The organism is Aeromonas sp. 25-AL00135 (genome assembly GCF_054052385.1).
The window spans coordinates 57,672-171,631 of the sequence record NZ_JBSTYQ010000005.1 but is presented as its reverse complement, the minus strand read 5'-3'; the positions used below and the strand labels follow the sequence as shown (position 1 = coordinate 171,631).

103 protein-coding genes, 7 tRNA genes, 1 pseudogene and 1 riboswitch (2 of these 112 cut by a window edge) are annotated in these 113,960 nt (G+C 59.4%); of the genes and pseudogenes, 72 read left to right on the top strand and 39 right to left on the bottom strand.

The genetic code is table 11. The features are described from left to right. Both ACW5XC_RS06295 and ACW5XC_RS06290 read right to left on the bottom strand, forming a co-directional pair. Positions 1-587 carry the 5' portion of an electron transfer flavoprotein subunit alpha/FixB family protein gene (locus ACW5XC_RS06295; protein ID WP_042055725.1) on the bottom strand. Its footprint begins 340 nt before the window's first position, so 587 of the gene's 927 nt are visible here — the first part of the coding sequence; the start codon lies at positions 585-587; the stop codon falls past the left edge of the window. Then, positions 584-1,336: an electron transfer flavoprotein subunit beta/FixA family protein gene (locus ACW5XC_RS06290; protein ID WP_042055722.1), complete on the bottom strand. Its 753-nt coding sequence runs from the start codon at positions 1,334-1,336 to the stop codon at positions 584-586. The genes ACW5XC_RS06295 and ACW5XC_RS06290 overlap by 4 nt, the downstream gene beginning before the upstream one ends. Before the next feature lie 169 nt (positions 1,337-1,505). On the opposite strand from ACW5XC_RS06290, the gene ACW5XC_RS06285 reads away from it, so the two are divergent. The 3 genes from ACW5XC_RS06285 (at position 1,506) to ACW5XC_RS06275 (ending at position 5,000) form a co-directional block, all read left to right on the top strand. Further along, entirely contained in the window at positions 1,506-3,149 is a 1,644-nt protein-coding gene (locus ACW5XC_RS06285) for an electron transfer flavoprotein-ubiquinone oxidoreductase (RefSeq protein WP_042055721.1), read from the top strand. Between the two features lie 293 nt (positions 3,150-3,442). Next, a complete protein-coding gene (gene corA / locus ACW5XC_RS06280) occupies positions 3,443-4,390 on the top strand; it encodes a magnesium/cobalt transporter CorA (RefSeq protein WP_005337059.1) in 948 nt (315 codons plus the stop codon). A 148-nt stretch (positions 4,391-4,538) separates the two neighbouring features. Then, positions 4,539-5,000 (top strand): DUF2919 domain-containing protein, encoded by a 462-nt coding sequence (locus ACW5XC_RS06275; protein ID WP_042055717.1) that lies wholly within the window; start codon positions 4,539-4,541, stop codon positions 4,998-5,000. Between the two features lie 12 nt (positions 5,001-5,012). Here ACW5XC_RS06275 and ACW5XC_RS06270 read toward each other — a convergent pair whose 3' ends face one another. Beyond that, the gene (locus ACW5XC_RS06270) at positions 5,013-5,732 is read right to left on the bottom strand and encodes a hypothetical protein (protein WP_408649421.1); all 720 of its coding nucleotides are present in this window, start codon (positions 5,730-5,732) and stop codon (positions 5,013-5,015) included. 295 nt (positions 5,733-6,027) lie between these two features. Between ACW5XC_RS06270 and ACW5XC_RS06265 the strand changes: the two genes are divergently transcribed. Both ACW5XC_RS06265 and ACW5XC_RS06260 read left to right on the top strand, forming a co-directional pair. Beyond that, complete coding sequence (locus ACW5XC_RS06265; RefSeq protein ID WP_042055713.1) at positions 6,028-6,579, top strand: lipoprotein; 552 nt, start codon at positions 6,028-6,030, stop codon at positions 6,577-6,579. Between the two features lie 195 nt (positions 6,580-6,774). Further along, positions 6,775-8,772 (top strand): hypothetical protein, encoded by a 1,998-nt coding sequence (locus ACW5XC_RS06260; RefSeq protein WP_042055712.1) that lies wholly within the window; start codon positions 6,775-6,777, stop codon positions 8,770-8,772. Between the two features lie 84 nt (positions 8,773-8,856). On the opposite strand, the gene glgC is transcribed toward ACW5XC_RS06260, so the two are convergent. Then, on the bottom strand, positions 8,857-10,131 hold the full coding sequence (gene glgC / locus ACW5XC_RS06255) for a glucose-1-phosphate adenylyltransferase (RefSeq protein WP_005337070.1): 1,275 nt from the start codon (positions 10,129-10,131) through the stop codon (positions 8,857-8,859). A gap of 189 nt (positions 10,132-10,320) precedes the next feature. Here glgC and ACW5XC_RS06250 point away from each other — a divergent pair, with 189 nt between their 5' ends. Further along, a complete protein-coding gene (locus ACW5XC_RS06250) occupies positions 10,321-11,961 on the top strand; it encodes an EAL domain-containing protein (protein WP_042055710.1) in 1,641 nt (546 codons plus the stop codon). Here ACW5XC_RS06250 and ACW5XC_RS06245 read toward each other — a convergent pair. The 9 genes from ACW5XC_RS06245 to ACW5XC_RS06205 all read right to left on the bottom strand — a co-directional run bounded on the left by ACW5XC_RS06245 (position 11,924) and on the right by ACW5XC_RS06205 (position 20,058). Then, complete coding sequence (locus ACW5XC_RS06245) at positions 11,924-12,418, bottom strand: hypothetical protein (protein WP_042055706.1); 495 nt, start codon at positions 12,416-12,418, stop codon at positions 11,924-11,926. The two genes, ACW5XC_RS06250 and ACW5XC_RS06245, sit on opposite strands and share 38 nt — an antisense overlap. A gap of 163 nt (positions 12,419-12,581) precedes the next feature. Beyond that, a complete protein-coding gene (locus ACW5XC_RS06240; protein WP_005337077.1) occupies positions 12,582-12,944 on the bottom strand; it encodes a DUF2750 domain-containing protein in 363 nt (120 codons plus the stop codon). A 180-nt stretch (positions 12,945-13,124) separates the two neighbouring features. After that, positions 13,125-14,429: an inosine/guanosine kinase gene (locus ACW5XC_RS06235; protein WP_005337079.1), complete on the bottom strand. Its 1,305-nt coding sequence runs from the start codon at positions 14,427-14,429 to the stop codon at positions 13,125-13,127. A 186-nt stretch (positions 14,430-14,615) separates the two neighbouring features. Further along, entirely contained in the window at positions 14,616-15,008 is a 393-nt protein-coding gene (locus tag ACW5XC_RS06230) for an MAPEG family protein (RefSeq protein ID WP_005359993.1), read from the bottom strand. Positions 15,009-15,042: 34 nt separating this feature from the next. Further along, positions 15,043-16,017, bottom strand: coding sequence for a ferrochelatase (gene hemH, locus ACW5XC_RS06225; protein ID WP_042055704.1), 975 nt, complete (start codon positions 16,015-16,017; stop codon positions 15,043-15,045). A gap of 98 nt (positions 16,018-16,115) precedes the next feature. Continuing rightward, positions 16,116-16,760: an adenylate kinase gene (gene adk / locus ACW5XC_RS06220; protein ID WP_005337083.1), complete on the bottom strand. Its 645-nt coding sequence runs from the start codon at positions 16,758-16,760 to the stop codon at positions 16,116-16,118. Positions 16,761-17,064: 304 nt separating this feature from the next. Then, positions 17,065-17,823 carry a tRNA isopentenyl-2-thiomethyl-A-37 hydroxylase MiaE gene (miaE, locus tag ACW5XC_RS06215; protein WP_042055702.1) on the bottom strand — a complete coding sequence of 253 codons (759 nt, stop codon included), beginning with the start codon at positions 17,821-17,823 and terminating at the stop codon, positions 17,065-17,067. Positions 17,824-18,027: 204 nt separating this feature from the next. Further along, complete coding sequence (gene purF / locus ACW5XC_RS06210) at positions 18,028-19,548, bottom strand: amidophosphoribosyltransferase (RefSeq protein ID WP_005351229.1); 1,521 nt, start codon at positions 19,546-19,548, stop codon at positions 18,028-18,030. 21 nt (positions 19,549-19,569) lie between these two features. Continuing rightward, positions 19,570-20,058 carry a CvpA family protein gene (locus ACW5XC_RS06205; RefSeq protein ID WP_005337086.1) on the bottom strand — a complete coding sequence of 163 codons (489 nt, stop codon included), beginning with the start codon at positions 20,056-20,058 and terminating at the stop codon, positions 19,570-19,572. Positions 20,059-20,066: 8 nt separating this feature from the next. Between ACW5XC_RS06205 and ACW5XC_RS06200 the strand changes: the two genes are divergently transcribed. Beyond that, complete coding sequence (locus tag ACW5XC_RS06200) at positions 20,067-20,243, top strand: hypothetical protein (RefSeq protein ID WP_155396129.1); 177 nt, start codon at positions 20,067-20,069, stop codon at positions 20,241-20,243. A gap of 2 nt (positions 20,244-20,245) precedes the next feature. Here the strand turns inward: ACW5XC_RS06200 and serS are convergent, their stop codons facing one another. The 5 genes from serS to lrp form a co-directional block, all read right to left on the bottom strand. Beyond that, a complete protein-coding gene (gene serS / locus ACW5XC_RS06195) occupies positions 20,246-21,541 on the bottom strand; it encodes a serine--tRNA ligase (RefSeq protein WP_005337087.1) in 1,296 nt (431 codons plus the stop codon). Between the two features lie 306 nt (positions 21,542-21,847). Further along, positions 21,848-23,185: a replication-associated recombination protein A gene (locus ACW5XC_RS06190; RefSeq protein ID WP_143182515.1), complete on the bottom strand. Its 1,338-nt coding sequence runs from the start codon at positions 23,183-23,185 to the stop codon at positions 21,848-21,850. Between the two features lie 76 nt (positions 23,186-23,261). Then, entirely contained in the window at positions 23,262-23,870 is a 609-nt protein-coding gene (lolA, locus tag ACW5XC_RS06185) for an outer membrane lipoprotein chaperone LolA (RefSeq protein WP_041236057.1), read from the bottom strand. An 80-nt stretch (positions 23,871-23,950) separates the two neighbouring features. Continuing rightward, positions 23,951-26,467 (bottom strand): DNA translocase FtsK, encoded by a 2,517-nt coding sequence (locus ACW5XC_RS06180; protein WP_042055699.1) that lies wholly within the window; start codon positions 26,465-26,467, stop codon positions 23,951-23,953. Between the two features lie 202 nt (positions 26,468-26,669). Further along, the gene (gene lrp, locus ACW5XC_RS06175) at positions 26,670-27,161 is read right to left on the bottom strand and encodes a leucine-responsive transcriptional regulator Lrp (protein WP_005300047.1); all 492 of its coding nucleotides are present in this window, start codon (positions 27,159-27,161) and stop codon (positions 26,670-26,672) included. A gap of 150 nt (positions 27,162-27,311) precedes the next feature. On the opposite strand from lrp, the gene ald reads away from it, so the two are divergent. From ald to ACW5XC_RS06160, 3 genes are all read left to right on the top strand, one after another. Beyond that, positions 27,312-28,427, top strand: coding sequence for an alanine dehydrogenase (gene ald / locus ACW5XC_RS06170; protein WP_005337098.1), 1,116 nt, complete (start codon positions 27,312-27,314; stop codon positions 28,425-28,427). Positions 28,428-28,612: 185 nt separating this feature from the next. Beyond that, a complete protein-coding gene (trxB, locus tag ACW5XC_RS06165; RefSeq protein ID WP_019445530.1) occupies positions 28,613-29,563 on the top strand; it encodes a thioredoxin-disulfide reductase in 951 nt (316 codons plus the stop codon). Between the two features lie 62 nt (positions 29,564-29,625). Then, entirely contained in the window at positions 29,626-30,873 is a 1,248-nt protein-coding gene (locus ACW5XC_RS06160) for a diguanylate cyclase (RefSeq protein WP_042055697.1), read from the top strand. A 108-nt stretch (positions 30,874-30,981) separates the two neighbouring features. On the opposite strand, the gene ACW5XC_RS06155 is transcribed toward ACW5XC_RS06160, so the two are convergent. Further along, positions 30,982-31,452, bottom strand: coding sequence for an outer membrane lipoprotein (locus ACW5XC_RS06155; RefSeq protein WP_005359981.1), 471 nt, complete (start codon positions 31,450-31,452; stop codon positions 30,982-30,984). A gap of 19 nt (positions 31,453-31,471) precedes the next feature. Between ACW5XC_RS06155 and aat the strand changes: the two genes are divergently transcribed. The 3 genes from aat to infA all read left to right on the top strand — a co-directional run bounded on the left by aat (position 31,472) and on the right by infA (position 33,179). Beyond that, positions 31,472-32,179: a leucyl/phenylalanyl-tRNA--protein transferase gene (gene aat, locus ACW5XC_RS06150; RefSeq protein ID WP_019445527.1), complete on the top strand. Its 708-nt coding sequence runs from the start codon at positions 31,472-31,474 to the stop codon at positions 32,177-32,179. Further along, entirely contained in the window at positions 32,176-32,892 is a 717-nt protein-coding gene (locus tag ACW5XC_RS06145; protein ID WP_042055693.1) for an arginyltransferase, read from the top strand. Before aat ends, ACW5XC_RS06145 begins: the two co-directional genes overlap by 4 nt. A 68-nt stretch (positions 32,893-32,960) precedes the next feature. Continuing rightward, a complete protein-coding gene (infA, locus tag ACW5XC_RS06140; RefSeq protein WP_005300033.1) occupies positions 32,961-33,179 on the top strand; it encodes a translation initiation factor IF-1 in 219 nt (72 codons plus the stop codon). Positions 33,180-33,247: 68 nt separating this feature from the next. On the opposite strand, the gene clpA is transcribed toward infA, so the two are convergent. Together clpA and clpS are read right to left on the bottom strand one after the other, a co-directional pair. Then, a complete protein-coding gene (gene clpA, locus ACW5XC_RS06135; protein WP_005337110.1) occupies positions 33,248-35,503 on the bottom strand; it encodes an ATP-dependent Clp protease ATP-binding subunit ClpA in 2,256 nt (751 codons plus the stop codon). A 59-nt stretch (positions 35,504-35,562) separates the two neighbouring features. Beyond that, a complete protein-coding gene (gene clpS / locus ACW5XC_RS06130; protein WP_005337111.1) occupies positions 35,563-35,880 on the bottom strand; it encodes an ATP-dependent Clp protease adapter ClpS in 318 nt (105 codons plus the stop codon). A 229-nt stretch (positions 35,881-36,109) separates the two neighbouring features. On the opposite strand from clpS, the gene cspD reads away from it, so the two are divergent. Next, entirely contained in the window at positions 36,110-36,328 is a 219-nt protein-coding gene (gene cspD / locus ACW5XC_RS06125) for a cold shock-like protein CspD (protein ID WP_005300025.1), read from the top strand. Between the two features lie 116 nt (positions 36,329-36,444). Here the strand turns inward: cspD and folD are convergent, their stop codons facing one another. Beyond that, a complete protein-coding gene (folD, locus tag ACW5XC_RS06120) occupies positions 36,445-37,299 on the bottom strand; it encodes a bifunctional methylenetetrahydrofolate dehydrogenase/methenyltetrahydrofolate cyclohydrolase FolD (RefSeq protein ID WP_005337113.1) in 855 nt (284 codons plus the stop codon). A 213-nt stretch (positions 37,300-37,512) separates the two neighbouring features. Here folD and ACW5XC_RS06115 point away from each other — a divergent pair. The 8 genes from ACW5XC_RS06115 to ACW5XC_RS06080 all read left to right on the top strand — a co-directional run bounded on the left by ACW5XC_RS06115 (position 37,513) and on the right by ACW5XC_RS06080 (position 43,876). Next, a tRNA-Pro gene (locus ACW5XC_RS06115) sits at positions 37,513-37,589 on the top strand. A 37-nt stretch (positions 37,590-37,626) separates the two neighbouring features. Further along, positions 37,627-37,703, top strand: a tRNA-Arg gene (locus tag ACW5XC_RS06110). A gap of 53 nt (positions 37,704-37,756) precedes the next feature. Next, a tRNA-His gene (locus tag ACW5XC_RS06105) sits at positions 37,757-37,832 on the top strand. Between the two features lie 312 nt (positions 37,833-38,144). Continuing rightward, positions 38,145-38,855: a two-component system response regulator RstA gene (gene rstA / locus ACW5XC_RS06100; RefSeq protein WP_042055690.1), complete on the top strand. Its 711-nt coding sequence runs from the start codon at positions 38,145-38,147 to the stop codon at positions 38,853-38,855. 21 nt (positions 38,856-38,876) lie between these two features. After that, positions 38,877-40,202, top strand: coding sequence for a two-component system sensor histidine kinase RstB (rstB, locus tag ACW5XC_RS06095; RefSeq protein ID WP_042055688.1), 1,326 nt, complete (start codon positions 38,877-38,879; stop codon positions 40,200-40,202). Between the two features lie 54 nt (positions 40,203-40,256). Continuing rightward, the gene (locus tag ACW5XC_RS06090) at positions 40,257-40,439 is read left to right on the top strand and encodes a hypothetical protein (RefSeq protein ID WP_042055686.1); all 183 of its coding nucleotides are present in this window, start codon (positions 40,257-40,259) and stop codon (positions 40,437-40,439) included. Between the two features lie 153 nt (positions 40,440-40,592). After that, complete coding sequence (mprF, locus tag ACW5XC_RS06085; RefSeq protein WP_042055683.1) at positions 40,593-43,142, top strand: bifunctional lysylphosphatidylglycerol flippase/synthetase MprF; 2,550 nt, start codon at positions 40,593-40,595, stop codon at positions 43,140-43,142. Between the two features lie 11 nt (positions 43,143-43,153). Beyond that, complete coding sequence (locus tag ACW5XC_RS06080) at positions 43,154-43,876, top strand: AcvB/VirJ family lysyl-phosphatidylglycerol hydrolase (RefSeq protein WP_042055681.1); 723 nt, start codon at positions 43,154-43,156, stop codon at positions 43,874-43,876. Between the two features lie 286 nt (positions 43,877-44,162). Here the strand turns inward: ACW5XC_RS06080 and ACW5XC_RS06075 are convergent. Further along, a tRNA-Ser gene (locus ACW5XC_RS06075) sits at positions 44,163-44,250 on the bottom strand. A 183-nt stretch (positions 44,251-44,433) separates the two neighbouring features. Further along, positions 44,434-46,170 (bottom strand): C4-dicarboxylic acid transporter DauA, encoded by a 1,737-nt coding sequence (gene dauA, locus ACW5XC_RS06070; RefSeq protein ID WP_042055679.1) that lies wholly within the window; start codon positions 46,168-46,170, stop codon positions 44,434-44,436. A gap of 488 nt (positions 46,171-46,658) precedes the next feature. Here dauA and ACW5XC_RS06065 point away from each other — a divergent pair. Then, a tRNA-Asn gene (locus tag ACW5XC_RS06065) sits at positions 46,659-46,734 on the top strand. A 4-nt stretch (positions 46,735-46,738) separates the two neighbouring features. Next, positions 46,739-46,814, top strand: a tRNA-Asn gene (locus tag ACW5XC_RS06060). Between the two features lie 224 nt (positions 46,815-47,038). On the opposite strand, the gene ACW5XC_RS06055 is transcribed toward ACW5XC_RS06060, so the two are convergent. Then, on the bottom strand, positions 47,039-48,028 hold the full coding sequence (locus tag ACW5XC_RS06055) for a DUF2860 family protein (protein ID WP_042055676.1): 990 nt from the start codon (positions 48,026-48,028) through the stop codon (positions 47,039-47,041). A 278-nt stretch (positions 48,029-48,306) separates the two neighbouring features. Here ACW5XC_RS06055 and ACW5XC_RS06050 point away from each other — a divergent pair, with 278 nt between their 5' ends. The 9 genes from ACW5XC_RS06050 to ACW5XC_RS06010 all read left to right on the top strand — a co-directional run bounded on the left by ACW5XC_RS06050 (position 48,307) and on the right by ACW5XC_RS06010 (position 60,025). After that, positions 48,307-48,792 carry a YqhA family protein gene (locus tag ACW5XC_RS06050; RefSeq protein ID WP_005333692.1) on the top strand — a complete coding sequence of 162 codons (486 nt, stop codon included), beginning with the start codon at positions 48,307-48,309 and terminating at the stop codon, positions 48,790-48,792. Between the two features lie 128 nt (positions 48,793-48,920). Beyond that, positions 48,921-49,370, top strand: a complete 450-nt coding sequence (locus ACW5XC_RS06045; protein WP_042055674.1) for a hypothetical protein — start codon at positions 48,921-48,923, stop codon at positions 49,368-49,370. Positions 49,371-49,374: 4 nt separating this feature from the next. After that, a complete protein-coding gene (locus ACW5XC_RS06040) occupies positions 49,375-52,365 on the top strand; it encodes a YncE family protein (protein WP_042055672.1) in 2,991 nt (996 codons plus the stop codon). Continuing rightward, positions 52,365-53,204: an FTR1 family iron permease gene (locus ACW5XC_RS06035; RefSeq protein WP_040066413.1), complete on the top strand. Its 840-nt coding sequence runs from the start codon at positions 52,365-52,367 to the stop codon at positions 53,202-53,204. Before ACW5XC_RS06040 ends, ACW5XC_RS06035 begins: the two co-directional genes overlap by 1 nt. Positions 53,205-53,306: 102 nt before the next feature. Beyond that, on the top strand, positions 53,307-54,731 hold the full coding sequence (locus tag ACW5XC_RS06030) for an NAD(P)/FAD-dependent oxidoreductase (protein WP_042055668.1): 1,425 nt from the start codon (positions 53,307-53,309) through the stop codon (positions 54,729-54,731). A gap of 126 nt (positions 54,732-54,857) precedes the next feature. Then, positions 54,858-55,418, top strand: coding sequence for a hypothetical protein (locus ACW5XC_RS06025; RefSeq protein ID WP_042055665.1), 561 nt, complete (start codon positions 54,858-54,860; stop codon positions 55,416-55,418). 158 nt (positions 55,419-55,576) lie between these two features. Then, positions 55,577-56,947, top strand: a complete 1,371-nt coding sequence (locus ACW5XC_RS06020) for a hypothetical protein (protein WP_042055662.1) — start codon at positions 55,577-55,579, stop codon at positions 56,945-56,947. A 58-nt stretch (positions 56,948-57,005) separates the two neighbouring features. Then, entirely contained in the window at positions 57,006-58,700 is a 1,695-nt protein-coding gene (locus ACW5XC_RS06015; protein WP_042055660.1) for a hypothetical protein, read from the top strand. Between the two features lie 113 nt (positions 58,701-58,813). Next, positions 58,814-60,025, top strand: coding sequence for a Bcr/CflA family multidrug efflux MFS transporter (locus tag ACW5XC_RS06010; RefSeq protein WP_042055658.1), 1,212 nt, complete (start codon positions 58,814-58,816; stop codon positions 60,023-60,025). A gap of 87 nt (positions 60,026-60,112) precedes the next feature. On the opposite strand, the gene nhaD is transcribed toward ACW5XC_RS06010, so the two are convergent. Both nhaD and ACW5XC_RS06000 read right to left on the bottom strand, forming a co-directional pair. Continuing rightward, a complete protein-coding gene (nhaD, locus tag ACW5XC_RS06005) occupies positions 60,113-61,537 on the bottom strand; it encodes a sodium:proton antiporter NhaD (RefSeq protein ID WP_042055656.1) in 1,425 nt (474 codons plus the stop codon). 107 nt (positions 61,538-61,644) lie between these two features. Next, the gene (locus ACW5XC_RS06000; RefSeq protein WP_005333716.1) at positions 61,645-62,112 is read right to left on the bottom strand and encodes a DUF4357 domain-containing protein; all 468 of its coding nucleotides are present in this window, start codon (positions 62,110-62,112) and stop codon (positions 61,645-61,647) included. Between the two features lie 197 nt (positions 62,113-62,309). Between ACW5XC_RS06000 and ACW5XC_RS05995 the strand changes: the two genes are divergently transcribed. From ACW5XC_RS05995 to ACW5XC_RS05970, 6 genes are all read left to right on the top strand, one after another. Beyond that, a complete protein-coding gene (locus tag ACW5XC_RS05995) occupies positions 62,310-62,990 on the top strand; it encodes an ABC transporter ATP-binding protein (RefSeq protein ID WP_042055654.1) in 681 nt (226 codons plus the stop codon). 30 nt (positions 62,991-63,020) lie between these two features. Beyond that, positions 63,021-65,450, top strand: a complete 2,430-nt coding sequence (locus ACW5XC_RS05990) for an ABC transporter permease (protein WP_042055652.1) — start codon at positions 63,021-63,023, stop codon at positions 65,448-65,450. 203 nt (positions 65,451-65,653) lie between these two features. Then, positions 65,654-66,676 (top strand): lipocalin-like domain-containing protein, encoded by a 1,023-nt coding sequence (locus ACW5XC_RS05985; protein WP_042055868.1) that lies wholly within the window; start codon positions 65,654-65,656, stop codon positions 66,674-66,676. Positions 66,677-66,924: 248 nt separating this feature from the next. Beyond that, entirely contained in the window at positions 66,925-67,407 is a 483-nt protein-coding gene (locus ACW5XC_RS05980; RefSeq protein ID WP_170872271.1) for an MgtC/SapB family protein, read from the top strand. A gap of 469 nt (positions 67,408-67,876) precedes the next feature. Further along, a complete protein-coding gene (locus ACW5XC_RS05975; protein ID WP_042055647.1) occupies positions 67,877-68,494 on the top strand; it encodes a hypothetical protein in 618 nt (205 codons plus the stop codon). Between the two features lie 4 nt (positions 68,495-68,498). Beyond that, positions 68,499-69,539 carry a Kiwa anti-phage protein KwaB-like domain-containing protein gene (locus ACW5XC_RS05970; protein ID WP_042055644.1) on the top strand — a complete coding sequence of 347 codons (1,041 nt, stop codon included), beginning with the start codon at positions 68,499-68,501 and terminating at the stop codon, positions 69,537-69,539. Positions 69,540-69,687: 148 nt separating this feature from the next. Here ACW5XC_RS05970 and ACW5XC_RS05965 read toward each other — a convergent pair whose 3' ends face one another. Then, on the bottom strand, positions 69,688-70,479 hold the full coding sequence (locus ACW5XC_RS05965; RefSeq protein WP_042055642.1) for an alpha/beta fold hydrolase: 792 nt from the start codon (positions 70,477-70,479) through the stop codon (positions 69,688-69,690). A gap of 118 nt (positions 70,480-70,597) precedes the next feature. Between ACW5XC_RS05965 and ACW5XC_RS05960 the strand changes: the two genes are divergently transcribed. From ACW5XC_RS05960 to ACW5XC_RS05950, 3 genes are read left to right on the top strand one after another with little or no spacing between them, the layout of a single operon-like run. After that, the gene (locus ACW5XC_RS05960; RefSeq protein WP_042055639.1) at positions 70,598-70,966 is read left to right on the top strand and encodes an MmcQ/YjbR family DNA-binding protein; all 369 of its coding nucleotides are present in this window, start codon (positions 70,598-70,600) and stop codon (positions 70,964-70,966) included. Positions 70,967-70,978: 12 nt separating this feature from the next. Continuing rightward, positions 70,979-71,467, top strand: coding sequence for a GNAT family N-acetyltransferase (locus ACW5XC_RS05955; RefSeq protein WP_042055637.1), 489 nt, complete (start codon positions 70,979-70,981; stop codon positions 71,465-71,467). A 57-nt stretch (positions 71,468-71,524) separates the two neighbouring features. Then, positions 71,525-71,860 carry a DUF3802 family protein gene (locus ACW5XC_RS05950; protein ID WP_005333735.1) on the top strand — a complete coding sequence of 112 codons (336 nt, stop codon included), beginning with the start codon at positions 71,525-71,527 and terminating at the stop codon, positions 71,858-71,860. A gap of 261 nt (positions 71,861-72,121) precedes the next feature. On the opposite strand, the gene msrA is transcribed toward ACW5XC_RS05950, so the two are convergent. Then, entirely contained in the window at positions 72,122-72,754 is a 633-nt protein-coding gene (msrA, locus tag ACW5XC_RS05945; protein WP_019446160.1) for a peptide-methionine (S)-S-oxide reductase MsrA, read from the bottom strand. A 268-nt stretch (positions 72,755-73,022) separates the two neighbouring features. Between msrA and argA the strand changes: the two genes are divergently transcribed. The 3 genes and pseudogenes from argA to ACW5XC_RS05930 form a co-directional block, all read left to right on the top strand. After that, a complete protein-coding gene (gene argA / locus ACW5XC_RS05940) occupies positions 73,023-74,351 on the top strand; it encodes an amino-acid N-acetyltransferase (protein ID WP_042055633.1) in 1,329 nt (442 codons plus the stop codon). A gap of 107 nt (positions 74,352-74,458) precedes the next feature. Then, a riboswitch (Lysine riboswitch) is annotated at positions 74,459-74,682 on the top strand. Positions 74,683-74,772: 90 nt separating this feature from the next. Continuing rightward, positions 74,773-76,185, top strand: a complete 1,413-nt coding sequence (gene lysC / locus ACW5XC_RS05935; protein WP_042055631.1) for a lysine-sensitive aspartokinase 3 — start codon at positions 74,773-74,775, stop codon at positions 76,183-76,185. 70 nt (positions 76,186-76,255) lie between these two features. After that, a pseudogene (locus tag ACW5XC_RS05930) lies at positions 76,256-76,653 on the top strand (IS4 family transposase); the annotation flags it as partial. Positions 76,654-76,913: 260 nt separating this feature from the next. On the opposite strand, the gene ACW5XC_RS05925 reads toward ACW5XC_RS05930, so the two are convergent. The 5 genes from ACW5XC_RS05925 to ACW5XC_RS05905 all read right to left on the bottom strand — a co-directional run bounded on the left by ACW5XC_RS05925 (position 76,914) and on the right by ACW5XC_RS05905 (position 82,876). Continuing rightward, a complete protein-coding gene (locus ACW5XC_RS05925) occupies positions 76,914-77,468 on the bottom strand; it encodes a VOC family protein (RefSeq protein WP_042055625.1) in 555 nt (184 codons plus the stop codon). After that, a complete protein-coding gene (locus ACW5XC_RS05920) occupies positions 77,462-78,226 on the bottom strand; it encodes a hypothetical protein (RefSeq protein ID WP_005337161.1) in 765 nt (254 codons plus the stop codon). The genes ACW5XC_RS05925 and ACW5XC_RS05920 overlap by 7 nt, the downstream gene beginning before the upstream one ends. A gap of 191 nt (positions 78,227-78,417) precedes the next feature. Continuing rightward, positions 78,418-79,143 (bottom strand): oxygen-insensitive NADPH nitroreductase, encoded by a 726-nt coding sequence (nfsA, locus tag ACW5XC_RS05915; protein WP_042055623.1) that lies wholly within the window; start codon positions 79,141-79,143, stop codon positions 78,418-78,420. A gap of 71 nt (positions 79,144-79,214) precedes the next feature. After that, positions 79,215-80,780 carry an AbgT family transporter gene (locus ACW5XC_RS05910; protein WP_042055621.1) on the bottom strand — a complete coding sequence of 522 codons (1,566 nt, stop codon included), beginning with the start codon at positions 80,778-80,780 and terminating at the stop codon, positions 79,215-79,217. Between the two features lie 143 nt (positions 80,781-80,923). Then, entirely contained in the window at positions 80,924-82,876 is a 1,953-nt protein-coding gene (locus ACW5XC_RS05905) for a putative bifunctional diguanylate cyclase/phosphodiesterase (protein WP_013723827.1), read from the bottom strand. An 861-nt stretch (positions 82,877-83,737) separates the two neighbouring features. On the opposite strand from ACW5XC_RS05905, the gene ACW5XC_RS05900 reads away from it, so the two are divergent. The 3 genes from ACW5XC_RS05900 to ACW5XC_RS05890 are packed head-to-tail and all read left to right on the top strand — an operon-like array spanning position 83,738 to position 86,193. Further along, entirely contained in the window at positions 83,738-84,676 is a 939-nt protein-coding gene (locus tag ACW5XC_RS05900; protein WP_042055620.1) for a LysR family transcriptional regulator, read from the top strand. Between the two features lie 54 nt (positions 84,677-84,730). Then, positions 84,731-85,753: a response regulator gene (locus ACW5XC_RS05895; protein ID WP_042055618.1), complete on the top strand. Its 1,023-nt coding sequence runs from the start codon at positions 84,731-84,733 to the stop codon at positions 85,751-85,753. 8 nt (positions 85,754-85,761) lie between these two features. After that, positions 85,762-86,193, top strand: a complete 432-nt coding sequence (locus ACW5XC_RS05890; RefSeq protein ID WP_042055615.1) for a PAS domain-containing protein — start codon at positions 85,762-85,764, stop codon at positions 86,191-86,193. A gap of 89 nt (positions 86,194-86,282) precedes the next feature. Here ACW5XC_RS05890 and ltaE read toward each other — a convergent pair whose 3' ends face one another. The 3 genes from ltaE to ACW5XC_RS05875 all read right to left on the bottom strand — a co-directional run bounded on the left by ltaE (position 86,283) and on the right by ACW5XC_RS05875 (position 88,611). After that, positions 86,283-87,302, bottom strand: a complete 1,020-nt coding sequence (gene ltaE, locus ACW5XC_RS05885) for a low-specificity L-threonine aldolase (protein WP_042055613.1) — start codon at positions 87,300-87,302, stop codon at positions 86,283-86,285. Positions 87,303-87,414: 112 nt separating this feature from the next. Then, positions 87,415-88,116 carry a Rossmann-fold NAD(P)-binding domain-containing protein gene (locus tag ACW5XC_RS05880; RefSeq protein WP_042055611.1) on the bottom strand — a complete coding sequence of 234 codons (702 nt, stop codon included), beginning with the start codon at positions 88,114-88,116 and terminating at the stop codon, positions 87,415-87,417. 87 nt (positions 88,117-88,203) lie between these two features. Next, positions 88,204-88,611, bottom strand: a complete 408-nt coding sequence (locus ACW5XC_RS05875) for a helix-turn-helix domain-containing protein (protein ID WP_042055610.1) — start codon at positions 88,609-88,611, stop codon at positions 88,204-88,206. A gap of 147 nt (positions 88,612-88,758) precedes the next feature. Here ACW5XC_RS05875 and ACW5XC_RS05870 point away from each other — a divergent pair, with 147 nt between their 5' ends. Then, the gene (locus ACW5XC_RS05870) at positions 88,759-89,658 is read left to right on the top strand and encodes an aldo/keto reductase (protein WP_042055867.1); all 900 of its coding nucleotides are present in this window, start codon (positions 88,759-88,761) and stop codon (positions 89,656-89,658) included. A 71-nt stretch (positions 89,659-89,729) separates the two neighbouring features. Here ACW5XC_RS05870 and ACW5XC_RS05865 read toward each other — a convergent pair whose 3' ends face one another. Beyond that, complete coding sequence (locus ACW5XC_RS05865; protein WP_005337180.1) at positions 89,730-90,011, bottom strand: RNA recognition motif domain-containing protein; 282 nt, start codon at positions 90,009-90,011, stop codon at positions 89,730-89,732. Between the two features lie 216 nt (positions 90,012-90,227). Beyond that, positions 90,228-90,770, bottom strand: a complete 543-nt coding sequence (locus tag ACW5XC_RS05860; RefSeq protein WP_042055608.1) for a hypothetical protein — start codon at positions 90,768-90,770, stop codon at positions 90,228-90,230. A 106-nt stretch (positions 90,771-90,876) separates the two neighbouring features. Here ACW5XC_RS05860 and ACW5XC_RS05855 point away from each other — a divergent pair, with 106 nt between their 5' ends. From ACW5XC_RS05855 to nuoG, 23 genes are all read left to right on the top strand, one after another. Next, positions 90,877-91,647, top strand: coding sequence for an amino acid ABC transporter ATP-binding protein (locus tag ACW5XC_RS05855; protein WP_019444712.1), 771 nt, complete (start codon positions 90,877-90,879; stop codon positions 91,645-91,647). Further along, positions 91,640-92,437 (top strand): amino acid ABC transporter permease, encoded by a 798-nt coding sequence (locus ACW5XC_RS05850; RefSeq protein ID WP_042056078.1) that lies wholly within the window; start codon positions 91,640-91,642, stop codon positions 92,435-92,437. Before ACW5XC_RS05855 ends, ACW5XC_RS05850 begins: the two co-directional genes overlap by 8 nt. A 2-nt stretch (positions 92,438-92,439) precedes the next feature. Beyond that, complete coding sequence (locus tag ACW5XC_RS05845) at positions 92,440-93,261, top strand: transporter substrate-binding domain-containing protein (RefSeq protein WP_042056080.1); 822 nt, start codon at positions 92,440-92,442, stop codon at positions 93,259-93,261. Beyond that, positions 93,261-94,166: an amino acid ABC transporter permease gene (locus ACW5XC_RS05840; RefSeq protein WP_042056082.1), complete on the top strand. Its 906-nt coding sequence runs from the start codon at positions 93,261-93,263 to the stop codon at positions 94,164-94,166. The genes ACW5XC_RS05845 and ACW5XC_RS05840 overlap by 1 nt, the downstream gene beginning before the upstream one ends. Continuing rightward, positions 94,160-94,897, top strand: coding sequence for a penicillin-insensitive murein endopeptidase (gene mepA, locus ACW5XC_RS05835; protein ID WP_042056086.1), 738 nt, complete (start codon positions 94,160-94,162; stop codon positions 94,895-94,897). The genes ACW5XC_RS05840 and mepA overlap by 7 nt, the downstream gene beginning before the upstream one ends. An 85-nt stretch (positions 94,898-94,982) precedes the next feature. Further along, positions 94,983-95,573: a LemA family protein gene (locus tag ACW5XC_RS05830; protein ID WP_042056087.1), complete on the top strand. Its 591-nt coding sequence runs from the start codon at positions 94,983-94,985 to the stop codon at positions 95,571-95,573. Further along, complete coding sequence (locus tag ACW5XC_RS05825) at positions 95,570-96,295, top strand: TPM domain-containing protein (protein WP_005351128.1); 726 nt, start codon at positions 95,570-95,572, stop codon at positions 96,293-96,295. The genes ACW5XC_RS05830 and ACW5XC_RS05825 overlap by 4 nt, the downstream gene beginning before the upstream one ends. Positions 96,296-96,315: 20 nt before the next feature. Then, positions 96,316-96,933, top strand: coding sequence for a TPM domain-containing protein (locus ACW5XC_RS05820; RefSeq protein WP_005337196.1), 618 nt, complete (start codon positions 96,316-96,318; stop codon positions 96,931-96,933). Between the two features lie 137 nt (positions 96,934-97,070). After that, a tRNA-Ser gene (locus tag ACW5XC_RS05815) sits at positions 97,071-97,158 on the top strand. Positions 97,159-97,540: 382 nt separating this feature from the next. Beyond that, entirely contained in the window at positions 97,541-98,299 is a 759-nt protein-coding gene (locus ACW5XC_RS05810; protein ID WP_042056089.1) for a flagellar motor protein, read from the top strand. Next, the gene (locus ACW5XC_RS05805; RefSeq protein ID WP_143182518.1) at positions 98,277-99,152 is read left to right on the top strand and encodes a flagellar motor protein MotB; all 876 of its coding nucleotides are present in this window, start codon (positions 98,277-98,279) and stop codon (positions 99,150-99,152) included. The genes ACW5XC_RS05810 and ACW5XC_RS05805 overlap by 23 nt, the downstream gene beginning before the upstream one ends. A 162-nt stretch (positions 99,153-99,314) precedes the next feature. After that, positions 99,315-101,453: a TonB-dependent hemoglobin/transferrin/lactoferrin family receptor gene (locus ACW5XC_RS05800; protein ID WP_042056095.1), complete on the top strand. Its 2,139-nt coding sequence runs from the start codon at positions 99,315-99,317 to the stop codon at positions 101,451-101,453. Beyond that, positions 101,453-103,459: a prolyl oligopeptidase family serine peptidase gene (locus ACW5XC_RS05795; protein ID WP_042056097.1), complete on the top strand. Its 2,007-nt coding sequence runs from the start codon at positions 101,453-101,455 to the stop codon at positions 103,457-103,459. Before ACW5XC_RS05800 ends, ACW5XC_RS05795 begins: the two co-directional genes overlap by 1 nt. Next, positions 103,456-105,903, top strand: coding sequence for a proprotein convertase P-domain-containing protein (locus ACW5XC_RS05790; RefSeq protein ID WP_080771416.1), 2,448 nt, complete (start codon positions 103,456-103,458; stop codon positions 105,901-105,903). Before ACW5XC_RS05795 ends, ACW5XC_RS05790 begins: the two co-directional genes overlap by 4 nt. Positions 105,904-105,962: 59 nt before the next feature. Beyond that, positions 105,963-107,402 (top strand): Lcl C-terminal domain-containing protein, encoded by a 1,440-nt coding sequence (locus tag ACW5XC_RS05785; protein ID WP_042056099.1) that lies wholly within the window; start codon positions 105,963-105,965, stop codon positions 107,400-107,402. Between the two features lie 13 nt (positions 107,403-107,415). After that, entirely contained in the window at positions 107,416-107,985 is a 570-nt protein-coding gene (locus tag ACW5XC_RS05780) for an Lcl C-terminal domain-containing protein (RefSeq protein WP_042056100.1), read from the top strand. Positions 107,986-108,026: 41 nt separating this feature from the next. Then, a complete protein-coding gene (locus ACW5XC_RS05775; protein ID WP_143182519.1) occupies positions 108,027-108,263 on the top strand; it encodes a hypothetical protein in 237 nt (78 codons plus the stop codon). Between the two features lie 100 nt (positions 108,264-108,363). Next, entirely contained in the window at positions 108,364-108,768 is a 405-nt protein-coding gene (locus tag ACW5XC_RS05770) for an NADH-quinone oxidoreductase subunit A (protein WP_005344919.1), read from the top strand. A 29-nt stretch (positions 108,769-108,797) separates the two neighbouring features. Continuing rightward, positions 108,798-109,472, top strand: a complete 675-nt coding sequence (locus tag ACW5XC_RS05765; protein WP_005344917.1) for a NuoB/complex I 20 kDa subunit family protein — start codon at positions 108,798-108,800, stop codon at positions 109,470-109,472. 2 nt (positions 109,473-109,474) lie between these two features. After that, positions 109,475-111,280 carry an NADH-quinone oxidoreductase subunit C/D gene (gene nuoC / locus ACW5XC_RS05760; RefSeq protein ID WP_042056102.1) on the top strand — a complete coding sequence of 602 codons (1,806 nt, stop codon included), beginning with the start codon at positions 109,475-109,477 and terminating at the stop codon, positions 111,278-111,280. An 80-nt stretch (positions 111,281-111,360) separates the two neighbouring features. After that, positions 111,361-111,903 carry an NADH-quinone oxidoreductase subunit NuoE gene (nuoE, locus tag ACW5XC_RS05755; protein WP_005344912.1) on the top strand — a complete coding sequence of 181 codons (543 nt, stop codon included), beginning with the start codon at positions 111,361-111,363 and terminating at the stop codon, positions 111,901-111,903. After that, positions 111,900-113,285 carry an NADH-quinone oxidoreductase subunit NuoF gene (gene nuoF / locus ACW5XC_RS05750; RefSeq protein ID WP_042056105.1) on the top strand — a complete coding sequence of 462 codons (1,386 nt, stop codon included), beginning with the start codon at positions 111,900-111,902 and terminating at the stop codon, positions 113,283-113,285. The genes nuoE and nuoF overlap by 4 nt, the downstream gene beginning before the upstream one ends. A gap of 41 nt (positions 113,286-113,326) precedes the next feature. Continuing rightward, on the top strand, positions 113,327-113,960 hold the start of the coding sequence (gene nuoG / locus ACW5XC_RS05745; protein ID WP_042056108.1) for an NADH-quinone oxidoreductase subunit NuoG. The gene runs 2,123 nt beyond the window's last position; the window shows 634 of its 2,757 coding nt (coding positions 1-634); it begins with the start codon at positions 113,327-113,329; its stop codon lies beyond the right edge, outside the window.

The following is a 113,960-nucleotide window of genomic DNA, read 5'->3' as shown; positions in this document are numbered from 1 at the left end:
ACCACCCGGGCGGCGGTCAGTTCGGGCCTGCTGGAGCGCACCGCGCGGCGCTCGACCAACCGGGTACGACCAGCGAATTCGGGCACGGCCAAGCGTTCGATGGGAGACTGCCCGCCCGTCGCCGCCTTGGCAAACGCGGTGGCCCGCACCGTCATCACCTTGACGGGTGCCGAGCTTGCCACTCTGGCGATGGCATTGCCCGCATAGATGGGGCGCTGGAAAGTGTCGCTGCTCTCGATAGCCGTCACCTCGGAGAGCATCTCCACCCCGAGCCGAGCCGCTACTTGTGGCAGCAGCGCCTTGCCCATGGTACTCGCCGCCATCAGGCAGTGGCTGTAACCTTCGCACCAGCTGGCCAGCAGCTTGTCGACCCCATCCAGCAGCCCGTCGGCCAGCAGGGGATGTTCGGCAAGCAGAACCTTGTCGACACCGCCAATGGCAGCCGCCTGTTCACCCGCCTCGGTCAGCCCCTGCCCCAGCAACAGCAGGTCAACCTGACCGCCGATTGAGCCGGCTGCGGTCACCAGTTGTGCCACGTTGTCGGCCAGATGGCCTTGATGATGTTCGGCAATGATCAGCACGCTCATGGCAGCACCTTCGCTTCGTGTTTGAGTTTGTCCACCAGCTCGTCCACCGAGCCCACCTTGATCCCGGCGCTGCGGGCTGGCGGCGCCATCACCCCGAGCAAGCGGGTCTGATTGGCCACCTCAACGGCGAGTGTCGAGAACGGGGCGCTATCAAGCGGCTTGCGCTTGGCCTTCATGATGTTGGGCAGCGAGGCAAAGCGCGGTTCATTCAAACGCAGATCGGCGCTTACCACCGCAGGCAACGGCATGCCCAGGGTCTCTAGGCCACCGTCAATTTCGCGAGTCACCAGCAGTTCTCCCGCTTCCACCTTGAGGGAGGACGCGCAGGTCGCCAGCGGCCAATCATTGAGGGCAGCCAGCATCTGGGCCACCTGATTGTTGTCTGAATCGATGGACTGCTTGCCGAGCAGCACCAGATCCGGCAGCTCCTGCTCACACACCTTGTGCAAGGCGCGGGCGACAGTCAGCGGGGTGAGCGTCTCATCGGTGACATAATGCAGCGCCCGATCCGCCCCCAGCGCCAGCCCATGGCGCAGTTGCTCGGCGGCAGCGTCAGGGCCAAAAGTCACCACCACCAGCTCGCTGGCGATACCCGCTTCCCGCAGCCTGACCCCCTCCTCCACCGCAATTTCACAAAAGGGGTTGATCCCCATCTTCACATTGGCGAGCTCCACGTCGGAGCCGTCTCCCTTCACCCGGATCTTGACGTTGTAGTCGACTACCCGTTTGATTGCGACCAGCAGCTTCATGGGGTCATGCCTCGTCTCTTTGGATTGAATTCATTAGTGTGCCTCTGCGTTTGTTGCAGTACGCTCTTCCCTGATTTTTTGCTTTTTCTTGCTCAGTTTTGCTTACAACTGCTTTACGTTTACGTAAACTACCAGCATTACCCTAGGCCAACCAGAGCGCAGAGGCAAGATGGAACGGGAAGCAATGGAATTTGATGTCGTCATCGTCGGCGGCGGTCCGGCGGGGCTCAGTGCAGCCATCGCCCTGAAACAGCAGGATGCCACTCTCTCTGTCTGTCTGCTGGAGAAGGGAGCGGAAATTGGCGCCCATCTGCTCTCCGGCGCCCTGTTTGATCCTGTCGCCTTGCAAGAGCTGCTGCCGGATTGCTGGCAGCAAGCGCCGCTCGGCGTACCGGTCAACGACGATCAGGTGCATCTGCTGCAAAGCGAGCAACGCTCCCTGCAACTCCCCGCCTGGGCGGTGCCGCCACGGATGCACAATGAGGGCTGTCACATCATCAGCCTCGGCAATCTCTGCCGCTGGCTTGGCCAACAGGCGGAAAAACTGGGAGTCGAAATATACCCTGGATTTACCGCCAGCGAACTTATCATGGACGCGGGCCGGGTCAAGGGGGTCATCACCGGCGATCTGGGGCTGGATCGAGCGGGCAATCCGAAAGCTGATCATGTGCCCGGCATGGCACTGCTCGGTCGCTACACCCTCTTTGCCGAAGGGGCCCGCGGTCATCTCGGCAAGCAGCTGATCGCCACATTCAATCTGGCAAGCCCTGCCCAGCCCCAGCACTATGCCATCGGCTTCAAGGAGCTGTGGCAACTGCCTGCTGGCCAAGGCAAAGCGGGACAGGTGCTGCACGGCAGTGGCTGGCCCCTTGGCAAGCAGGGGGGCGGCAATAGCCACGGTGGCTTCTATCTCTATCACATGGAGGGGGATCAGGTGGCAGTCGGGCTGATTGTCGATCTCAACTACCAGAATCCCTGGCTCAGCCCGTTCGACGAATTCCAGCGCCTCAAGCATCACCCGCTTATCGCTGGCGTGTTGCAAGATGGGGAGCGCATCAGCTATGGCGCACGCGCCATCACCAAGGGGGGCTGGCACGCCCTGCCCCGCATGCACTTCCCGGGCGGCCTGCTGATCGGTTGTAATGCGGGCACCCTCGACTTTTCCCGCATCAAGGGGATCCACACCGCCATGAAGTCCGGCATGCTGGCGGCAAAAACCGTCGCGATGGCCCTGCGGGGGGGCGATGAAGGGGGCCGGGATCTGGCCCTGTATGATGACGAGCTGCACCAGAGCTGGCTGGCCCGCGAACTCAAGGCGGCGCGCAACTTCGGCGCGGCGCTTCATCGCTATGGTCCCTGGTTGGGCGGTGTCTTCAACTGGCTGGAGCAACGGCTGTTTGGCGCAAACTCGCCCTTCAAACTGCTCGATAAGGCTCACGATTACCGTCAGCTGCGCGTGGCCAGCCGCTGCGAGCCCATCCATTACCCCAAACCCGATGGCAGACTGAGCTTTGACAAGCTCTCGTCTGTGTATCTGGCCAACACCAGTCACGACGAGGATCAGCCTTGCCACCTCAAGCTGCAGGACGAGCGCATTCCGGTCGAGGTCAATCTGCCCACCTGGGCCGAACCCGCCCAACGCTACTGCCCGGCAGGGGTGTTTGAAGTGCTTGAAATGGAAGGCGCGGCCAAACTGCAGATCAACGCCGCCAACTGCATCCACTGCAAAACCTGCGATATCAAGGACCCCAGTCAAAACATTATCTGGACGCCACCACAGGGGGGCTCCGGGCCCAATTATCCGAATATGTGATGAAGCGGGGCAGCGGCAACAAGCAGCCCCAGCTAGCCCTCCCCCAGCCAAAGGCTGGGTTCTACCCCGCATAGCCGCTCAGGTGATCCGACCTCGCTGTTTTTTTGAACAAACAAGCTGAATCCCTGATGAATAGCCCCTGACAAGCGCGGCCCTCCCCTGTATAGTTCGCCGCATTCAGGTTTTCCATCGGCCCGATCTGCTTATCCACGGGATCGCCTTCTGCAGCGATCTAAGGCCGCATGACCTGTGCAACCATCCCTGATTACCCATGACTTTTTAAGGGGGGACAGATGATCACCGCCTACATTCTCAACAACAAGGTGCTGGACATAGTCACGCTCGGGCCTGACGACATAGTACCTGACAACACGGTCTGGCTGGATGCCTACAAGCCGGACACGGCAGAGCGAGAATGGTTGACGGGCCTGTTCCTGGAAGAGGTCCCCGACAAGGAAGAGCTCGACGACATCGAAGCATCCGCCCGTTTTTACTGGGATACCGATGGTCTGCACATTCACTCCCTGTTTCCCCAGCGGATCGGTCGTGACACCAAGGGTGTCCACGTCTCCTTTACCCTGCGCAACAACCTGCTGATCAGCATTCGTGAAGATGACATCGGGCTGGTGCGCCTGCTGCGCCACTATATGCGCCAGGATCGGCTGGAGGTGGAGGATGCCCTCGACATCCTGCTGGAGGTGCAAAACCTCAAGGTGGAGTACCTCTCCGACCTTATCGAAGATGGTTACAAAACGTTGGAAAACACCGCCGATCAGATCTTCGAGCCGGATCAGATCAACCCCATGCTCAAGGAGTTGATGGCGCAGGAAGAGGCCAACGGCCAGATCCGTCTCTCTCTGCACGATACCCGCCGCGCCCTGCGTTTCCTCAAACGCAGCCTGCGCCAGCGCATGAGCCTTGAGCAGAACAAGTGGATCGACGAGATGCTGCACGACGTGGAGTCTCTCTTGCCCCACACCCAGTTCCTGTTCGACAAGATCAACTTCCAGCTGGAGGCCTCCATGGGGGTGACCAATCTGGAGCAGAACAAGGTGATCAAGATCTTCTCGGTAGCCGCCGTGATCTTCCTGCCGCCGACCCTGATCGCCAGTATCTACGGTATGAACTTTGGCCGCATGCCGGAGCTCGCCTGGGAGTATGGTTATCCCATGTCACTGGTGCTGATGGTGATGTCATCGCTCGGCACCGGCCTCTTCTTCAAGCGCAAAGGCTGGCTGTAACGTCGCCGACGCGCGCTGCGATATCTGAAGAAACGGATTGGGGGGCATGGCCCCCCGATTAATTTGCGCCACGCCCAACGCCTTGCAAAGGACGCTTCGTCGCCTCATATCCCCTTCATCACTCAATTCAAGTGGATAACGGGCAACCATGACCCTCTACCCCGAACACCGATATGACGATCACGGCCAGTTGCGCCCGCCCCTCTGGTTCTGGCCCATCGCCCTGTTGCTGACCCGCTCGGTCTGGCTCTTTCTGATGGCGGGAGTGACCCGCGAGAGCGGCAGCGAGATCCTGACCCTCTTTTATCCGGACAAGATCACCCTCTACATCAGCCTGCTGACCGACGTACCTGCCATGCTGGCGTTGCTCGCCTGCGGGGGCACCTATCAGCAGACCCAGAGCATTCGCGCCAGACTCCGTCGCCACAGCCCGCTGCTGCTGCTCTGCTCTGCCGTCAGCGGCCTGCTGATGCAGTTGCACAACCTCAATCTGCAGAAGTGGTCATTCAGCTGGCCCACCGCACTGGTGCTGGTCGCCAGCCTCTGGGCGCTCTGGTATCTGCTGCGCAGTCGCCAGCTACGGGAATATGCCGCAGATCAGCCCCACTGACGGGGCTGACACCTATTGACGAGTGACCCGGATCTGCAGGGTCTGGCGCTCGCTCTGGCTGCCTCGCCCCCCCTGTAGCTGGGTACCGAGGCTGCTCCCCTGATCCGCTGAGCTGGTCGAGAGCTCCCCCACCGTCAGCCACTGGCCCGGGGCCCCGCTCACCTCGGTGGCACTCTGCCCACGATTGATGGTGCCCTGATCCAGCCGCGCCTGTTCGCTGCTCAGCGCAATCTGCACCCGATCGCCAATCAAGGTGGCCGTGGCATAGAGGCCGTTCACCAGCGGCATCATCCCCACCACGGCGCCCCCGTTCCACTGATAGAAGGTCACCGGCTGATAGGAGCCCATCTGCAGCAGCACGGGACGGCCCGACAGCCCGCGCACCTGCCAGCTGTCGTTCTGGCTGCGCTGGTACTGCCGGGCATTGCCATCAAGCAGCCACTGCCGCTTGGCCTCGTCGCGACTGATTGAGCCCCCCAGTTGCTGACCGCTGGCGGCACCATCGACCCGCCACTCGATAAGCAGGTTTTGCGGTGGCTGGTTGATCTGCGTCAGCGTGGCTTCGGCCTCCTGCAGCTGGGCTGGCGTCCCGCTCAGCACCAGCTGATTCCCCATGGCGCTGACCCCAAGCTGGGGATAGATCTCCTTGAGGGTCTGCACCGCCGCCTGCGCCTCGAAGACCGGGATCACTTTCACCTCGGCCCACAGCGACGGGCTCCAGAGTCCCATCATGCAGCCAAGCCACAGCAGCGCCCTGCGGCCAATCTTGCCCATCCGAACCATTGCGCTCTCCTCGTTCTCTGTTCTCTTCTTGTGCTCCGCTCAGGCTACTCGGCTCAGACGTGGCCCAACGCCTGCAGCCAACTGATCGGCACTACTCGATTCATCCGTTGATGATGAACCCGGCGGTTGCCAAAAAACAATCGGGAATGCAGCAACTCCGTGATTTCCCACGGTATGAGGCTCTCATTCCACGCCCGTTATCGCGTAAGATAGCGCCATCATAGTTGCCCAAGCGGAATCCATCATGTTGAAACAGCTGTTGTTACTCCCCCTCGCCCTGCTGCTGGGGGCCTGCTCCCTGACCCAGTACAACGTCAGCGAGGCCGAAATCAACCAGTACCTCAAGGATCAGGTCTCTTTTGAAAAACAGCTGGGGATCCCCGGTATCATGTCGAGCAAGATCCGTCTGGACGAGATGCAGAGCCGTATCGGCCGCAAACAAGCAGATCGCATCGAGCTGGACGCCGCTGGCGACCTGCAGGTGAGCAGCCCCCTTGGCAGCCAGCAGATGAAGATCCGCTTTGCCCTGAGTGCCCGCCCCGACTATGTGGCCGATCAGGGCGCCATCTATCTGCGCGATCTTGAGCTGCTCTCGGTCAAGACCGAGCCGGCCGATATCGGGGCCGCCCTCACCCCGCTGCTGCCCACCTTCAATCAGTCGCTCTCCCTGTTCCTGTCGCAGACCCCGGTCTATCGCCTCGACAGCAGCCGCAAGAACGAAGCCAGGATCAAGGAGAAGGTCGAAGCCCTCAAGGTGGAGCCTGGCCGTCTGGTCATCCCGTTCAAACTGCTCTGATCCCCACCGCAGCGGCACTTTCAGCGCAATAAGCAGATAACCGTCCTCTTCGACAGCGCACATCCGGTTCAACGTGCAGCCGAATGGAGCGGTTTTTTACTTCTCAAGTCCCCGTCAACACAGCATAATGCTGACCATTCTCATTTAGATTCGTCATGAGAAGCGTCAATAATAAAACCAATGGTGAGAAGGGACATGAGAAAAACCGTACTGGTTCAGGCGATCGCCTGCGCACTGATTAGCGGCGCCGCACACGCTGCCGTCAAAGTCGAAGACAAGACATTCAATACCGCCGCCAACATGCTGGCCTATACCGAATTCGAGCTCTCCGGTGAGCCGCTGGCCGAAGCGCTGGGGCTGGATCTGGATGTGCTGGATGCCAACCGTGCCGATGAGCCGACCCCGTTCGACTTCGCTGCCGGCATCGAATCCTACGAATACTCCGAAGAGGCGATGTACGCCCTCAACTACCAATCCGGTATGGGCCCTCATCTGGTGAACGGGCCGCAAAACCTGGCCCGTGGTGGTACCATGGCCTCTCTGGGGCAACGGGTGCTGGCCATGGCCGATGCCGTTGGCTTCCCGGCTGATGAAGTGCCGCAGGGCATGTATCCCCTCTCCCTGCCCTACGCCTCCGCCAATCCGGAGTTTGCCCAGGCCGTCAACGCCACCCCGGTCAATGGCGACCAGATCACCATCAAGACCGCCAAAGGGACCGAGAAAACCGTCAAGACCCAGGTGCCCGCCTACTTCCGCGACTACAGCACCCTGCGCTGGAGCGGCAGCGACAACCTGCTGGTGCCCGCAGCGGTGGGCGGCATCCTGCTCAAAGAGGTGATGTGGTCCCAGGACTTCCTCGGCGGCATGCACGTGGCCGAGACCGATGAAGAGGTAGAAGCCGCCTCCGCCACTATGGATCAGGATGGCAAGCACAAGCTGGGCGTCTCTGCCGCTGACGGCTTCAACGGCATGATGCTGACCGAGCAATCCATCGACAAGCTGGCCATCATGCAGAACCAGCTCGGCTTCGATAGTAAACAACTGGGCGCCAAAATCACCCCGCAGTACGATCCGGCCAAGGGCGTGATTTACTTCCCCCATCAGGTGAAAGTGACCGAAACCAGCAGCAACGATGCCGGTGCCATCGGCAAGCTGGAGGTGGTGGATGGTTCCGCCCAGCTGCGCGATGCCTGGATGATGCTGTGGCCGCTCTCCGAGTTCTATGCCTTCAGCGATCAGCGCAGCGCTAACACCAACCAGAACCCGGCCTTCCACGCCGTGTTTGACGGTGCGCCGTTTGCCACCGCACCGGCTGCCAACAAGACCAATGACCTGGACAAAGCCGTTGCGGGCAGCGATGCCTTCTCGCTGGCGATCAATCTCTCCAACCTCACCTTCAAGAACCTGGCGGCCCTGCACTTTGATGCCAAGGCTGGCACCCTGGTCGACAGCTGGCAGGCAGGCAAACAGGGCAAGCACGTCACCACCTTTGACGCCGCTTACGCACTGGTCGCCCTGCAGATCTTCCAGCGCGCTCAGGACGCGCTGCCGGTCGGTTACGCCGCCGGTGACAATGGCGAGCTGAACCTCAAGACCAAGCAGGGTCAAGAGGCGCTCGACTTGATCCGCAAGCAGGCCGATTTCATCCTTGCCAACCTCAAGGGCAAAAATGGTCTGGTGCATGACGGCATCACCCTGGGTGGCAAGCTCGATGCCGGCTACTCCATCGATGCGCAGTTCGCCGCCATCCGTGGTCTGACTGCTGCGTTCCTCGCAACTTCCGATGCCAAATACCGCACCGCCGCGCGCGAGCTGTTTATCGCCGCTGACAAGGCCTATTTCAGTGCGAAAGCGGGTACCTGGCTGGCTGGCAAACAGGGCGAGTACACTCCCTGGACCCAGGCTGCCATCTCCGGCGCCCTGCGCTCTGCCATGCTGAACCTGCGCAACGAAGGGGCCGAGAAGGCGCCCGAGCTGGAGCTGGCCAAGCTGACCGGTCAGTACGTCAGCTGGTTCCGTGGCACCGTCAACGGTGGCATGCAGATGGCCGAGTGGATCGGTGACTCCGGCGAGAACATCATCGAAGGTGCCGGCAGCGACACCGATGAAGATGGCGTACCGCAAGTGACCGCCGCCGGTGGCAAGCACGGCACCGCCATGGTGATGGCCGCCAAAGCGGTGGTTAGCGAATAATCCTCGCCATTCACCAGCATGAAAAAGGGAGCCAGTTTGGCTCCCTTTGCATTACAGCGTCTGATACAGTTTCAAGGGCCTTCCTCAAACCAGCTTGTCCAGCATCTCCTTGGTCACCAGCACAATCCCCTGCTCGGAGCGGTAGAAGCGGCGGCTATCCTCATCGGCATTCTCGCCCACCACCAGCCCATCGGGCAGCACACATCCCTTGTCCACCACCACCCGGCGCAGACGGCAACCGGCGCCAATCTCGACCCCGGGGAAGATGATGGCCTGATCCAGGGTGCAGAAGGAGTGCACCCGCACATTGGTAAAGAGCACCGAGTTGAGCACGAACGACCCGCTGACGATGGTACCGCCCGAGAACATGGAGTTGATGGTCATGCCATGCTGACCATTGCGATCCTGCACGAACTTGGCCGGTGGCGTCAGGGTCTGGCTGGTCCAGATGGGCCAGTTCTGATCGTAGATATCGAGCTCGGGCAGCACGGAGGCGAGATCCATGTTCGCTTCCCAGAAGGAGTCCAGCGTACCCACGTCACGCCAATAGGGCTTTTGCCCCTCGCGTGCCCCGACACAGGACATGTTGAAGGGGTGCGCAAAGGCCATCCCCTCCTCCACAATGCGGGGGATCACATCCATTCCGAAGTCGTGTTTGGAGTCCTGATTGTGAATATCCTCCTCCAGCAGTTGGTAGAGGTACTCCGCCTCGAAGATATAGATTCCCATGGAGGCCAGCGAGCGATCCTCGCAACCCGGCATGGCAGGCGGATTGGCCGGTTTTTCGACGAAGGCGCGGATCTTGCGCTGCTCGTCGATATCCATGATCCCGAAGGCGGATGCCTCTGCCCGCGGCACTTCGATGCAGGCTACCGTCACCTTGGCACCGAGGCGTACATGGTCGAGCAGCATGGCGGCGTAATCCATCTTGTAGATATGATCCCCAGCCAGCACCACCAGGTATTTGGGGCCGTAGTCACGAATGATATCGACATTCTGATAGATGGCATCGGCGGTGCCGCGATACCAGTGCACCTCGTCCACACGTTGCTGGGCAGGGAGCAGGTCGATGAATTCGTTCATCTGGTAACGCAGGAAGGACCAGCCCGATTGCAGGTGACGCAGCAGGCTGTGAGATTTGTATTGGGTGACTACACCAACGCGGCGGATCCCCGAGTTGATACAGTTGGAGAGCACAAAATCAATGATCCGGAATTTGCCACCGAAATGGACGGCAGGCTTGGCGCGGTTGTCAGTCAACTGCTTCAGGCGACTGCCACGTCCACCCGCCAGCACCAGTGCCATACTCTGGTTCAATAATTGTCGTGCTTTGGCACTATTTTCGGGCTCTAACAACATGATTTACCTCTGCCTTGTTTGATCTATTTTCAACTCATCTTCGCCTGTTTCGGCACCTGTGAAAGTGGTTTCACTCACATTTAACCGATCTCAATTGACCCTTTTCACCGAGTTGCGAGGAATAGCATGCTTTGCTCCGCCAGCTTGGTTAAAATTCCCCCACAAAGCAGCCACTTCAAGGATGACAAGATGGTTCACAAGCTCGGACGTACCCTCTTTCTGATCGCCACCATAGTGACCATACCCCTGCTGCTCCTGCAAGCAGTTTGGTTAGCCCTGCAGAGCACACCGCTCACTTTGGCCATTATTCTGGCCACCACACTGCTTGGCATGATCCTGCTGTTGATGCTGGCCATCCGCACCATGGATGGCATGCTCCAGCATCAGGAGCTCACCTGGGTCAAGGCGATCAGGGGGCGGGACCCCTCACAACTCGATGAGCCCGCCTCCCAGGAGGTGCTGCAACAGCTGCTGGAGCAGTTCGAAAGCGCCGAGCAGAGCGCTCATCGCCAGCTGACCGAGCTCAGCAACCTGGCCACCACCGACGAGCTGACTCAGCTACTCAACCGCCACGCGTTTCGCCGCGACATGACCGAGTTGCTGCAGCGGGATCAGGACACCCAGACCGCGACCCTGGTGCTGATCCGTGCCACCGAGCTTGGCAAAATCAACGCCCAGCGCGGCTTCCAGTCTGGTGATGCCTACATCAAGGACATGGCGGCCCTTATCAAGCGGGTGGTAAGCCGCTTCCCGGGCAATCAGGTCTACCGCATTTCGGGGGCCGATTTCGCCGTACTGGTGCAACCGGTGGCCAATATTCCTCCCCATCTGCTGGGGCAGGATTTGAAGGTGGCCTTCGATCACTATCAGGATCAGCACGAGCTGGAGAGCACCGGTTACTCGGGGCTGACCAAGCTCAGCAGCGGCCAGAAAATTGAAGCCGTGCTGGCCAGAGCGGATCTGGCGCTGGCTCGCGCCCAGACCGAAACCATCAACGGCTGGGCCATCCAGCAGGATGACAGCGCCTCCGATCTGCAGGGGCAACACCATTGGCGCGATGTGCTGACAGAAGTGCTGGCGCAGGAGCGGCTCAGCTTTACCTACCAGCCGATCCAGCCCCTGCACCGCAGCATGCTGGCTTACAACGAGATCTACACCCGCTTCAGCGGCAATGATGGCACTGCCCTGCCCACCGACACCCTGTTTGCCATGGCCCAGCGGCTGGATATGGTGATGCGGCTGGAGCAGCTGGTCATTACCCACATCATGCGCCAGTACCGGGCCTTTGGTGCCAACCAGAGTCGCTGGGGGATCAACCTCTCCCCCAACCTGCTGCAAAACAGCGCCTTCCTGATCTGGCTTGACCGCCAGTTGCTCAAAGATCCCAATACCAGCGCCAATCTGGTGTTCGAACTGGATGAAGAGCATCTGGAACGCAACCTGACCGGTGCCAAGCGGGTATTTGAACTGCTGCGCCGCAATGGCAGCCGCTCGGCGATCGCCAATTTCGGCAAGGGGATCGGCTCCTTTACCCTGTTTCGCGAGCTCAAGCCCGACTACATCAAGCTGGACCCTGCCCTTATCACCGGGCTGGAGCAGGATCAGACCAACCAGCAGTTCGTGCGGATGATCGTCGATGTATCACATCGGATGGGGTGTCAGGTCATTGCTGAGGGGGTGGAACAGCTTGGCCAGAAACAGCTGCTGCAGGGGATGTACGTGGATGGCTTGCAGGGCTATCTGATCGCCCGGCCGCAACCGTTGCGACCGGATATCAGCCAGCTGGGGCTCTTTACTGAGGATGCTTCAGCTTCAACAGGGTCAGAATGATGTCATTGAGCTGGCGATAGCGCTCCAGCTCTTTCTGATCGTAACGGGTTGCCAGGGTGGTGGGGTTGTGGCGATTTTTGAGGTAACGGTTGATCTGCAACCGGTTGAACCCCGCCACCTGATAGACCTGGCCAAGCAGGGTATTGAGCTCATCGTGCTCCAGACCGGCTCTGGCCAGATAGTCACCATCGGCGGGACTCTCGGTCTGGTGACTCCACTTGCCAATGCGACCACTCTCCTGCAGATAGCTGAGCCACTGCTCGATATAGAGGGGTTTGCACCCCGCCAACAGGTTGAAAAAGCCCACTGCATCGCAACGACAACCGCTCAGAAGCACGACCGCCAGCTGATCGTCATCGCACTGGAAGGTCACTGGTCCGGCTTGCGCCCAATCCAGCGCCTGCACCCGAATGCTGGCCTTCTCACCCGCAGCTCCCGTTACGTCGAATACAAACATGGCGCTCCTCCCTTGGCAAAAGGTTGATGATGGACCATCCCCCTGACAGGTGCAAAGGCAAATCGGCTTTTAACTCATCAATCGGGCCATTCGACCATAAAAAAGACCGGCACCCTCACGGGGCCGGTCTTTGTCCCGATGGCCTGCATCAATGGAGGCGCTTTCAGGCGTCCAGCTCAACCAGTGCCTTGGCCAGCTCGATAGGTTCGAGCTCCTGACCTTCCAGATCGGCGTTCCAGTTCGGGCCGACCAGCACATCATCTTCATCCAGATCGTTGATCCAGATATCGAGAAACTCTTCCAGATCGATCACTTCCGGCTCGTAATCGGCCCACTCGTCGACGCAGTGCAGACGGGCGTCCTCTTCGGCAGACCAGAGCGGCATCACGTCGGCATCTTCAAATTCGGCGGAGCGACAGACGACCCAGTCTTCCCCATAGCGCAGACCCCACACCTGACCCGACTCGCGGACTTGTTCGATAAACAGTTGGAAATTGGCGTCAAGGTTGTCGTTAAGCATGCTCATGGGGTTCTCTCTTTCTTTCGGGTGCTGCGGCATTGTCGGGCGACAATACGATGGCCAAATGGTGTCGTAAAAGTGACATGGACTCAAGCATATTGGGGTTATTCCGGGAAAAAAGCCGGGATAACTCATATTTGCCTGCAAAAACGCCTCCCGATGGAGGCGTCTTGCAGATTCAGGAGATCAACGCTCCCAGTAAACCTCTTCCAGACTGTCCTCTTTCTCCGGCAAACCGCGGGAGAGACGGGGACTGCTCTGGGCCAACACCTCGTAGCTGACGCGGTTGGCGTATTTGCACACCTGGGCCAGTGAGGAGTAAGTCAGGAACTCGGAGATGTGCTTAGCGGAGTTGGGCACATTCATCCGGTGATAAGAGTTGGCCACCATGTCGTGCAGCACAGCGGAAAGGGCGCCATCCCCTGCCCCGTTGGTGTTCTTGATCTTCTCCGGGCCCCCCATGTACGGGGAGATGTGGGAGTAGATACGGGCCGGTTTACGGCACTTGGCACGGGCCATCGGGCGGCTGAACTCATACATGTTGAACTCGGGGATAACGCCGGGCAACAGGGTATGAGTGGTCTCGCGCTTGTAGTCCTCATCGGTGTAGCTCGCCATGTAAAGGCCGATGGGGCCTGCAGTACAGAGCACCATGTCGGCCCAGTCGAGCGCCTTGTCGGCCGCACCGAGCGGATCTGCGATGCCGGTCAGGGCCTCACCTTCGTCTTCGTTCATCGCCAGCACAGTCACGTTTTCGGCAATGAAGTCGCGCCACCACTGGGGATTTTCGTCGATGACGAAACGAGTGCCCAGGGTCAGCACCACGGGAATACCGGCCTCGCGGGCATAACGCACCGCAGTCATGGCCGCCTCTTTCATCGGATCACCATCGTCACCACGCACCAGATAGGCGGTGATCACCAGTGCTGACGCCCCCTTGATCACATCTTCCGGAATGTGCTGCACATCCAGCTGGTTCATCTTGCCGGCGTTGATGCCGAAGCTGCGCTCGCCGCACTCGGTGATGAAGGTGAAGCAACGGCCGATGGGGCCATCAACCGGCTGCAGATAGTCCAGATTGACGCGGGAAGAGGTGTTGCACAGATAACGGTAGGCGTAGCAGCCGATGCGAATATCCTGACTCATCACACCCAGCAGAATGGAGTGGGAATCGGCCAGTACCGAGTAGTTGTGTACCGTGTTGCCGATGGTGCCACCGGCAAACTCGCTCACTACCATGTTGTTGGCCTTGAGCTCGTCATAAATCCGTTCGGCTACATCGTCATTGATGACGACGGAGTGCCCCTTGCTCAGACCATAACGGGTCAGAAAGTCTTCATCCACATGGGCTTCAATATCAACCAGGGTCTGATCAATCCCGACCACGTAGGCTTTGCCCAGCTCGGTTAACAGGGGATTTTGCGGCACCAGGGGATCGCGTCTGTCGACAGGGAAGTAGTGTTTGGACTTGCGCTGACCGGGAAATTTCATGGCAATGTTCTGTGCTCTGGGGGAAAGAGGGGCGGGATTTTAACACAATCCGCCGCCCCGAAAAGTCGCCCTGTTTAAATAATGGAGTCAGTATAGACAAGGCTTGCAAGGAAAAACGTTTGCCTTTTCACCATAAAAAAACCACCCAACCCAGGGTGGTTCCATAGCATACAAAAGCGCCGGTTTTCAGGCGGCCGCCATGCCCTGCAACAGAGCCAGCACCGAGAAGAGGCCGAGGGCGAGCCAGAACAGCAAGGTGCCCAGAAAACGGGGCACATTGGGGGCTTTGGGGATCTGGATGCCGATGGCATGCAGGATGCGGCCGACCAACAGCATGGCGCCACCGGCATGCAGCCAGAGCGCACCGGCACCGGAGAGCTCGCACAGCGCCATCAGCAGCAGGGTCAGCGGCACATACTCGGCAAAATTACCGTGGGCCCGGATCGCCGCCAGCAGCTCGGGGGCCTCCCCCTGCCCTATCATCACCCCGAACTGGGCGCGGCGTTTGACCACCCAAAAGGAGAGCCCCAGAAACAGCAGTCCAAGCAGGCCTGCGTAGATCAGCGTGATATGTACCATGACTCGACTCCTTGTTTGACTGACTGCCGGTCACTCATGCCAATTCGCGGCAGATGAGCGAGACCATCATCCTGATGTGGGCCTGATCGCTGTTGAGGGCCGGAATATATCCAAACCGCTCGCCACCGGCCTCCATGAAGATCTCCCGATTCTGTACCTGAATTTCCTCAAGGGTTTCGAGGCAGTCGGCGGCAAAGGCAGGGCAAATCACATCGAGTCGCTTGACCCCGGCGGCCGGCAGGCCAGCAATGGTCACGTCTGTGTAGGGCTTGAGCCACTCCTCCTTGCCAAAGCGGGACTGGAAGCTGGCCGTCCACTGCCCGGCCTCCAGCCCGAGCGCCTCGGCCAGCAAGCTGGCGGTATGGCGACACTGGTGACCATAGGGGTCCCCTTCGTTCTCGTAGCGCTCGGGAATACCGTGGAACGACATCAGCAGGTGATCACCCTGACCGTGCTGCTCCCAGTGACGGCGCACGCTCATGGCCAGCGCCTGAATGTATTCGGGATGGGCGTGATAATCACGAATAAGCCGCACCACCGGCAGATTGCGTTCTCTCTTCATTGCCTTGCCCCAGGCATCGAAGACCGAGGCAGTGGTACTGACCGAATATTGCGGATAGAGCGGCAACAGGATCACCCGGTTGACCCCTTTGGCCTTGAGCGCCTGCCAGCCATCATTCACTGACGGGGAACCATAGGTCATCGCCAGCTCCACCGGCACCTCGACCCCCTCCCGCTTGAGCTCCTGCTCCAGCGCGGCGCGCTGCTGCTTGCTTATCACCATCAGCGGCGAGCCCTGCTCGGTCCACACCTGCTGATAGAGCTTGGCCACTTTGGGCGAGCGCGTCGGCAAGATGATGAAGTGGAGCAGCGGGCACCAGAGGTAGCGGGGCAGGTCCACCACACGGGGATCGTGCAGGAACTGGCTGAGGAACGCTTTGACGGCAGCGGTGGTCGGTGCGGCTGGGGTACCCAGATTGACCAGCAATATTCCGGTTTTCGTGGTCACGTTGGCTTCCTGTCTATCTGTCATTATGCAAAAAGGGCCCGACAGGGCCCTTCTCTTTATTTATCTGATGGCACGGGAAACAGTGCCGACAGCAAAGATCAGCCCAGAATGGTGGCAAGCTGCTTGCTGACCAGATCAACCGGCTGGGTGCCGTCGATCTTGACGTAACGGGTGTGGCCCGCTTCCGCCTCTTTGCCGTAGAAACCGATCAGCGGCGCGGTCTGCTGATGATATACATCCAGACGCTTGCGCACTGTGGTCTCTTCGTCGTCGGCGCGGATCACCAGATCTTCACCGGTCACGTCATCCTTGCCTTCCACTTTCGGCGGGTTGAACACAACGTGGTAGGTACGGCCGGAGCCGGAGTGAACGCGACGGCCGCTCATGCGCTTGACGATCTCTTCGTCCGGCACATCGAACTCCAGTACGAAATCAACCACGACACCGGCGTCCTTCATGGCTTGCGCTTGGGGAATGGTGCGCGGGAAACCGTCCAACAGGAAGCCTTTGGCGCAGTCCGGCTGAGCGATGCGCTCTTTGACCAGACCGATGATGATGTCGTCAGAGACCAGCTGACCTGCGTCCATCACAGCTTTGGCTTTCAGACCGAGCTCGGTGCCCGCTTTGATCGCCGCACGCAGCATGTCGCCGGTGGAGATCTGGGGAATACCGTGTTTTTCCATGATGAACTGAGCCTGGGTACCTTTGCCGGCGCCCGGAGCCCCCAACAGAACAATGCGCATACACGCTCCTATTGATTGGTTATTCAAATCTTGCGAAGGCAAAAAAGTACACGGTTTCGCCCGTTTCTACAAGGGTGAGCCACTTGAATGAGCACTTTATCACCACAATAACCGGCTGATCGAACAGGATTTCATCGCAATGGGAAGACGCAAAAATAGCCAGGGATTCAGCATAGAGCGCCAAAAGCAGGAAGGAGGTACGACAGAAAAAAAGATCCCGGCTCAGGGCCGGGAATTGCGCTCAAAAGTAACTACTTGTCGCTCGTAGTAGGAACAGGGCAATAGTAGTTTGCCCCCCTGTGCGTCAACAACTGTCAGATGTGACAGGCAGGCCGCTATGAAACCTGAACTGCGGATCCAGCGAGCAGATTAGCTCGGCTTCCAGCTTGCCAAAGAAGGCCACCCGCTCGCTGATATCCTCCCCTGCGTACTGTTCGGCCAAGCTCAGGTAATCCTGATAGTGGCGCGCCTCGGAGCGCAGCAAAGAGACGTAGAAGCGGCTCAGCTCTTCGTCCAGATGGGGCGCCAATTTGGCAAAACGCTCGCAGGAGCGGGCCTCGATATAGGCGCCGATGATCATCTTGTCGACTATGGTGGCCGGTTCATGGGTGCGCACATGCTGCATCAACTGGCGGGCATAGCGGGAGGCCGTCACCGGCCCGTATTCGATGCCGCGGGCCTGCATGATCTCCAGCACCTGCTCGAAGTGGTGCAGCTCCTCCTGAATGAGCCGCACCATGGGAAACAGCAGTGGATTGCGCTCCAGCTCGGCAAAGACGGTGCGATCAGACTCCCCCATGCTGCGTTTGCCCAGGATCTCGGCCTTCTCCGGGATGGCATCCAGCTCGCGATAAAACTCCAGCTTGGGCAGCAGATGGCGCTTGCCCTTGGGCAGGCAGTAGCGGCGCACCAGACTGTGGGCAGTGAGTGCGGCCTTGGTCTCGCAGTTGGCGTGATCGATGAGCAGGGTCGGTAAACGGGCCGGATCCCGCGCCATCTCCACCCACTCATCCGGGGTCTCGCACTGCAAAAACTGGCGCACTGGGGCTAGCAGATCATCCATCTGAACTCTCGTCTCTTAAAAGCGTATCGATCATATATGTTGCCGCCTATGCTAGCGGATCCTGCTGGCCATGCCCATATCCGGCAAGATAAGCGGATATTTTTCAAACAGATATCTCCTCCCCCTTCTGCCGTGTTAGGTAGAAACGACAATGGGGGCCACTGGCCCCCATCTCGCTATCCCATCCGGCAAAACCGCAAACGTTTAACTGCCTTCGTTAAAAATTTCCAGATTGCTGGTGCCTTCCTGCCATTCACGCACCGCTTTGGTGTCATCGTTGCGCAGGGCATTGAGGTGATCCAGATAGGACTGGTCCACGTCGGAGGTGACGTAGTGACCATTGAAGACCGAGGTCTCGAAGTGACGCAGATCCGGGTTGATCTCTCGCACGGCGGCTTCCAGATCTTCCAGATCCTGGAAAATCAGACCGTCAGCGCCAATCAGCTTGCACACCTCTTCCACTTCACGGCCGTGGGCGATCAGCTCGTTGGCGGTGGGCATATCGATGCCATAGACGTTGGGGAAGCGAATTTCCGGCGCCGCCGAGGCGAAGTAGACCTTGGCTGCCCCCGCTTCACGGGCCATCTGGATGATCTGCTCGGACGTGGTACCACGCACTATGCTGTCATCCACCAGCAACACCTTCTTGCCCTTGAATTCGGAGCTGATGGCGTTGAGCTTGCGGCGCACCGACTTCTTGCGCTGGGTCTGGCCCGGCATGATGAAGGTACGGCCGATGTAGCGGTTCTTCACGAAGCCCTGACGGTATGGCAGGTCCAGGGTGTGGGCGATCTCCAGCGCCACGTCACAGGAGGTCTCGGGGATGGGGATAACCACATCGACGTCGAGATCTTCCCACTCGCGGGCAATCTTCTGACCCAGCTTGCGACCCATGTTGAGGCGGGCGGCGTAGACCGAGACCTTGTCGATGCACGAATCGGGACGGGCGAAATAGACATATTCGAAGATACAGGAGCTCATCTGCGGGTTCTCCGCACACTGCTCGGAGAAGAGCTGGCCCTGCTCGGTGATGTAGATAGCTTCACCCGGCGCAATATCCCGCACCGTCTCGAAACCGATGGCGTCGAGTGCCACGCTCTCGGAGGCGAGCATGTACTCCACCTGGCCCTGCTCGTCCTGACGACGACCGAGGATCAGTGGGCGAATGCCGTTGGGATCACGAAAACCGATGAGACCATGGCCGATCACCAGCGAGACCACCGCATAAGCACCGCGGATCTGCTGATGGGTTCTGCGCACCGCGGCGAAGATATCTTCGGGACGCAGGGCCATCTTGTCACAGCGATCCAGCTCGTGGGCCAGCACGTTCAGCAACACTTCCGAGTCGGAGGTGGTGTTGATGTGGCGGCGGGCGACCTTGAACTGCTGCTCCTTGAGCTCCTTGGCGTTGGTGAGGTTACCGTTATGGGCCAGCACCATGCCGTAGGGAGAGTTCACATAAAAAGGTTGGGCTTCAGCGGCACTTGAGCTGCCTGCGGTGGGGTATCTGACATGACCTATGCCGATGTTCCCTTGCAGACGCTGCATGTGGCGCACTTCAAACACGTCCTTCACCAGGCCATTGGCCTTGCGTTGCCGGAAGTTTCCACTATCAATGGTCACGATCCCGGCGGCATCCTGTCCCCTGTGCTGCAACACCGTCAAGGCGTCGTAGAGGGCCTGATTGACGGGGGTGGTGCCAACTATACCGACAATACCACACATGTCTTTGCTACCTCGAAGTCACTATACCTGTTTAAGAAAACTGGATGAGTTCAACATGAACCCGAAAAACCACTGGATCACCGGCTTGAACTCCGGCACCAGCTTGGACGCCACCCACCAGTCGCTCTGGGAGAGGCTGGTGAAGGTATCCATGAAAAAAAGCAGGGCACTGACGATCAGCACCCCGCGAATTGCACCGAAGCAGACCCCCAGCACCCGATCGGTACCGGAGAGACCCGTCTTGTCCACCAACAGGCCCACCACATAGTTGACCACGCTGCCGAGGATCAGGGTTGCCACAAACAGCGCCGCGATGGCCAGACCGTTGCGAACCAGCGCGTCGGAGAAGGAGGTGAAATAGACGGCGAGATCGGGATAGAAATGGCTGGCAATAAAGAAGGCGACGAACCAGGTGACAAGAGACATGGCCTCCTTGACGAAGCCGCGCACCAGGCTGATGAGAGCAGAGAAACCGACGATGCCGATGATGGCGTAATCAATCCAGACCATAGAAAAAGATGTCCTGCGAAATTGCGGCGCAGTCTAACAAAAACGATTGCGCATTGCTTGATAAAAATGTGTTAACTGTTCAAAGCGACGCCGAAAAGCCGCATTTTTTCAGCACTAAAACGGTTGATCGGCGCCAGAATGCACAACGCCATGGCAATGCCATGGCGTTGTGGTCTGCGGTGTGAGCTTACCCGATGTGGGTCAGGCCACCCATGTAGGATTGCAGCGCAGCCGGGATGGCGATGCGGCCATCTTCCTGCTGGTAGTTCTCCATCACGGCAACCAGGGTACGACCCACCGCCAGACCGGAACCGTTCAGGGTGTGCAGCAGCTGCGGCTTGCCGTCGATGCGCACGCGAGCCTGCATGCGGCGCGCCTGGAAGTCGGTACAATTGGAGACAGAGGAGATCTCGCGATAGGTGTTCTGGGCCGGCAGCCACACTTCCAGATCGTAGGTCTTGGAAGCGCAGAAGCCCATGTCACCGGTAGAGAGCGCCATCACGCGATACGGCAGCTCCAGCAGTTGCAGCACCTTCTCGGCGTGACCCACCATCTCTTCCAGTGCATCCCAGGATTTCTCCGGGTGAACCAGCTGAACCATTTCGACCTTGTCGAACTGGTGCATACGGATGAGGCCACGGGTATCACGACCGTAGGAACCCGCTTCAGAGCGGAAGCAGGGGCTGTGGGCGGTCATCTTGATCGGCAGTTCTTGCGCGTCAAAGATCTCGTCACGGGCCATATTGGTGAGCGGCACTTCGGAGGTCGGGATCAGGGAGAACTTGCGAACCTTGCCCTCTTCTTCCCCTTCACCTTCGATACCGGTATTGAACAGGTCCTGGGCAAATTTCGGCAACTGACCGGTGCCATAGAGGCTGTCCGGGTTCACCAGATAGGGGACATAGCACTCGGTGTAACCGTGTTGCTGGGTGTGCAGATCCAGCATGAACTGAGCCAGGGCACGGTGCAGACGGGCAATCTGACCCTTCATCACTACGAAACGGGTACCGGATAGTTTGACGCCGTTCTTGAAGTCAACGCCCTTGGCCGCTTCGCCCAGATCGATGTGATCGCGTACCGGGAAGCTGAACTCGCGCGGGGTACCCCAGCGACGCACTTCCACGTTGTCGTTCTCGTCACGGCCCACCGGAGTGGTCTCGCTCGGCAGGTTGGGGATGGCGTCGGCAATGGCTTTCAGCTGGGCCAGCAGGGCATCCAGCTCGACCTTGCTGGTTTCCAGCTCGTCGTTGATCTTGGTCACTTCGGCCTTGAGCGGGGCAACATCTTCACCACGACGGGCAGCTTCACCGATGGATTTGGAGCGGGCGTTGCGCTCGGCCTGCAGCTCCTGGGTACGGGACTGCAGATCCTTGCGTTTCTCTTCCAGAGCGTTGACAGCCGCTACGTCCAGAACGTAGCCACGTGTCGCCAGACGAGCGGCAGCCTCTTCGATATCGCTGCGCAGATATTTGGGATCCAGCATGGTTTACCTACTTTTTTAAAATGGGATCTGGGCCTGAGTCGTCATGACGGGCTGGGAAACAGATCCGGAAGTTAACATCGGTTGGCGCACCCCAATCGTCTTCAGAATCGGGCCTCAACAATCAGGCCTTCGAGATCAAGAAGATGGCGCAAGGCCAAGACAAGCGGGGTCAGACGGGCAGTGTAGCAGACCGCCCCCCCGCCCGAACAGGGACTATTTGTGTCGTTTTTACCGACTTTGGCACGCAAACCGTCCTGCATATTCAAACGTCTGACCAATTTTCAGCCATGCGAGGTAACAAAGGGGCTATTTGCCCCGTTGCTGCGGACTTTGCCTGTCCAGTTCACGGAGGTAATCGAGCTTCTGGCCAATCTGCTTTTCAAGGCCGCGATCGGTGGGCTGGTAGTACTGCTTGCCGGCAAGCTCGGGCGGGAAATACTGCTCGCCCGCAGCATAGGCGCCCGGCTCGTCATGGGCATAGCGATACTCGGCGCCATAGCCCAGATCGCTCATCAGCTTGGTCGGCGCATTGCGCAGGTGCACCGGCACCTCGAAGTCAGGGAGGTTTTTGGCATCATTAAGCGCCGCCTTCCAGGCGGTGTAGACCGCATTGCTTTTCGGGGCACAGGCGAGATAGACGATCGCCTGGGCGATGGCCCGCTCCCCTTCCGCCGGCCCGATCCGATGGAAGCAATCCCAGGCTGACAGGGCGACCTGCATGGCACGGGGATCGGCATTGCCCACATCTTCCGAGGCAATCGCCAGCAAGCGGCGGGCAATATAGAGAGGATCGCAACCGGCACTCACCATGCGGGCATACCAGTAGAGCGCCGCATCCGGCGCCGAGCCGCGAATGGATTTGTGCACCGCCGAGATGAGGTCGTAGAAGTGATCGCCCCCCTTGTCGAAGCGGGCCACGTGCTCCCCCACCACGGCAGCGAGCAGGGCACTGTCGATCACCCGCCCCCCTGTGCTGTCGGTTTCGGCCATGTCGGCCAACAGCTCCAGATAGTTGAGGGATTTTCGCCCGTCCCCATCCACCGCCTTGGCCAACGCCTCTTTGACGCCGGGGGCGAAGGTGAGTGCCGGATCATTGAGACCACGGGGATCAGTCATCGCCTGATCGAGCATGGCGAGAATATCGCTCTCCTCCAGTCGCTTGAGCAGATAGACCCGGGCTCGTGAGAGCAGTGCGTTGTTGAGTTCGAACGAGGGATTTTCGGTGGTGGCACCGATAAAGGTGATGGTGCCATCTTCGATGTGAGGCAGGAACACATCCTGCTGGCTCTTGTTGAAGCGGTGCACCTCATCCACAAACAGGATGGTACGCACCCCGCGCCAGCTGTTCTCCTTCGCCTTGTCGATAGCGGCGCGGATCTCCTTGATACCGGAGGTGACCGCAGAGAGCCGCTCCACTTCCGCCTGACAGTAGTGAGCCATCAGCTCCGCCAGCGTAGTCTTGCCGGTACCGGGCGGCCCCCACAGGATCATCGAGTGGCAGTGACCCGCCAGAATGGCTTTGCGCAGGGGCTTGTCAGACCCCAGGATATGTTGCTGACCGATATACTGGTCGAGGTTTTGCGGCCGCATCCGGGCCGCCAGCGGACGAAAGTCCGACGAGAAATCCAGCGACAAGTTACTCATCTGTATTGACCACCCAGCGTCACGCCACACACCTTTGACTGGCGCAGTGGCGAGCAATCCAACGACCGCTTGCTCATTAGCGCTGGTCGTCCAGCTCGACCCCCTTCGGGATCTTGAAAACAAATTCGTTGCCCTTGAGCACCGGCTTGCGGTTGAAGCTGCTCAAGGTGAATTCACTCCACTGCCCTTGCGCCTCTTTCACATCGAAACGACTGATGTTGTCTTGTCTGTCGAAGGTGACACGGAAGGAGGCGATCAGCTCATCCTTGTTACGGCTGGTGACGGTGTAGACATCCCCCTCCTGAGTCACGTCATAGTTCTTCCAGAACTTGTCGTCATTGCCAGCGATCAGAATAAAGGGGGTGTTGAGCACCGCATCTTTCAGCTTGAGGGCAGTGACCTGCTCGACGAAGGGATCATAGACCCAGACATCCTGACCATCTGCCACGATCAGGCTCTCGTCCGGCGAGGTAGTGTGCCAGTTGAAACGGTTTGGCCGCTGCACCAGCAGGTCGCCGCTGGCCTTTTGCAGCTCCTTGCCCTTGCTGTCATAGACGGTCTGGGCAAATTTGGCGGAGAAGAGGCTCACCCCCGCCAGCTTCTGTTTGAGATCGCTGGCCGCATCGGCCCACACCTGGCTACTGGCCATCAGCAGCACGGTACCCATCAACAGTTGTTTTTTCATCACGCTCTTCATAAAGACGCTCTCGATAAAAGGCCACGCCCGCGGAGGGCATGGCCAGGGATAGTATGAAACGGTGAGGCTTAGTCCCGCACCGGAGGCGGTGCCAGCACGTCGCGCTGACCATTGCCACCCGGTGAGCTGACGATGCCCTGATTCTCCATCTGCTCGATGAGACGGGCTGCCCGGTTGTAACCAATCTTGAACTTGCGCTGGACGCTGGAGGTCGAGCCACGGCGGGACTCCACCACAAAAGCGACCGCCTCGTCGAACAGGGGATCGAGCTCTTCATCGCCACCACCGCCATATTCGCCGCTGCCACCTTCGCCACCCGACTCACCGGAGAGGATCTCCTCGATGTAGTTCGGCTCGCCGCGCAGTTTCCAGTCTGCCACTACCTTGTGCACTTCATGGTCATCGACAAAGGCACCGTGCACCCGGGTCGGGTTGGAGGTACCGGCCGGCATATAGAGCATGTCGCCCATACCGAGCAAAGATTCGGCGCCGCCCTGATCGATGATGGTACGGGAGTCGATCTTGCTCGATACCTGGAACGAAATACGGGTCGGGATGTTGGCCTTGATAAGACCGGTAATGACATCCACCGACGGACGCTGGGTCGCCAGAATAAGGTGAATACCGGCGGCCCGCGCCTTCTGGGCGATACGGGCGATCAGCTCTTCCACCTTCTTGCCGACTATCATCATCATGTCGGCAAATTCGTCCACCACCACCACGATGTGGGGCAGTTTCTCCAGCTCTGGCGGCATCTGATCCATGGAGTCACCCGGACGCCACAACGGATCCAGCAGGGGTTCCCCCTCCTCGATGGCGGCCAGTACCTTGTCGTTGTAGCCCTTGAGGTTGCGCACCCCGACTGCCGACATCAGCTTGTAACGGCGCTCCATCTCCCCCACACACCAGCGCAGAGCGTTGGCGGCATCCTTCATGTCGGTCACCACCTCGGTCAGCAGATGCGGGATCCCTTCGTAGACCGAGAGTTCCAGCATCTTGGGATCGATCATGATGAAGCGCAGATCATCGGGGGATGACTTGTAGAGCATCGAGATGATCATGGTGTTGACCCCCACCGACTTACCGGAACCTGTGGTACCGGCCACCAGCAGGTGCGGCATCTTGGCCAGGTTCACCACCACCGGCTCCCCTGCGATGTCCTGACCCAGGCCCATGGTGAGCGGGTTGCGGCTATCGCGGAAGGCATCGCAGTCGAGTGTTTCGCGCAGGTAAACGGTCTGACGCACCCGGTTGGGCAGCTCGATCCCCACATAGGTTTTACCCGGAATCACTTCCACCACCCTCACGCTGCTGGCAGACAAGGAGCGGGCCAGATCGCGCGAGAGGTTGGTGATCTTGCTCGCCTTCATGCCCGGCGCCAGATCCAGCTCGAAACGGGTAATAACCGGACCCGGATAGACACCCACCACCTTGGCCTGCACGTTGTAGTCGGCAAGCTTGGCCTCCACCAGACGGCCCATGCGATCCAGCTCATCCTTGCTCATCATCTGGGTCTTGGCAGGTGGACGGTCGAGCAGCTCGATACTCGGCAACGGTGGCATTGTTGACTGCGGACGACGCTTGGGCTTGGTTGGTGCGACGGCTACGGGCGCGGCGACCTCGTCGTCCCCTTCGGCCCACGGCAGATCCAGATCGTCCTCATCATCGTCATCGGCCACAGCCAGTACCGGCTGACGGCGCCCATTGGCAGCCGCCACCGCACGTTTCGGTTTGGCAGCCGGAGTCGGCTCGTCCTCTTCATCATCAAACTGGGGATCGAACTCGAAGGTATCGTCGTCGAGTTCCGGCAGCCACTCTTCGGCAGCAGCCTTCTGGTTCTTGGCCTTGGGCTTGCGCGTCCAGCTGGTGTGCGGCTCATCTTCCTCGTCATCAAACGCGATGGCCCCTACCCCCCCTTCCAGCAAGGGATCCGGCCCCTCGTTGCGGGGTTGACGCCAGCCACCGGTCAGCCAGCGGCCGAGGGTGGTCGGGAAGTGGTAAACAGCGCTGACCGAGCCGGTACAGGCCGCGCCGATCTGCTCGACGATGGTGAGCCAGGACCAGCCGGTAAACAGGGTGATGCCGGTTGCCACGAAGCAGAGCAGCATCAGGTTGGCCCCGACGCCGCCAAACAGCGGTACCACTGCAGAAGCGATCACATCCCCCACCAGACCACCGGCGGAGAAGTTTTGCATATCGTTGAAGTTCATGCTGGCAATGGCCGACATGCCGAGCACAGTCAGGATAAAGCCGATGATCCGCACCCCCAGGGTGAGGTAATCCACATCGAGCAGACGGCTCGGGCGCCAGAACAGACTCCAGCCCAGCAGTACCACCAGCGGCGGCACCAGATAGGAGAAAGCACCAAAGGTAAACATGGTGATGTCGGCGAGCCAGGCACCGGCACTACCGGCGAGGTTCTTCACCTCCCCTTGCCAGGAGGTCTGGGACCAGCCGGGATCAGCGGGATGATAGGACAACAGGGCAAGCAGAAGATAAGCAGCCATCAGGGTGATGGCGATCAAGACGGCTTCGAAGATCCGTTGTGTACCTGATAAAGGAGTAAACAGCTTTTTATCGGCCAAACTCCGGCTCCTTTCTGAAAACATGTAATGCAGGAAATAAGGGGGCCTAGTATCCCCGAAAAGCCCATCGATTGTCAGCCAGAGCCTGATGAGACGGGGCCATATTTGCAATTATCTTTACAAGAAGAAACGAGCGGACCGGCCGCTCGTTTCTGACTGTCATGGTGTCTCATATGGGAAAGATACCACGGCATAACCTGCTTTATCGGGTGCTGATCACCAGACGACTGCTCTGCTTGACCTCTTCCATCACCACGTAGGTGCGGGTGTCATTGACACCGGGCAGACGCAGCAGGGTTTCCCCCAACAGACGGCGGTAAGCCGACATGTCGCTGACTCGGGTCTTGAGCAGATAGTCGAAGTCACCGGAAACCAGATGACACTCCTGGATCTCTTCGAGCACCTGAACAGCCTTGTTGAACTGTTCAAACACATCAGGCGCCCCGCGATTGAGGGTTATCTCTACAAACACCAGCAGAGATGCGTCCAGATAATGAGGGTTCAGAATAGCGGCATATCCTTCGATATAACCTTGTCGCTCGAGGCGACGAACCCGTTCCAGACACGGTGTAGGACTCAGGCCAACTCGCTTGGACAACTCAACATTCGAAATCCTGCCATCCTTTTGCAGTTCATTAAGAATGTTGCGGTCAATCCTGTCCAAATCCTTTAGCCGACTCTTAGCTTCCATCATTTTATTCCATCCTTTGGCTATTTTTTGGTAAGAATCACCAGTCATTTTATAATTATGGTCACAAATCCTGTCAATACCTGAATATACTAGGCGCAAATGTTGATTAACATTTTGGCAACATGAAACACCAATCTATAGACGAGGGATAGCATGATTATCGGTGTACCTAAAGAGATAAAAAACCATGAATACCGCGTAGGCATGGTTCCGGCCAGTGTACGTGAACTGACAGCACGAAACCATACTGTTTTCGTCCAAAGCGGTGCCGGAAACGGCATTGGCTTCAGCGATGCAGATTATATCGCTGTTGGAGCCGAAATTTTGGCCTCTGCAGCAGAGGTTTTCGCCAAAGCCGAGATGATCGTCAAGGTCAAGGAACCTCAGCCTGTCGAATGTGCCATGCTGCGTCCGGGTCAAACCCTGTTCACCTATCTGCATCTGGCGCCAGACTTGCCCCAGACCGAAGCCTTGCTGAAAAGCGGCGCCATCTGTATCGCCTATGAAACCGTCACCGACGGCCGTGGCGGCCTGCCCCTGCTGGCCCCCATGTCGGAAGTGGCCGGACGCATGTCTATTCAGGCGGGTGCCCAGGCGCTGGAAAAATCGCGCGGTGGGAGCGGTGTGCTGCTCGGCGGCGTACCCGGTGTCGAACCGGCCAAGGTGGTGATCATCGGTGGCGGCGTGGTCGGCTCCAATGCAGCCCGCATGGCCATTGGCCTGCGCGCGGATGTCACCATCCTCGATAACAACGTCGATACCCTGCGCCGTCTCGATAACGAGTTCCAGGGAGCGGCCAAAGTGGTCTACTCCAACAGCGAGACGCTAGAACGCCATCTGCTGGCGGCCGATCTGGTCATCGGCGGCGTGCTGGTGCCGGGTGCCACTGCGCCAAAACTTGTCCGCCGTGACCACATTGCGCGCATGAAGCCGGGTTCTGCCATCGTCGATGTGGCCATCGATCAGGGCGGCTGTGTGGAAACCTCCCACGCCACCACCCACCAGGATCCGACCTATATTGTCGATGAGGTGGTGCACTACTGTGTCGCCAACATGCCGGGGGCGGTGGCCCGCACCTCGACCGTGGCGCTCAACAATGCCACCCTCCCCTTTATTATCAAGCTGGCCCAGCAAGGGTATCGTCAGGCACTGCTGAGCGATCCCAACCTGCTGCACGGGCTCAACGTGATGGAGGGCAAACTCACCTGCAAGGAAGTGGCCGTGGCACATGGCCTTGCCTACACGGATCCCCTGACCCTGCTGAACTGATCTGCGCTGGCCAGCGCCAGTTGGAGATGAGTGAAAATCCGCCCGCGATGGGCGGTTTTTTTATTCCTTTATTTTGCATGTCACCCCTTGTGAACACGATTAGTGCAATCGACTCACCAGCCTTTGACCCCGGATCACGAATTACCTACAATCGCGCAAACTCATCACATCCCGGAAATGACATCATGAGCCAAGTCACTCACAGCAAATTGCTGATCTTAGGGTCAGGCCCGGCCGGTTACACCGCGGCCGTCTACGCCGCCCGCGCCAACCTCAATCCCCTGCTCATCACCGGCATGCAGCAAGGGGGTCAGCTGACCACCACCACCGAAGTGGAGAACTGGCCAGGTGATCCGGAAGGGCTGACCGGCCCGGCCCTGATGGAGCGCATGAAAGAGCATGCAGAGAAGTTCGATACCCGCATCCTGTTTGATCACATCAACAGTGTCGAACTGACTCAACGCCCGTTCCGCCTCAAAGGGGACAACGGCGAATACACCTGCGATGCCCTGATCATCGCGACCGGCGCTTCCGCCAAGTATCTGGGTCTGCCCTCCGAAGAGGCCTTCAAGGGTCGCGGCGTCTCCGCCTGTGCCACCTGTGACGGTTTCTTCTACCGCAATCAGGAAGTGGCGGTGATCGGCGGCGGCAACACCGCAGTTGAAGAAGCCTTGTATCTGGCCAACATCGCCAAGAAGGTGCACCTGATCCACCGCCGCGACGAGTTCCGTGCCGAGAAGATCCTGATCAAGCGTCTGCACGACAAGGTCGCGAGCGGTAACATCGTGCTGCACACCCACCAGACCCTGGACGAAGTGCTGGGTGACCAGATGGGAGTCACCGGTGTGCGCCTGCGCAACACTCAGGACAACAGCACCAGCGAGCTGCCGCTGATGGGCGTCTTCATCGCCATCGGCCACCAGCCCAATACCCAGATCTTTGATGGCCAGCTGGAGATGCAAAACGGCTATCTGAAGGTACGTGGCGGCCTCGACGGTTTTGCCACCCAGACCAGCATTGAAGGAGTCTTCGCTGCCGGCGATGTGGCCGACCACAACTACCGTCAGGCGATCACCTCTGCCGGTACCGGCTGCATGGCAGCCCTCGATGCCGAACGCTACCTCGACGCGCAATAAACAAGCGTAGTTGTGATATAAGGCATACCAGTCGGTATGCCTTTTTTATTTAAAGGAGTCTAATGAAACAGAAGATATTGATTGTCGAAGATAGCCTGACCATCCGCCGTATGCTGACTCAGGCCATTGCCCAGCAGACAGGCCTCGAGATTGACGCCTTCGATACCCTCGAAGGTGCCCGTCACTGCCGGGGCGAGGAGTATGTGGTCGCGCTGGTGGACCTGACCTTGCCGGATGCGCCCCGTGGCGAAGCTGTCAACGAGCTGCTGGCTCGAGGTTTGCCGGTGGTGATCCTCACTGCCGACATCAGCGAGGATAAACGTGCCGCCTGGCTGGAAACCGGCGTGCTGGACTATGTGATGAAGGATTCGCGCCACTCGCTGCAATATGCCGTTAGTCTGGTGCACCGCCTCTATCTCAACCAGTCGATCGAAGTGCTGGTGGTCGACGACTCACGCACCTCCCGTCACCGCACCATGGCCCAGTTGCGCAAGCAGTTGTTGCAGGTGCATGAGGCCAGTCATGCCCGTGAAGCGATGGCGATGCTGGAGCAATACCCGGACATCCGGCTGGCACTGGTCGACTACTATATGCCGGATATCGATGGCATCAGTCTGGTGCGGATGCTGAGAGAGCGATACAGCAAGCAGCAGCTCGCGATTATCGGGATCTCGGTCTCGGACAAGCGCGGTCTCTCTGCTCGCTACCTCAAGCAGGGCGCCAACGACTTTCTCAACCAGCCGTTCGAGCCGGAAGAGCTGCAGTGTCGGGTCAGCCACAATCTGGAAGCGCTCGAGCAGTTCAACAGCATTCAGGAGTCAGCCAATCGTGACTACCTGACCGGTCTCTACAACCGGCGCTACTGGTTCAACGAAGGGCAAAAATGGTTTGAAGAGCATCAGCGCCAGCAGACGCCTCTTGCACTCTGTGTGCTCGATGTGGATCACTTCAAGCAGGTCAACGATCACTGGGGCCATGCCATCGGCGATCAACTGCTCTGCCATCTGACCCGGCTACTGACCCAGTTCTTCCCCGATGCCATGATCGCCCGCTTTGGCGGAGAGGAGTTTGCCATGATGGTGCCTCACTGTACCGTCCCCGTGTTGATCAAGCGTCTTGAAGGGCTGCGTCAGCAGCTGCGCCAGCAACCTTTGTCACCGGAAACCCCGCTCTTTGTTCGCGCCAGTTACGGCGTGATCAGCGTCGGGCGGATATCCATGGACGAGGCGCTGAGCGTAGCGGATCGGCTGCTCTATCAGGCAAAGAACACCGGTCGCGACAAGATAGTCTCTCAAGAGACAGCTATCTGAATCCTCAGGGCATCAGTCCCGTGTATTACCGCCCGACAGACTTTCCAACAGGAGAGTCTGCGGGTTCCTTTCCTGCCACAGTCTCCCCATCACCGAGACTATCGAAAGTCAGTAAGTCTTGTCGACCCGCACCCCATCATCGAAGTAGAGAATGCGCACCTTGTCTCCATTGGCAAAGACCATGGCGGGATCATAATCCTGGATCACGTTGATAAGGGCATTTTGCTCGTTGCGGATCAGCAGCTCCACCAGCTTGTTTTCCACCACGGTTCCCCCGGACTGGTATTGCTGCGCAGCCGCAGCACCTGCGAGCGCGCCGACGGCGGTGGCTATTTCACGGCCATGACCGCCACCAAACTGGTTCCCCAGCAGGCCGCCCAACACAGCCCCTCCCAGCGTCTTCCAGCCAGAGTGCTCGGACTCCAGGATCTGGCGCTGGGTAATATTGCGCACCGTTTCGACCTGACCAAACACCACCTGATTGACCGGCCGCGCGGTATTGCGCTGGTAGACCTCCGCCCCGGCGGGCGCCGTGACAAAGCAGAACAAGCTGGATACTATCAGGATAATGGCCTTCATCTATGAACCTCGTTGCCTTATGTCCCGCTATCTTACCCAACTGGATGATGAGCTTTGCTGGTTTCCCGACCCCAGCCATGCGCTGGAAGAACCCAACGGCTTGCTGGCGATCGGCGGGGATCTCTCCCCTGCCAGATTGCTGGCAGCTTACCACAAGGGGATCTTCCCGTGGAATGAACCCCACCAACCGACCCTGTGGTGGTCACCGGATCCCCGTGGGGTGATCCGTCCCGACCAACTCCATGTGGGGCGGACACTGCAGAAGATTATCCGCCGTACCCCATTCGATATTTCCGTCAACCGCGCCTTTAATGAAGTCATCACCGCCTGCGCCGCCCCTCGTCGCACTGCCGATGGCACCTGGATCAGCCAACCCATGATCGAGGCCTACCAGCAGTTACATCGGCTGGGTCATGCCCACTCTATCGAGATCTGGCAGGAGGGAGAGCTGCAAGCGGGACTGTATGGTCTCTCTATCGGCCGACTGTTTTGCGGTGAATCCATGTTCAGCCGGATTGATAACGGCGCCAAACTTGCCATGGTGGCACTCTGTCGCCACTTCGCCCGCCATCGCGGCGCCCTCATCGATTGCCAGATGCAAAACCCGTTTCTGGCGACCCTGGGTATCGAGGAGTGGCCACGGGCCCGTTTTCTGGCTGAGCTGGCGCGCCTTGGCCATCAACCACTATTGGCTTCCTGCTGGCAAGAGGGGGAGATCAGCCTATGACTGAAGAAGTGATCCTTAAAGTAGGGCTGACTCCCAAGCATCCCTGCAGTTATCTGGACCATGAACAGGAGCAATTGCTGGTGCTGATGGATCACAATCTGCTCAACGCCAACGGTTACGAGCGATTGTTGACTGCCGGTTTTCGCCGCAGTGGCAACGACATCTATCGCCCCCACTGCCCGGCGTGCCATGCCTGCCAGTCCCTTCGTATTCACAGCGAACGCTTTCGTCACAGCCGTGGCCAGAAGCGCATCCGCCAGCTCAACAGGGATATCGAAATCGTCCTGAGCTATGATGACAAACCCGAGTATTACCTGCTCTACGAACGCTATATCCGCGAACGCCATCACGATGGCAGCATGTATCCCCCCAACCGCAGCCAGTATCGCGGGTTTCTCCATTGTGACTGGATGCCGCCGCTCTACCTGGAGATGCGCAAAGATGGCCGCCTGATCGGTGTCGCTACCACAGACCTGCTGCCCCACTCCTTGAGCGCCATGTACACCTTCTTCGATCCGGATTATGCCGATCGCTCCCTGGGCACCTTTGCCATCCTTTGCCAGCTCGATCTGGCCAAGCGAACCGGGCGAAGCTGGCTCTATCTTGGCTATCTGGTAGAGGCGTGTCGCAAGATGAATTACAAACGCAATTACCTCCCTCATGAGCTGTTAATTCAGGGGGAATGGAAAAATATCGACACCAAGCCCGAGTAAACTTTACACATAGCCTTAAATCCGGCATGATCCAGCGGTTTTTTGTTGTGGCTTATCAAGAGGATTCAATGGCTAAAGAAGACAGTATTGAGATGCAGGGCACTATTCTCGAAACCCTGCCCAATACCATGTTCCGTGTGGAACTGGAGAATGGTCACGTGGTTATCGCTCATATTTCAGGCAAGATGCGCAAAAACTACATTCGTATCCTGACTGGAGACAAAGTAACGGTAGCACTGACTCCCTACGATCTCTCCAAGGGACGTATTGTTTTCCGCTCTCGCTAAGCCAGGAATTCAGCAAAAAACCCCAACCTTTCGGTTGGGGTTTTTTGTCGTTTTCTGATCACTGACGCTTAGTGGGAAACAGCTTCAACATTGACCTGAAAATCAAAGCTGAGGCTGTCATTTACCAACTCAACCTTCACAATTCCCCCGTCAACCAGTGAACCGAACAGGATCTCGTTGGCCAGGGGTTTCTTGAGGTGCTCCTGGATTACCCGACCCATCGGTCTGGCGCCCATGGCTCTGTCATACCCCTTCTCCGCCAACCAGTGGCGGGCACGCTCGGACACCTCGAGAGAAACTCCCTTCGCATCCAGTTGAACCTGCAATTCGACAATGAACTTGTCGACCACCTGATGGATCACCGTCATATCCAGATGGTTGAACCAGATGGTGTGATCAAGCCGGTTACGGAACTCCGGACTGAAGGTCTTGTTGATCACCGCCATGGCATCGTGGCTCAAATCCTGTTGCTGGAAGCCTATCGATTTGCGTTGGGTCTCCTGCACACCGGCGTTGGTCGTCATCACCAAAATGACGTTACGGAAATCCGCCTTGCGCCCGTTGTTATCGGTCAGGGTACCGTTGTCCATCACCTGCAACAGCAGATTGAATACGTCCGGGTGAGCCTTCTCTATTTCGTCAAGCAACACGACGGAATGAGGGTGTTTGATCACCGCATCGGTCAGCAGACCACCCTGCTCAAAACCAACATAGCCGGGAGGCGCACCAATCAGGCGTGAGACGGTGTGGCGTTCCATGTACTCGGACATATCAAAGCGCAGCATCTCGACACCCAATGCCTTGCCCAACTGCTGGGTCACCTCTGTTTTACCAACACCGGTAGGACCGGCAAACAGGAAGCAACCAACCGGGCGACGCTCGTTACCCAAACCTGAACGAGAGAGGCGAATCGCATCGGTCAGCACCTCGATGGCTTTATCCTGACCAAAGACCACCATCTTCAGATTGCGCTCCAGGTTCTTCAGCACCTCTTTATCCGAGGAAGAAACTGATTTCTCCGGAATGCGGGCTATCTTGGCTACAATGGACTCAATTTCCTGCACATTGATCACTTTCTTGCGCTTGCTCGCCGGCAACAACCGTTGACCGGCACCCGCTTCGTCGATCACGTCGATCGCCTTGTCGGGCAAATGACGGTCATTGATGTACTTGGCAGAGAGTTCGGCAGCTGCACGGATCGCCTTGGCGGTATAGCGCACACCGTGGTGAGCTTCGTAGCGACTCTTGAGCCCCATCAGTATGCGCGTGGTGTCATCGATAGTCGGCTCGACAATATCGATCTTCTGGAAGCGGCGGGCCAACGCACGGTCTTTCTCGAAGATCTGGGCGTACTCCTGATAAGTGGTGGATCCCACACAGCGGAGCAAACCATTGGAGAGCAGCGGCTTGATCAGGTTGGCGGCATCCAGCTGACCACCGGAAGCAGCACCGGCACCAATGATGGTATGGATCTCGTCGATAAAGAGGATGGCCCCTTCCTGACGCTCAATCTGCTTGAGCAGTACCTTGAGGCGCTTCTCGAAATCACCACGGTATTTGGTGCCCGCCAGCAGAGAACCCATATCCAGCGAATAGATGGTACTGCCCGCAATCACCTCGGGGACATCCCCCTTGACGATGCGATAAGCCAAGCCTTCGGCAATAGCAGTTTTGCCCACACCCGCTTCACCCACCAGCAGCGGGTTGTTCTTGCGACGACGGCAGAGCACCTGAATGGTACGATTGAGCTCCTGATCACGGCCAATCAGCGGATCGATGCGCCCTTCCAGCACCAGCTGGTTCAGGTTGGTGGCAAAGCTCTCGATCTGGGCGGCCGAGACATCATCATCAGACTCGGGATTGTTATTGCTGCCGAGATCCGGCTTGCTGTCCTTGCGCACCCCGTGGGAGAGGAAATTGACGACGTCGAGACGGCTGATCTCGGCTTTTTTCAGGAAATAGGCAGCTTGTGACTCCTGCTCACTGAAGATAGCGACCAGCACGTTGGCGCCGCTGACTTCGGTATTTCCGGAGGATTGCACATGGAAGACGGCACGCTGCAACACGCGCTGGAAGCCCAGTGTCGGCTGGGTTTCACGATCTTCATCGTCGCGCGGTATGAGCGGAGTAGTTTGGGTGATGAATGCGCGGATCTCCTTGCGCATCTGCTCGACATCGGCACCACAGGAGCTCAGCGCCTCATGGGCTGAACTGTTATCCAGAAGGGCTAACAACAGGTGCTCGACGGTCATGAATTCGTGGCGCTCGTCACGGGCCAGTTTGAAAGCCTCGTTCAGCGTCTTTTCTAGATCTTTATTCAACATAGGCACCTCCCCTAGTACAGCTACAATGTGGTGTCACACTCGCCATCAAGTCATCAGATTCAAGCCTTTTCCATAGTACAGAGCAGTGGATGTTCGTTGTTACGTGCATAGGTGTTGACTTGGACAACCTTGGTTTCGGCGATCTCTGCGGTAAACATGCCGCAGACACCCTTACCACTATAATGCACACTCAGCATGACCTGAGTCGCCTTGTCCAAATCCATACCAAAGAACTTTTGCAGCACCTCCACCACAAACTCCATGGGCGTGTAGTCATCGTTGTTCAACACAACCTTATACATGGGTGGCGGCTGCAGCTTTGTTTTCTCTGCTTCTGCAATCTCTTCATTAGCAAAGAGTTCTTTCTGCTTGCTCATAATCGCGCTTTGGTACCTCTAGATTACTACCGTCTCACACAAGCTTGTCAATAGACTTGTTAACCAGATCACATCAGCTGTTAACAACTTCTTGACTCGCTCAAAAGTTAGACTAGATTGGTTACTTGCTAATCTGCGCCCGTCTGCTATGGGCCCATGTCCCTAGTTATAAAGGGCTGGCGCAGGTTACTCAACGACTTCTGGGTAATCAATAAAAGGATGTAGAAGTATGGCAACCGGCACAGTTAAGTGGTTTAACAACGCAAAAGGATTTGGGTTTATCTGTCCGGAAGGGGGCGGTGAGGATATCTTCGCTCACTACTCCACGATTCAAATGGAGGGCTACAAGACCCTGAAAGCGGGTCAGGCTGTCAATTTTGAACTGCAACAGGGGCCGAAAGGAAATCACGCCTCTGTGATTGTGCCAAACGAAGCACAAAATATGTAAATAACGCCCGTTGGATAAATAAAAAACCGGTTCCTCTCTGAGCAACCGGTTTTTTATTGTCAGATTTCTGGCGAATCCTGCCTCCTCATGGGATCACAGGTTATCGCCAGCCATGATCAGTCGTGATATTCACTGCAGGCGATCAGGGTATTTTCCATCAGGCTGGCGACCGTCATCGGGCCCACGCCACCGGGTACCGGGGTAATGAAGGAGGCATGGCTGCGCGCCGTCTCAAACTCTACATCCCCGACCAGCGAGCCATCAGCCAGACGGTTGATGCCCACATCGATCACCAGTGCCCCCGGTTTGATCCACTCCCCAGGGATGAAGTTGGGCTTGCCAACTGCGACAACCAGCAGATCGGCACGGCGTACCTGCTCTTCCAGATCCCGCGTAAAACGATGGCAGGTTGTGGTTGTGCAGCCCGCCAGCAACAATTCGAGGGTCATGGGACGCCCCACTATGTTGGACGCTCCCACCACGACCGCATGCAGACCGTGCGTCTTCACGCCGGTGGTCTCGATCAGCGTCATGATCCCTTTCGGAGTGCAGGGGCGCAGCGCCGGAATACGTTGTGCCAGACGGCCGACGTTATACGGGTGGAATCCATCTACATCCTTGTCAGGCTGGATCCGCTCCAATACCTGAGTGGTATCAAAGTGATCCGGCAACGGCAACTGAACCAGAATGCCATCTACGTGGCTATCCGCATTCAACTGGTCAATCAGCGCCAGCAGCTCTTCCTGACTGGCAGTGGCACTCAGATCATAGGAGCGGGAGAGAAACCCCACCTCCTCACATGCCCGGCGTTTGCTGCCGACATAGACCTGAGAGGCGGGATCCGCCCCCACCAGAATGACTGCCAGCCCTGGAGCCCGTTTCCCTGCCGCCAACCGCTGTTGGACTTGCGCCGCGACCTGGCTGCGAATCGTTTGCGCAACCTGTTTTCCATCTATGATTTTGGCAGACATCGTTCTCCACTCACCATGTGTTCAACTGCCGCGCATTGTCGCATTTTTTTAGCCGGGATGTTAGCGGCAGACGCACGCCATACCTGAAGCGGGCAATAAGTAGGCACTTGAATTTACTGGGGGAAAAAGTCGTTGACGCTGGCCCTTACGCTTGGCTATGATGCCCGCCCGTTGCCCAGTACGACTCATGTCGATATGCTGGTCAGGGATTTTCGGTGATTAGCGCAGTCCGGTAGCGCATCTGGTTTGGGACCAGAGGGTCAAAGGTTCGAATCCTTTATCACCGACCATGTTCATCGACTCGTCCTTAAGACGTGTTGATACAAAGCGCCCTTAGCTCAGTTGGATAGAGCAACGGCCTTCTAAGCCGTGGGTCGCAGGTTCGAATCCTGCAGGGCGCGCCATTGATGTTCCCCAATCCTTCTGGATTGGTGAGCGTTGATGAAAAATTTCAGTGGTGGCTGTAGCTCAGTTGGTAGAGTCCCGGATTGTGATTCCGGTTGTCGTGGGTTCGAGCCCCATCAGCCACCCCATTATTCTGTCGATAATCGCCGTAAGGTGATGTCCATCGACTTAGTGCAGTGACCTTCTGGTCTGCTCCGCGAAAAACCGGCCTTGGCCGGTTTTTTGTTTTGCGCTCGACTGTGCCATGCCTTGTCTGCAAGGCCATCATCCTCCAGATCGATAAACGCGGCTCCGCTCATTTGTCACGATTCGCGCCTCCTCATCGATACACACAGCCCCCCCCCACACATCAGCCTGCCCGGTTCTTTTTCTGTATTTCCCAAGCGCCATTGATATGCTGATCGCTCTTCTTCTCTCCTGGTTTCCGTTGGAGCTTTTCTATGCAACGCATTCTTTTTGTCGAAGATGATCCCGAGATTGGTCAACTCATCAGCAGTTGGCTCGGTCGCCACGATATGGACGTGATCCTCGAGCCCAGAGGGGATATGGCGCTGGCCCGGATCGAGGCCGAACAGCCCGATCTGGTGCTGCTCGATATCATGTTGCCGGGGCAGGATGGCATGTCCCTCTGTCGGGATCTGCGGCCGCGCTTCGACGGCCCCATCGTAATGCTCACCTCGCTGGATAGCGACATGAACCAGATCCTGAGTCTGGAGCTGGGCGCCAACGACTACATCCTTAAAACCACCCCGCCCCCCGTGCTACTGGCCAGACTGAGGGTGCAGTTTCGCCAGCACCAGCAAGCATCAACCCAACCGGCCGCCACCAGCTGCGTTCCCCAGCAGCTGCAATTTGGTCGGCTGCGGGTGGATGGCCCGGGGCGAGATGTGCGGCTCGATGGCGAGAGCATTGCTCTCTCGACCGCCGACTTTGATCTGCTGTGGGAGCTCGCCTGCCACGCGGGCCAAATCTTGAGTCGGGAAGCCCTCTTTCGCAGCCTGCGCGGCCGGGAGTACGACGGTCAAGATCGCAGCATGGATGTGGCCATCTCCCGCCTGCGCCGCAAACTGGGTGATAACCCCGACAACCCGACCCGGATCAAGACAGTGCGCCAGAAAGGCTACCTCTTCGTCCCCCACGCCTGGGAATAACCCTCTTTCGGGAGCACCGCCATGCGCCGTCTCTTTATCCAGTTCTATCTGTTGCTGATCGGCTGCTTCACCCTGGCCATCCTGCTGGTTGGCGTGGTCTATCAGGTGACCGCCGAACGGGCGGGTGATCGCTATCTCGAACGCATGATGCAAGGATCCCTTGGCCTGTTGACCGGCGAGTTGGCAAGAACCCCGCCAGAGCGCTGGCCCGATCGACTGGCCGAGCAGAGCAGTCAGTTTACCCTCCCCCTCAAGATCGGTGAGCTGACACGCCAGCCCCTGACCAGCGAGGATCAGGCCTTTCTGGCCGCCGGCAACATTGTCATCGTCGAGGAGGATGACACCTTCCTGCAGCGCATCCCCGATACCGATCGGGTGCTGATTGTCGGCCCGGTTCCCTACCTCTCCTACCTGCACGAGCTGCACTGGGTCGATGTGGGGCTGCTGCTGGGGATCGGCCTCTCTCTCGGCCTGCCCATCCTTCTGTGGTTGCGTCCCCACTGGCGCGGCTTGCAGCAGTTGGAGCAAACCGCACGTCGCGTGGGCGATGGGGATCTCTCCTGCCGAACCAATCTGCCACCGGGCAGCAGCCTGGCCCGGGTGGGACGCACCTTCGATCAAATGGCGACCCAATTGCAGGCCATGATTGCCAGCCGCAAGCAACTGACCGATGCCATCGCCCACGAGTTGCGCACCCCGCTGGTCCGGTTGCGCTATCGGCTTGCCATGCTCGATCCTGCCCCTGCCGAGCAGGAGCAGCAGGCGCTGGAGCGAGATCTGGGGGCGCTGGACGCTCTGATCGAAGAGATGCTCACCTACGCCAAGCTGGATAGACCCGAGTTGCCGTTGCAGCAGGACGAGCTTGAGCTCAGCAACTGGGCACAAGCGCATCTTGGCGACTGGCAAGCGCTGGCCCCCGAGAAGAGGCTCACCCTCGATCTGCCGCAACGCTACATGCCCTGGTGCGGCGATCAGCGTCTGCTGACGCGCGCGGTGGAGAACCTCATCGGCAATGCTCTGCGCTACGCCGAGAGCGAGGTTACCCTCTCCATCTCGCGGCTTCAGGAGAACTATCTGCTGGAGGTGAGCGACGATGGACCGGGGATCGATCCGGCGCTGGCGCCCCAGATCTTCGAGCCGTTCGTGCGCCTTGATCAGAGCCGGGATCGTCGCACCGGCGGCACCGGGTTGGGACTGGCCATCGTGCGCAGCATTGCCCGTCATCACGGGGGCGATGTGGCGTTGCTGGCCAGTGACCACGGCGCCCGCTTCTGCCTCACCCTGCCTGTACATTTGGATACAAACCGTCACCAACCGCTCACTGAAGGGCCGCTGCAACCGTCATAGGATGACTGTCATGGAGAACGCTCCATAACATCAACCCGAATAAGGAAATTGAACATGAAAAAGATCATTCCCCTGACCCTGGCTGCCGTCTTCGCCCTCACCTCCGGTTTCACCATGGCGGCCACCCCGACCAAGACAGCCGCGCCTCAGGCGACCCAGACCAAGGTGGTGAAAAAACACCATAAAGCCACCCACGCCAAGACCCCTGCCGTCAAAGTCGCGCCGAAAACCAAGTGATCCAACCGGTCACTTGATAGCACCAAGGGAGGCTGATGCCTCCCTTTCCATCTCTTCCCGAAATTTTCCTGACGAGCGCCTCCCTCGTCCAAACCGGATCCACGACCCGGCTCCCCCTTTGCGGGAAACGGTCAATGACCACAGGAACATGGCATGTGGCGTCATCTGCTTAAATGGCTCGGCCCCGTGTGCAGCTTGCTGCTGCTCGGCACCGCTCTGACCGTGCTGTATCACCTGACTCAGGCATGGCACTGGCACGATATTCGTGTGGCCATCTGGTCCCAACCCCTGCCGCGACTGGCGGGCGCCCTGCTGCTGACCCTACTCAGTTATGGTTGCCTCTGCAGCTATGACATGCTGGCGCTCCATGCGCTGGGCAAACGCCTTCCCTGGCAACAGGTCAGCATCACCTCCTTCATCGCCTACACCTTCTCCAACACCCTGGGATTTGCCCTGCTGACCGGCACCTCGGTACGCTATCGCCTTTACTCTGCACTGGGGCTCGCCACCGGAGAAGTGGCCCGCGTGGTGCTGTTCTGCTCCATCACCTTCTTCCTCGGCCTGCTGGCGTGGGGAGGTGGCGCCCTACTGACCTGCGATGTATCACAGCTGCTGCCTGACTGGCCGCAATGGGCAGATACCCTGCTCAGGCTGGCGGGCGTCATGGCTCTGCTGTTGGTGGCCAGCTACCTCTGCTGGCCTACACACCGTCTCTCCTGGCGCGAACACAGCCTGATCCTGCCCGGCTTCAAGGTTCGTCTGTTGCAGCTGTTGGTCGCGCTGGCGGACTGGATGGCAGCCGCCGCCTTGCTGTTTGTGCTGTTGCCTGCAGATAGCGTCCCCTACCCTGTGCTGCTCAGTGCCTTCGTGCTGGCAAGCTTCCTCGGGGTGCTGGCCCACGTGCCGGGCGGGATCGGGGTGTTCGAAGCGAGCATGAGCCTGTTGTTAGCTAACTACCTGCCAACGGACAAGCTGCTCGCCTCGCTACTGCTCTACCGCTGCATCTATTACCTGCTTCCCTTTCTCTGTGCCCTGCTGCTCTTTGCGAGTCAGGAGATGCTGCAACAAAAAGCACGCTGGCAGCGGCTACAGGGGCTGATGAGCGCAGTGCGCGAATTTCTGCCTGCCCTGATCAGCATGGGCACCTTCGCCGCCGGCAGCCTGCTGCTCTGCTCGGGCATGATCCCGACCATGCGCAGCCACATCGAAGTGTGGCTGCAAGTGCTGCCGCTCCATCTGCTGGAGCTCTCCCACGTGCTCGGCAGCGTGAGCGGTATCCTCCTGATCCTGCTGGCTCGCAGCCTCTATCGCCGTCACGACGCCGCGTTTCGCATCACCCAGCTGCTGCTGGCTCTGGGTATCGCCTTCTCCCTACTCAAGGGCGGAGACTGGGAGTCAGCCCTGCTGCTCGGCAGCTTCCTGCTCATCATGACTCCCTGCCGCGCCCTCTTCTATCGCAAGGGGTCGCTGCTCTATCCCCAGTACACCCCGGGCTGGCTCATTTCGGTCGGCGCCGTGCTGCTGGGAGCCCTGTGGCTGCTGCTCTTCTCCTATCGTCAGGTGGAGTATGACCACGCCCTCTGGTTCCACTTCTCGCCCCACGGCGGGGCGGCCCGCGGCCTGCGCGCCATGGGGAGCGTGGTGGCCGTGCTGGCCGTGGCCGGGGTTGCCCAGCTGCTTGCACCGCTGCGCATGGTCGGTGAAAAGCCGGACAAGGAGACGCTGGCGCGCGCCCACGAGCTGGTAGGGCGCGAAGGGGGGATCCACGGCTATCTGGCCCAGCTGCAGGACAAGTCCCTGCTGTTCCATCCCGCCGGCGACGCTTTCCTGATGTATGGCATCGAGGGCAACAGCTGGATTGTGATGGGGGATCCGGTCGGCCGCCCCGATCAGATCGAAGAGCTGCTCTGGCAATTTCGCGAGCGGTGCGATGAGCACGACGCCAACCCGGTCTTTTATCAGGTCTCGGCCCGCTATCTGCCGCTCTATCTGGAGCTGGGGCTGATCCCCTTCAAGCTTGGTGAAGAGGCGATGGTCGATCTGGCTACCTTCGATCTGGCGGGCAGCCGCCTGCGCAACCTGCGTCAGAGCCACGCCAAGGGCAAACGGGAAGGTTTGACCTTCGAGGTGGTCGAGGCAAGCTCCGTGGCACCCCTGCTGCCCAGATTGCAGACCGTCTCAGATACCTGGCTGCAGAGCAAGATGGGCAAGGAAAAGGGCTTCTCGGTCGGCCGCTTCGAGCCAGACTACCTGACCTTGAGCCCGGCTGCGCTGGTGTGGCACGAGGGGCAGATCGTCGGCTTTGCCAACCTCTGGGTGAGCGACAACAAGGAGATGCTCTCCATCGATCTGATGCGCTACAGCCTGGATACCGGCACCGCCCCCATCATGGATTTTCTCTTTGTCGAACTGCTGCTGTGGGGCAAGGCGCAAGGGTTCGCCAGCTTCAATCTGGGGATGGCCCCCATGTCCGGCTTCAACGATCACCCGCTCAACAGCTACTGGGCCCGTCTTGGCAATACCCTGTTTGTGCGCGGCAGCCGTTTTTACAACTTTCAGGGGCTCAGACGCTACAAGGAGAAATTTTCGCCCCGCTGGGAACCCCGCTACCTGCTCTGCAGCAGCAAGCTGGTACTGCCCAGAACCCTGACTCACCTGATCACCCTGATTAGCCGCGGCCCGCTGGGGCTGATCAAGAAATAGGAGCATGGCCAATGAGAGCCTTGATATTGCTGTTACTCAGTCTCGTACTGCCCGTTTCGTCTTTTGCGGCGCACGCCGCCCCGGTCAAGGATGACCTGAGTCTGATTGAGCTGCCGGTCAAGCAGCCATCCGACGCCCCCATGGTGATCTTTCTCAGCGGCGATGGCGGCTGGGCGGCCCTTGACAAGGGGTTGAGCGCCCAGTTTCAGCTGCACGGCATGCCGGTCGTGGGCTGGAGCTCCCTCACCTACTACTGGAAGAAGAAAACCCCGGAGCAGGTGACCGCCGATCTGGAGCGGATCCTCGATGATTATCAGGCCCGCTGGCAGCGCCCCCACTGGCTGCTGGTAGGCTTCTCGTTTGGTGCAGAGATTGCCCCCTTCGTCATCAACCGGTTGCCGGAGCACTATCGTCAGGGGCTGGTCGGGGCAGTGATGCTCTCCCCCTCCACCAGCTCGGATTTCGAGATCCACGTCAGCGACATGTTGACCCACAAGGCCCGCAGCTACCCGACCGAACCGCAGGTGAAGACCATCCGCGATCTGCCGATGCTCTGCTTGCAAGGAGCCGATGACGATGACGGCGACCGCCTCTGCCCCCGTCTCAACCAACCCAACGTCACCAGCGTCACCCTGCCGGGAGGACACCATTTTGACGATAACTACCCCCAGCTCTATCAGGCCATCACCAAGCATCTGAACCTGCCCCCGGATCCGCTGACTGTGGAGCATTAACCCGTATCACCACGGAATGCCTTTTAAGTACCGAGCAGGGCAAATCAGCGAGCAATGAAAAGGACCTCTCTTGCGAGAGGCCCTTTAACTGAATTCGACAGCAAGTTTGACAGGATCAGGCTTGGGTTCGGCAGCAAGATCAGTGCGGCTTTTCACTACGATTAGTCAATCGGCTCAACCAGATGCTGGGCTATCAACAATGAGGATTTGCAGTCCTATGCTGACAACCGCTCGCGATTGCGCCATAAAACAAAAGCCCTGATGTTTCCATCAGGGCTTTGCAATTTGGCGGTGAGGGAGGGATTCGAACCCTCGATACGTTGCCGTATACACACTTTCCAGGCGTGCTCCTTCAGCCACTCGGACACCTCACCAAATTTTTGCTCACTGCTTTATGTGCTTGAGCTGCACATTCACTGGCGGACCATGCCGCGGCGACGGGGCGTAATGTAAGGGATACGATGGCTTTTGGTCAATGCAATTTTTTACTTTTTGCGTTCGTTTGTTCAATATCCGAACCAAGTGACCAAAAATATGCCGTTTCGTATCCCTTTCAATCAATTTACTGCCGCTTCGTGCAAATGTTCCCCTTTGAGCGCCTCTTCCAACGAGCCGTAGAATTCCAGCTTGCCGGGCTGCGGCCGCACCTTGGCACGGGCCAGGGTCTTGAGCGGTTGGAACTGCAACTCGGCCACCCGCAACTCGACACCGGCTTTAGCCATCTGCTTGTCAAAGTGGAGGAAGGCTGACAGGCCGCCCGCATCGAGGATGGAAACCGCCTCCATCTGCAACACCAGCACCTTGTGTCCTTTCACTTGCGCTTCCAGCTCGGCAAAGACCCGTTCGGCCGCTGCGAAGAAGAGCGGTCCGTTGATCTTGTAGAGCAGGCCGTTGTCCGGCACCTCATGGGCATAGCGCTTGTGCTCGGCCAAATCGTGCAGTTTGGTCATCTTGGCGATTTCGCGCATAAAGAGCAGGGATGCCAGGATCACCCCGAAGGTGATGGCGATGACCATGTCGAAAATGACGGTGAGTGACAGGCAGACCAGCAGCACCAGCACATCGGATTTGGGCGCGCGTCGGATCAGCTCCACCACCTTGTGCGCTTCACTCATATTCCAGGCCACGATGAGCAGCAAGGCAGCCATGGCCGAGAGCGGCAACCAGGAGAGCCAGGGGGCCAGCACCAGAATGGCGGCCAGCACCACCAGCGCATGGACGATCCCCGAGATGGGGGACGTCGCGCCGGCACGCACGTTGGCGGCAGAGCGGGCGATGGCGGCGGTAGCGGTAATACCGCCAAAGAAGGGGGCGAAGATGTTGCCAAGCCCCTGCCCCACCAGTTCGGCGTTGGAGCTGTGTTTGCGACCGGTCATGCCATCCAGCACCACAGCGCAGAGCAGCGACTCGATCGCCCCCAGCATCGCCATGGAGAAGGCGGCAGGCAGCAGCCGCTCAACAGCCGCCAGGTTCCATTCAACCGGCAAGCCATCCGGTCCGGGCAAGGCCCAGGGCATCACCAGGGTCGGCGCGATGGGCGGGATCCCCATCCCCTGGGTGCCATCGGCCAGGGTATAGCTGAACTTGCTGCCGATGGTGGCCACATCCACCCCAAAGTAATGGAGGCCAAAACCCAGACCCACCCCGACCAGTACCGCGGGCAAGTGGCCGGGCACCGGCAGACGCAGGCGCGGCCAGAGCAGCAGCACTGCCAGCGTTGCGACCCCCACCAGTGTATCGCCCCACTGCCAGCTTGGCAGGGCGGCGGCCAGCGCCTCGACCTTGCCCAGATAGGTTTCCGGCATCTCGGGCACGCTCAGGCCAAAGAAGTCCTTGATTTGCAAGGTGGCGATCACGATGGCGATACCACCGGTAAAGCCCAGCGTCACTGACGGAGGAATGTACTCGATAAGGCGGCCAAGACGGGCCATCCCCATCGCCACCAGAAAAAGGCCTGAGATGAGCGTTGCCATCAACAGACCACCGACCCCCAACTGCTGGGCGACCGGATAGAGGATCACTACAAAGGCAGCGGTTGGGCCGGAGATGGAATAACGGGAGCCACCGGTCACGGCGATCACGATACCGGCGATGATGGCGGTATAGAGACCGTGTTGCGGCGGTACACCGCTGGCAATGGCCAGCGCCATGGCGAGCGGGATGGCGATGATGCCCACCGTCACACCGGCAATAAGATCACGGCCGAAGCGGGCCATGCTATAGGGTTCATCAATACAGGACTGGCGTAAGGCTATGGCGAGCTTCACGCTATTTAAAGAGGCTTGCTTGTGCATGTATATCGTAATACCAGAAGAGGGAGATAAAGGCCGGAGAGATCCGGCGCCCGATCATCATCAAGGGCCGGCAGGGCTGTCGACGCGGCGATGGTATCCTGCGTAACCTTACTCCAGACGGGCCATTTTTTCGATGGGCAGGATCAATGAAACGCGCGCTCACCCATTATTTGGCCTATTTGCCGCCAAATCGCCGATCTTGACTCCAGCTCTCCTCCTTTTAGCCACAAAGATTACCATTTTGAGCCCCTCCAGGTTGCCAGCACGTTCGCGACATCATGCTGTCATCATCAGGTTTATGCGAACCGAGCCAATAACCCCTGCGTCGGTTGGGGGCGGTGATGGCAAGAGACTGATTGTGCTGAAAATAAACCGCAAAGCACAACTTTTGGGCAAACAGTCCGAAAATCCGGTTTTCGGGAAATTCGCGGGTTGACACCCGCCGCCCTGGTCATTAATATTCGCCCCGTCTTAACGAGACAGGCAATTCCTCCTTAGTTCAGTCGGTAGAACGGCGGACTGTTAATCCGTATGTCACTGGTTCAAGTCCAGTAGGAGGAGCCACTTTTCCCTCGTAGTTCAGTCGGTAGAACGGCGGACTGTTAATCCGTATGTCACAGGTTCAAGTCCTGTCGAGGGAGCCAAATTCTAAAGCCCAGCCTTTTGGCTGGGCTTTTTCGTATCTGCAGTTCGCCCCCTTCCCTGTCACGCGCGCCCTTCAAATGCCCTCTGTCATAACGCCTCTTGCCTGCATGTGATGACCAACCTGCATACAGCTTGAATTGTCTATTGCGATCCATCCCATAAACAAAGGGCTGGATTGACCAGCCCCTGTGTGTGTACCTCATCTCGCTGCCGGATGCCGGGATCAGAAACGGTAGAGCAGGCCCGTGGTGATGCTGGTGGCGCGAATGTCGTAAAAGTCGATCCAGGAGTCTGCATTGGCGTAGCTGGCGCTCAGGAGAGCAGAGAGCGGGGCGATGCCAAACAGCTGGTGCCAGAAGAGGGTCGCATCGATGGCCATGTCGCGACTGTCGGCACGCTGGCCAAACAGCGGGTTGGCCTCGTCATAGTCCCGCTTGCCCAGATAGAGGTTGCTGACAAATGACCAGCGGGGCGAGGTTTTGGCGTAAGTGAGCTGCAACCCCTTGCTCACATAAGACTCGGCACTGCCCGCCAGATCAGCCTTCTCATAGCGCAATGCTGGCTCGAGGAACTGATCGTCTGCCAGCCGGAACTGGTAGGAGAGCTCAGCGGAGTTGACCCGGCCATTGCGATCCAGCATCCCCATCACAGCGCGGCCATATTGCTCGCCGCTGGACTCCCCATCCACCTTGACGTCGCGGCTGGTGATGCTGCCACTGAGCGCACTGCCCCAGATGTTGTCCCACGCCAGACGGGCGCCGTGGGATCGCACGTCACCCTGCTCGCGTTCCACACCCACAGCAAAGGGATCGCGCCAGACCTTGACCGGGGTGGCATTGAACACCAGCGAACCGGCCACGATCCCCTTGTCCCCCAGCTGCTGGCGCAGCCCGAACTGCTGGGTACCGTCGCCACGAATGGCATCCTGAATGAGGTTGCCCAAAAACAGCTGGCTACCGGTGGAGGCAAAGGTGTAGCGAAGATCCCCGTTGATCACCGGATCAAGGTGGCGCTGCTGCGCCGCAGCCCCCAAAGCTTCAATACGCTCGCTACCTGCATTCCCCGTGGCAAAATTGGACTTGGTCTCGCCAACGCTCGCCCCCGCCAGCACACTGCCGGAAAAGCCAGATTCCCTGGGAATTGCTCCCAGCTCTTGTGCCTGAACCCCGCTTGCAACCAGCATCCCCATACTCAACAGCAGACCAATACGCATCGCAACACTCCTGACAAGCGGCCACTCTCGGTGGGCCGAGCCTGATAAATAGGAGAGAGGCTGTCGCCCCCCAGAATTGAGAAGCGGCATGTTACGGCAGGGAAAAATCACAAATAAGACAGCGGGATGCGGTTTTATTTTTTATGATGGCTTTTTATTTTTTTATAGGCGCAAGCAGGGGGCGACCCGGCATAATCAGTCCCCACGGCCTTGCAACGCAGCGGGCTGCTCGCGCCATACTCACTCTATTTACCCCTGTTCCCAACATCGGAGTTCTCATGCGTCGATTCAATTTCATGCTCAATGGCAGCAGATTGATGATGTTCCCCTTCTACATTGGCATCCTCATCTGCGTGGTATTGCTGATGGTGAAGTTTGCTATGCAGCTCTATCAGCTTTCTGTAAACATTTTCGAGATCCCCTATCTGGACCTCATTACCGGCGTGCTGACCCTGGTGGATTTTATACTGGTGGCCCAGATGCTGATCCTGGTTGCTATCTGTGGCTATGTGCAATTTATCCAGACGGAAGAGCAGCGCGCCTCCCTTAGCAGCAACTGGCTTAGCAAGATCAACTTTGCCTCCCTCAAGCTCATCGTCATCAACTCGCTGGTGACCATCGCCGGAGTGGAGGTACTCAAAGCCTTCCTCGAAGATGGCATCATCAACGAAGTCGATATGAAGTGGTCCGTGGTGGTGTTTCTCGCCTTCTCGCTGGCCGCGCTCATCTATGCGGTGACCGAGCGGATGGCGGAGCATAAATAGTCGAGCCGGATCACTGTGCTTGTTCAGCCTTGATTCACCAGCAATACAATTGATAACACTTTTCATTATTTTTACTGCGTTATAAACTTGCTCCCCCCGGGCTGCCCCGCCCGGGTGCTGGAGCCTTTATGACAAGCCTTTCTCTCTCACCCCGACAATTCTGGCAGTGGCTGGCCTACCACCATCAGGCCGCCGAGGGCACCCTCTACCTGATGTTCTTCTCCGGCCTGCTGCTGTGGGAGCCGCTGACCCCGCTCTGGTCGCTAGCGCGCTGGAATCTGTTCTTGCATGTGATGCTCTCGCTCACCCTGTTCCCGCTGCTGTTTGGCGCCTTCTGGCTCTCCCATCGCAGCTTGTTGAACCGCAGCAACAAACCTTTTTTGCGCACCACGGGGCGGATTATCGAAGCCCTGCTACTGATCTGTCTGGCCAGCGGCCTGCTGCTGGTGCTGCACGGCACTCCGGGCGATGCCATGGGCAACCTCGCCAGCTGGGCCCACTGGCTGAGCGCACTGCTGCTCACTCCTCTGGTGCTGCGCCACGCCTGGCGCTGGACCATCTTGAAATGGCGCTCCTGATCCCATGTTGAAGTCATCGTTCTCTGCATATTTGTCACCCCTGCTGGCCCTCGTCCTGCTGCTGGCCAGCCCCTTCGCGTTGGCCCAGCAGATGGGCGCCGGGATGCTTGCCTATGAGGAGGGAAACGCCCCGCGCCTCGTCACTGCCAACCTGAGCGCAGGTTCCGTCACCCTGCTTGAGCGCGATAGCGGCAAGCGACTGAAAGAGGTGCAATTGGGGGGCGATCTGCGCCAGCTGGCCCGCGCCGATGACGGTACCCTGCTGGTCACTGACTACAGCGGTGATCGCCTGTTGCTGCTGGATGATGACCTCGATCTGGAAAAGGCGATCCCCACCGGCCATAGACCCTACGGGGTCATCTTCGATGCCAAACGGCAGTGGTTCTGGGTGACGCTGTTCGAATCAGCTCGTCTGCAGGCTTACGACAGCGCGGGCAACCTCAAGCTGGATGCAGAAACCGCCGAGACCCCGCGCGGGCTGGCCTTGACCAACGACGATCGCCTGCTGCTCACCCACGCCATGACCGGCCAGCTCGCCATCTATGATCTCGCCAAGCTTGGCCACGGCGCCAAGGGCTCCTCGCTTCCCAAGCCAAAGCTCATCACCCTGGCCGAGACCCACAGCGACACGCCGAGCGACTCCCAGGGCTTGCCGCGCCTGCTCGATGGCATCGCCCTCTCCCCCGATGGCAGCGAGGCCTGGTTGCCTCATGTGCTGTGGAGCTTCAGCCACCCCTTCCAGTTTCAGAGCACCGTCTTTCCGGCGGTCTCCATCATCGATCTCGATGAGGAGAAAGAGCGCGTCGATGAAAGAAAACAGCTCTTTTTGCAGATCAATCTGCCCAGCGCCGGCAACCGCAGCCAGATCGTCTCCAACCCGTTTGCGGCGCGCTTCGCCGCCGATGGTAAACGGGTCTATCTGACGCTGGCGGGCTCGGAAGATCTGCTGGTGTTTGACCTCTCCCGCAGCGGCAAATCCAACAACAACCGCCACCGCCGCAAGAAGTTTCAGGGGGGCGCCAAGGCGACCCAGCTCTTGCGTCACCTGCCGGGCCAGAATCCGCGGGATCTGCTGATCGATGGCAACCATATTCTGGTGCACAACGCCATGGGGCAGGATCTTACCCGCCTCAATAGTGGCGGCAGCGGCCCGTTTGCCCGAGTCACCGTCGATGCGCCCCACTTCGCCAAACTGGTAGAGACAGATCCGCGCCCCGAGCCGCTTCAGCGCGGCGAGCGGCTGTTCAACCTAGGTAACACAGCGTCCAACTCACGCTTCCCCATGGCGGGAGACAACTGGATGAGCTGCAATTCCTGCCATCTGGACGGGTTCAACTTCACCAACCGCTATCTGATGGCGGCCCATCGCCAGAAGAGCGGCGACAACGCCATCAACGGCCACGCCAACCTCACCAACATGGTGGCGGGGGATTTTGTCGGCGAATACCTGCGCATGACCCAGCAGACCCAGGGCGGTATGGGCCATGACACCCGCGATGGGGCCGAGACAGTTGACCCCGCCAAGCCCCAACCGGAAGTGAAAGCGATGATGGAAGATCTGCACGCCTTCGTCACCGCCGATGGCAACCTCCCCTATCTGGCCAACTGGCTGCGGCTCGATGCCCCGCGCACGGATCCCGCCAAGGCGCCGACTACCCACCCGAAAGAGTGGCTCAACTCTGCCTCCTGCCAGAACTGTCACAGCCAAGCGTTCAAGGATTGGAGCGAGAGCAACCACCGACTGATGGGCAACTCACACCCCTACTACAAGGTGGTACAGGCGCTGGCCCGCGAAACCGAAGGGGAAGCGTTCGGTCAGTGGTGCCAAGGCTGCCATATGCCCCAGCAGGTGATGACCGGCCAGCTGGATCTGCCCAAGGGCTCCCACATGTTCGAGCAGGGTGGCGCCTCGCTGATTGCCGCCCACCAGGCGGGCGAACCTGTGGTGGAGGAAGGGACCGGCTGCGTGCTCTGTCATCGCATCTCCAAAGTGGAAGATGCGGGCGGCAACAGCGCCTTTACCGTGAATTTGAAAGACCGCGAGAGCTATGTGTTCGAGGATGCCCCGGGCGGCAGCCTCCAGCACTGGCTGGCCGAGCGGCAGATCAACGCCCGTCCGGCGGCCCACAAAGCCTCCTATCAGAAGGATTTCTACCGCGACGCTGCCCTGTGCAAGTCGTGCCACAACGAGTTTGCCCCGGGCACCGGCGCCAATATCGTCAACACCTGGGACGAGTGGGAAAAATCCAGCTTCGCAAACGCGGAGGATCCCGCCAGGCGGCGCACCTGTATCGACTGCCATATGAACCCGGAGCCGGGCAATGGCGGTGCGCCGGTGGCGGGCCAGTCTACCGAAAACGGCACCATGAAGGCGCGGCTCTATCGCCACAACTTTACCGGTGCCCAGCACCAGCTGGTGGGGCTGCGTAATCCTGGGCTTGAACAGGAGAGTCTGGCCCTGCTGCGCTCCAGCGCTACCCTCTCCGCCCGTATCGAACAGGCTGCCGATAGTCAGCAGCTGGTGGTGCGGGTCGCCAATACCGGCGCGGGCCATGCCCTGCCCACCGGGGTGGCTGATTTCCGTGAACTCTGGCTGGAGCTGACAGTCACCGACGCCAGCGGCAAGGTGGTGCTTGCCAGCGGCCAGCCGGTGGATGGTGCTGTCCCTGAAGATGCGCGACTGTTCAGAAAAGTGTTCGGCGATGCCGAGGGCAAGCCGGTGGGGCTCAAGTTCTGGCGCTACGCCAAACTGCTGGAAGATACCCGCATTCCGGTCGATGGTTGGCGCGATGAAGCCTGGCCGCTGCCTGCAGATGCCCAAGGGCCCTTCAAGGCCGATATCAAACTCAATTTCCGCACCTACCCCAAGTGGGTCAATGATGCGGTGCGCGCCGCCGAGCCCAGCTTGCCGGAGCCACCCATAGTGCAGCTAAATCGGTTGCAACTTACCTTGCAGCCTCTCCCCGTCACGCCCGCTACGGAGCCTCAATCCTGATGTTTGCAAGTTTTCTCATTACCCTGCGCGAGGGGCTGGAAGCCTTCCTGCTGGTCGGCATCTGCCTCTCCTACCTCGCCAAGCTGGGGGCGAGCCGCTACAACAAGTTCATCTATCTGGGGGTGGGGCTTGGCCTTGTCGCCTCCCTTGTGGTCGCCTTCCTGTTCCAGGTGGTGGTGAGCCAGTTCGAGAGCGAGCGCTACAACCACCTCTTGATGGCGGGGATCCTCATCTTTGCCACCTTGGTGCTCACCTATATGGCGATCTGGATGCAAAAGCAGGCCAAATCCCAGGTGGGGGCCATGACGGCACGCATCGATGCGGCCATCGATGGCGGCAACCTGTTTGGTCTGGTGCTGCTCGCCTTTCTGGCGGTGATGCGCGAAGGGTTTGAAACCGTGCTCTTCTTCTCCGCCCTGCTCTATTCGGGCCAAGGGGTCGATCTGCAATCCGGCCTGATGGGCGCGCTGGCGGGGCTGCTGGTCTCCATCGCGCTGGTGTGGGGACTGCTGCGCTCCACCCGCAAGGTGGCGCTGGCGCCTTTCTTCCGCTGGACTGGGCTGCTTATCATCATCATCGCCGCAGGCTTGCTCTCGTCCGCCGTCAACATGTTGCAAGCGGCAGAGATCATCACCTTCTGGACCACGCCGGTGTTCGACATCAGCCACATTCTCGACGATCAGGGGGTATTTGGTACCTTCCTGCGCGCCCTGTTTGGCTACAATGCCTCACCCGCTGGCTTGCAGCTGCTGACCTGGGCCCTCTATCTGGCGATCTTCGTTACCCTCTGGCAGCGCAGCTATCGCCCGCAGGTGAGCGCCGCATCCAGCAAGGGCTGAGCCCGCACGCCCTGTGGCAACAAGGGCACGGGGTAACAACACCATTCGGGAGCCGCGCCTTGGCGCGGTTCCCTTATCTATCAAGCAGTTTCGGAATAGGTCATGAGCGATAACAACAAGAAAAGCATTGCGGTGCTGGGCGCCGGCCCCGCCGGTTTAATGGCTGCCTGGCGCCTGCGCAGCGCCGGTTTTGCAGTCACCCTGTTCGAGCAGGAGCCGGTGGTCGGCGGCATGTGCGCCACCCAGACCTTCAAGGGGCGCGATGGGGAGTATCGCTTCGACTACGGCGGCCACCGCTTTATCACCAAGAACCCCGAGCTGCTCGCCTTTATCGACGAGCTGATGGGGGACGATCTGCTCCACGCCGAGCGCAAGAGCGTGATCCGCTTTGGCGGGCGCACCTATGACTACCCCCTGAACCTGCCCAACCTGCTCAAGACGGCGCCGCTCGCCCTGATGGCCGGGGCGGTAAAAGACTTGCTGCTGTTGCCCTTTGCCAAGAAGCCGGATGATTTTGCCAAGGCGAGCTTTGCCGAGTGGATCCAGAGTCACTTCGGCCGCACCCTCTACCGCCAGTTTTTCGAGGGCTACACCGGCAAGCTGTGGGGCATCAACCCGGACAAGCTCTCCGCTGACTGGGCCGGCCAGCGCATCAGTCTGATCGATCTCAAAGATGTGGCACGCCGCCTGCTGCCAAGACGCAACGGCAGTCTCTCGGTGCGCACCTATGCCCGCAAATACCGCTACCCCAAATATGGCTTCGGCCAGATCTTCACCACTCTGGGGGCGCGGCTGGTGGCCGAAGGGGTGGAGCTGAAAACCGGCGCCACCATCACCCGCCTTGAGCAGGCTGATGGCCGCATCGAACGGGTGTATTGGAAACAAGATGACGTTGAGCAGAGCGAGCGCTTTGATCAGGTGATCTCCACCCTGCCGCTGCCGCTCACCTGCCAGCATCTTGGCTTGCCGTGCGATCTCCAATACCGGTCGCTTCGCTTCGTCAATATGCCGCTTAAAATAGAGAACCTGTCGGACAACACCTGGCAGTACCTCTCCGATCCCCATATTCTGGCGACCCGTCTGCAGGAACCGCGCCGCCGCAGCCCCTTTATGGCGCCACAGGGCCAGACCTCGGTGATGCTGGAGATCCCCTGCAATCCCGGGGATGCCACCTGGCAGGCGCCGCTCTCTGATCTACGCGGTCGGGTCACCGCCGATCTGGCAAGCCTCGGAGTCGATACCGCCAAGCTTGGCGATGAAACTTTTGAAGCCCGCAGCGAGTACGCCTATCCGCTGATGGATCTCGGCTATCAGGCCCGTCGTAACGAAGCCATCAAGGCGCTGATGCCCATCACAAACCTCATCATGACCGGCCGTCAGGGGACATTCCGCTACATCTTCACCGACACCGCCATGGAGATGGGGATGATGGCCGCCGACATGGTGATCGACGGGGTGGACAGACGCCACGCCATCTTTAACCATCGCAATGAAAACACCGTGATCGAAACCCAGAGCGTGGCGTGAGGCTTGTCGGTGTCCAACAGGTAGACAGACGCCGCAACACCTTTAACCATCGCAACGAAAATACCGTGATCGAAACCCAGAGTGTGGCGTGATGGCCGCGCCATTGGCATAAGTAAGGAGAACAGGATGACCATCCGCCCGGGTTTACTCGCCCTCACCCTGCTGCTGGCCCTGAGCGGGCAGGCGCAGGCTTACTCCTACGCCGCCGCCGGCAAGGAGCCACTGATAGACGCCCGCGAAGCGCTGCTGGGCGCCGCCACTGACGGCAAGGATGCCAGCGCCACCTTGAGCGAGATTGCCGACGAGCTGACCTATCTGGAACAGCACCACAAGGTGGAGCTGCAAGGGCCGCTGGCAGCAGCCATCAAGGCCAAAGATGCCGCAGCCACCGCCGCCCTGCTCAACCGCGCCTACAAGGCGGAGATCGAGCGCCGCCTCGAAGGGGCCAGCCAGAACCTTGGCGACTACCAGACCGCCAAGGTGCTGGTGGTCAAGAGCAAGCGCTTCCTCGACTTGATCCTCCCCTCCCTCAGTGAAGGGGATCGCAAGGCGGCCGAACAGGCGCTGGCCAAGGTGCTGGATGCCATTGGCAACCCGGGGGTATTCGGGGTGGGCGCCAAGCCTGCCGATGCCGCCGCCTTTAGCGATGCAGAAAAAGCGCTGATGGCCGTGCTGGCGCCGCTTTGATGGCAACCTGCCAATCATTGCGCCACCTCGCTGTGACAAACGGTGGGTTTCGCTGCGCTCTACCCACCCTACGCACGGCCTGCCGATAGATGCACCCGAACGCCGGTTTGCCCCCTTCTCCCCTTGCGGGAGAAGGGCTGGGGATGAGGGGTAAGGTAATGGCCCAGCGTTGGCCTTCCCCCTGCTCCACCACCATTTGGCTGCTCATTCTGCTGCAACTGGCTTGGCTAAGCTGGCTGCTGGCCTTCCCAGTCTCCCTCGATTCCGACGATGCTCTCAATTTTGCCCACGGGGTGACGCGCTTTAGCGTGCTGGAGTTCTCCCCCCACTTTCCGGGCTACCCCGCCTTTATCTGGCTGGCGCGGCTGATCAATCTGGCGGTAGACGATCCGGCCCGGGCGGTGCAGTGGGCAAGTCTCTTGGGTAGCAGTTTGCTGGCGCCGCTCGCCGCCTTGCTGGCGGTAAGGCTGTGGCAACGGCCAAACCTTTTGGCACCCGTCTGGCTACTGGTGCTGGCACTGCCGCTCACCCCGACGCTGGCGCTCTCCGGCCTTTCTGACGGGGCCGCGCTCGCCGCCTGGCTCGGGACGCTGCTGGCCTTGCAGCAGCGCAGAATTGCGCTGGCGGGTCTGCTGCTGGGCCTTATGCTGGCACTGCGCCCCTCCTACTTCGTGTTGGCGCTGCTGCCCCTGTGGCTGGGGATGGCGCAAAAGGGAACACGCATCAGATTTGTGCTCCCCATCGCGCTGGTTGGGCTAGCCTGCCTGCTGTTTGTCTGGCAAGCCGATGGCTGGGCCTATTTCAGCGAAGGGCGCCGCTTTACCGACGGTCACTTTACCCTGTGGGGCAACACGGCGGCGGCCCACGGTGATCGGCTGCTTAGCTGGGCGCGCACCTTCAACGATCAGCTCACCCCGCTCTGGCCCTTGGCTGTTGGGGCGCTGCTGGTGCTGCCGCTTTGGCAAAGATCAAAAAACCACCCTGCCGCCCTCCCCCCGCTCTGGACACTCTATTGGCTTGTCCTACTGCTCTGGACCCTGTTTGGCCAGAACCCTGACAATCCCCGCCATCTGGCGCCCATCACCCTGCTCGGTATTGTGCTGCTGGCAGGCTGGCTGCCGCGCCGTGGCGAGTGGGTGGTCGCGGTCGCCGGATTGCTGCTGCTCGGCGTGACCTTTACCCTGCCCCGTCCGCCCGCCATGGTGCAAGCGGCAAAACTGGCAGAAAAAGCGTGCCCGGCGCTGGTGACCCAGTGGGGGGTAAGGTTGCTGCGGGAAACCACAGCTCTGCCGGTCACGGACGGCTGGTACAAGGGGGATGCGGCGCTTGCGCTCTCTCAAGGAGCCTGTCGCCTCAGTCGCCGCCCCATCGCCGCGAGTGAAATGTCCACTGTGGTGCGCCAGCACTGGTTTGCCCCGCGCTTTGCCGCCGAGCCCGGCCTCTGGCTCGCCATTCCCTCGCTGCAGACACCCCATGGGGAAAGTGACAAGAAACATAGAAAGAGCACAAAAAACCGCCAAGACAACTAAAAAAGAGGGGAACAACTCGGGTACACTCACTGCGCATCCATAACAGACGAGTCTCCTTATGCGTGTAACCAGAGAGTGGCTTTGGGTTTTGTCGGTGCTGACCGGGGCCTGTGCCCTCCTGTTGCTGCCATTCTGGCTGCGTGGCGGCAGTCAGGGCCATGATCTGTTTCACCACCTGCTCTCCGGTCACTTCTTTGCCGTGCAACTGTGGCAAGGTGAGCTCTATCCGCGCTGGTTGATGGAGATGAACGGCGCCTTTGGCAGCCCGGTCTTTTTCTTCTATCCCCCCCTGCCCTACTATGTGAGCGCCCTGTTCGCCGGCCCCACCCCACTGGCCCACGAGGCGATGACGCCGCTGCTCTGGAGCAGCAGCGTGGCACTCTGGCTCTCCGGCCTGTTTGCCTATCTCTGGTTGCGCCCCTTTGCCGGCCACGGACGGGCGCTGGCGGCCAGTCTGCTCTATATGGCGCTGCCCTATCATCTGGCCATCGATATCTACGCCCGCTTTGCCCTGGCGGAGAGCTGGGCCTTCGTCTGGGCGCCGCTGGCACTGCTGGCTCAGGATCGCCTCTGCCGCGGCGCCCCCTTTGCGCTACTGCTGCTCGCACTGGCCGTCTCCATGCTGACGCTTTCCCATCTACCAAGCACCCTGCTCATTCTGGGCTTGCTCACCCTGCGCAGCCTGCTGCTAGTCTGGCGCTACAAGGGGAGCACAGCGCTTGTCAGTGTCCCTGTCACCGCCTCCCCGCTCATTGGCACCCTGCTGGGCCAGCTCTGGGGGTTGGCGATGGCCAGCCTGTTGCTGCTGCCCGCTCTGCTGGATCAGGCGGGGATCTCCATGGAGCAGATGCGCACCGGCATGTTCGAATTTCAGCGCAACTTTCTCGATCGTTTGCCCCAAAGCCGTGATGACTGGCGCTTTCGCGGCCATCTCGCCTGGCTGACGCTGCTCACCCTGGCTCTGCTGCTGGTAGCTTGGGCGGCTGCCCGCGAGCCGCGCCATCCCGAGTTGCTGCTCTGGGGGGTCATTGGCACCCTGAGCTTTCTGATGATGCTGCCAACAAGCGAGCCCCTGTGGCGCCTGCTCACTCCGTTGCAACTGGTGCAATTTCCCTGGCGCCTCAATCTGCTGCTGGTCATCGCTACCGTCGCCGTGGTGGCGCTGGGTACCCCCACCTATCGCCCGTGGCAGTGGGTCTGGTGGCTACTGCTTGCCCTCACCCTGCTCTCGCAGGGACTCTATGTACGCGAGGCGCCGCTCACCCAGGCTCCCGTAAAGAGTCAGCTCGACGGGGAGTTCGACAGCAAGCGCAGCGCCCGCGAATACCGACCAACGCAGGTGCCACGCGGCATGTTTGCCCCCACCCTGCTGGCTTGGAAAGAGGAATTCCAGCCCGCCATCACCAGCGACCATCAGGGGGTGAACTGGCAGATCCAGCGCTGGCAGCCTCGTCATATCGAATTGACGGTGGATGCCCCGGCACCCGCCAAGCTGGTCCTGCACCAGTTTGATTACCCGGGCTGGCAGGCAAGGCTCGACCAGCATCTGCCCCTTAGGGTCAGCAGCACCCGCAACGGCCTGGTGCAGGTCTGGGTGCCTGCCGGACAACACAGCCTCACCTTTACCCTCACCGCCCGCTGGCCGGAGCGGCTCGGGTACGCCATCTCGTCGCTGGCCTGGCTGCTCTGGCTGGGGGGAGTGATCCGCGCAGCGCGCCCGCATGACCGCAAGCGAGCTCCCCAAGGCGCCTGAATGGCCGGGCACCTCCCCCTTTTGAGGGGGCAGGAACGTCATGCCGAGCGGGGGCAAACCTGATAGACTCGCCCTTCTCCCTTTTTCAACCAAGGTTCATCAGCGGATACCCTATGCCCCAATCGCCCACTGCTCAGGCTGCCGCCCTCTCCCCCCGTTTTCTGTTTATCCTGCTGGGTGCCCTGGCGGGTCTGACCCCGCTGGCGGTGGATATGTATCTGCCCGCTATTCCGGCCATCGCCCGGGATCTGGCCACCAGCATCGACGGCGCCCAGCTCACCATCAGCGCCTTTTTGGGCGGCTTTGCCATCGGCCAACTCTTCTACGGCCCGCTCGCCGACAGCTATGGCCGCAAGCCGGTGATCCTGGCGGGGCTGGTGATGTTTGCCATCGCCTCGGTGGGCTGCGCCATGGCGGACTCCCTGCCCGAACTATTGGCCTATCGGATGTTGCAAGCGGCGGGCGGCGCGGCGGGCTCTGTGGTGGTCAATGCCCTGCTGCGCGACCTGTTCGAGAAGGATGCGTTTTCTCGCGCCATGTCGTTCGTCATTCTGGTGATGACCCTGGCGCCGCTGGTGGCGCCTGTGGTGGGTGGCTATATCAGTGCCCACGCCGACTGGCGGGTGATCTTCTGGCTGCTGGTGGGGATCAGCCTGCTGATCTGTCTGGTGATGCAGTGGAAAATTCAGGAGACCCTGAAACCGGAGCACCGTCAGCCCCTTAATCTGGGCCAGATCCTCAAGAACTACTGGGGGGTGCTCTCCCATCGCGGCGCCATGGGTTATGTGCTGTGCGGCTCCCTCTCCAGCTCCGGCATGTTCGCTTTCTTAAGCGGCTCCCCTTACGTCTATATCGAGTACTTCAAGGTGCCGACCGAGCACTACGGCTGGCTGTTTGGCCTCAATATCCTGCTGATGATGGTGGTCACCTTCGTTAACAGCCGACTGGTGAAAGGGGTTGGCGCCGAGCGGATGCTGCAATACGGTCTGCTGGTGCTGCCCTGCGCGGGCGCTCTGCTGGTCTACAACGCCTGGAGCCAGACCGGCGGCCTGTGGGGCATCGTCATTCCGGTGGTGCTGTTTGTCGGCCATATCAGTCTGGTGGGCGCCAACGCCATGACCGGCCTGATGGGCCACTTCCCGCAATCTGCGGGCACCGCCTCGGCACTGGCGGGCACCCTGCGCTTTGGCATCGGCGCCCTGGTCGGCATTCTGGTAAACCTCAATCCGCCCCACTCGCCGCTGCCGATGGCCATTGCCATCGCCTGCTGCGGGGTGGGTTCGACTCTGAGTTACTGGCTGCTGACCGGCAAGCGAGGCGATTGATCCCCCCTCCCCCCGCTCAGAAAAACGAAAGAGGCTTCCGTCAACGGAAGCCTCTTTTCGTATTGGCTCGTACTGGCGCCCAGACGTTCAGAACTGGGCACTGTTGAGCCAGAGGTGCGCCCCTATGCTCACCAGATAACCGAGCAAGATGGCAGGCAGCCACTTCAGGTGGCCAAAGAAGGTATACATGCCATGGGCCTGCCCCATCAGGGCAACACCGGCCGCAGAGCCGATGGAGAGCAGGCTGCCGCCCACTCCGGCGGTCAGGGTCACCAGCAGCCACTGCCCCAGCGCCATGTCCGGGTTCATCGACAGCACGGCAAACATCACGGGAATGTTATCCACGATGGCCGACAAGACCCCGATGAAGATGTTGGCCATGGTGGGATCCCCACCGGCATACAGCCAGTGTGATACCAGCTCCAGATACCCCATAAAGCCCAGCCCACCGACACACATCACCACCCCGTAGAAGAAGAGCAGGGTATCCCACTCCGCCTTGGCCACCTTGTTGAACACGTCAAATGGCACCACAGAACCCAGACTGCGCAACCGTACCTCATCACCATTGCGTTCATAGAGCGCACGCTTGCGGGCAAGGGATCGCGGCAGCGACTTGCGCAAATAGAAGCCGAAAAACTGCAGATAACCGAGCCCCAGCATCATGCCCAGTACGGGTGGCAGATGGAGGAAACTGTGGCATAGCACCGCAGTGATGATGGTCAGCAAGAACAGCGCGACGATGCGGCGGGCCCCCCGCTTGAGATCGACCACCTCGTTATCAGCCTCCGGCACATGGCGCGGCACCATCAGGCTCATCAGGATGGCCGGGACCAGAAAATTGAGCAGAGAGGGGATCAGCAGGGTGAAGAACTGGCCAAATTGCACCTTGCCCGCCTGCCACACCATCAGGGTGGTGATATCGCCAAAGGGACTGAACGCCCCTCCGGCGTTGGCGGCGATCACTATGTTGATGCAGGCAAGATTGACAAAACGCCGATCACCGTTGGCCACCTTCAACACTACGGCGCACATCAAGAGCGCAGTGGTCAGGTTGTCTGCCACCGGCGAGATGCAAAATGCCAACCCGCCAGTCAACCAGAACAGGGTGCGCAAGTGAAAGCCGGAGCGCACCAGCCAGGCGCGCAGGGCATCGAACAACCGCCGATCCTCCATGGCGTTGATATAGGTCATCGCCACCAGCAGGAACAGCATCAGCTCGGCATATTCCAGCAAGGTATGGCGAAATGCCTGCTCGGCGACAGGGCTCATCCCTTGCTGTGCATAGGCGATACCGATCAGGATCCAGATCACCCCGGCGGCCACCAGCACGGGTTTGGACTTGCGCAGTTGCAGATACTCTTCGGCCATCACCAGGGCGTAGGCCAACACAAACAATCCGACACAAAAAAGTCCGATTGAGGAGGATGTCAACAGAACAGGGCCACTACTGGCATGGGCGGGAGGGATAAACAGGGACAGCAGCAAAATAACAGGGGTGAGCGCAGACATGGTCTCTTCCTTTTAGAACCGTCTGGCAATGATGCTAGCACCTGGATGAAAAGAAAAATTCATCCAGGTCAATTAACGCTTAATTGGTTTGCTGTCGAAACGCGGGATTACTTCTTGCCGAAACCCGACTGCTTGAGGGTATAGCCTGCGCTGTTTTGCCAGGCATCCAGACCGCTGCGGTTATTGCCTGCCACCAGACTGGCGGCCAGACTCGGGCTGTTGAACAGCTGATCGGCGGTAAAGACAAAGCCGCCCTGACTGCGGGGCACTATGACCCCCTTCTCCAGCAGTTCGTGACGCAGCTCGATCACCGCTTCACGCAAAGAGGCGGCATCCTCGCCATTGGCAGTGGAACCGGCCAGCACCATAAAGCCGGGATTTTGCCGTTTTCCCACCGGATAACCGTGTGCCTCGGCCCCCTTGCCGTTAAAGTGGTAGAGCTCGCGCTCCCCCGGCCGGTTGTCGGAGAGTGCCTTTTGCAGGGTCATCAGCTCGTTGTAGATCTCGATGGGGACGACGGCAGCCTGCTTGTTGCCCTTGCTATCGATGATAAAACTGACTTGCTTGTGTAACATCCTTGCTCATCCTGTGACCCATGGAAGCCCCTATTCTAACCACCTCGGGCAAGCGGGATCCAGCGAGGATCCACTGCTCTTTTGCCGCCTTGATCACTAACTGGCACTCTTGATCAACCGTAAGGGGTGTTGATCATTGCTGGCCGTGCTAGCGTACCAAGCATGATGAAAGCCATTGACCATCAAACGGTTACCCCATGCTGACCCTGCGCAATCTCTGCAAGAGCTTCGATAACGGCAGTGAACGACTGCCGCTGTTCCACCATCTCGATCTCGCCCTCCCCGCTGGCGAGATCACCCTGCTGCTGGGCCAAAGCGGCTGCGGCAAGTCGACCCTGCTCAATCTGATCGCCGGGCTGATTGCACCGGACGAAGGGGAGATCTGGCTGGGGGAGACCCGGATCGACACCCGCTCCCCCGACGAGCGGGCGCGCCTGCGGGGCCGCCATTTCGGTATCGTCTATCAGGATTTCAACCTGCTGCCGACCCTGAACGTGGCCGAGAATCTGGCCCTGCCGCTCGCCATCAACGCGCTGCCACCGGATGAGACAAGGATTGACCAGTTGCTGCATCGGCTCGATATGAGCCACAAGCGCCATGCCTGGCCGGAGCAGCTCTCCGGCGGCCAGCGACAGCGGGTGGCGCTGGCCCGCGCCCTTATTCATCAGCCCAGTTGGCTGCTCGCCGACGAGCCCACCGGCAGCCTCGATGAGCACAATGCCGAACAGGTGATGGCGCTGATGGTGGCGGCGGTGCGGGACACCGGCGCAGGCTTGCTGCTGGTGAGCCACAACCCCGCCTATGCTGCGCTGGCCGACAGAGTGCTGCGCCTCGAAGGGGGGCAACTTATCGAGCTCAAGGGGTCCCGTCATGACTAAACAGCGACTGCGTCTGTCGGGGGCACGCTGATGCTGCCACTCAAAGCGCTGCTGCGCCTCTATCGCAGCCACCCCTGGTTGCTGTTGATGAGTCTGGCCGGACTGGTGTTGGGGGTGTCGCTGGTGGTGGCCATCGAGCTGCTCAATCACAGTGCCCGCACCAACTTCGTCGCCGCCCGCAGCCAGCTGGCAGGGGAAGCCAACTACCGGCTGGCCCCCGCTGGCGGGCTGGATGAGCAGCTTTACGTGCAGCTGGTGACCAGCCAGCCCGCCCTCGATGCCATGCCCCAGCTCCATGGCTGGCTCAAGGATGCAGAGGGGCGCAGCTTTCAACTGCTGGGAATGGATCTCTTCAACCCCGGTCCGCTGCGCCAGTTGTTTGGCGCCCAACCCGCGAGCGAACCCGCATTTTCCCTCAACCGTGCCGACAGCATCTGGCTGGCGGCCCCCGAAGCGGATCGCCTTGGCTGGCAAGCGGGCCAGAGCCGCCGTTTTGTATTGGGCGGCAGCGATGGCGCAAATGCCCGCCCCCTGACCCTGACGCTGGCGGGCACCTTCGAGCCGGGCGCCGTGCCCATGGAGCGACTGCTGATAACCGACATCGGCCTCGCCCAGCCGCAGCTGGGCAAAGCGGGTCGGCTCGATCGCATCGTCTTCAAGCTAAGCGAATCAGAAGCTCGCACCCTGCAGGCCACCCTGCAAACCGATTACCCGAACCAGCCCTTGTGGCTTGAGCCCATCAGCCCGGCGCTCGATGCCAGCCAGCTTGGTGATGCACTGGCCCTCAATCTGACGGCGCTCTCATTGCTCGCCATGGCGGTGGGATTGTTTCTGGTGTTCAACGCCCAGCGATTTGTCCAGAGCGTGCGCCGCCCCCAGCTGGCCCAGTTGATCATTCTGGGGATGGGGCCGAGCCGGGTGCTCCGCTGGCTCATCCTGGAGCTACTTATTCTCGCCACCATCGGCACCCTGCTCGGGGTGGTGCTCGGCAGCCTGTTGGCGCTGGCGCTGATGGGGCAACTGACCCAGGCGCTGGCCGATCTCTATGGGCCCAACCCCATCGACCTATTGCGCCTCTCCCCGGTGAGCCTGCTCAAGGCACTGTTGATCGGGCTGCTCGGCACGCTGACCGCCAACCTGCCCGGCTGGTGGCAACTGCTGCGCCAATCCCCCCTCGAACTGCGAGCAGGAAACAGCCGTCCCCCCGCTCACTCGTGGCGACGGCGCGTGCTGGCCATCGCCATCTTGCTGCTGTGCGCTCTGTGCCTGTGGTTGCCGCAAACCGGTTTGACCGGCGCCCTCTTTATCGCCGGCGGCTGGCTGCTGGCCATGGCGCTCTGGCTGCCCGATGCCCTGCGCGCCCTGCTTGGCTGGCTGCGACGGCGCGCGGGCGGCCCCCTCACCGCCCGGCTCGGGGTGGCCGAGACCCTCTATCACCTCGATCGCACCGCCATCGCGGTGATGGCGTTGCAGCTCGCCATCGCGGCGGCCATCGGCATCGGGGTCATGGTGTCGAGTTTTCGCTCCAGCGTGGAGATCTGGCTCGGCCAGCGTCTGGCCGCCGATCTCTATGTCACCGCCCCCAAGGGGGTGGCGGGCAATAAGGGCACCTTGAGCGACACAACCCTTAAGACCCTGCTCGCCAATCCGCTGGTGAGCGCCGCCTCGCGCCGCTCGGTGCATCCTGCCCGCTGGCAGGGGCAGCCCATCGAGTGGGCGCAGATGGACTTTATCCCCCAGCTTAAAGCGGCCTATCCGCTGCTGGCCGGACGCTGGACCACCCGTCCTGACGAAGTGCTGGCGAGCGAACCGCTGACGGTACGCCTCGGGGTCAAGGTGGGCCAGCAGTTGGCGATCAGCGGCGAGCAGGGGCCAAGGCAGTTCACCGTCACCGGCGTCTATCAGGACTACGGCAGCGACAAGGGGCAAATTCTGCACGCCTTCGAGGCGGGAGCGGTGCAATCCCTCGCCCTTTTTAGCAACGACCCCGAGCAGTTGGCCGACCGCCTGCGCGAGCGCTTTGGCGAGCAGCTCAATCTGCTCTCCGCCCCCGCCATTCACAGCGCGGCGCTCAAGGTGTTTGACCAGACTTTTGTGGTGACCGAGCTATTGAAGTTGCTGATCCTCGGCATCGCCTTTGTCGGCATTGGCTCGGCCTTTATGGTGCTGGGGCTGGCACGTCGTGGCGAGCTGCAGACCTTGCAGAGTCTGGGCTTGAGCCCCCGCCACTGCCGCCAGCTGCTGGTGTGGCAAGGAGCGGGGTTGGGGCTGATCACCGCCCTGCTGGCCCTGCCGGTGGGGTATGGCCTCGCCTGGGTGCTGATCGAGGTGGTCAACCCCCGCGCCTTTGGCTGGCGCCTCGCCTTCGAGGCCGCCCCCCTTCATGCGGTCACCGCCCTGTTGCTGGCGCCGGTATGTGGCGCACTGGCATCCTGGTATGCGGCAAGGAGAGTGGTATGACATATCGGTTAGCACACTGGCTCAATCATGGCTTGAAGTTCCCATTAACCACGTCCCTCTCTCCGCCCATTTGTCAGCGCAGAGAAGAGCACAGTGCGACATCGAACCATCCCCTCTCCCTTCGGGAGAGGGCCAGGGTGAGGGGGAGCTTGTCCTCCTTACGGCCCCTGTGGCTCGCCGCCCTCTTGCTCCCGCTGATTGCCATGATCGACAGCGCGCAAGCCAGCGATCTGGGTGTCCTGCTCGGCGGCGGCAGCGACAGCTTTAAAAAGGTGCAGCCGGGGCAAACCATCCAATTGCCGGAGGATCACGCTGCCCACCCCGATTACCGCTCCGAGTGGTGGTATCTCACCGGCAATCTCAAGGATGAACAGGGGCGCGAATATGGCATGCAGTGGACTCTGTTTCGGCAGGGTATCGAGCAAGAGATCCGCTCCAGCAACCCCTGGCTCACCCCCCAGCTCTGGCTGGCCCAGTTTGCCATCACGGATCTCGACCGTGGCAGCCACCAGCAAGATGAACGGGCCAGTCGGCAGGGGCCGGGGCTGGCGGGGGCCAACGGCGGCCAATATTGGCTAAGGGAGTGGCGGCTTGCCTCGCAAGGAGCCGCGCTATTCCCCGCCACCCTCAAGGTGCAGAGCAAGATTGGCGAGCTGAACCTCACCGTCACTGCCGCCAAACCGCTGGTGCTGCAAGGCAAGGCCGGTTACAGCGAGAAGAGCCCGGGCAACGCCTCCTTTTACTACTCCTACCCGCGCCTCACTCTTCGCGGCACCCTGATCCGCGATGGCGAGACCCGCATCGTCACCGGCCAAGGCTGGTTTGATCACGAGTGGAGCAGCTCGGTATTGGCGGAGTGGCAATCGGGCTGGGACTGGTTTTCCCTGCAACTGGCCGATGGCCGCGAGCTGATGCTGTTTCGCCTGCGCACCAAATCGGGACGCACTGAGCCTGAGAACCGCTACGGCATCTTGATTGAGCGGGACGGCAGCAGCCGGGTGCTCGCCCCCGACGCGATTCGCCTCAACCCGGGCAACACCTGGCGCGGCCCCAAGGGGCAGGATTACCCCGTCGAGTGGCAGCTAAACGCCGCCGGGATGAACCTCACCATCAAAGCGCGTCAGCCCAATCAGGCCATGACAGGTCGCTTTGACTACTGGGAGGGTGCAGTCTCTGTCTCGGGGGATGCCAAGGGGGTCGGCTATCTGGAGATGACCGGCTATTAAGCCTGCGACCATCGCCGGTTATCCCTTATCCTGACGCTCGCTTAAAAAGCGGGGCGCTATCAAGAACTCATTAAAATCCGACAACTTGGACAGCTTTTTACTCAACACTTTTTACTCAACAAGGGAAGTCAGCGTTTGATACCCTGCGGATGAGGTCTCATGGCGTATTTTCGTACAGCACCCATGGCGACAACATTAACCGGTTTGATTCGTTCAATTCATATGCAGCATGCACAAGGATGGCATTTATGTGGCAAGAGATCTGGCAGACCATCGTCTCCGAGTTCACCGATATTCAAGATATCAAGCAGATGACCCAGATTGTATTGCGCCTGCTGGTGGCTGGTCTGCTCGGCGGTCTATTAGGCTACGAACGTGAACAGAAAGGGAAAAGTGCCGGGATCCGCACCCATATGCTGGTCAGTATTGGCGCCGCCCTGTTCGTGCTGATCCCCCAGCAAGCTGGCGCATCAACTGCCGACCTGACCCGGGTGTTGCAGGGTCTCACTGCCGGGGTGGGATTTCTGGGGGCTGGCACCATCATTCTGGGCACCCGACAAACAGAAACCAAGGGGCTGACCACGGCCGCCGGTATCTGGGTTACCGCCGCCATCGGCATTGCCGCGGGTATGGGCCGAGAGTCCACCGCGGTGCTCGCCACCCTGATCGCGCTGTTTATTCTGACCATAGTGCCTTGGCTGCTGGGGATCAAAAAAGAGGGCCGTGAGTAATCCTCACAGCCCCCCACTGACTGCGGCCCTCTGCAGATACCGGCCACCCGAGTGGCCGGTCTGCTCGATGACCCGAAACCCATAGCCCTTATAACAGGGCATAACCGTGATATTGCCCAACCACTTCTGTCACTTGGCGCCAGTCGTCAAGGATGCCTTGTTTGTTTATTTATTGAACACCCCTCATTCACTCAACCCGCAGCCAACTTGGCTCAAGTCTGATCCTCGTCAAAAAACCTTTCAAAATCCGAGCGGTAACTAACTTTTTACTCACCAATATTAATCACTGTCTGATACCATCCTCACACGAAACTCATTCAGCGAAATGGCTTATTATGAGTTATCAGTGCTCCTCCTGTTAGCGAGAGGTCTGAATAAATTTATGTATTGTTTAGCGAGCATGGTATGCCCTTATAATTCACAAAAACACTGAATTACATTAAGACCGATATATTAATGGAAAATAGTCATGATAATTAAAAACTCACAAGAGACTAACATTAAGTTATGGGTCGAGCTACTTATTTTCCTTAGCTCATACTATCCACTTTTTTTAATTCTTTTCATAAGGGATATAAATAAAGAAACCATAGGAATCCCAATTGGCTTGGTTGATTGGGAACAGAATGTGAGCTTTTTGGCTATCACGATGCTCTTCATCTCATCATGTGCTACTTTACTGACTGGCTACATAATGAGATCATTATTTTCCAGTGCAGAAGGAACAGATATTATAACGCTAACAGAGGTAAACGCTGTTCGTGGTGACATGATTAATTATACCCTTCCTTTTCTCATCGGTCTTTTTGCATTTGACTATAAGACTTGGCAATCAATACTTTCATTGATCGTTTTTTTAGCTTTTATGTTCGCATTTACTCGAAATGAAAGAGTTATTCTACTGAATCCAATGTTCCTTCTTCTAGGCATTCGTTTGTACGATATTAAATATAAAAGAATTGGACAACCTAACGCTGAACATTATTCATGTGCTTTGTGTATGGGAACAGCTAGACAATCAGAAGAAAAAGTTCGTTTTTTAGAAAACTCGGGGATCACCTTTATTTCCGCATTAGTTGATAGGTAGCAAAATGACAATAAATCCATTAAATACAGCCGAAGAAATACAACAAGAAGTACAGCGAGAGCTTGATCAAGCAAGTTTGGATGCTAAACTCGCAGAGCTACAATCACTCGACCTATCAGAAGCCACTGTAAATCTCTGGGTTGCTGAAGTAAAGATTGGAAATAAAACAAAACGATTTGGTGAGATTAAAAATTTAAAAGTGCATTCCGACTACCAAGATCATTTTCGTCAATATGTTATTGAATGCATTCAAGGTAATCAACATATCGATGAGCTGCGCCCAATTACAACTATCCAAGATAATAGATTTTTCTACGTTGAAGCTAGTGCCACTGACTTGAGTCAACTAAAGGAAAGGGTTGAAAGCGGAACACTGATCAGTATCAATCAGGAAACTGAACTAAACGGGTATAACTCATACGTTATTCAACTCACCTTTGGTGATCCAGAATTAAGTATCTATGCATTTCGCTATATCAAAGGTGCTTGGTCATTAAATAATACTTCTAATAAGACTTTACGTACAAGTTTTCAGAGAAATCAATTGGTTGTAGAAATTGATCAAAGTTCCAAGTTTCAGATAACTCCATATATTGACTTCATTCAATATGGCTCTGATGTTTTCATCGCTGACCTTGCTCAATTTGAAACTGCGATGAACTATCACGAAAGACTCAAAGAGAAAAAAGTCGAAACAATCAGGGCACTAGGGAACAGCCCAGCAATGAACTCATCGGAAGCAATTAAGCTGACTACGCTAGTTGCGGAAGATAAGCGCCTAATGCGAAATCTCGCATCCGTCTATGAAAAGCAACATTTTAGAAATGAAATTTGGTTAAGGAAGCTACGTGAGGCCGCAGAAGCAGCAGGTAACTGGCAAATTAAATTCGATAATCAAGGGAAAATTTTAGTTGAAGAGAACAAGGAGTACGTAAAGGAACTACTGATTCTTTTACAAAACAAGCGAGTTAAGACTGTGGTAGATGGCTTGGTGTTTGATGTTGAGGGGGAGTTAATAGCTATTCCAGAGGCTTCAAGAGCATAATGCCAAGAAACTAGCAAGTATCAAAGGTAGCTGTAGCTAAACATGCACCTTAATTTATGAAATACCCCGATAGAAATTACTCTGTGGGGGTTTTATTTTTACTAAAAAATTTCAGACACTGTAATGTAAATAAAAAATTGACGATAAATTATTTTCTCACAGTCCCCAGCGATTGAATAAACGCCAAGGTACGGCGATTAAATTGCTCCGGCTGCTCCACATTGCAGACATGGCCGCACTGTTCAATGACTGCCAGCGAAGAGCTGGCATCGCGGGCCACCTGTTCGCGCACCGGTGCCAGAAACATATGATCCTCCTCCCCCATCACATAGAGGGTGGGAATGGGCAGGGAGCGTTCGCGGAAGTAACGCATCAGCGGGTTAACCTCGGTGGCGAGTCGGAACCAGCGCTTGAACTCTTTCTGGCAGAGCTTGCGGGCCTCGCGCACAAAGAGGTTGCGCGACTCCTGATGGTGCTGGCGCGGCATGATGATGAAGGCAAACAGCCGGTAGAGCCACATATAGGGCAGGAAGTGCTGGCCGAGTCGGCCCAGTTGCACCAGCACCCGCGAGCGGATATCGAGCCGCAAGATGGCGCCCCCCAGTACCATGCTTTTCACCCGCTCCGGGCAGAGCTCGGCCAGATGACGAATAAGGATGGTGCCAAGGGAGATGCCGACAAAGTGGGCGCGGCGGATATCGAGATGATCGAGCAGCCGAACGATATCTTCGGTCACTTCCCGAAAGCTGTAGTGGCCCTTGACCACCTGTTGCAGCTGGTGGGACTGGCCGTGGCCGCGCAAATCCAGCAGCAGCACGTTGAAGTGCTCGCGATAGGCGCGCAGCTGCTTGAACCAGATGGAGGAGCTGCCACCGGCGCCGTGGACAAACACCACCCAATCCCGCTCGGGACCCAGTTCGAAAGTCTTGTGATACAACATCCAATAGGCTCCCTTGGTGATGGGGGGTATACTCGGCTGCGCGCATATTAACAGAACAGCCCCGCCGATAGATATGCGCCTGACATGACCCGGATCACCCCTTGCGCGAGAACCCACCATGGATTTGACCCGTTTGCGCCACTTTCTGCTGACCCTGCCGGGCGCCACCGAAGATACCCCGTTTGGCCCGGAGATCCTGGTCTACCGCATCGCGGGCAAGATGTTCGCGCTGGTGGATTGGCAGGCCGAGCCGCTCACCATCAACCTTAAGTGCGAGTCCGAGCTGGCGTTGCTGCTGCGCGAGATCCACCCCGAGGTCAAACCGGGCTGGCATATGAACAAGCAACACTGGAACACAGTGACCCTGAACAGCACCTTGCCAGATGATCTGTGGCAGGGCTGGGTGCACCACTCCTATGAGCGGGTTGTCGCGGGTCTGCCCAAAGCCAAACGGCCACAGGCGCCGCGCCCCCTCTCCCCCTACTGACGGCCAGACCTTATGACCCCAGCACTTAGTTCAGCACTTTGTATTGTCCCCCTTGGTGAGGCACATATCCCCGCTCTCGTGAGCCTGTTTGAGCAGGCGGTGCGACGCAGCGGCCCCGAGCACTACAGCGCCGAGCAAGTGGAGCAGTGGGCCCTCGGTTCACAACATCCGGGCTTTGTCAGCCAGCTGCGCGAGCACCACGGCTGGGTGGCGAAGCAGGCAAATGTGCCCCTCGGGTTTGTCACCCTGAGCCCCGATGGCCACCTCAGCCTGCTCTATGTCAGCGCCGACCATCAGCGCCAGGGACTGGGCAATCTTCTGCTCACCACGGCGCTCGCGGGGGCCCGAGGGCTCGGTCTGACCCTCATCACCACCGAGGCCAGCGCCTTCAGTTATGAGCTATTTTTACGACATGGCTTTACGTTGACCGGGCTGGAGTGCGTGGAGCGGGGCGGAGTCAGTTTTACTCGCCATCGCCTGCACTGCTGCTTGCCAAGCTAGGGCAAGCCACTAAAATACGCTTAATTTTCGTATTGTTACTGTATTGAGGCAGCAACCATGGTGGTAGAAAGTGAAGGCTATATCTCGCTGATCGAGTATCTGGTGGAGAGTTTGGGATTGTTTGAATCCCAACAGCAGAACGATGGTGAAGAGACCATCGAAGATCTGGTCAGTGGCCGTGTTGCCAGCAACCTGATGGCCATTTGCGAGCAAAACCCCCAGCTCGATCCCAAGGTGCGTTTCGCCATCATGCAGGAGGCCGACGCCGTGGTCGCCGATCTGGAAGAGGTGCTCTCTGCCGTCTGGCTGCGCGCCCCTACCCCGGAACAGAAAACCTTCCTCATCGAGTTTATCGATCTCATCAAGAACCTGTTCGACAGCGCCATCGGCTGATCTACCGTCCGGTTTTCCCGCCCAACGCAAGATTTCAGAACAGCAGATAAGGAAAAGGGCCGCCTTGGTGGGCAGCCCTGCTTGCTATCATTTTCAACCCGCCAGTGCGTTCATTCATCAGGCGGTTATCAAGGCAAGAAATGTGTCTGGACTTTGCATCCGATCCCTGGACGCTACCTAGTTAGTCCCGACTGGTCGCAATAAGTTCCCTCCTCCGACCATTTATTTTCACTTTTATTAAGAAATCGACTACAAACCTGTTCAGCGGTTAAGGCTGGGCGGCAAACAGACTCCAATGCCACCCAATCCGCAGTAACCATCCGGATTTTTCTCCAGATATTGCTGATGGTAATCCTCTGCGTAATAGAAGGGCGCCAGCGGCAGAATGCGGGTGGTGATGGCGCGACTGTCGCCGCTTGCCGCCATCGCCTGCTGGTAGGCCGCCATGCTCTGCTGGGCAATGATCTGCTGGCTCTCGTCGCCATAGAAGATCACCGAGCGATACTGGGTGCCAATATCCCCGCCCTGACGCATCCCCTGCGCCGGGTCGTGCTGTTCCCAGAACAGTCTGAGCAGATCGCCATAGCTGATCACCGCCGGATCAAACACCACCTGCACCGTCTCGGCATGTCCGGTCAGGCCGCTGCACACCTCTTTGTAGGTGGGATTCTGGGTGACGCCGCCCTGATATCCGGCCGCGGTGGAGTAGACGCCCGGCTGCTGCCAGAACAGGCGCTCAACGCCCCAGAAACAGCCCATGCCAAACCAGGCCACCGCCATCCCTTCCGGCCAGGGGCCCTGGGTCGGGTTGCCATTCACCGCATGCTGCTGACCAATCACCATCGCTTCGCGTCGTCCCGGCAGGGCATCTGCCGGTGAAATAATCTGTTCCATGAATTCTGTCCTTGTATAAAACCCTGTGAAATCACACAGCTGACGAAAAGGAGCATCGAAGATAGCAGTTTATCGCGCCGGATCAACCGGCTGGCCCCTCCCCGCTCGCCCCAACGGCCATCTGCGCTTCCAACCATCCTTTCCCGATCTGCACGGCCAAGTCGCCCCGCGTAGACCAGAAACGGCCAAAATCAATATTTAGTCTTGATTTGTGAATTAATTTTCATATATTGAGCCAATCGCTGTTTTTTTATGGAAGAAATATCAAGTGCGTGAACGCGAACCCAGTCTGGTCAATGCCTTCCGGCAATCCACCCCCTATGTCAATGTGCATCGGGGTGCCACCTTTGTGCTGATGATGGGGGGAGAAGCCATCTGCCACCCCAACTTCGCCAATATCGTCAGCGATATCGCCCTGCTGCAGACACTGGGCATACGCCTGGTGCTGGTGTTTGGTTCACGTCCGCAAAACGATGAAGCGCTGGCCCGCGCCGGTATCGAGGCCCAGTATCACAAGCGGATCCGGGTCACCGATGACGAGAGTTTCACCATCATCAAGCAAGTGTGTGGCGGCCTGCAATATGACATCACCGCCCAGCTCTCCATGGGGCTCGCCAACACCCCCATGCAGGGGGCGCGGATCAGCGTGGTGAGCGGCAACTTTGTCACCGCACAGCCGCTGGGGGTGGATGATGGCATCGACTTTTGCCACAGCGGCCGGGTGCGCCGCATCGACGTGGAGGGGATCACTCGCCAGCTCGACCAGAAGAGTCTGGTGCTTATCTCCCCCATCGGCTGCTCGGTCACCGGCGAGAGCTTTAACCTGAGCTCGGAAGAGGTAGCCCGCCGGGTGGCGGTCGACCTCAAGGCGGACAAGCTTATCTGTTTCAGCAGCACCCAAGGGGTGATGGACAGACACGGCGAGGCTATCTCCGAGCTTTTCCCCGAACAGGCCGAAGAGCTGCTGGTGGAGCTGGAACAAGCGGGCGAAGAGATGTCCGGCACCGCCCGCTACCTGCGTGCGGCCATTGCCTCTTGCCGTGGCGGCGTGCCCCGCTCCCATCTGGTGAGCTATCAGGATGATGGCGCCATGCTGCAGGAGCTGTTCAGTCGCGACGGCCTCGGCACCCAGATCGTGCGGGAAAGCGCCGAGCAGGCCCGCGCCGCCACCATCGAGGATATCGGCGGCATTCTGGATCTCATTCGCCCGCTGGAGGAGGAAGGTATTCTGGTGCGCCGCTCCCGCGAGCAGCTGGAGATGGAGATCGACAAGTTCACCATCATCGAGCGCGATGGCCTCATCATCGGCTGCGCGGCCCTCTACTGCTTTATGGAAGAGGCGATGGCGGAGATGGCCTGCGTCGCTATCCACCCCGACTATCGCAACTCCAACCGGGGAGATCAGCTGGTGGCCAAGGTAGCCGAGCGGGCCAAACGGCTTGGCATTCGCCGCCTGTTCGTGCTCACCACCCGCTCCATCCACTGGTTCCGGGAGCGGGGCTTCGATCCGCTGGAAGTGGAAGATCTGCCGGTGGCGCGCCAGCGTCTCTACAACTGGCAGCGCCGTTCCAAGGTTTTGTCAAAGACCATTGCCTAAGTCATTGATCCTGCGTTGAGTTAGCTGACAATTTGAACTTTTTCACAAACTCGATTGACAGTGCAATCCAACGCAGGTTATTTCTAAACGCACTCCACCGCCCTGGTGGAGCCAGAAGAGGAGCGCTGCCCAGGCAGCCCAAGGGAGGACGCCAGCGTCCGGTGAACTTGGGTCAGGGGGAGCAGCGCCGAGACGAGTGAGGAGACTGGTGACCTCAACGTCGGCTGCGGGGGCTGAATCCCCCGGGTTGTCATCGGTAGTGATCATCCCCCACCGCGCCCTGTCAGGGGCGGTACGGGATGGGCTCTGCAGGTGGAGTGCTTCTGGCCGGGATAGCTTCGTTCATTCCTGCCATTTTCAGCCTCCTCCTCTCTTTTTTGCCCGATGGAACCGGAATCTTAAAATAAGACAGGAGTAAGCAATGAGCCCGATCAATGTCGCCAAGTTTGGCGGAACCAGTGTCGCCAACTTCCCGGCCATGAATCACTGCGCCGATATCGTGCTGGCCAATCCCGCCACCCGGGTGGTGGTACTGAGTGCCAGCGCCGGTGTCACCAACCTGCTGGTCGCCCTGGCACAAGGTGAGCTGGACGAAGCGGGCCGCGACGAGCAGCTGGCCAAACTGGCCGGGATCCAGCAGGCCATTCTGGCCGATCTCGGCAACCCCGTTGATGTGAGCGCCCTCATTCATGGCCAGCTGGACGAAATTCGCCTCATGGCCCAGCAAGCCCACCAGCATACCGATGCGGAGCTGGCCGACCGCCTCATCGCCTGCGGCGAGCTGATGTCTACCCGTCTCTTTACCGAACTGCTGCGCCAGCGCGGCGTCAAGGCCCACTGGCAGGATGTGCGCCAGCTGATGCGCACCGACAGCCGCTTTGGCAAAGCCACCGTCGATCTGGCCACCACCCGCACTCTCTGCCAGCAGACGCTGGGCCCGCAGCTGGGCGATAGCCTTATCATCACCCAGGGCTTTATCGGCGCCGATGGCGATGGGCGCACCACCACGCTGGGGCGCGGCGGCTCTGACTACAGCGCGGCCCTGCTCGCCGAAGCGCTCGATGCCGCCAGTATCGAGATCTGGACCGATGTGCCCGGCATCTACACCACGGATCCGCGCCTTGTCACCCGGGCTCGCCCCATTCCCGAAATCAGCTTTGTCGAGGCGGCCGAGATGGCCACTTTCGGCGCCAAGGTGCTGCACCCCGCCACCCTGCAACCGGCGGTGCGCCAGAATATTCCGGTGTTTGTCGGCTCAGCCAAGGATCCTGCCGCCGGTGGTACCTGGATCCGCGCCAGCACAGATTCAAGCCCGCTGTTTCGCGCCGTCGCCCTGCGCCGCCAGCAGGTGCTGGTGACCCTGCACAGCCTCAACATGTTCCACGCCTACGGCTTCCTGGCCGAAGTGTTCGGCATTCTGGCCCGTCACCGCATCTCGGTCGACCTCATCACTACCTCGGAAGTGAGCGTGTCACTGACCCTGGATCACACCGGCAGCCAGAGCAACGGCGAGCCGATCCTGAGCGACAAGGTACTGGCCGAGCTGGGCCAGCTTTGCAAGGTGGAGGTGGAAACCGGTCTGGCACTGGTGGCGCTCATCGGCAACCGGATGAGCGAAGTGAACGGGGTGGGCAGTCAGGTCTTTGACGCCCTGCGCGAGCACAACATCCGGATGATCTGCTACGGCGCCAGCGCCCACAACCTCTGCTTCCTGGTCAAGGAGAGCGAGGCGGGCAATATCGTCAACCGCCTCCATCAGGAGTTGCTGGACAGATCCTCAACCGAGGCAATTTCGAACACGCAACAGGGCGCCCGCAAGGTTGATGCCGATTAGTTAAGGATCAATTGATCGATCCTCTTGATGTGTAAAAATCCGAAACCAGTTGGCTTGGTTTCGGATTTTAATGCGTATCGAATAGACTCTCGACTTCCTCCACGCCAACAATGCCGCCCAGTTTGAGTCACTCTCCAACCTCATGTTCCCGAGCTCATAATGGCTCTGCTCGGCGAAGAGGGCGTCGCCACCCAGTGACCGTCCCGTTGGTGAACCCAGCGCCTTCCTGCAAGCCCACCAGAAGCTCGGGGACAAGAGTCACGAAACCGCCTCGATCTAGCACCAACATGCCTATCACCCAAACTGATCGTCGCCGATGATGTTATGTGGCTGATGCCCGATACCCCAGACTATGCCGCTGCGTTTGCCAATCCCAGCACCCAGCATGGCGAGACCGCTTATCCGCAAGTGCGCATGCTCTGCCAGATGAAGCTCACTAGCCACCTGCTTGTTCAAGCGATCATGGAGAGGAGGGTGTTGGTGCGCAGACACAGTTTGCAACGGTAGCGGCGCATCCCCCGACTCCATCCCCAAGGCACTTGTGTTACCGAAACGAAGGGAGCGAAGTTACCCGCGGCTTGAAGGCAAGGCCACAGAGGCACAGTGTGAAAAAAGCCAATAAAAACAATATAATTCAGGCTTAACTGACTGGTATTAGTCACACCGGTAACCCCTTTTGCTGCGTTATTCAAGAGCCTTGTCAGGCTCGCACCGCATTGAACGCAGGATCACTCCTGATCGAAATAATCCGCAGGCACCGCGACCACAGCACCGGTCGCCACCTCTTCGGCGATCACCTCAGCCAGCGAGCGCAGATGAAACTTGATCTGTCCGGAGGGCAACATCAGGCCAATATCGGGGTTGCGGGTATCCTGCATGTTGCCGGTTTTGAATGGCAGCTCGGGATAGCGCGCTACCAGATCTTGCAGTGAAGTGACCACCAGCTCGATATGTTCCAGCCCCGCCTGATGGACGCGACCCGGTTTCGGTGCAGCCAGCTCGATACAGGGTACCTGTACCTCACCAGCCAACAGCGGCTGATGCAACTGATAAGTGGCGATGGGACGTCCGCCAATCATCCCCTCCACCAGCAAGGAGCCCGCCTCGGCCAGCACAGCACATAGCGCGCGGTATTCCTGCAGGGTAGCCGCCCGATAACAGAGGTGATCGACCGTTGGCCGGGAAATGGTGACGCCAGTGGCGGCCAGTTCGGCCAACAGCTGAGAAACAAATGGGGCCATTGGCCCCAGTGTGGAATCGAGTGGATGGGACATGCTTACCATTTCTTCTTGGGTTGAAACAGGACATCGAGCTCGTCGGCTTCCTTGTCCTTGATGTTTTGCAGATCCTGGGCGCTGTTTTGCTGCTGCAGCTCTTCAAGCTCCTTGAGCCCCTGACGCATATCTTCTTCACGGGCCAGCAGATAGGGATCCTTGTCGCCCACGCTCGCCATGGCCGACAGACCCTTGGTATAGAGCTGGCGGCATGTACCATATTGGCCCTGAATGCGGGCATCCATCGCCCGCTTGACCAGATTGGAGATGTTGATCTTGAGCTGCATCAGCTCAAGGCGGCGCTCTTCCTGGGCAAACCCCTGAGGGTCAATCTTGCCCTTGTTGTGCTCGACCCGCAGCACGGCCCGCATCTTCTTGACCAGCTGCAGCATCTGGATCGCCTGACGATCGGACTCCGGGGTCTTGAACTGCCCCTCATCCTGCACACTGTAGTTCTCCTGCACATTCTTGATCTGGGTCTGCACATCGACGATGCGCTGCTTGATCTGATTGTTCGGCATCACCTGGGCGATGGCGCGATAGGCATCGAGGATCCGGTGCTGCAACAGCAACACCATGTTCTTGGAGAAAGGCACCAGATTGACGTTCAGCAGCACCTCTTCGGTCTCGTCGGCCACCGTCTTGTGTCTGGCAACGGCGTGACGCTTGTCCGCCTCTGCCTTCTGCTTATATTGCTGCACCACGTTATAGGCGATAACCAAAAACAGGAGTGCGCCAATAGACAGCAATACCAAAGTTAAAATCATAGGATGTCCAAACCCCTGTTCCTATCCAATTGCGTGATCCTACAACAGCTTACCCACTTAAGGTAGCCTGCAGATCCCCCCTTGCCCACGATTTGTCACCAAGCTGTGCCCCCAGTCTCAGGGAGAGATTGCAGGATCAGGGGATGATGACCATGACGGTCACCTCCCCATAGTATCGCCCATCAGCGCCATTACTTGAGGTTAAAGCCCCGCGATTGCAGGAATCCCAGCATGAAAGGGCGGGACTCCTTGCCCAGAATGGCGCGGATCTGGCCGCTCCAAGTCTGCTGCTTGTTGTTGCTGCTGCGGGCTTGATAGTAGTCCGCGATCTGCTGATCGTACCGGGCCAGCAGGCCGCGCTCCAGCTCGTGCTGGTAGCGCTCCTGATGCACCACCAATCCCCTGGGCAGACGGGGTTTCTGCTCCGGCTGCTGGGCAGGATGACCAAGGCAGAGGCCAAACAGCGGGATCACCTGATGGGGCAAGCCGAGCAGTTCGCTCACCTCGGCCGGATGGTTGCGAATGCCGCCGATATAGACCCCGCCCAGCCCCAGCGACTGCGCCGCCAGCAAGGCGTTTTGCGCCATCAGAGCGCCGTCGATGGCTCCGATCAGCAACTGCTCCGCATAGCCGGTCTGGGCCTCGGGCACGATCTGGGTGTGGCGGTGGTAATCGGCGCAGAACACCAGAAACTCGGCCGCCTGCACCACATAGGGTTGATTGCCCGCCAGCATGGCCAACTGCTGACGCGCCTCGGGCTCGCAGACTCGCACAATACTGGTCACCTGCAAAAAGCTCGAGGTTGAGGCGGACTGGGCGGCGGCGAGAATGACATCCAGCTGCTGCGGGGCGATCGGCTCGGCAGTGAACTGACGAATGGAGCGATGGGAAAGGATAAGATCGATGGTCTGATTCATGGCACCTCCAAAATGAGGTAACACCATAGCGAAAAAAACGAGGGAGCCCAAGGCTCCCTCGCACACCCAGCTTAAGGGGCCGGATAGACGTAAGGGGCTTGCAACCCGAGCGGGAAGCCGAGCGCCCAGTAGAGCAGCAGGAAAATCGTCCAGCTCACCAGGAAGGCAAGCGAGTACGGCAGCATCATGGAGACCAGAGTACCGATCCCGGTGCTCTTAACATACTGCTGGCAATAGACCACCACCAGCGGGAAGAAGACCATCAGCGGGGTGATAATGTTGGAGGCGGAATCCCCTACCCGATAGGCCGCCTGGGTCAGCTCGGGGGAGATCCCCACCGCCATCAGCATGGGTACCAGGATCGGACTGATCAGCGCCCACTTGGCCGAAGCCGACCCCACCACCAGATTGACGCTGGCGGTGAGCAGGATCATCCCGACGATGGTCACCTCACCGGGCAGCGCCAGCGCATGGAGCACTTCGGCACCGGAGAGGGCCAGCAGGGTGCCCAGATTGGAGTCACCAAACGCCTTGATAAAGAGCGCGCAGAAGAAGGCCATCACCATGTAGGAGCCCATCTTGTTCATGGTGGCCGACATAGCGTCGATCACATCCTTGCCACTCTTGAAGCTGCCTGCGACAAAGCCGTAGACAATCCCGGGCAGGATAAAGAGCAGGAAAATGAGCGGCACTATGGACTTCATCACCGGCGCGGCGAAGGTGGTCAGGGAGCCATCGGCAGCACGCAGCGGTGAATCGCTCGGGGAGAGCGCCAGCGCCAGCAGCACGATAGCCGCCAGCATGGCAAACCCGGCCCAGTTGAAGGCCCGGCTCTCTTGCGCGCTGTAGCGCCCCATCTCGTCGGCACTCTCCAGATCCTCGTTGAGCGCCACATGCTTGAGGCGCGGCTCCACCACCTTTTCGGTGACGAACCAGCCGACGCAGATGATCAGCAACGAAGAGGCACCGGTAAAGATGATATTGCACAGGGTGTTGACCATGTAGTCAGGATCGAGCAACTGAGCGGCGGACTGGGTAAAACCCTGCAGCAGCGCATCCCCGCCGGAGGGCAGGAAGTTGGCGGCAAAACCGCCGGAGACACCGGCAAAGGCAGCTGCGATCCCCGCCAGCGGATGGCGTCCGGCAGCGTGGAAGATGATGCCACCGATGGGGATCACCAGCACATAACCCGCATCTGCGGCGGTGTGGCTGACGATCGCCACCAGGATCAGCATGGGAGTGAGAAAACGGGCAGGCGTCACTTTCAGTAACTTTTTCAGACCGGTATTGATAAAACCGGACTGCTCGGCCACCCCGACCCCGAGCATGGCCACCAGCACGATCCCCAGCGGGGCAAAGCCGGTGAAAGTGGTCACCATGGTGGAGAGAAACTCGGCCAGACCGGCACCGGTCAGCAGGTTGTTGACCACTACCGCCTCCCCGGTACGGGGGTTGACCAGATCAAACTGGAATTGTGACAACACCCAGGAGCCGACCCAGACGATCAGCAAGGCGTAGAGGAACAGCATGGCGGGGTCGGGTAATTTGTTCCCGGCTTTCTCGACGCCATTGAGGAAACGGTTCAGCCAACCTTTGGGAGGGCTGGCCGGACGGTCATTGACAGCAGCATGACTCATTATTGCGATACTCCTTTCCCTAGAAACGAGGTCGCATGCTAGCAATTCCAGCCAATCCGTCTCATGACCGATCGCAAAAGAATGATTAATTTTGATTAAATATTGCGGAATAAAATCCCAAGTTGTGGCTTAACGCACACTTGTTACTCTGCCATCACGGCATCTAGCAGTGGATAACGCCCAACCTGGCACTCCACCACAAAACCGCTCGCCTCGACTTGTGCCACTGTCAGCGGCTTGCTGAACAGATATCCCTGAAACACATGGCACCCCTGGGTCTGCAGTGCGGCCAGCTCGTGAGGCTCCTCCACCCCTTCCGCCATGATCCCCAACCCCAGATTGGTGGCCATGGCCGCAGTCGCCCGGATCACCGGCAAGTTGAGGCCGACCACGAAGGAGCGATCCAGCTTGATGTTGTTGATCGGCAACCGGTTGAGATAGGCCAGCGAGGAGTAGCCGGTACCGAAATCATCGATGGCAATCTTGATCCCCTGCTCGCTCAAATCGTCCAGAATGCCGAGGCACCCCTTCATATCGAGCATCAGCACGGTTTCGGTCAGCTCCAGCGTCAACAGGGAGGCATCCACCCCGTGCAGCTCCAGCTGCTGGCGAACTTGCCCGGGCAGCGCCGACGAGAGCTGGAAACCGGAGAGGTTGACGGAGACCGGCACCCGCTGATGGAAGCGCTTCTGCCAGCTGGCGACCTGTGCCAGCGCGGTGGAGAGCACCCAGCTGCCGATCTCGCGGATCAGCCCCATCTCTTCGGCCAGCGGGATAAATTCCACCGGCGACACATGGCCGAGCACCGGGTTGTACCAGCGCAGCAGCGCCTCATAACCGATCAGACGCCGTTTGGCGGCATCGACCTGCGGCTGGTAACAGAGGCTCAGCTCCTGACGGCCGATAGCCTTGGCCAGAAACTGTTTGAGATTGAGCTTGCGCTGCAGGGTCTGTTGCATGCTGGGGGTGAAACGCTGCCAGCGCAGCCGCCCCATCTGCTTGGCCTGATACATGGCCATATCGGCACGGGTGATAAGGTTGTCCCCGTCATCCGCATCATCGGGATAGATGGCAATACCGATGCTGCCGCCGATGGTCACCTCCGGCAGCCCGCTCAGTTGCAGCGGCTTGGTCATCTGGGAGAGCATCTGATCGGCCACCTCTTGCGCCCGATCCCCCTGATTGCCCAGCGGCACCAGTGCTGTGAATTCATCGCCACCGAGGCGAGCCAGCTCCACATCCCGCGGGCAAATCTGTTTGAGGCGACCGGCGACCCGCTCCAGCAGGCGATCTCCCGCCTTGTGGCCGTAGTTGTCGTTGACCAGCTTGAAGTTGTCCAGATCCATGAACACCAACGCGAAACGCTCCCCCAGCCCGCAATAGGCCTCAAGGGATTTCATCAAGCCATACCGATTGAGCAGGCCGGTCAGGGAGTCGTGCCAGGCGAGGTGGCGATGCTCCAGCTCTTCGAGTTTGCGATCGGTAATATCCCGCATGGTGAGCAGAATGCGGGCCCCCTGCTGGATATAGCGGAACTGATACTGGAACCAGCGCATCCCCTTGAGGGTACGGCACTCCCCCTCGGTCACCACTTCATCGAGACGGGAGAGCTTCTGGTAGAAGCTGTCATCATTGCCGGAGAAAACCTGGGAGAGCTTGGCGATCTGGTGGCCGAAACACATTTCGAAGTGATAGTTACCACTCTCGAACACACCATGGCTATCGAACAGGCAGGCAAGGGTATCGCCGGTTGCCAGCGAGGACTCCTGATAGAGGGTATCGGAGTCGAGCACCGCTTCGGTCATCATCATCAGCCGGCCAGCCAGTTGAATACCGGAGAGGCGCAGATAGATCTGCTTCTTGACCCCCTTTGGGGAGAGGGTCCACCACTCGTTGTAACTGCGCCCCTGCTGAAAATCACCCAGATAGCGCTGCAACAGCAGATCGATGGCGGTTGCCATATCGGCAGAGAAGTCGCGGGAGCAGAGTTCGTCGAGAGACGTCGCCTCCCACACGGAGAGCGCGGCGCTGTTTGCCCAGAAAATATGGTGATGCTCGATGTCATAAACCCAGATCGGGGTATGCAGAACATCCATCGTCTTCAGTAACCGTTCGTCAAGCGTATTCATCTGGTCAAGGTCATTCATGCTGGATGGTCACTGGTTAACCGGAAAACAGATCTGGCAAACCGCTAGCTGCAGAATGCAAGGTGCAAATACCTCTCGGCCATTATCCCTTTTCACATAGCCAAGAGCGGACAAAACTATTTCAGATATCAACAACAGGGTAGCCTGTGCGGCAATACTACAAAGGACTCAGCCAAGGACCCTGTTAATCCAAGCAAATCATATAGTCGATTTTTAACTTTTTTCCCCAGTAAAAACAAGCACTAAGAGCTATTCACTCGAGACCTTGAAAGAGCAATTGCATATTTGCTGCGACAAATTTCTTATTAACATTTAAATCAATGGTGGAAATAGTCATCACTCTCTGTCACAAAGCTTCCATTAATTAACCAAGCGGATGGATAAACAGCCAAAAAAACGCCAAAACGGACAAAAATAGTTCACTAAGGCGGAATTGATATACCCCAAATTCATTTTTCAACAGGCAATGAGCAAAACCCGAATATATGATCTGCATCACATTGGCAGTGGATGGCAAACCACCCCGGCTGAGTACGCAGAGCAACCCGGTGCCCTTCCATCAGGTTGCAATATCGGCCTTCGCCTGCGGTTATAGCGGAACAAATCAGGGAATATGGCAAACATCACTGCCGCAGTACCATTTGGCATCGTGCCGGAATAATCACCAGCTCGGGGAAACTGAGATGACGGGCGGGTGGATAACTGGTATCAACAGAAATCGAATCCAGATCAATTAAACGCTGAATTACCCTTGCCAACCCGGAACGCTCTTTTTATGGTTGCCCCCTTGTTACACCCAGAACAGCGTTTATGAAGCACATCGAAGAGTTCTACCTGTTCGTCAAGGTGGTGCAAGAGGGAGGATTCTCCCATGCTGCAGCCGCACTGGGCATGCCAACAGGCACCATCAGTCGACGCATTTCCCAGCTGGAAGAGCAACTGGGTTGCTCCCTGCTACATCGCTCTACCCGTAAACTCCGTCTTACCGATGAAGGGCTCAGATACTACGAGCGTCTCTGCACACCGCTTGCACAAATCGAGCAGGCCACCAGCGAGATCCGGGGTAAAGAAGCAGACATCACCGGGCTTATCCGGATAGCCGCGCCGATCGCGCTCTCCAACACCATCCTCATCGATATGCTGGCCGAATTCGGGCTGCACTATCCCGAGGTACAGTTCGATATCACCCAGACCAATGATCACCAGCACCTGTTCGACAATGATCGGGATCTGGTGTTCTTCAACGGTGAGCTGCCCCAGTCGCTGCCCAATGCGATCTGTCTCGGTCATATCGAGTACGGCCTGTTTGCCTCGCCACTCTATCTGACCAAGAAGGGAACCCCCTCCCACCCCAGCCAGCTGGAAGAACATGATCTCATCTACTGCTGGCCACACCAGCACTGGCAACTGACCGACAAGGATGGCCAGAACATCTGCATCAAACGCAGCGCCAAACTGACCGTCAACCAGACTCAGGCCGCCGTGCGCGCAGCCCGGCGTCATCTGGGGATAGTCAACGCCCCGCTGCACTATCTGAGCAGCTTCCTCCATGACGAGCAGCTGGTACCGGTACTGAACGACTGGCAGACCGGCAATCGCCCCTTCTACATGTTGTGTTGCCAGCACCAGTTCGCCCCGTTGCGTGTTAAGATGTTCGCTGAATTTGTTGAGAAATACTCCGCACGCTATCGTAACCGGCAATGGGATAACCAATTTTCACAGGGTGACAACCTCCCACATTGCATCTGACTGTTAGCGGGCCACACTTATAGCAATCCTTGCCAACAGAGCCTGCCTAACGCCATGAATGTATTGATATGTGATGACTCCGGGTTCGCCCGCAAACAGCTGGCACGAGCGCTACCGGCTGACTGGAAAGTCGATTTGCACTATGCGGCGAATGGCCTTGAAGGGATCGAACAGGTGCTGATGGGCCATGGGGATCTCATCTTTCTCGATCTGACCATGCCGGAAATGGACGGTTACGGCGTGCTGGAGACCCTCCAACGGGAGGGTCTACGCAACAAGGTGATCGTGGTCTCCGGGGATATCCAACCAGAGGCCTATCAACGGGTCATGGGGCTAGGGGCGCTCGATTTCATCAAGAAACCTGCCGCCCCAGAAACCCTGCTCGCCCTGCTCAAAAAGCATGATTTCTGGAGTGCCACCCCGAGCGGTCAACCAAGCGCCCCCGAGCAGCAGCCAAACGGAGTGGTAGCCGATGCAGGCGTCAAGATCACCCCCGAAATCCGCGATGTCTATCAGGAGCTGGCCAACGTCTCCATGGGTCAGGCCGCCGACTTGCTGGCTCGTCTGCTCAACGCCTTCGTGGTACTGCCTATCCCCAACGTCAACGTGCTGGAGGTCTCCGAGCTGCACATGGCCCTTTCTGCCGCCGCCGACTCGGATACCCTCTCCGCCGTCTGTCAGGGGTTTATCGGGGCGGGGATCGCCGGCGAAGCGCTGATCCTGTTCCATGACTCCAGCTTCAAAGATTTGGCCAAGCTGATGAACCATCAGGGGACGCTGGATCGCACCGCCGAACTGGAGCTGTTGATGGATACCGCCAACGTGCTGATAGGCGCCTTCCTGCGCGGCTATGCCAACCAGCTCGACACCCCCTTCAGTCAGGGACACCCGGTGGTGCTCGGCCAGCACAGACCCATCAACGAACTGATCCACACCAACAAGAGTCGCTGGCGCCGCACGCTCGCCATCGAGATCAACTACCGGATCCAGGATTACGCGGTGCAGTGTGATCTGCTGCTGCTGTTTACCGAAGATTCCATCGCCACCATGAACAACAAAATCATGCACATGCTCTAGGAGTGACTATGGAAATCCGTGAATTTCATTGGTTGATGAACATAGTCCAGAACCTGGACGTAGGCTTGGTGGTGCTTGACAAGGAGTACAAGATACAGGTGTGGAACGGCTTTATGGAGAGCCACAGCGGCCGACTGGCCAGTGACGTGCGCGATGGCCTACTGTTCGAGCTCTTCCCCGATGTGGACAGAGCCTGGTTCGAGCGCAAGGCCAACATGGTCTTCAAGCTCAACAACCGCGCCTTCAGCACCTGGGAACAGAAGCCCTACCTGCTGCGTTTCTCCAACTATCGCCCCATTACCGGCTCGGCCCCCCATATGTTCCAGAACCTGACGCTGGTGCCACTGGCCGATTTCGGCGGTCAGGTGACCCACATCGCGGTGATGATCTACGACGCTACCGATGAGGCCATGCTGATGAGCGGCCAGCGGCAGGCTTGAGCTTGCAGCAAATAACAGAGGGCGCCGCAGCGCCCTCTGTTATTTCGGTATGAACAGGTCTTGGTATAACCTCTACCTGACCAGCCGTCTCAACACGCCCCGAGATACTCGGTGAAGGCGTCGATCACCTCTTCAATATCGTCATCGTTGATCTGCAGATGAGTCACCAGCCGCAGCTCGCCGTAACCGGAGAAGAGGATCCCCCGCTCCTTCATAAAAGCGAGCAGAGGGGCCGATTCCCCCTCACGCAGCCGCAGGAACACCATGTTGCTCTGCACCAGCGAGAGGTCGAGCTCGATGCCCGGCAGTGCAGCCAACCCTTCGGCCAGCCGTTTGGCACGGCGGTGATCATCGGCCAGGCGGGTCACATGCTGCTCGAGGGCAAACAGACCGGCTTGCGCCAGAATCCCCGCCTGACGCATGCCACCTCCCAGCATCTTGCGTAGGCGGCGCGCACGGGCGATGAAATCGTGGCTGCCCACCAGCAGCGAGCCCACCGGTGCCCCCAACCCCTTGGAGAGACAAATCGAGATGCTATCAAATGGAGCGGCGATCACCTCGACCGGGGTCTCGCTGGCCACGACGGCGTTAAAGAGCCGTGCGCCATCGAGATGGAGCTTCAAGCCACGTTCAGCAACAAATGCCCCCATCTCCTGCAGATAGGAGAGCGGCAGCACCTTGCCGTTGTGGGTGTTCTCAAGGCAGATCAGGCGAGTCTGGACAAAGTGGGCATCATCAGGGGCCAGCGCGGCCCTGATATCATAGAATGCCAGTGTGCCATCGCGCTGCATCGGCAAGGGTTGCAGGGCTACGGAGCCCAGCACGGCACTCCCCTGCGCTTCATAGCGATAGATGTGAGCGGCGTTGCCGAGGATGGCCCCCTCACCGCGCTGACAGTGGCTCATCACCGCCAACAGATTGGACATGGTGCCGGACGGCACAAACAGCGCCGCCTGTTTGCCCAGCAATCTGGCCCCAAAGGCCTCCAGCGCGTTGACGCCCGGATCTTCACCATAAACATCGTCACCGACTTCGGCGTGGAGCATGGCTTGACGCATGGCGTCAGTAGGCTGGGTGACGGTGTCACTTCGTAAATCGATATAGCGCATGAGATCCCTCCTGAAACAGGAGAGTGACGTTAGCCATGCGCCCCTCGCTTGGCAAGGGGCGCATGAGCAGAATGTGAAGCCAATAGACGTCCGTAGAACCCGCAGGCGGGATTTACCAGGGCAGCGGCTGACCGTTGAGATCCAGTAGCTGGCCCGATTGAGTCAATGATAACCCCTTGATGAGATTGAGCAGTTTCACCGCCACCTCGGCAGGCTCCTGCAATTGATCCGCGGGCAACTCGCTCAGAAAGGGGGTATTCATCGGGGAGTCCATCAAGCCGGGCGCAACGGCCACCACCCCTGCTTGCGGGAAACGCTGCGTCCACTCAAGGGCCAGGGTTTTCACCCCCATGTCGAGGGCCGCCTTGCTCATCCGGTAGCTGTAACGTCCCCCCTCCAGATTGGCGGTGATGGAGCCCGCCAGATCGGAGATGGCGCAGAGCCACAGCGGATGGTCATTGCCCATCAACCGGCTGAAACGGGCAGCCAGCGCCAGTGTTGGCCAGGCATTGGCCAGCAGGCTGTCGCACAGCCACTTGGGGTGCACCTCTTCGACCCGCCGCTCCGGCATAAAGCTGACATCGTGCAACAGGCCGATGGTATTGATCACAACGGTGGGAAGCGGATCGCAATCGTAGAGGGTAAACAAGGCATCGAACGAGATGGCATCGACATCTGGCAGCGGGAAGAAGTCCTCCATCTCGATCCCTTTGGGATAGTTGCGCCCGGCCAGCAGGAATGACTCCCCCCTTGCCATCAGCTCTCTTGCCAGCGCCGAGCCCAGCGCACCACTTCCGAGGATCAAGTAGCTCATCGCCCATTCCATGGAGACTTATCTTGCTTAGAGCGTATCAGAATAATCAACCGGCCGTGACACGACCAAAGGGTAATATGCTCCTCATCACGCTTCCCCCAGATGGCGGCCAAACTCCCGCGCCAGCGCCAAGTCGAGAAAACCGTCCGCTTTCTTGTGGGTGCGCAAAAACTGGTAGTAGGCGAGCAGGGTGACCAGCGCCTCCTCATCGGGCAGCCCCACCCTGGGTTGCTGCTCGCCCAGCAGTAGCTGCGCCGCTGCCAGCGCCTCCCTGTCTACCACTTCCGCCTGACGGTAGAGATAACCGCAGCCGGTTGCCAGCCACTCCAGCGAGCAGTTGGCCCCCATGGCGATCTGGTTGGCCCGCGCCAGGCCAGGCTCGGCTCCCTTCAAATATTTGCGGATCAGCGCTTCACTGAGCCCCACCTTGCGGGCAAACGCGCTCACGCTCATCTCCCCGATCAGGCTCTGCAAGCGCTCGGCAAATCCTTCCATCCAACTATCTCTCCTACTCTGCGATCAGAACCAAAGTTCGAATCATGCCACTGCCCATTATTGCTTTGCCAGCCACATGAGGCCAAGATGCCCGCAGTCATCTATGTTGCACATCGTTTTCGCATCGTGTTTTTCAAGGAGTCAACCATGTCTGTATCCCGTGTCGCCCTGCATCCGCAAGGTCCCACCTTCTCTCGCCTCATCATGGGTTACTGGCGCCTGATGGAGTGGCAGCTCTCTCCGGCCGCTCTGCTCGATCTGATGAAATATCATCTGGATCTGGGGGTCACCACCATCGATCACGCCGATATCTATGGTGGCTACCAGTGCGAAGAGGCCTTTGGTCACGCCCTGCGCCTCGAGCCTTCCCTGCGCAGCCGGATGGAGATCGTCACCAAGTGCGGTATCGCCCTCACCGCCAAGCCGGAGCATGCTCTCAACCACTACAACACCGGCAAGGACCATATCATCGCCAGCGCCGAAGCCTCGCTGCGCAAGCTCGGCACCGACCATCTGGACCTGCTGCTGATCCACCGCCCGGATCCCCTGATGAACGCAGATGAAGTGGCCGACGCCTTTATCACCCTGAAACAGGCGGGCAAGATCAAACACGCCGGGGTATCCAACTTCACCGCCCGTCAGTTAGAGCTACTGCAATCGCGCCTCCCCTTCCCGCTGATCACCAACCAGCTGGAGATCTCGCCGCTTCATCAGGAAGGGACCCTCGATGGTACCCTGGATCAGTGCCAGCAGCTTGGTATCAAGCCGATGGCCTGGTCATGTCTCGGCGGCGGCCGACTGTTCAGCGATGACGCCTATGCCCCGCTGCGTGCCGAACTGGAGCAGATCCGTCAGGAAGTGGGCGCCCAGACTATCGAGCAGGTGGTCTACGCCTGGGTAATGATGCTGCCAAGCCAGCCGCTGCCCTTGATTGGCTCCGGCAAACGGGAGCGGATTGCTGCCGCCGTGGCCACCGAATCCATCGTCCTCAATCGCCAGCAGTGGTTCCGCATCCGCAAGGCGGCGCTCGGTTACGACGTCCCCTGATAACAGCAAAACGTCCAGAAACAAAAACGGCATGGGGGAAACCCATGCCGTTTTTTTATTGCCGAGGTACCTTAGCGGTGGCGCTGTTGCGGGCGACCACGGGGAGCATCTGTCTTCGGTTTGGCCTGGTTGACGGTGATGGTACGGCCACCGACTTCTGTGCCATGCAGACCAGCGATGGCCTTTTCGGCATCACCATTGACCGGCATTTCAATAAAACCAAACCCCTTTGACTGGCCGGTATCGCGGTCGATGATGATATCAACCTTGTCGACCTGTCCAAACTGGCTGAACAGGGTTTTCAGTTCGTCGGCCGTCATCCGGTACGACAGATTTCCTACGTAAATCTTCATGCCATCCACTCTCGATTCAAGGTGCCTTCTCTATGCAATTCCCAGCATAACGGTAAGGGCACAACCCCTATGCCGGACCTGCCATGGCTTCATGCCGTGGCCTTCTCCACACTGTCGTCAAGTGATTGATCTCTTGGGTTAACAGTGCAGACAAGATCAATTCGAGTCACTGGCAGTATCTGAGCTTTGCCGGGAATTGTCGAGAAAATAGTCGACTCAGGCCGATTGCAGATCTGACAACCGTTGCGCCAGCATCCGGCGACCGTGCCAGGCCCGTTTAAAGCCGAAGCGATAGACAGACGGGCTCACCAGATGGAGCTCCCCCGCCTTGAGATCCAGCAAGGCCATGGCCGCCGCCAGCTCCTTTTCACTCAGTTGCAGATCGAGGCTGAAGTCGAGCCACTGGCCGTCGTGACCCACTCGCCGCTCCCGCTCGAGCGCCACCAGCTGGCTGCGGGGCAGCGCCAGCGCCTCATCCTTGTTGCCATTGAGCAGATAGATATGCTGTTCATCCCACCCCAGCTCCGCCAGGCGCCAGGGCTGCCAGCTGCGGGGCAGCGACACCATGATCCCGGTGATGCCACCAAAGACCACGCCTACCCAGTTGAGCAGCGCCATGGCACCCCAGCCATCCCACAAGGAGGCCACCACCACGCCCCAACTCACCAGCAACAGCAGAAAAATGACGCAGCGATAGCGAACCGCTGGCGGCATCAACAGCTGCACCTGCGAACCGGCAAGCAAGGATGTAATACGCATGAAAAGCTCCTGTCATCACGAAATGGCGCCATTGTGAATAGCCATCAGGATGCTGACAAGGGGGTTTTCTTTGTCATCCCCCTATAAAATCAATACCATGGCGTAAATGATTCTCAGTGGAACCCGCTTCTTGACCAGCTCGCAACCCTGTGTGCGCTTTTGTGGCGTCGACAAATTCTATGGCGACTTTCAGGCTCTTCATCACATCGATCTCACCATTGAACGGGGAGAGAAGTGGGTCATCTGTGGCCCGTCAGGCTCGGGAAAATCGACCCTGATCCGCACCATCAACGGGCTGGAGGGGATCGACGACGGCCAGCTGTTCCTGTTTGGCGAGCCGGTAACCCCCGCCTACTTGCGTCGCCTGCAAGGCCGGGTCGGCATGGTGTTTCAGCAGTTCAACCTCTTCCCCCATATGACGGTGCTGGAGAACCTGATGGTGGCGCCGGTGCATACCCTGGGGTTGCGCCCTCAGGAGGCCAAAGCCCGGGCGCTCGGGCTGCTCGAGCGGGTGCGCATTCAGGCACAGGCCGACAAGTACCCACACCAGCTCTCCGGCGGCCAGCAGCAGCGGGTCGCCATCGCCCGCTCCCTCTGCATGCAACCCGAGCTGATGCTGTTTGACGAGCCCACCTCCGCCCTCGACCCCGAGATGATCCGCGAAGTGCTCGATGTGATCCGCGAGCTGGCTGACGAGGGGATGACCCTGATCTGCGTCACCCACGAGATGGGCTTTGCCCGTCAGGTGGCGGATCGGGTGCTCTTTATGGACGAGGGCAAGATCATCGAGTCGGCCCCGCCCGCCCAGCTGTTCAACGCCCCCCGGCACCCGCGCACCCGGGCCTTCCTCGAACAGGTGCTTAGCTATCATGGCTAGGCTCAAACGCCCCCACCTGCTCGGCTGGTTGTCGGGCACAGTGATGCTCTCTGTGTTGCTCGGTTGGGCTCTTTACAGTGGCGCTCGCCAGATGGGCTATGAGTGGCAGTGGCCACGGGTGTTGCCCTTTCTCGGCGAATGGGATGAGGGGAGCTTTTATGCCGGCCCCCTGCTAAACGGCCTGCTGGTCACTTTGCAGGTGGCACTGCTCAGTCTGCTGGGCACGATGGCGGTCGGTGTGTGCGTGGTCAGCCTGCGGCTGCTTCCCTCCAGACTCGGACCCTGGCTCGCCATCACCTATCTGGCGCTGGTGCGCACCACGCCCCAGCTGGTGCAACTTTATATTCTCTATTTCTTGCTGGGCCCCATGCTGGGATTGGCCCCCCTTGCCTGCGCCGTGTTGAGCCTCTCCCTCTATCAGGGGGCCTTCACCGCCGAAGTGCTGCGTGCAGGTGTACAGGCCATTCCCAAAGGACAGTGGGAGGCAGCCCGGTCGCTTGGCTTGTCACGGGCCATCACCCTGCGCAAGGTGATCCTGCCCCAGCTGGTGCGCATCACCTTGCCGCCGCTGACCAACGAGCTGGTCTCCCTTATCAAACATTCGGCGCTGGTGAGTGTGATCGCCATCTTCGATCTGACCAACGAAGGGCGTACTCTGGTTGCCGATACGTTTCTGACCTTTGAGGTGTGGTTTACCGTAGCTGCCCTCTATTTACTGTTAACCCTGACGCTGTCAGCCTGTTCGCGGGCGCTGGCCCGTCACCTGAATCCGGATCAACAAGGACGCTAACCATGACTCTGTCATTCAAGACCACCCTGTCGGGCGCAGCCCTGCTGCTGGCAAGCCTGCTCACTCCGGCACTGGCACAAACTGCCCCCTCCGACACCCAGGCGCAGATCGAGCAGAGCGGTACCCTGCGGGTCGGCATGTCCACCTTCGCCCCCTGGGCGATGCGCGACAAGCAGGGGGCCCTGATCGGTTTCGAGATTGACGTGGCCCGTCGCCTCGCCACAGATAACGGCTGGCAGGTAGAGTTCGTGCCTACCGCCTGGGATGGCATCATCCCCTCCCTGCTGGCGAAAAAATATGACGTCATCATCGGCGGCCTCACCATCACCCCCGAGCGGGAGAAGAGCGTGCGCTTCACCCAGGCCTACTCCCATTCGGGGGTGCAGCTGGCCGCCTCCAGCACCATGGCCAAAGAGAAGAAAACCGTGGCGGACTTCAACCAGCGCGGGGTAATCTTGGCGGTACGTCGTGGCGCCTCACCGGTACAGGTGGCAAAAGAACACTTCCCCAAGGCCACCCTGCGCCAGTTTGATGACGAGTCACAGGTATTTCAGGAGGTGCTGAACGGCCGCGCCCACGGCGCCCTCTCCTCTTCCCCGAAACCCGAGCAAGAGGCGCTGCGCCACCCGGATGCCCTCTTTATGCCGTTTGCCGAGCCGTTGGCACAAGGCGATGAAGGCTTTGCCCTGCGCAAGGGGGATGATGCCCTGGCTGAACAGTTCAACGAGTGGATCGCCGCCCGTCAGGCCGATGGCTGGCTCAAGGCGCGCCATGACTACTGGTTCAAGTCGCTGGCCTGGGAAGCGCAGGTCGCCAACCCCTGATGCTGATTGCTCTAAAAGAGACCATCCGGCGCATCGTCCGTGGGGCATGTCGGAACATCAACTGGCTGGATGGGGCGATCGCCCTGATCCTGCTGCTGGCTGGCCTCTGGCTGGCCAGCCGCTTGCACATAGGGGTGGCCTATCAGTGGCGCTGGCATGAGGCCTTCGATCTGCTGTTCACCCCTGGCCCTCACGGCGAGTTGCCCTACTTTTTCAGCGGTCTGCTCACCACCTTGCGCATCGCCCTGCTCGGCATGGTGCTGGCGCTGCTGCTCGGCACTGCGCTGGGGGTAGCCGCCTTCAGCCGCCGCCCCTGGCTGGTGATGCCCGCGACCCTGTTTATCCAGCTGATCCGCAATCTGCCGCCGCTGGTCTTTATCTTCATCTTCTACTTCTTTATCGCCAACCAGCTGCTGCCTGCGAGCGGCCTCTCCCGCTGGCTCGGCACCGTATCACTCTCCCCGTGGCAAGAGGCGCTGTTTGGCCCACCTGCCCGCTGGGAAAACCTCATCTCAGGCACCCTCTGCGTTGGCATGATCAGCGCAGCCTTCGTCGCCGAGATCGTCCGTGCCGGGCTTGCCGCCATCCCCCGTGGCCAGTGGGAGGCGGCGCAGAGCCTCGGGCTCTCCCCCTGGGTGCGGCTGCGCCATGTGATCCTGCCGCAGGCCATGCTGCTGATGCTCCCCCCCCTCACCGGTCAGCTCATCGCGCTGGTGAAGGATACCGCCATTGTTTCCCTTATCTCGGTGCAGGAGCTCACCTTCGTCGGCACCGAGATGGCCAACTCCAGCGGACTGGTCTACGAGATCTGGCTGCTGGTGGCCGCGGCCTATTTATTTATATGTTTGAGTCTGTTCGTATGGCTGAGCCGACTCGAAGCAAGACAAGGAGCACGCACATGCTGACGTCCCTGTTGCTGGCGACTGTATTGCAAGCGGAAGCCATCGGTGGTTATGCCGCCGGTTGCCTGAAAAACGGCGTATCCCTGCCCCTCGAAGGGCCGGGTTATCAGGTGATCCGTACCAAACGGCTGCGCTACTACGGCCACCCCGACCTCATCCACTATCTGCAAGCGCTGGCCAACCAGACCCGCATGGCCGGGCTGCCGGATCTCTATATCGCCGATCTGGCGATGGCCCGTGGCGGCCCCTTTACCTCCGGCCATCGCAGCCACCAGACTGGCCTTGATGCCGATATCTGGTTTCGCATGGCCAACCGCCCCATCAGCAAATGGGAGCAGGATGCCCCCAAGGAGTGGGCACTGATCGACGAACCCAGCTACAAGATGTTGCCGGGTCGCTTTGGCCCCCAGCAGCTCACCCTGCTGCGGCTGGCGGCCAGCAAGCCCGAGGTGGCCCGCATCTTCGTCAATCCGGTGATCAAATCCGCGGTCTGCCAGCAGGCTGGTGACGAGCCCTGGGTCGCCAAGCTGCGCCCCTGGGTGGGCCACTTCAGCCACTTCCACGTACGGCTGCGCTGCCCGGTGGGCAGCCCAGATTGCGAGCCCCAGGCTCCCATTCCGCCCGGCAATGGCTGTGGGGAAGAGCTGACATCCTGGCTAAAAGACAAGCCCCAGTTGCCCAAGGTCTCCGGCATCAACAAGCGACCTGAGCTACCTGCGCGTTGTGGCAACTGACCCCAAGCTGGTATGGTGGTGCACTCTTGGTCGTACACCATCCATGGCGCACTATCGACTCGAAATACCAAAGGAGAACAACAAGATGGCCACATCACTCTGGCGCAAAACCACGCAGAGCCTGTTGACCCTGACCCTGCTGCTCGGCCTGACCGGCTGCGGCATGAACAATATTCCGACCCTGGATGAGCAGGTCAAGGCGAGCTGGGGACAGGTTGAGAACCAGTATCAGCGCCGCGCCGATCTCATTCCCAATCTGGTGGCAACCGTCAAGGGCTACGCCAGCCATGAGCAGGAGACCCTAAAGGCGGTCACCGATGCCCGTGCGCGGGTCGGCAGCGTGCAGGTGAGCGATCCTGCCCAGCTCAAGGAGTTTGAAGCGGCGCAGAACCAGCTCTCCAGCGCCCTCTCCCGCCTGATGGTAGTGGTAGAACGCTACCCCGAGCTGAAAGCGGATCAGCAGTTCCTTGCCCTGCAGGCACAGCTGGAAGGAACCGAGAACCGCATCTCGGTGGCTCGCCGCGACTATATCGAGGCGGTACGCCAGTTCAATACCGAGATCCGCACCTTCCCCGGCGTTATCTGGTCCAAGCTGCTCTACTCGGATCTGGAGGCCAAACCCAGTTTCAGTGCAAAACCCGGTGCCGATGAGGCGCCCAAGGTCAGCTTCCAATGAAGATGATGCTGCGCTGGTTTCTTCCCTGTCTGCTGCTCTGGGCCAGTGCCCTGCAAGCGGCACCGGACTTCCCGACGCTGAGCGGACGGGTGGTGGATGAAGCCAGTCTTATGTCCCGCAAACAGGCCCATCAACTGACCCAACAGCTGGCCGCCTTTGAAAAGCGCAGCGGTATCCAGCTGGTGGTGGTCTCTGTCGACAGCCTCGATGGGGAGACTATCGAGGAGTACGGCTACCAGCTCGGTCGTCACTGGGGGATCGGCCAGAAAGGTAAAAACAATGGCGTGCTGTTGCTGATCGCCCAAGATGAGCGCAAGGTGCGGATCGAGGTAGGCTATGGATTGGAAGGCGCCCTGCCCGACGCCATCGCCGCCAACATCATCCATGGCCGCATCCTGCCCGCCTTCAAGCGCGGCGATATGGTGGCCGGGATCATGGCGGGCAGCCAGAGCATCATGAAGGCACTCGCCGGAGAATATCAGCCGGTCGAGCAGCCAAAGAGTGACAACGGTGGCGGCCCCTGGCTGTTTATTCTGGTGGTGATTGCGATGATCGTGCTCCACAACCTGCGCGGGGGTGGTGGCGGTGGGCCGGGAGGACGACGTCGGTCGACCTACATGGCTGGTGGATTGGGTGCCGGCTCCTTTGGTGGTCGCTCTGGCGGCGGATTCAGCGGTGGCGGCGGCAGTTTTGGCGGCGGCGGGGCCTCCGGTGGCTGGTAACAGGAGTAAAGAGACAAATCATGATTTCTAAACAGTTCTTCCACACGCTTCAGGCCAAAGTGCGCGAAGCGGAGCTAGAGACTGATGCTGAACTGGTCACCGTGCTGGCCCCGGCCAGCGATGGCTATCGCTACATTCCCACCCTCTGGGCGGCGCTGCTGGCGATGCTCACGCCGCTGCTGGTGTTCCAGCTCGGCTTCTGGCTCGGCTGGTACGAAATCCTGCTGGTGCAGTGGTCGGTCTGGCTGCTGCTGAGCCTGCTGTTCCACTGGACCCCCATCAAGATGCGGCTCATCCCGAAGAAGGTTCGCCAGCACCGGGCGGCCCTGATGGCTCGCCTGCAATTTGTCGAGCAGGGGCTGCACCGCACCCGCGACCGGCTCGGGGTGCTGATCTTCGTCTCGGCCGCCGAGCACTATGTAGAAATACTGGTGGATGACGGCATCGCCCAGCATATCGACAACGGCCAGTGGCAGGAGATCATCGACGACTTCGTGGCGCGAGTGCGCAACAAGGAGATCGAACAAGGTTTTCTGGAGTGCGTTGAGCGCGTTAGCGCCATTCTGACCGATGCCTTCCCGGCCACCCGGGATCAAAACGAGCTGCCGGACAGCCTGATCATCCTCGACAAGCCCTGATCCGGTTTAAAAAACAGGCATTCTGCGCAAGGGTTAGGCATTCGGAAAAGATTATGAAAAATAAGGGGAAAAGAGGTTGACCCACACAGCCCTTTCCCCTAAATTACGCCCCGTTCCAGCGCAGCGAACGAAAATTTGGTGAGGTGTCCGAGTGGCTGAAGGAGCACGCCTGGAAAGTGTGTATACGGCAACGTATCGAGGGTTCGAATCCCTCCCTCACCGCCAAATATAAAAAAACCGACCTCAGGGTCGGTTTTTTGCTTTCCGGCAAACACCTATGCCGACAAGTGAGCCAGAGCCACGCAGTGGCAGATCATCCACGCACTCATCCCCCGGTTTGCAAAGCACTGATGGAACATCACTGCTTTTCGTATTGCCAGCACCCGCCCCCTACCTTGCTTTTGTGATTGCCCCACCCGACAAGCGCTCCTTCCTGTCACAACAGGAGCAACAAGATGATTGCAATGCCATCTTATGACCGAAACACGCCTTCTTTTATGGACGTTGCCCAGCGCCCATTAATTGCTCAGTGATTGGATTTCATTTTGAAAAACTGATACTTAAGTAGCTACACTAGCCATTATCAACATGCAGGGACGTGTAAAAAATGAGCTTGATTGGCTTGGTACTGGCGTTGATCGCCATCCTTGGCGGCAACATGATCGAGGGGGGGCACCCCAGTGCACTGCTCGATCTGCCCGCATTCCTCATTGTGATCGGTGGCACCATAGGTGCTGCGCTGACCCAGTTCCCTTTCTCCGTCGTCGGCAGCACCATGAAGCGTTTCAAATGGCTGCTCTCCCCCCTCAAGCTCGACATGCATGAACAGGCCCAGTTGCTGGAGACCCTGGCAGGCAACGCCCGCCGCAGCGGCATGCTGGCGCTGGAAGGGATGATCGACGAGATCAAGGATCCTTTCCTGAAGAAAGGGGTGCAGATGATGGTTGATGGTTACGAGAAAACCAAGATACACGAGGTGCTGGAGAACGAGATCGAGTTCGAGCAGGAAGATCTCGAACAGACGGTCAAATTCTATGAAGCCATGGGCGGCTACTGCCCGACCATGGGGATCGTCGGGGCGGTATTTGGCCTGATCCACGCCATGGGTCTGCTGGATGCTCCCGACAAGCTGGGCGGCGCCATCGCGGTGGCCTTTATCGCCACCATCTACGGGGTATCCGCCGCCAACCTGATCTTCTTGCCGTTCGGCAACCGTTACAAAGGGTTTGCCCACCAGATCCGCCACTACAAGGAGATGACCCTGACCGGCATTCTCTGCATCGTGGATGGCGAGTCCCAAGCGCGCCTGCAAGTTACCCTCGAACCTTATCTGGGAGGTCACGGTGGCCAAAAAGAAAAAGGCTGAAGCACCGGAGAACCATGAACGCTGGCTGGTCTCCTATGCCGACTTCATGACCCTGCTGTTCGCCCTGTTTGTGGTGCTCTACTCCTTTGCCATGGCCAAGCAGTCCGAAACCCGGGTGCTTATCCAGGGCTTTATCGAGTCGCTGGGTAAAATCGGCCTCATCTCCCCGCCTGCCGGCTCACCTTTGATGCAGGGGGGCACAGGGATTCTCGAGCCGGAATCAAAAACTACGCCGAGCAGCCCGAAAGAGGAGACTGTGCTGGAGAAAGATGCCCCCATGGCGGCATCGGACCCCTTCAACGAGACCATAGGTGCCTCTGAAAAACCGAGCGCCACCGAAGCCTGGCCCCACAAGACCCGGGAGCAGGAGTGGGTGCAGGTGACCAAGCAGAAGCTGGAGCAGCAGCTCAAGGCCCAGATTGAATCGAAGGATCTGGAGGTCGAGCAGCTTGGCAGTCAGCTGGTGATCCGCATCGGCGAGAAGGCGCTGTTCCCCGCCGATTCGGCGTTCCTGCAGCCTCAGTTCGTTCCATTGGTCCATAAGATCTCCGGCATTCTGGCCAATATCCCGGGGCAGGTAGTGGTCACCGGCCATACCGACAACTCCCAGGCGCCGGTGGAGCTCTATCGCAACAACTGGGAGCTCTCGGTGCTGCGGGCCTCTTCCATCGTGCAGACCATGCTGACCAACCCCCAGCTGGATGCCAGACGAGTCATCGCTCAGGGGGTTGCCGACACCCAACCCCGCTTTGCCAATGACACCCCCGAACATCGCCAGGCGAACCGCCGGGTCGATATCACCCTCTCTCAAGGCAAGGCCGCAGAAGAGTCGCTGCAACTGCTCAAGCCCTAATCCCCCCGCTCCCGCTTCGCGCGGGAGCCTCTTTTTAAAAACAAATAACTCAATAATATCAACACCATAAGATCTTAATGATAATGATTTCCATTTATTGTCAAGTGGTCAGGCCTCTGCAATAATGCCGTCCTTCAGGCTTAAATAAAAACAATTATCATTATGAACAAACTGCTTCAGGCATGGCCGGCACTCCTGTGTGCCTCCGCTGGCGCGGCCGATCTTCCCCCTGTGGAGAAGGCTCGCAGCGACGACACCATCATTGTCACCGGGCAACGGGTACAACAGAAACTCTCCGATGTTTCCGGCTCCATCACCGTCATCACTCAGGAAGAGCTGGACCGTCAGGTCGCCAGCGAGCTGACTCATGTGTTTCGCAAGATCCCCGGTGTCTCGGTCACCGGCTCTGCCGGGCGACCGCAAAACATCAGCGTGCGCGGCATCGGTGGCAACCGTATCCTGCTGATCAAGGATGGGGTGCGCGTCAGCGACGGCTTTGGCGCCGACAACATCAATGACAAGGTGGGTCGCTTCAACTTCGACCTTGATGACATCAAGCAGATTGAGGTGGCCAAGGGGGCCGGCTCCTCCCTGCATGGCTCCGATGCCATCGGCGGCACCGTGGTGATGAATACCAAGCAGCCGGAAGATTATCTGCAACAGCAAGATAGCTATCTGGCGGCCAAGACTCTCTACGGTGGCGACAGCAACAAGAAGAAGCTCAGCATGACCGGCGCGGTACGGGCACTGGAGAGCGAACATCTGTTGCGCCTCTCCGGCTGGCGTGGCAACGAAACCGCCAACTTTGAAGAGAACCGCATTCCGGCGGACCTGGATGGCATGAGCGCCTCCACCAGCAGCCGCCTCCCCCTCAATGCCCATCACGCTCTGCGGCTGGAGCTGGACTACTACGAGGATCACGCCAAACGCCAGATGGGACCCAAAGCGGTGCCCCAACCCGATGGCAGCTGGGACGTGGTCGGTTTTCAGGAAGATGGCGATCAGCGCACCCAAGGCGGCAAGTTCAGCTGGGAAGCCAGCGAGCTGGGCATGGTCGATACCCTCAACTGGAGCCTGTTTGGCAATCAGTCCCGCAACGAAGCCAACCAGCGCCAGTTGCTGCGCAACGATGCCCTGAGCGGTTATCCCAGATATCGCAGCCAGCGCACCCTCTCCACGTTCGAGGAGCTGCGCCTTGGCAGCGAGCTGGAGTTGCAGAGCAAGCTGAGCACCGGCTCGCTGGATCACACCTTCAGCTACGGTGTGGAGCTGGAGCAGGCCAACCACGAGCGGCCGGTCAGCAATCTGACCCAGGAAGATGGCATCACCACCCAGGGTCAGAAAGCCCCCTTCAGCAAGGCCGAGACCCGCCGCGATGGCATCTGGCTGAGCGATGTGATCGATCTGGGCAGCTGGCAGTTTACCCCGACCCTGCGCTTTGACCGCCAGCGCCTGCGCGCACCGGACAGCAATCTGGCTGAGAACCACAGCGACCACATCTCCCCCAGTGTGGCGGCCAGTTACCGCTTCAACGAAACATGGCGCAGCTGGCTCAGCTATGCCAACGGCTTCCGCGCCCCCGCTTACGATCAGGTTTACGGCAACATTCCCCACTACTTTGCCATGCCGCCATTCGAGATCATTGCCAACCCCAACCTCAAGGAGGAGACCAGCCACAGTCTGGAGTGGGGATTGAATGGCCAAAGCGACAACTGGAGCGTCAAACCGGCCGTTTTCTACAACCGCTACTACAACTTCATCGACTGGCGCCAGACCGGTTTTCGCCTCGATGACGGTGTCTTCCTGCGCCAATATCGCAACGTCGCCAAAGCAGAAACCTGGGGCGCCGAGCTGGCCGCCAGCCTCTGGCTGAGCGACGAGTGGGAGCTTTCGACCAATCTGGCCTGGATGGATGGCAAGGATCACCGCGGTGAGCCGCTGCGCACCCAGACACCGCTGGAAGGCAACACCACCCTGCGCTGGCAACAGCTCGACTGGGGGGTTGAGCTCAGTGGCAACTATGCCGCCGCCATGACCAAGGTGCCCCAATGCGCCAATGCGCAGACTGGCTACAACGGTGCCTGCCAGAGCAGCGCAGGCTGGTTCAGTCTGGATCTCACCGGCGACTGGCAGATCACCGAGGCGCTCAAGGTCAATGCCACCATCGGCAACCTGCTCGATACCCGCTACGTCCGCTATCAGGATGTGGCCGGACTTCCGGCTGGCAGCGATACCTCCCTCTACAGCCAGAGCGGCCGCTACCTGTCAGCCAGCCTCAGCTACCGTTTCGTGGGGATGTGATGAAACATCATGCAATCATGGCGGCCCTGTTGGCCGCCCCGTTGGCGTGGGCGCAAGAGGCCCTGCCACCGCCGATCCCGTCCCAATCGCACCTGATTTCAGGCAATCCCGTACGCCAGGATCCCTACTTCTGGTTGCGGGACGAGAGCCGCAGCAACCCGGCCATACGCGCCCTGCTCAAACAGCAAAATCACTGGAGCGAGCAGCAACTCGCCGCGCAGCAGCCGCTGGAAGCAACCTTGCGCGCCGAATTTGCCCGCCATCCGGCAGGGGAACCCGTGCCAGACAACTGGCTTGTCCGCGGCGATCAGGCATGGCAGCTGCGCCCGGATGGCTCACTCTGGCAACGCCACGGGGGCAAGGTGCAGCAGCTGCTTCCCGCCAGAGCGGGTGAGGGCTATTACGAAGCGGGCGGCTGGGCCCTGAGCCCGGATAACCTCACACTGGCCATCGCCGAAGACAGGCGCGGCGATCTCGACTATCAAGTTACCCTGCTCGATCTCCAAAGCGGCAAGGCGCTGGCCAGTTTGGCGCAGCGCAGCGCTGATCTCGCCTGGTCACAAGATGGTCGCACCCTCTACACCATCGCCAACGAGCGTTACACCCTGCGCCCCTGGCAGTTGCGCGGCTGGCAGGATGGCCAGGAGCAGACTCTCTATGAGGAGCAGGATCCCGCCTGGCTGCTCAGCCTCTATCGCACCACGGATGGCCAGCATCTGGTGTTGCAGGGCAACAACCACGACAGCTCGGAGCAGTACCTGCTCGACTCGGGCAAGCCGCAGCAGGTCAAACCCCGCCAGCGCGGGGTGGAATACTATCTGGACAATCAATCCGGCTGGGTGATCAAGAGCAACCGGGAGGGGGCGTTTGCCCTCTACTCAGCCAGCACGCCGCTCGGTGAGTGGCAGCGCCTGTGGCCCGCCAAAGGGGAGGATCTCGGCGATCCCGAGAAGTGGCGACTGTTTGATCGCCATCTGGTGGTGCAGTTTCGCCAGCAGGGGGAGGATTGGCTCGCCCTGCTCGATCGCAACGGCCATGAACGCCAGCGCCTGCCGCTGGCCAGTGGCGCCGGTACCGGCTGGCTGCAAGGAGAACATGACCCGGCCAGCGACCGCATTCTGGTGCGCAGTCAGGGCTTGAGCCAGCCCCCCGGCCAGCGCTGGCTGGATTTAAACAGCGGCCAGTGGATCAACGACCAGCACACCGCAGGCAATAAAGCATTGCCCTATCAGAGCGAGCGGCGCTGGATCACCTCTACCGATGGCACCCGGGTGCCTGTCTCGCTGGTGTGGCGCAAAGATCTGGCCCCTCGCGCCGTACTGCTCTACGGCTATGGCGCCTATGGCACGCCGATGCGCCCCTACTACCAGAAAGAGCTGTTAAGCCTGCTGGATCGGGGCTTTGTCTACGCCATCGCCCATGTGCGCGGCGGCGGCATGCTGGGGGAGCAGTGGACCCGCGACGGACGGGGCATCCACAAGCAGAACGGCATTAGCGACTTTATCGCAGCCGGTCACGCCCTGCGCCACTGGTCGCCCGACGCCGCTCCCCTGCCCCTGTTTGCCATGGGGGGCAGCGCGGGGGGCACACTGGTTGCTGCGGCCCTCAACCAGCAACCGACACTCTTTAGCGGCGCCGTGTTGCAGGTTCCCTTCGTCGATATGCTTGGCACCATGAGTGATCCCGCCCTCCCCTTGACCCGTCAGGAGTACCAGGAGTGGGGCAACCCGGCCAAGCCCGCAGAGTATCAGGCGATGCGCCGCATCAGCCCCTACGACAACCTGCACCGCGCACCCTACCCGCCCCTGCTGGTCACTACCGCCCTGCACGACAGCCAGGTGCCCTACTGGGAGCCGGTCAAGTGGCTGGCCCGCCTGCGGGAGCACAGCACGGGTTCCGGCCCCTACCTGCTGCTGACCGAACTGGAGGGAGGCCACCGCGCCGGTGGTGGCGATCGGGCTCGTGAATTTGCCTTCTTGTTGCATCTGGCGGGGATCAATCAATGACCCTGCCGCTGATTGGGAGTACCACTATGAAACCCCTGTTGCCCGCCCTCTTGCTGGGGCTGGCTGGCTTTTCCACTCAGGCCGCCGAACTGCGTTTTGTCGAACAGGACGCCCCGGCCGATCCCCGCCTCTGGCTCGAACAGCAGCTCGGCGTCACCCTGAGTGATGCCCCGGCCTATCAGCGCCAAGGCAAGCTGGGCCACTATCAGCATTATCGTCAGCAGCTCAATGGCGCACCGATCGCCGGCCTGATGGCCGCCGTCAGTCTCGATGAGCAGGGTCGCCCGTGGCGCGTTTATCACAATACCCGGTTGATGCAGGCACAGGCGGCTCCATGTGATGAAGCAAGCCGCACCGGGGTGGATGCCTATACCGCCACGCTGGATAGTACGGTGTGGCAATTCGCTGGCAGTGACGAAGCCCAGCCCTGGTACTGGCAGGATGGCGACACCCTGACTGCGGCCTGGCGTCTGCTGGCGGTGGAAAGCCAGCCGGGCAACAGCAAGAGCAGCCACTGGCAACTGTTTGTCACCTGCGATGGCAACGCCCTGCTGGGGCGCACGCTGCAAGAGGCCAACACCCGTGCCGAAGCGGTCCCGCTGGCAGGGGAAGCGGCTACGGTGCAGGCCCGCATCTTTGCCCTCGACCCACGCACCCAGTTGCAAGATGGCAACCTGCTGTGGCGCCACGATCTGGTGCTGGACAACGGGGCCTATCGCACCGTGCCGCTCAGGGTACAAAAGGTGGATGACACCTACCAGCTAAATGGCCCACGCGCCCGGGTCGTGGATGGCACGGCGCCGGAAACTGCCCCCTTTAGCAGCCCTGATGCCGATGGCTTCCAGCTGGATCACCAGCAACCCGCCTTCCTCGATATCAATGGCTACTACCATCTGGATCTGGCCCAGCGCCATGTGGAATCCCTTGGCTACCCGACGCTGATGGGCGGCCCCCTGGCCATCGATACCGATGCCGGGGAGCAGGACAACTCTCTCTATGACCCCTTCCTGCGCCGGTTGGAAATTGGCCGGATCGGGGTACCCGATGCGGAAGATCCCATGGTGATCTGGCACGAGTTTGGCCATGCGGTGCAGCACCATATCCTGCCCGACATGGGAGAAGAGGGTGACTGGGGCGCCATCGGCGAGGGCTTTAGCGACTATCTGGCCGCCAGCTGGCGCCAGCGTAGTCCAGAGGCTCGCCAGTTCGAGCCTTTCATGGTCTTCAACTGGGATGCCAGGATCAGCGGCCGGACGCCCCGTCAGCTCGATGATCTGCGGGCGCGCTATCATCCGGGCTTCCTCTATCCGGCTCACCTCACCATCAACGGCAGCAACGGCGACCAGCTGTGGGGCACCCCGCTCTTCACCGCGCTGCGCCAGGCCGTTGAACAATATGGCGAGGTAGCCCGTGACGAGTTCGATACCCTGCTGATTGAATCCCACTTCGGCCTCGGCCCGCAGGTGCGGATGCCCCAGCTGGCGCGGGTCACCGTGGATACCGCCAACCGCCTCTATCCGGACCGCAGCTATGGCAAGCTGCTGGAGCAGGCCTTCCGCCACCACGCCCTGCTGCCCACGCCCATCGCGGCCCGCCTTGCCGATGACAGCTACCTGCTGCCCGGGGAGAAAAAGAGCCTCGCCATCGAATTGACCAACCAGAGCGGCCGCCCCCTGACCGTGGCTGACGCCAGCCTGATCCCGACCAAGGGGCTCATGGGTGACGGTCACTGGCAGGGAGAGCTCAACGCCGATGGCAGCGCCCGCTGGACCCTGCCGCTGGAAGCGGCGAGCAACCTGACCTGTGGCGAGGCAGTCACCTTGCCGCTGCAGTTCCAGCTCACCCTGCCCAGCCCCACCGAGCGCCAAACCCGCCTTGACCTGCAACTGCCGATCGGTGAACCGCTCTGGCAACGGGCCATCGGCCAGGGTGGCCAGATCAAGGATGCGGTGAGCGATGAACGGCACGGCCTGTCCCGCTTCACTCTCACCCTGCCCGAGAGCAAGGCCCGCATCGACAGCGGATTCGTGGTAGCCCTCGATCTGGAGCACAGCAAACTGGAGCAGCTGGAGATCTGGCTCACCTCCCCTTACGGCACCCGGATTAGCCTGTGGAACAAGGGTTACGCCAGCCATACCCGGCTCAAGGGGGAGTTTCCCCGTGAACTGGTACCGTTCGAATCGCTGGACAAGCTGCACGGCGAACCGCTCGCTGGCCGCTGGCTGCTGGAGATCAACGACACCAGCGCCGGTGACACCGGTCAGTTGCGCAACTGGCGGGTCGCCCAGCAAGTCGGCGCCCGCTGCGACAAGGATGAAGCCCTGCCCAACACCGGCATCATTCCCCTTGAGCAGGATGAAGGGGGTGGCGGCACGACTTCCCCCCTGCTGCTGTTGCTGGCCCTCTGGCCCCGCATCTGGCGCCGGAGCACCCCGCGCCGTTGAATCCTGTACCACGGGGGTTACCGCCCCCGTGAACCTGTGACCGAATCAAGGAATGTGAAGTGAAACCATCCGTACTGGTTATTGCAACCCTCTCAGCCCTGCTCAGCGCCTGTGGCGGCGGGGAAGATAACGCACCACTGGCGATCCCGGACTACCGGGTCGATGTCGCCCTGCCAACCGCCGGTACCCTGTGCGCCGATCTGGATCAGAACTGGCAATGTGATCCTGCCGACCCTGCCGTCAGCGGCGAAGGAGTTGTGGCCCTGGTCAGCCGTTCGGCCAACATCGTCAACTCGCCCCTGCTTTTCGTACCGAGGAGCGGAGGCCTGCTACTGGCACATCCGGCCGCCAAAGGGGATCCACAACGGCTGCAACCAACCCTGCTCAGCACCCTGTGGCAGAGCCGCATTGCCGAAGGGGTGGCCGCCGATCGCGCACTGACGCAGATGTTGGCCGATCTCGCGCCGCTGCAACCAGGCAGCGACCGCGCGGCCCTCGCAGGTCTCGGCCAGTTTGATCAGGCGCTACAGCAGGTGGCGATCAGCTTGCAGCAACAGGCCCGCACACGCCTTGCCACAGCCAAGGAGACCCAGTTGCTCACCACCAGCTATCGCGCCATCAGCCTGATGCTGGCGCAATTGGCTCAGGAGTGGCAGCGCAACGGCCAGTTTGCTGAAGAGACCCAAAGCGAGCTGCTGACCCTGCTGGTGCAGCAGCAGCCACGCAACCTGCTGACCGTCACCGGCGTCACCACCTTCAGCGATGGCAACGACCCGCTGCTGGAACAGGAACCCGATGACTATCCGGGACAAGATGCCAGCTGGAATCGCACTCGTCCCCAGCTTGCCTATCGCAAACTCGATGATCGCGGTCAGGTTCTCCCCGACAACGCGCCGAGCTGGCAGTGCGTCAAGGATCTCAATACCGGTCTGGTGTGGGAGGTCAAATCGGATGATCCCTTGAGTCCTGACTGGAAAAGCAGACCCTTTGCCTATGAGGATGAGCAGTTCAAGGCGACCGCAGGCGAGCAGCAAGCGGCCTACCAGCATATTCATAACAGGATCGAACAGCTCACCGCCGAAGGAGATCTGGCGGCCCTCGCCCGGGCACAGGCGCTGACCACCATGCTGACCACCCGCGCGTATCAGCAGTGGCTCAATGGCGAGCAGCGCTGCGGCATCAGCCAGTGGCGGCTGCCCACCATGGGTGAGCTGATGTCACTGATGCACTACGGTAGCCTGGCCAAGGACCCGCTGGGTCAGCGCATCATCGTGGATACCCGTTACTTCCCGGATATCGCCTCCTCGGAAGATGACACCTACGATGGCTACTACTGGAGCGCCACCAGCAACACCGCCCAGCGCTTCTCCGGTGGCCCCATCAGCAAACGCACAGTCCTGCTCCTGGGAGAAGATGCGGGCACCACCTATCCCGCGCTGGTGCAGCAAGATACCTATATCGAGCTGATGCAGGTACGACTGGTCGCCACTCCCCAATAATCCGAGGAATATCATGAGCCTTTATCGCTTTTCGTTCGCCATGATGACACTGATGGCCCCCCTGGCCCACGGTGCTGCCATCTGTGATGACACCATGGATCGCACCGCCCCCTCTGCCCGTTTTCTTGACCATGGCAACGGCACTGTCACGGATCAACACACCGGCCTCACCTGGATGCGCTGCAAACTGGGACAGACATGGAGTGGCAGCAGTTGCCTGGGGGAACCGACCGTTTACTACTGGCAGCAGGGGCTGCAAGTGGCGGAGCGGATCCGCAGTGACAGCAGCCATGCTCTCTATCACTTCGGCGGTATCAGCCAGTGGCGCCTGCCCGACATCAAGGAGCTGGCAACCCTGGTCGAGCATGCCTGCTACAAGCCCTCTCTCAATGAAGCCATTTTCCCGCGCGCCATGGCGGGGGGCGGTAAAGAGGTCAATGAGGGCTATGTCTATCTGATGAGCAGCACGGTAACCTCCGCCAATGGTCAGCGGGCGTATCTGGATATCACCTCGGGAGATATCGGTCTTCGCTCCATTGGCGCCTACCCGGATCAGGTCTTGCTAGTCGCCAATAAACCCTGACCGCCCCACGCTCGAAACCGGAACGCGATGACAGGAGAGGCTTGAAAGCCTCTCTTTTTATTGCTCTTGCCACCCCCTATCTCACCCGCCATCACGCTCTTCTCCCACCTGTGCCCCCTGCCCGCGATACCGACCTGATCCGGCTTCGCCCGCGGCATTTACCCCTTTCAGGTGATAACGAGGAGCAGCTCTCTGCGCTTTACAGGCCTTTCCCGCCCGCCATAACCAACAAAAAAGTGCACTTCTTAACAAAATTTAATTACCGGTTAACCGATTAATAATTAACCCGTAAAAATGACATGTAAATCAGTGCGAAAGTGTCATAATGCGTAACATTATTGTTAAGTCACTTGATTAATTTGGTTAGGAAAAACCTCTATGTTTGCTGATATTTCTGCTCAACATTGGGCTTTTGCCATTTATGTCATCGGTGCCATCACCATCTGTCTGGTAATGATAGGCCTCGCCGCCCTGCTGGGCGGTCGTGCCTACGGCCGCACCAAGAACAAGCCATTTGAATCTGGTGTCGACTCGGTCGGCAGTGCCCGCCTGCGTTTTTCCGCCAAGTTCTATCTGGTCGCCATGTTCTTCGTCATCTTCGACGTCGAGGCGCTCTACCTGTTTGCCTGGTCTGTCTCCGTGCGGGAGAGTGGCTGGGTCGGCTTTATTGAAGCCACCATTTTCATCGGACTGCTGCTTATCGGCCTGATCTACCTCTGGCGCATCGGCGCACTGGACTGGTCACCGCGCAAACCGCAGTTGAACAACAAAAACAGTGATTGAACCACAGACCCTTTCCTTGAGGTTGCACCATGAAGTACACCCTGACCCGGATTGACCCGGATGCACCCGTTGAGCGCTACCCCCAGGAGCAGCGCCAGACCGTCGATGATCCACTGGCGCAAGAAGCTACGCGCGGCATCATGATGGGCCGCCTCGAGGAGGTGCTGCAAGACACAGTCAACTGGGGCCGCAAAAACTCCCTCTGGCCTTACAACTTCGGCATCTCCTGCTGCTATGTGGAGATGTGTACCGCCTTCACCTCCCCCCACGATGTGGCCCGCTTCGGCGCCGAAGTTATCCGAGCCTCGCCCCGTCAGGCCGACTTCATGGTGATTGCAGGGACCCCCTTCATCAAGATGGCGCCAGTCATCCAGCGCCTGTATGAACAGCTGCTCGAACCCAAGTGGGTGATCTCCATGGGGGCCTGCGCCAACTCCGGCGGCATGTATGACATCTATTCCGTGGTGCAGGGGGTGGACAAGTTCCTGCCGGTCGACGTCTACATTCCGGGTTGCCCGCCCCGTCCCGAAGCCTTTTTACAAGCCCTGATGCTGCTGCAGGACTCCATCGGCAAAGAGCGCCGCCCCCTCTCCTGGGTAGTGGGCGATCAGGGGATCTACCGTCCCCAGATGCAGGCCGAAAAAGAGCGCAAGCGCGGCGAACGGATCAATGTGACCAACCTGCGCACGCCGGATGAGATCTGACCATGAAACTGACTCGTGATTTTCCCAGCAATTACGCCATGGCCCAGTGGCAGCCCAGCGACCACAAGGATGCCAAAGTCATTGGCGAACTGTTTGCCCACTTCGGGGCCGAGCACTTCACCGTGCAGACCACGCGCACCGGCGTACCGGTGGTCTGGCTCCCCCGCGAACTGCTGCAGGATGTGATGGGCTTTTTGCGCAAGGTGCCCTCCCCGTTTGTGATGCTCTTCGATCTGAGTGCGACTGACGAGCGGCTGCGCAGCCATCGCGACGGTCTGCCCCAGAGCGATTTCACCGTCTTTTATCACCTCATCTCCATCGACCGTAACGCCGATGTGATGTTGAAAGTAGCGCTGGCCGAGAGTGACCTGCATCTGCCCTCCATCACCAACCACTTCCCCAATGCCAACTGGTACGAGCGGGAAGTGTGGGATCTGATGGGCATCACCTTCGACGGTCACCCCCATCTGACCCGCATCATGATGCCCAAGAGCTGGCAGGGTCACCCGCTGCGCAAGGATTACCCGGCGCGCGCCACCGAATTCGATCCCTTCATGCTCGATGCCGCCAAACAGGACATGGAGCAGGAGAACCTGCTGTTCAAACCGGAAGAGTGGGGGCTGGCCCGCGGCAACGAGAATGAGGACTACATGTTCCTCAACCTCGGCCCCAACCATCCCTCTGCCCACGGTGCCTTCCGGTTGGTGTTGCAGCTCGATGGCGAGGAGATCCGCAACTGCGTGCCCGACATCGGCTACCACCATCGTGGTGCCGAGAAGATGGGCGAGCGCCAGTCCTGGCACAGCTACATCCCCTATACCGACCGGGTCGAGTATCTGGGCGGGGTGATGAACAACCTCCCCTATGTGCTGGCGGTCGAGAAGCTGGCCGGCATCAAGGTGCCGCAGCGGGTCGACATGATCCGGGTGATGATGGCGGAGCTGTTCCGCATCCAGAGCCACCTCTTGTTCCTCGGGACCTATATCCAGGACGTGGGGGCCATGACCCCGGTCTTCTTCACCTTCACCGACCGGCAGAAGATCTACACCATCATCGAAGCGATCACCGGTGCCCGCATGCACCCGGCCTGGTTCCGTATCGGCGGTGTGGCCCACGACCTGCCGAAGGGATGGCAGCGGCTGGTGCAGGACAACCTGCTAAGCTGGCTGCCCAAGCGGCTGATGGATTACGAAAAAGCGGCGATGCGCAACAGCATTCTTCGCGGTCGCACCATAGGCGTCTCTGCCTACACCACCGAGCAGGCGTTGTCCTGGGGCACCACGGGGGCCGGATTGCGCGCCACCGGCCTTAACTTCGACATACGCAAGTGGCGCCCCTACTCCGGTTACGATCAGTTCGACTTTGAAGTGCCGGTCGGCAGCAATGGCGATGCCTACGACAGAGCTACCGTGCGGATCGAGGAGATCCGCCAGAGCATGTCGATCATCGAGCAGTGCATGAAGAACATGCCGGAGGGTCCCTTCAAGGCGGATCACCCCCTCACCACGCCGCCGCCCAAAGAGCGCACCCTGCAGCACATCGAGACCCTGATCAACCACTTCCTGCAAGTGTCTTGGGGCCCGGTGATGCCCGCTGCCGAGTCGTTCCAGATGATTGAGGCGACCAAGGGGGTCAACAGTTACTACCTGACCAGTGACGGCTCCACCATGAGCTACCGGACCCGGATCCGCACCCCGAGCTTTGCTCACCTGCAGCAGATCCCCTCGGTGATCAAGGGCAGCATGGTGTCGGACCTCATCGTCTATCTGGGCAGTATCGATTTCGTTATGTCGGATGTGGACCGTTAAGTGATCCCGCCTCCCGGCCATGGCCGGGAATTGGGATCACCGGACGAGCAGTAAAAGGACAAGCCACCAAAGGTCAAGTCATGAGCCAGCAATGTCAGTGTCACAATAATCAGACCCCACAGGGGCAAGGGGCATGCAGCAGCAAACAGGACGACTTCGTTCTGAGCCAGGCTGAACGCGATGCCATCGAACACGAGAAACACCACTACGAAGATCCCCGCGCCGCCAGCATCGAAGCGCTCAAGATCGTGCAGCAGGCCAGAGGCTGGGTCCCCGACGGCGCCATTCATGCCATCGCGGCCGAGCTCGGCATTCCCGCCAGCGACGTGGAGGGGGTCGCCACCTTCTATAGCCAGATCTTCCGCCAGCCGGTGGGGCGCCACATCATCCGCGTCTGCGACAGCATGGTCTGCTACATCAATGGCCATGAAGAGCTGATGGCCGGTCTCAAGGAGGTGATGAACCTCGGCCCCGGTCAAACCACCCCGGATGGCCGCTTCACCCTGCTGCCGGTCTGCTGCCTTGGCAACTGCGACAAGGGGCCAGCCATCATGATCGATGACGACACCTATGGCGGCCTCGATCCGGTGACCTTGCTGAAAACCCTGGAGGCTTACCCATGAGCCTGCCGCAGAACAAGATCCTCGCCTCTCTTGGCACAGCCAACCGCACGGCCCGCACCGCCGAGACCCATCCGCTCACCTGGCGGCTGCGGGATGACGGCCAGCCGGTATGGCTGGAGGAGTATCAGGCCAAACAGGGCTATGAAGCCGCCCGCAAGGCGCTCGGCCAGATGAGCCCGGACGAGATTGTCAGTACCGTCAAGGATGCCGGTCTCAAGGGGCGTGGCGGCGCGGGCTTCCCCACTGGCGTGAAGTGGGGGCTGATGCCCAAAGACGAGAGCATGAACATCCGCTACCTGCTCTGCAACGCCGACGAGATGGAGCCCAACACCTGGAAAGATCGCCTGCTGATGGAGCAACTGCCCCATCTGCTGATCGAGGGGATGATCATCAGTGCTCGGGCGCTCAAGGCCTATCGCGGCTATATCTTCCTGCGCGGCGAATACGTTGATGCCGCCATCCACCTGCGCCGCGCGGTGGAAGAGGCCAAGGCCGCCGGTCTGCTGGGCAAGAACATTCTGGGCTCGGGTTTTGATTTCGAGCTGTTCGTCCACACCGGCGCCGGCCGCTACATCTGTGGTGAAGAGACGGCGTTGATCAATTCGCTGGAAGGGCGCCGCGCCAACCCGCGTGCCAAACCCCCCTTCCCCGCCGTTTCCGGCGTCTGGGGCAAACCCACCTGCGTCAACAACGTCGAAACCCTCTGCAACGTGCCTGCCATTATCGGCAACGGAGTCGCCTGGTATCACGCTCTGGCGCTGCCGGGCTCGGAAGATCACGGCACCAAGCTGATGGGCTTCTCCGGCAAGGTGAACAACCCCGGGGTCTGGGAGCTGCCCTTTGGCATCACCGCCCGCGAGCTGTTTGAAAATTACGCCGGCGGGATGAAGAGCGGTTATCGCCTGAAAGCCTGGCAACCGGGCGGCGCGGGCACCGGCTTCCTGCTGCCGGAGCACCTCGATGCCCAGATGTATACCGCCGGTATCGGCAAGGTCGGCACCCGGATGGGGACTGGCCTCGCCATGGCGGTGGATGACTCCATCAGCATGGTCTCCCTGCTGCGCAACATGGAGGAGTTCTTCGCCCGCGAGTCGTGTGGCTGGTGCACGCCCTGCCGCGACGGCCTGCCCTGGAGCGTCAAGCTGCTGCGGGCACTGGAACGTGGCGAAGGGCAATCCGGCGATCTGGCGACCCTGGAGCAACTCTGCGGTTTCCTTGGCCCGGGCAAGACCTTCTGCGCCCACGCACCGGGCGCCGTCGAGCCGCTGGCCAGCGCCATCAAATATTTCCGCTCCGAATTCGAGGCCGGGATCAAAGGCAGCGGCGACAACCGCAAGCCGGTCAAAGGGATCCAGCCCAATCTGCTGGGCGAGCGCTGGTAACGACACCACAGATTTCACAAAACAGGTTTCAGGGAAGTTGTATGGCAACCATTTATGTAGACGGCAAAGAGTACGAGGTAGACGGAGCAGATAACCTGCTGCAAGCCTGTCTGTCGCTGGGTCTGGACGTCCCCTATTTCTGCTGGCATCCGGCGCTGGGTAGCGTTGGCGCCTGCCGCCAGTGTGCGGTCAAACAGTATCAGAATGCCGATGACAAACGTGGCCGTCTGGTGATGTCCTGCATGACACCGGCCACCGATGGCACCTATATCGCCATCGAAGATGAAGAGGCCAAGGAGTTTCGCAAGAGCGTGGTGGAGTGGCTGATGACCAACCACCCCCACGACTGTCCGGTGTGTGAAGAGGGTGGAGCCTGCCACCTGCAGGATATGACGGTGATGACCGGCCACAACAGCCGTCGCTACCGCTTCACCAAACGCACCCACCAGAATCAGGATCTTGGCCCCTTCATCAGCCACGAGATGAACCGCTGCATCGCCTGCTACCGCTGCGTCCGTTACTACAAGGATTATGCCGGTGGCGAGGATCTTGGCGTCTACGGTGCCCACGACAACGTCTATTTCGGTCGGGTAGAGGATGGCACGCTGGAGAGCGAATTCTCCGGCAACCTGGTGGAAGTCTGCCCTACCGGGGTTTTCACCGACAAGACTCACT

Excerpts from the sequence above, each read along its gene's own strand:
- mprF (WP_042055683.1), top strand. The coding sequence starts at position 40,593 with ATGTGGCGTCATCTGCTTAAATGGCTCGGCCCCGTGTGCAGCTTGCTG.
- ACW5XC_RS05980 (WP_170872271.1), top strand. The coding sequence starts at position 66,925 with ATGTGGCAAGAGATCTGGCAGACCATCGTCTCCGAGTTCACCGATATT.
- ACW5XC_RS06285 (WP_042055721.1), top strand. The coding sequence starts at position 1,506 with ATGGAACGGGAAGCAATGGAATTTGATGTCGTCATCGTCGGCGGCGGT.
- msrA (WP_019446160.1), bottom strand. The coding sequence starts at position 72,754 with ATGGAACAGATTATTTCACCGGCAGATGCCCTGCCGGGACGACGCGAA.
- ACW5XC_RS06025 (WP_042055665.1), top strand. The coding sequence starts at position 54,858 with ATGACCATCCGCCCGGGTTTACTCGCCCTCACCCTGCTGCTGGCCCTG.
- nhaD (WP_042055656.1), bottom strand. The coding sequence starts at position 61,537 with ATGTCTGCGCTCACCCCTGTTATTTTGCTGCTGTCCCTGTTTATCCCT.
- ACW5XC_RS06010 (WP_042055658.1), top strand. The coding sequence starts at position 58,814 with ATGCCCCAATCGCCCACTGCTCAGGCTGCCGCCCTCTCCCCCCGTTTT.
- ACW5XC_RS05925 (WP_042055625.1), bottom strand. The coding sequence starts at position 77,468 with ATGGTAAGCATGTCCCATCCACTCGATTCCACACTGGGGCCAATGGCC.
- cspD (WP_005300025.1), top strand. The coding sequence starts at position 36,110 with ATGGCAACCGGCACAGTTAAGTGGTTTAACAACGCAAAAGGATTTGGG.
- ACW5XC_RS06040 (WP_042055672.1), top strand. The coding sequence starts at position 49,375 with ATGTTGAAGTCATCGTTCTCTGCATATTTGTCACCCCTGCTGGCCCTC.
- ACW5XC_RS06230 (WP_005359993.1), bottom strand. The coding sequence starts at position 15,008 with ATGGTACATATCACGCTGATCTACGCAGGCCTGCTTGGACTGCTGTTT.
- ACW5XC_RS06235 (WP_005337079.1), bottom strand. The coding sequence starts at position 14,429 with ATGAAATTTCCCGGTCAGCGCAAGTCCAAACACTACTTCCCTGTCGAC.
- ald (WP_005337098.1), top strand. The coding sequence starts at position 27,312 with ATGATTATCGGTGTACCTAAAGAGATAAAAAACCATGAATACCGCGTA.
- ACW5XC_RS05765 (WP_005344917.1), top strand. The coding sequence starts at position 108,798 with ATGAAGTACACCCTGACCCGGATTGACCCGGATGCACCCGTTGAGCGC.
- ACW5XC_RS06265 (WP_042055713.1), top strand. The coding sequence starts at position 6,028 with ATGTTGAAACAGCTGTTGTTACTCCCCCTCGCCCTGCTGCTGGGGGCC.
- ACW5XC_RS05990 (WP_042055652.1), top strand. The coding sequence starts at position 63,021 with ATGCTGCCACTCAAAGCGCTGCTGCGCCTCTATCGCAGCCACCCCTGG.
- ACW5XC_RS05950 (WP_005333735.1), top strand. The coding sequence starts at position 71,525 with ATGGTGGTAGAAAGTGAAGGCTATATCTCGCTGATCGAGTATCTGGTG.
- ACW5XC_RS05970 (WP_042055644.1), top strand. The coding sequence starts at position 68,499 with ATGACAATAAATCCATTAAATACAGCCGAAGAAATACAACAAGAAGTA.
- nuoF (WP_042056105.1), top strand. The coding sequence starts at position 111,900 with ATGAGCCTGCCGCAGAACAAGATCCTCGCCTCTCTTGGCACAGCCAAC.
- ACW5XC_RS05820 (WP_005337196.1), top strand. The coding sequence starts at position 96,316 with ATGATTTCTAAACAGTTCTTCCACACGCTTCAGGCCAAAGTGCGCGAA.
- ACW5XC_RS05865 (WP_005337180.1), bottom strand. The coding sequence starts at position 90,011 with ATGAAGATTTACGTAGGAAATCTGTCGTACCGGATGACGGCCGACGAA.
- ACW5XC_RS05810 (WP_042056089.1), top strand. The coding sequence starts at position 97,541 with ATGAGCTTGATTGGCTTGGTACTGGCGTTGATCGCCATCCTTGGCGGC.
- ACW5XC_RS05830 (WP_042056087.1), top strand. The coding sequence starts at position 94,983 with ATGGCCACATCACTCTGGCGCAAAACCACGCAGAGCCTGTTGACCCTG.
- ACW5XC_RS06145 (WP_042055693.1), top strand. The coding sequence starts at position 32,176 with ATGACTGAAGAAGTGATCCTTAAAGTAGGGCTGACTCCCAAGCATCCC.
- aat (WP_019445527.1), top strand. The coding sequence starts at position 31,472 with ATGTCCCGCTATCTTACCCAACTGGATGATGAGCTTTGCTGGTTTCCC.
- ACW5XC_RS05825 (WP_005351128.1), top strand. The coding sequence starts at position 95,570 with ATGAAGATGATGCTGCGCTGGTTTCTTCCCTGTCTGCTGCTCTGGGCC.
- dauA (WP_042055679.1), bottom strand. The coding sequence starts at position 46,170 with ATGCACAAGCAAGCCTCTTTAAATAGCGTGAAGCTCGCCATAGCCTTA.
- ACW5XC_RS06160 (WP_042055697.1), top strand. The coding sequence starts at position 29,626 with ATGAAACAGAAGATATTGATTGTCGAAGATAGCCTGACCATCCGCCGT.
- ACW5XC_RS06020 (WP_042055662.1), top strand. The coding sequence starts at position 55,577 with ATGGCCCAGCGTTGGCCTTCCCCCTGCTCCACCACCATTTGGCTGCTC.
- ACW5XC_RS05795 (WP_042056097.1), top strand. The coding sequence starts at position 101,453 with ATGAAACATCATGCAATCATGGCGGCCCTGTTGGCCGCCCCGTTGGCG.
- lolA (WP_041236057.1), bottom strand. The coding sequence starts at position 23,870 with ATGAAAAAACAACTGTTGATGGGTACCGTGCTGCTGATGGCCAGTAGC.
- ACW5XC_RS05905 (WP_013723827.1), bottom strand. The coding sequence starts at position 82,876 with ATGGATGTTCTGCATACCCCGATCTGGGTTTATGACATCGAGCATCAC.
- ACW5XC_RS05995 (WP_042055654.1), top strand. The coding sequence starts at position 62,310 with ATGCTGACCCTGCGCAATCTCTGCAAGAGCTTCGATAACGGCAGTGAA.
- lrp (WP_005300047.1), bottom strand. The coding sequence starts at position 27,161 with ATGATGGAAGCTAAGAGTCGGCTAAAGGATTTGGACAGGATTGACCGC.
- ltaE (WP_042055613.1), bottom strand. The coding sequence starts at position 87,302 with ATGCGCTATATCGATTTACGAAGTGACACCGTCACCCAGCCTACTGAC.
- mepA (WP_042056086.1), top strand. The coding sequence starts at position 94,160 with ATGCTGACGTCCCTGTTGCTGGCGACTGTATTGCAAGCGGAAGCCATC.
- ACW5XC_RS05870 (WP_042055867.1), top strand. The coding sequence starts at position 88,759 with ATGTCTGTATCCCGTGTCGCCCTGCATCCGCAAGGTCCCACCTTCTCT.
- clpA (WP_005337110.1), bottom strand. The coding sequence starts at position 35,503 with ATGTTGAATAAAGATCTAGAAAAGACGCTGAACGAGGCTTTCAAACTG.
- lysC (WP_042055631.1), top strand. The coding sequence starts at position 74,773 with ATGAGCCCGATCAATGTCGCCAAGTTTGGCGGAACCAGTGTCGCCAAC.
- ACW5XC_RS05900 (WP_042055620.1), top strand. The coding sequence starts at position 83,738 with ATGAAGCACATCGAAGAGTTCTACCTGTTCGTCAAGGTGGTGCAAGAG.
- clpS (WP_005337111.1), bottom strand. The coding sequence starts at position 35,880 with ATGAGCAAGCAGAAAGAACTCTTTGCTAATGAAGAGATTGCAGAAGCA.
- nuoE (WP_005344912.1), top strand. The coding sequence starts at position 111,361 with ATGAGCCAGCAATGTCAGTGTCACAATAATCAGACCCCACAGGGGCAA.
- ACW5XC_RS06290 (WP_042055722.1), bottom strand. The coding sequence starts at position 1,336 with ATGAAGCTGCTGGTCGCAATCAAACGGGTAGTCGACTACAACGTCAAG.
- trxB (WP_019445530.1), top strand. The coding sequence starts at position 28,613 with ATGAGCCAAGTCACTCACAGCAAATTGCTGATCTTAGGGTCAGGCCCG.
- ACW5XC_RS06035 (WP_040066413.1), top strand. The coding sequence starts at position 52,365 with ATGTTTGCAAGTTTTCTCATTACCCTGCGCGAGGGGCTGGAAGCCTTC.
- ACW5XC_RS06090 (WP_042055686.1), top strand. The coding sequence starts at position 40,257 with ATGAAAAAGATCATTCCCCTGACCCTGGCTGCCGTCTTCGCCCTCACC.
- ACW5XC_RS05790 (WP_080771416.1), top strand. The coding sequence starts at position 103,456 with ATGACCCTGCCGCTGATTGGGAGTACCACTATGAAACCCCTGTTGCCC.
- ACW5XC_RS06045 (WP_042055674.1), top strand. The coding sequence starts at position 48,921 with ATGACAAGCCTTTCTCTCTCACCCCGACAATTCTGGCAGTGGCTGGCC.
- ACW5XC_RS06050 (WP_005333692.1), top strand. The coding sequence starts at position 48,307 with ATGCGTCGATTCAATTTCATGCTCAATGGCAGCAGATTGATGATGTTC.
- ACW5XC_RS06190 (WP_143182515.1), bottom strand. The coding sequence starts at position 23,185 with ATGAGTAACTTGTCGCTGGATTTCTCGTCGGACTTTCGTCCGCTGGCG.
- ACW5XC_RS06270 (WP_408649421.1), bottom strand. The coding sequence starts at position 5,732 with ATGATGGGACTCTGGAGCCCGTCGCTGTGGGCCGAGGTGAAAGTGATC.
- ACW5XC_RS05880 (WP_042055611.1), bottom strand. The coding sequence starts at position 88,116 with ATGAGCTACTTGATCCTCGGAAGTGGTGCGCTGGGCTCGGCGCTGGCA.
- ACW5XC_RS06205 (WP_005337086.1), bottom strand. The coding sequence starts at position 20,058 with ATGGTCTGGATTGATTACGCCATCATCGGCATCGTCGGTTTCTCTGCT.
- ACW5XC_RS06155 (WP_005359981.1), bottom strand. The coding sequence starts at position 31,452 with ATGAAGGCCATTATCCTGATAGTATCCAGCTTGTTCTGCTTTGTCACG.
- nuoC (WP_042056102.1), top strand. The coding sequence starts at position 109,475 with ATGAAACTGACTCGTGATTTTCCCAGCAATTACGCCATGGCCCAGTGG.
- ACW5XC_RS05975 (WP_042055647.1), top strand. The coding sequence starts at position 67,877 with ATGATAATTAAAAACTCACAAGAGACTAACATTAAGTTATGGGTCGAG.
- ACW5XC_RS05895 (WP_042055618.1), top strand. The coding sequence starts at position 84,731 with ATGAATGTATTGATATGTGATGACTCCGGGTTCGCCCGCAAACAGCTG.
- ACW5XC_RS05845 (WP_042056080.1), top strand. The coding sequence starts at position 92,440 with ATGACTCTGTCATTCAAGACCACCCTGTCGGGCGCAGCCCTGCTGCTG.
- ACW5XC_RS05840 (WP_042056082.1), top strand. The coding sequence starts at position 93,261 with ATGCTGATTGCTCTAAAAGAGACCATCCGGCGCATCGTCCGTGGGGCA.
- ACW5XC_RS06055 (WP_042055676.1), bottom strand. The coding sequence starts at position 48,028 with ATGCGTATTGGTCTGCTGTTGAGTATGGGGATGCTGGTTGCAAGCGGG.
- ACW5XC_RS05855 (WP_019444712.1), top strand. The coding sequence starts at position 90,877 with ATGATTCTCAGTGGAACCCGCTTCTTGACCAGCTCGCAACCCTGTGTG.
- ACW5XC_RS06240 (WP_005337077.1), bottom strand. The coding sequence starts at position 12,944 with ATGAGCATGCTTAACGACAACCTTGACGCCAATTTCCAACTGTTTATC.
- ACW5XC_RS05800 (WP_042056095.1), top strand. The coding sequence starts at position 99,315 with ATGAACAAACTGCTTCAGGCATGGCCGGCACTCCTGTGTGCCTCCGCT.
- infA (WP_005300033.1), top strand. The coding sequence starts at position 32,961 with ATGGCTAAAGAAGACAGTATTGAGATGCAGGGCACTATTCTCGAAACC.
- ACW5XC_RS05910 (WP_042055621.1), bottom strand. The coding sequence starts at position 80,780 with ATGAGTCATGCTGCTGTCAATGACCGTCCGGCCAGCCCTCCCAAAGGT.
- ACW5XC_RS05955 (WP_042055637.1), top strand. The coding sequence starts at position 70,979 with ATGACCCCAGCACTTAGTTCAGCACTTTGTATTGTCCCCCTTGGTGAG.
- adk (WP_005337083.1), bottom strand. The coding sequence starts at position 16,760 with ATGCGCATTGTTCTGTTGGGGGCTCCGGGCGCCGGCAAAGGTACCCAG.
- ACW5XC_RS06250 (WP_042055710.1), top strand. The coding sequence starts at position 10,321 with ATGGTTCACAAGCTCGGACGTACCCTCTTTCTGATCGCCACCATAGTG.
- ACW5XC_RS06260 (WP_042055712.1), top strand. The coding sequence starts at position 6,775 with ATGAGAAAAACCGTACTGGTTCAGGCGATCGCCTGCGCACTGATTAGC.
- corA (WP_005337059.1), top strand. The coding sequence starts at position 3,443 with ATGATCACCGCCTACATTCTCAACAACAAGGTGCTGGACATAGTCACG.
- serS (WP_005337087.1), bottom strand. The coding sequence starts at position 21,541 with ATGCTGGATCCCAAATATCTGCGCAGCGATATCGAAGAGGCTGCCGCT.
- ACW5XC_RS06000 (WP_005333716.1), bottom strand. The coding sequence starts at position 62,112 with ATGTTACACAAGCAAGTCAGTTTTATCATCGATAGCAAGGGCAACAAG.
- ACW5XC_RS06080 (WP_042055681.1), top strand. The coding sequence starts at position 43,154 with ATGAGAGCCTTGATATTGCTGTTACTCAGTCTCGTACTGCCCGTTTCG.
- ACW5XC_RS06030 (WP_042055668.1), top strand. The coding sequence starts at position 53,307 with ATGAGCGATAACAACAAGAAAAGCATTGCGGTGCTGGGCGCCGGCCCC.
- rstA (WP_042055690.1), top strand. The coding sequence starts at position 38,145 with ATGCAACGCATTCTTTTTGTCGAAGATGATCCCGAGATTGGTCAACTC.
- ACW5XC_RS05920 (WP_005337161.1), bottom strand. The coding sequence starts at position 78,226 with ATGATTTTAACTTTGGTATTGCTGTCTATTGGCGCACTCCTGTTTTTG.
- glgC (WP_005337070.1), bottom strand. The coding sequence starts at position 10,131 with ATGTTGTTAGAGCCCGAAAATAGTGCCAAAGCACGACAATTATTGAAC.
- ACW5XC_RS05860 (WP_042055608.1), bottom strand. The coding sequence starts at position 90,770 with ATGCGTATTACATCCTTGCTTGCCGGTTCGCAGGTGCAGCTGTTGATG.
- ACW5XC_RS06015 (WP_042055660.1), top strand. The coding sequence starts at position 57,006 with ATGCGTGTAACCAGAGAGTGGCTTTGGGTTTTGTCGGTGCTGACCGGG.
- purF (WP_005351229.1), bottom strand. The coding sequence starts at position 19,548 with ATGTGTGGTATTGTCGGTATAGTTGGCACCACCCCCGTCAATCAGGCC.
- rstB (WP_042055688.1), top strand. The coding sequence starts at position 38,877 with ATGCGCCGTCTCTTTATCCAGTTCTATCTGTTGCTGATCGGCTGCTTC.
- ACW5XC_RS05890 (WP_042055615.1), top strand. The coding sequence starts at position 85,762 with ATGGAAATCCGTGAATTTCATTGGTTGATGAACATAGTCCAGAACCTG.
- ACW5XC_RS05965 (WP_042055642.1), bottom strand. The coding sequence starts at position 70,479 with ATGTTGTATCACAAGACTTTCGAACTGGGTCCCGAGCGGGATTGGGTG.
- ACW5XC_RS05960 (WP_042055639.1), top strand. The coding sequence starts at position 70,598 with ATGGATTTGACCCGTTTGCGCCACTTTCTGCTGACCCTGCCGGGCGCC.
- ACW5XC_RS05875 (WP_042055610.1), bottom strand. The coding sequence starts at position 88,611 with ATGGAAGGATTTGCCGAGCGCTTGCAGAGCCTGATCGGGGAGATGAGC.
- ACW5XC_RS05985 (WP_042055868.1), top strand. The coding sequence starts at position 65,654 with ATGATCGACAGCGCGCAAGCCAGCGATCTGGGTGTCCTGCTCGGCGGC.
- ACW5XC_RS06245 (WP_042055706.1), bottom strand. The coding sequence starts at position 12,418 with ATGTTTGTATTCGACGTAACGGGAGCTGCGGGTGAGAAGGCCAGCATT.
- ACW5XC_RS05850 (WP_042056078.1), top strand. The coding sequence starts at position 91,640 with ATGGCTAGGCTCAAACGCCCCCACCTGCTCGGCTGGTTGTCGGGCACA.
- ACW5XC_RS05770 (WP_005344919.1), top strand. The coding sequence starts at position 108,364 with ATGTTTGCTGATATTTCTGCTCAACATTGGGCTTTTGCCATTTATGTC.
- folD (WP_005337113.1), bottom strand. The coding sequence starts at position 37,299 with ATGTCTGCCAAAATCATAGATGGAAAACAGGTTGCGCAAACGATTCGC.
- ACW5XC_RS06200 (WP_155396129.1), top strand. The coding sequence starts at position 20,067 with ATGTCCTGCGAAATTGCGGCGCAGTCTAACAAAAACGATTGCGCATTG.
- ACW5XC_RS06275 (WP_042055717.1), top strand. The coding sequence starts at position 4,539 with ATGACCCTCTACCCCGAACACCGATATGACGATCACGGCCAGTTGCGC.
- nfsA (WP_042055623.1), bottom strand. The coding sequence starts at position 79,143 with ATGAATCAGACCATCGATCTTATCCTTTCCCATCGCTCCATTCGTCAG.
- ACW5XC_RS05780 (WP_042056100.1), top strand. The coding sequence starts at position 107,416 with ATGAGCCTTTATCGCTTTTCGTTCGCCATGATGACACTGATGGCCCCC.
- miaE (WP_042055702.1), bottom strand. The coding sequence starts at position 17,823 with ATGGATGATCTGCTAGCCCCAGTGCGCCAGTTTTTGCAGTGCGAGACC.